The following is a 115,343-nucleotide window of genomic DNA, read 5'->3' as shown; positions in this document are numbered from 1 at the left end:
TGATGAGTCTCCTGGGGCACGTCATCTACGGCCTGGTGGTCGCCGCCTCCATGTACGGCCTGAGCAGGAAGCACGTGTAGACCGCGTCCGTCGTCGCACGTGCCGACGGCGCCGACGCCCGCCGGGGCGTCGGCGCCTCCGTGTCGCTCCGAGCCGGTCCCTACGCCACCGAGGCCCGACTCGATCCGCACCCCGGTCTCCCGCGCCCGCGGCACCCGCCCCACCGGGGAGCGCCGACCCCGCCGATGGCGGCGGGGCAGCACGTCCCCCGTTCCGGATCCGGCCCACGGGCAGGCCCACGCCCACAACGGTGATGTCGGCCACCAGACGAGTCTTTCCGAACACGTTCAGTGGTCGTAGGCGGTCAGTGAACGGCTGACCGCCTGCCCGGTCCGGAAGTTGCGCCAGATCGCGGCCGCCAGTGCGAGCACCCGCTGGGCCACCCGCACACTGACGCCCTCGATCGTGCGAGCGCCGTGTTGTTCCAGGTCAAGCTGCCCTTTGAAGGTGTCGTTGACCGACTCGACTGATCTGGGGCAGCGCGGCTCGGAGCCGTTTGTTGTATCCCGGGTCCAGGGGGATGTGGGGAAAGGCCTCGGACAGGTGCTTGCGGGCGTGGCGCAGCCACCGGGCCTCGTTGTGGTGGCCGAGCAGGGCCTGCATGACGGCCAGGCACAGCAACTCCGAGTGACTGGGTTTCGGAGGGCGTCCGGGGAGCCGGGCCAAACCAGCGCGGTCGTCGTCGATCTTGACGTGGAGTGCTGTCACGAGGGTGTCCATGTCTTGGCTCACACCAGATCATGGACACCCTCTCTTCGTGCGCGCAGGCTTGTGGAAAGACTCGTCTAGGACGAGGCGGGCGCCCGCAGGCGTGACATCTTCTTCGGATTGGCCACGAGGTAGACGTGTCGCACCAGGTCGTCGGCCACGTCCAGCACGATCAGCGTCACGATCCGGCCGTCCGCCGCGACGTAGGCCGCCGGGGTGCCGTTGACCTGCGTGAGCCCGATGTCCAGGTCCGCCAGGTCCGCCCGCCCCTCGACCCCGGCGGAGCCGAGGAAGCGCTGGGCGTTGCGCTCCTGGACGACGGCGTGGAGGAAGCCGGCGACCTTCCGGATGCCGTGCAGGACCCGCATCGGCGCCCGGACCCGTCCGCCGCCGTCGCCGACGAGGGTCACGTCGTCGGCCAGCAGGGCGGTGAGGCCGTCGAGATCGCCCTCCAGGCAGGCCTGGAGGAAGCGTTCGGTGATCCGGCGGCGCGAGCCCCGGTCGGCGTCGAACCGCGGACGCCGCTCGCGCACGTGGTCGCGGGCGCGCCGGGCGAGCTGCCGGGTGGTGGCCTCCTCGCGGCCGATGACCTCGGCGATGCGCGCGTAGGGGAACTGGAAGGCCTCGCGGAGGACGAAGACGGCGCGTTCGAGGGGGCTGAGGGTCTCCAGGACGACGAGGAGAGCGTACTCCACCGAGTCGGCGAGTTCGGCGTGGTCGGCCCCGTCGGGGACGTCGCTGACCGGTTCCGGGAGCCACTCGCCCACGTAGGACTCGCGCCGGGAGCGGGCGGAGCGGAGCCGGTCGAGGGCGATCCGGGAGGCGACGGTGACGAGGTAGGCGCGGGGGTCGTCGACGCCTGCGCGGTCGACCGTGTTCCAGCGCAGCCAGGTCTCCTGGGTCACGTCCTCGGCGTCGGACGCGCTGCCCAGGATCCGGTAGCGACGCCGGTGAGGAGGGAGCGGTGCTCTTCGAAGACATCGGTGGTCATGTCGCATAGACGTAACACGGCGCCCCGGGCGTGACATGTCGGGGTGGGGGCGGGGTCGACGGGCCGGTCCTCGGCCACGCCGAGTTCACCGTCACCGACCCGCGGCGCGAGCCCCGGTCGGCTGTCGTACTGGACGCACCCCGCCGAGCGGGGGCGGGGTGTGGCCTCGCGGGGCGCGCTGCCGGCCGCCGACCGCCCCCTCGGCTCCCTGGCCCTGCGGCGACCCCTGACGCGAGCGGGGCACGGTGGTCGCCGTGCCCCGCCTTCGCGCGCCCTGTGGGTCAGCGGTTGTCGATGTTGTTGTTGGCGTCGAAGTCGATCACGTTGCAGCCGTCCAGGGAGACCAGGGCGAACTGGAGGACGTCGGCGCAGATCGGGACGGTGATGTTCTGGATGTTGGCGTTGTTGTCCGCGGCGGCCGTGCCGGTCATGGAGCCCACGGCGAGGCCGGTGGCGAGAACGAGGCCGGAGACGGTGGAGAAGCGCTTCATGGTGTTGGTCCTTGTCGGTTCGCGATGTGATCGTTGGTACAGCGGAGGCCGGACGGCTTCCGCGCTGCGTGCCCGTGGTTAGCGGGCGCTGATGTTGCCGTTGTGGTTCACGTCGACGACGTTGCAGCCGTCGGCGGACAGGCCCGCGGCCTGGATGATGTCCAGGCAGATCGGGATCGTGATGTTCTGAACCCGGGCGTTGTTGTCCGCGGCGGCGGTGCCGGTCATGGCACCGAGGGCGAGGCCCGTCGCGAGGATGAGCCCGGACGCTTGGCGATACGAGGCATGGAGGTCACCTTTCGGAAGATCCAAAACAGGGTGGCTGTAGCCGCCGGAAATAACTTAGCGTAGTCAACCGCATGCTTGGAGTGCTTCTCGGGAAGAATCCAGAGGTTCCCGCGACTTTTCCCAGGCTTGGATCCGACATGGCCTGACATGTCAGGCCAACACGGCGCACGGCGTTACCGAACCGAGAACACGACACGCCCGGCCTCGGGCGCGCCGTCCCCCCGTCGGCGACCACATCGACGCCCGCGTCCGGCCGCGCGCACGGAAAAGGGCCCGCGCGGTGCGCGAGCCCTACCGGTGTGAACGGTGTCCAGCCGCCTCCTACTGGCCGTAACCCGGGTACTGCTGCTGGCCGTACCCGTGCTGTTGGCCGTAGCCCGGCTGCTGCCCGTACCCCGGGTACTGCTGCCCGTAGCCGGGGTACTGCTGCTGGTCGTAGCCCGGGTACTGCTGCCCGTAGCCCTGCTGGTGCTGCCCGTAGCCCGCGTACGGGTCGTGCGCCTGCTGCGAGCCCGTGGCCGGGTCCGGGTAGGCGTGCTGCTGCCCGGAGTGGTCATGGTGGCGCGGGGCCTGACGGGCCTCGGCCTGATCGGAGGCGCCCTGGCCGGCGGTCGGGTCCGGTCGGAAGACGAACAGCCGCGCCGCCGTGTTCTCGGCCTCGCTCGGCGACGTCATCTCCAGCCGCCACCCCGCCTCCTCGATCCCCTCCAGGATCCGGGTCAGGCCGGGGCGCAGCTTGCTGTCCTTCTCGTCGTAGGCGTTGACGTCGAGCTGGACGATGAACATCCGCCGCTTCTGCTGCGCGGCGACCTTGGCGTGCTCGACGACCGTGCTGTCCCTCACGACCTGTGTGACGCTCATGAATAACCGTACCCATCTGCTCTGTTGGGAGCTGCTTCGCCCGCCGGGGGCCTCCCGGTCATCCGCGTCCAGCATGGCGGTACTCCGCCGGGCTCCGGATCCATCATGCCCCCTGGGGTCGTGTCTGGCCACAGATCGGCCAGAACGGGCCGCTCAGGACGACATGGCACGGACGGCGTCCACGACGGGCGTCTCGCCGTTCACCAGGTTGAGAGTCCTGCCGACCGTGCCCGGTTCGTCCAGGAGCGCGACGACGACCGACGCCACGTCGTCGCGGGTCACCTCGGCGCGCTCGACGTCCGGGCCGAGCGCCACCAGTCCTGTGCCCGGTTCGTCGGTCAGCCGCCCGGGCCGCAGGATCGTCCAGTCCAGCTCCAGGTGGCGCTCGCGCAGGTCGCGTCGGCGGCGCGCTTGGCCTCGACGTAGGCGGCCCAGACCTCGTCGGCGCTCCGGGACGGGCTCGTCCACGTTGACGGCCGAGATCTGGATCAGGCGGCGCACACCCGCCAGCGCGGCGGCGTCGGCGGTCAGGACGGCCGCCGCGCGGTCCACCGTGTCCTTGCGCCGAGCACTGCTGCCAGGCCCGGCTCCGGCGGCGAAGACCACGCCGTCGGCGTTCATGACCTTCTCGGCCAACTCGGTGACGGTGGCCTTCTCCAGGTCCACCACCACCGGCTCGGCCCCGGCGTCGCGGACGTCCCGGGCGTGGTCGGGGTTGCGGATGAGGGCGACGGGTTCGTCGCCGCGGTCGGCCAACTGCCTGGCCAGACGCAGCGCGATCTTCCCGTGTCCCCCGGCGATGACGATACGCATGACCGAAGCGTATTCCCTCCACGCCGAAGCCGTTCGCGGGGCCGGGCGCCGCACCCCACGCGCCGGGGTGCGGCGACCACCCCGAGAACCCGGGCACGCGTCGCCCGGCCCCGCGGACGGCGGGTTCACGCGTCCCGGTCGACCGTCCAGGTGTCGCCGCTGGCCAGCAGCGACGCCAGGTCGCCGCGGCCAAGCGCCGACCGCGCGTCGGCGATCTGCTCGTTCAGCAACTCGTCGTAGGTGGGCCGCCGCACGTCGCGGAAGACCCCGATCGGCACGTGCTCGAAGGCGGGCTGGTCCAGCCGCGACAGCGCGAACGCGTACCCCGGGTCCTCCCGGTGCGCGTCGTGCCGGATCAGCCGGTCCTCGCCCGCGGCGTCGACGTCCACGACCTCCAGACCGCCGAACTCCCCGGCGACCACACCGCGGTCAGCACCCAGCCGCAGCGGTTCGCCGTGCTCCATGCGCAGCAGGCGCGCGTCCCGCGAGGACGGGTCCTTGAGCGGCTCGAACGCGTCGTCGTTGAAGATCGGGCAGTTCTGGTAGATCTCCACGAAGGACGCGCCCGGGTGGTCGGCGGCGGCCCGCAGAACCGACGTCAGGTGCCTGCGGTCGGAGTCGACCGTGCGCGCCACGAACCCCGCCTCGGCCCCCAGCGCCAGTGACACCGGGTTGAACGGGTGGTCCAGGGACCCGACCGGCGAGGACTTGGTGATCTTGCCCGTCTCCGAGGTCGGGGAGTACTGCCCCTTGGTCAGCCCGTAGATCCGGTTGTTGAACAGCAGGACGTTGATGTTGACGTTGCGCCGCAGCGCGTGGATGAGGTGGTTGCCGCCGATCGACAGCCCGTCCCCGTCCCCCGTCACCACCCACACCGACAGGTCCGGCCGACTGGTCGCCAGCCCGGTGGCGATGGCCGGAGCGCGCCCGTGGATCGAATGCATCCCGTACGTGCTCAGGTAGTAGGGGAACCGGGAGGAGCAGCCGATCCCGGACACGATCACGATGTTCTCGCGCGGGACGCCCAACTCGGGCAGGAAGGACTGGAAGGCCGCCAGGATCGCGTAGTCGCCGCAGCCGGGGCACCACCGCACCTCCTGGCCGGACTTGAAGTCCTTCGCCTTGTACGCGGCGCCGGTCCTGGGAACCAGGTCCAGTCCGGCGAATCCGCCGCCGTTCCCGCCCACCGCCGCGCGGGCGCCGTTGTCACTCACCACGGTCGATGACCTCCTGAAGCACGCCCGCCAGCTCCTCGGCCCGGAACGGCAGACCGCGGACCTTGTTGTAACCGATGACGTCGACCAGGTACCTGCCGCGCAGCAGCAGGGCCAACTGGCCGAGGTTGATCTCCGGGACCACCACCCGGTCGTATCCGCGCAACACCTCGCCGAGGTTGGCCGGGAAGGGGTTGAGGTGGCGTAGGTGGGCCTGGGCGATCCGCCCGCCCGAGCGCCTGACCCGCCGCACCGCCGCCGTGATCGACCCGTAGGTGCCGCCCCACCCCAGGACCAGGACGTCCGCGTCTCCGGTGGGGTCGGACACGTCCACGGGAGGGACGTCGCGCGCGATCGCGTCGATCTTGCCCTGCCGGGTGCGGACCATGAGGTCGTGGTTGGCGGGCGTGTAGGAGATGTCGCCCGTCGAGGCGTGCTTCTCGATGCCGCCGATCCGGTGCTCCAGCCCCGCGGTCCCGGGCACCGCCCACGGGCGCGCCAGGGTGTCGCTGTCGCGCTCGTACGGCAGGAAGGAGCCGTCGGGCCCGTTGGGCGCGGTCGCGAACCCGGGATCGATCTCGGGCAGCGCGTCGACCTCCGGCAGCCGCCAGGGCTCCGAACCGTTGGCCAGGTACCCGTCCGAGAGCACCACGACCGGAGTCCGGTACGTGATCGCCAGCCGGACGGCCTCCAACGCTGTGTCGAAGCAGTCCGCGGGCGAGGACGGCGCCACCACCGGCAGCGGCGACTCGCCGTTGCGTCCGTACAGCGCCATGAGCAGGTCGGCCTGTTCGGTCTTGGTCGGCATACCCGTGCTGGGGCCCGCGCGCTGGACGTCGATCACCACCAGCGGGAGCTCGGTCATGACCGCCAGACCGACCGCCTCCTGCTTGAGCACCATGCCCGGGCCCGACGTGGTGGTCACGCCGAGCGCTCCGCCGAAGGCCGCGCCCAGGGCCGCGCCGACACCGGCGATCTCGTCCTCGGCCTGGAACGTGCGCACGCCGAACTGTTTGTGCCGAGACAGTTCGTGCAGGATGTCCGACGCCGGCGTGATCGGGTAGGAGCCGAGGAACAGCGGCAGGCCGGACCGCTGGGACCCCGCGATCAGCCCGTAGGCGGTGGCGAGGTTGCCGGTGATGTTCCGGTAGGTGCCGGCGGGGAGCCGGGCCGGCTTGATCTCGTAGGAGACCGCGAAGTCCTCCGTGGTCTCCCCGAAGTTCCAGCCCGCCTGGAACGCGGCCAGGTTGGCGGCCAGGATGGCCGGCTTCTTGGCGAACTTCGTCTTGAGGAAGGCTCGCGTGCCCTCGGTCGGGCGGTTGTACATCCACGACAGGAGACCGAGCGCGAACATGTTCTTCGCGCGCTGCGCGTCCTTCTTCGACACGTCCGCCTCCGCCAGCGCCTCCACGGTCATCGAGGTCAGCGGGACCGCGCTGACCTTGAATCCGTCGAGGGTGCCGTCGGTGAGCGGGTCGGCGTCGTAGCCGACCTTGGCCAGGCTGCGCCGGGTGAACTCGTCGGTGTTGACGATCACCGTGGCGCCCCGCGGCAGGTCGTCGAGGTTGGCCTTCAGGGCCGCGGGGTTCATGGCGACCAGGACGTCCGGGGCGTCGCCCGGGGTCACGATGTCGTGGTCGGCGAAGTGCAGTTGGAAGCTGGACACGCCGGGCAGGGTCCCGGCGGGGGCGCGGATCTCCGCGGGGAAGTTCGGCAGAGTCGACAGGTCGTTGCCGAAAGACGCGGTCTCCTGGGTGAATCGGTCACCGGTCAACTGCATCCCGTCGCCGGAGTCGCCGGCGAAGCGGATGATGACGCGGTCGAGCTGTTCGATCTGTTTGGCCACTGAGATCGAGGACCTCCTTGGTGAGCCGCCCGTCGTGAGGGGCGGCGGCGCTCGGTTGTCAGTCCCGGTCGGTCCGTGTCACGCCGCTGGGCGGCCGGCCTGGGGACGTGGGGACGGCGGGCGCGGCCCTCGCGGTGGCCGGGCGCGCCAACCCGGCTCACGCGGCGTCGCCGCGGTGGCCGGTCGTGCAGGGGCCGACCGTCGACGAAACGGCCGTTCGCGCGTCGGGCAGAGGAGGCCCCGGCCCGACGCCGCTGGTGATAAGCGCCACGTTCGCACTATAGGTGGTCATCCGTGAGCGGTTCGCGACCGGGTGGCGATTATCACAATCCATGGACGAGGCCGGGCCGCGGGGATGTGACGGACAGCTGGTCGCATGGGGAACGCACGACGCCGACCCGCGCGTTTGTCACCATGTACGCATCCAACAGCGGGCGCGGCCACGGTACAGGGGAGGTGACGGCGTGCACGTCAACGCGGTTCGCGCGGTCGGTCTGTTCGTCGGCGCCGGAGTCCTGGTCGTGGCCGGCGGCTGGTTGCTGGGGGCCGCCGCGGGCGCCCAGTTCGGGCTCGCCCTAGTGGTGTGCGCGGGGATCCTGGTGCACCTGTTCGGGGACACGCTGGCGCTGCGCGCGATGCGGGCGCACCCGGTGAGCGAGATCGAGCAGCCCGAGCTCTACCGTGTCGTGCGCGAGTTGGCCACGGCCGCCCGGCAGCCCATGCCGCGCCTGTACCTGTCGCGGGTGCGGTCGCCCAACGCCTTCGCCACGGGCCGAAACCCGCGGCGGGCGGCCGTGTGCTGCACCACGGGCTTGTTGCGCACGCTGAACGAGGACGAACTGCGCGGCGTGCTGTCACACGAACTGGCGCACATCCGCTCCCACGACACCGTGATCAGCTCCGTGGCCGCCACCCTCGCCGGGCTGATCGCCGCGCTGACCCTGGTCACGTTCCTGCTGCCGCTGGGGGAGTCGGAGGAGACCGACATGCCCAACCTGCTCGGCGGTCTGCTGCTGGCCCTCCTGGCTCCGCTGGCGGCCGTGGTCGTCCACTGCGGGGTCGGGCGGCACAGGGAGTTCCGGGCGGACGAGGAGGCCGCACGGCTGACGGGAGACCCCGAGTCCCTGGCGAGCGCGCTGCGCAAGCTGGAGGCGGGGGCGCGCACGCATCCGCTGCCCCAGAACCGCTCCCTGTTCGCCGCGGCGCATCTGATGACCGCCAACCCGTTCCCGCACGGGGTCGGCCGCCTGTTCTCAGCGCACCCGCCGGTGGCCGAGCGCGTGCGGCGGCTGCGCGGCCTGCGGCGCGGGTGGGACCTGGGCTGAGACGGGTCACGGCCGCCCTGCCTTCCGGCCGGGAGCCAGGACGGCCGTGTGTGCGCGCCCGGCCGCCACCGGTGGTCGACGTGGTGCGAACGGGGACGGAGCCACCTGGGACTTCGTCCCCGACACCGTTTCTCAACGGGGATCATGGCTCTCATCGGGTCTCGCTGGATTTCACTAGATCCCAACGCCGTGTGCCCTGGATGTGCCCTGTCGGACGACGGTTCCTACGCCGCTTCCAGGACTTCCCGAACCCCGGGGAAGTCTCGCGGTAAGGATCGACTGTCCCGGAAGCCTGTCGGGCGATCTCGGCAGCCGCTGGCCGAACACGACGAAACCCCCGGTCAACTCATGACCGGGGGTGCACTCTGCCCGGGCAGGGGGAGTCCCACACGCGTACAGCTACGACTGTCCGCGCAACCCGGCGAGCAAGGCCGCCCACTCACGGGCGGGAACCGAGAGGTGTCCCATTTCCGAGTGTTCGGTGTCTCGGACGTCCGCGCCGTGTGCGTGCTCGCGCACCTCCACACACGTGGACTCCGAACCGCTGTAACTGCTCTTGTGCCACTGCCACGCGTTCACTGGCGGTACCTCTCCAGAAGCTCGAAAGACTCGGGTTGCGGCAGGCTCGCTGCGAGTGCCCTCCGGTGCAAGGCTTCCATTCGCGGCATCCTGTCCGCTCCCAAGATGACGTTACCGGCCAGGTGTTCCGTCACGGCAACGGCGGTGGAGTCACGCAGGCGGTAGAGCTGCGTCGGTGAGGTCAACCCCGGCAGATACCGTGCCGGGGGCAACACGTGTACGGTGACGCCGTCCAAGGCTCGCAGGTGTTCCACCTGCCGTGCCGTCACGTCCCGTGGGACACAGTCCAGTGCGGCGGCCGGGAACAGCACGGACATTGACCTCAGGTGGTGGTGTTGGGTCAGGTCCTGCAAACGCGCACACCTGGCCTCTACCCAACGGTCGATCTCCTCGGATTCCAGGAGAGGTTGACCGTCTCTGATGACGTGGCGGGCGTAGTCCGGGTGCTGGACGTATCCCGGCAGAATCAGCGGCGACAAGGCGTCGACGGATACCGCTTCCTCTTCCAAGCGGGACACAGACCGCATGAACGCCGGTAGCGCGTTCTTCGAAGTCTGCTGTGTCCACGCCGCCATGAGTTCACCGTCAGCGCCCACGGCGTCGTCTAGGCGTTTCACATACGGCTTGTCAGGTGTGGACACGCCCCGGGCGTAGCGGCTCACGGCTGCCTCGCTGAGATTGGCCGCGCGCGCTAGCTGGGCTTGTGTCATCCCCGAGAGACGACGTAGCCGGGTGAGGGCTGAGGGGAAACTCTCGGCAGGCATGAACGGATCATGACACGGGATTCCCGGCACTGCCCCGAGATTTCTGAAACACGTAGAGAGCTTCTGGAAGTACGCAGTTCACGGCACCTTAGGAGCTTGAAAGACGCCTGCACAACAGACCCCGGCGAGTCGGTAGCACGACTCCCGGGGCTATGGCCAACGCTTACCAGGAGCGCTGACACATGCACCTTATCGCCCTGTTCCGGGCGCTGTTCCCACGCGCCGCACACACCCCGCACGGACGCCACCGGCGCCCCGTGCCCGATGCCGCACCGGCCACGCGACGCCAGTTCGAAGGGCTCACGGCCCTGCTGGCGGTCGCCTCCCCGGTACCCCCGCTGTCCGCCCGTCCTCGCGCCCGCGCCGCTCCCGTGTCCCCGTGGAGCCCGGACCCTGCCCGATCACGATGGACGACCCCGACGACCCGCGCCGGTACAGCCCCGTGCGTCCGGCGTTCCGCGCGTGGGGGAGGACCCGCCCCCGCACTGTCCCGCCCCAGCGTGGCGAGTTCGCCGAACTGGCCGACCTCGTGCGCGAAGCCCTCGCGTTGGGGGTGGACCGGTGAACGCGGTGAGCCTCCCCGACCCCGGCGACACGGTCGCCCTCCGCGAGTGGGCGCACGTCATCGACATGGCCCCACCCGGGGACCACGCGCTCGTCCTGGACGCGCTCCGAGAGTGGTTCGGCGACCGGTACAGCATCCGGAAGACCCCGTGCTTGTGGTGGGCCACCCACGTGGACCCCTACGCCGCTGTGGAGCCGACGATCCTTGAGCCCTCACTCGTGCGGTTCGTGGCCAAGCTGACCGCACCCGACCGACGGATAGCGCCCCCTCGCAGAGCCAGCTAGACCCCCGCGCCCCGGGTTCCAACATCCCCTGTGGGGAAGTGGTCGACACCCCCCGGGGCGCGGCAACCGGCCCGCCCGCTCGCCGACAACCACGCCCTGGCAGAGGCGACGCGCGGACACCGTCACCGGGAGTTCCGTCCTCGGTGACAGGACCCCGCCGTTCCGGGGGACGGCGGGGTCCCGCATGCCTGGGGGGCGCCCTGTGTCAGTACGGGGTCGCCGAGGTCTTCCAGGAACGCGCGCGCTGTGTGCGCACACCTGACCGGGCACACCCGAACGAGCGGCCTACCGGTAGTTGACGAACTGGAGCGCCAGATCGAAGTCCTTGGCCTCGATGAGCTTCATGACGCTCTGGAGGTCGTCCTTCTTCTTGGAACTGACGCGCAGCTCGTCACCCTGGATCTGCGCCTTGACGCCCTTGGGGCCCTCGTCGCGGATGAGTTTGGAGATCTTCTTGGCGTCCTCGGAGGTGATGCCCTCCTTGAGGCCGATGGGGAGGCGGTACTCCTTGCCGGAGACCTTGGGCTCGTCGGCGGGGTCGAGGACCTTGAGGGAGATCTTCCGCTTGACCAGCTTCTCCTTGAAGAGCTCCAGGGCGGCCTTGGCCCGCTCCTCGGAGCCGCTCCTGATCTCGACCCCGTCCTCGCCCTGCCAGGCGATGGTGGTTCCGGTGCCCTTGAAGTCGAACCGCTGGGCCAGCTCCTTGCCCGCCTGGTTCAGGGCGTTGTCGACCTCCTGACGGTCGAGTTTGGACACGACGTCGAAACTGGATTCGGCGGCCACGTACGCTCACACCCCGTTGTCTGTCATGGGTAGCGGGCGCTCGTGGGCGCCCGCGCGGTCTCGTCCTGCCCGCGCCGACGGTTCCGGCCGGGTGGGGTCACGAGCTTAGCCGTGCGCTGCTCAGGACGCCCGAACACCCTGTTGGGAAGACGTTCGGGTTATCGATTTCAGGTTCGGGCCGAACATCCGCTATTCTCGTTGATGCGTCGCGACGAGCACGTCGCCGCAGCCCAGGCAGGTTGCCCGAGCGGCCAATGGGAGCGGACTGTAAATCCGTCGGCTTAGCCTTCGAAGGTTCGAATCCTTCACCTGCCACCCTGGGAACAGGCCCCGGTGAACAGCGGAAACGCTGATCACCGGGGCCTGTCGCGTGCGCGGGGTCCCTGATCGCCCATGCGGTGTGTCGGCGGTCACGCACGGGTGGCCTGGGTACGACCCGTGTGTTCTCCGAGGCGCGTGGAGGGAGTGGCGTGCGTCACTCCCGGTGGCGACTCGGCCGGTCCGGGGGATTCGGCCGATCGCGAATCGATCGCGTTAGTGTCACGAGTAAATTACGCACAGTAATGGGCGTGTCGTGGTCTCCGTATGGCGCGAGCTTGCCCCTCGCACGCTCCTGAGCTGCGGGTTTGCCGGTGGGGTAGGTGATCCGGGGCGTTCTGGCGGGTGTGCTCCGTGTGGGTCTCGTTGGATTCGCCCGTCTCGTCGGGCGTGATGTGTCGCGTCGGGATTCGCGGCATTGGCGTCGGTCATGGGAAAGTGTCAGTTCGGTAGGGATTCGCCCCCTGAACAAAAGGAATGTCGCCGACAAATCGGGCAAATTCCTTTGCGAGTTTCGGCGTTGACAAAAACCGGGGCCGGATGATGATTGCACCAGTCCACCGCGACACAGGTGCAAGAAGCGCCTGCGTCTTTTTCTGTCAACACCTCGCATTGATTCTCGGGGGAAGTCATGATCAAGAAGATGGCCGCTGCTGGCCTGGTCGCCGGTGCCGCGATGGGCGCGATCCTCACGGGGGTTCCCGCGTACGCCTCGCACGGTGGCGACCAGCAGTTCAACCAGAACCTGCAGGTGGTTCCGATCCAGTCCTGCAACCTGACCGGCAGCGTCGGCCTGGTTGCCGTCACCATCCCGATCCTGTCGCCGCAGACCACGGGCGACTGCACCAACGGGCCCATCGGCACCAACATCAGCTAGTTCCGGCAATTAGCTCGCCGAGACAGTTCTCCAAACTTTTCTGAAGGGTAATACAAATGCTGCGTAAGCTCGGTGTTGCCGGCCTCGTCGCTGGTGCCGCTTTCGGTGTCGTTCTCTCCGGCTCCCCGGCCTCCGCTCACTCGCACGGTGGGGACCAGCAGTACAACCAGAACCTCCAGGGAATCCCGGTCCAGCTGTGCAACACCAGCGCGGCCGTCGGCCTGGTGGCCGTGAACATCCCGGTTCTGTCGCCGCAGACCACGGGCGACTGCACCAACGGCCAGGTCGCCACCAACATCGACTAGGAGATCTCTGACATGCTGCGCAAGCTCACCACCGCCGGCGCCGTCGCCGGAATCGCCCTGGGCGCCGTCCTGGCCGCCACGCCCGCCTCCGCCTCGCACGGCGCGACCAGCAGTTCAACCAGAACCTGCAGGTCATCCCCGTCCAGCTCTGCAACACCGAGCTGGCCGTGGGTCTCCTGGCCGGCGTGAACATCCCGATCCTGTCGCCGCAGACCACGGGGGACTGCGTCAACGGGCCCGCCAGCACCAACATCCACTAGGAGCTCCGGTCATGTTGCGAAAGCTCACCGCGGCCGGCGCTCTCGCGGGGATCGCGTTCGGGGCGGCCCTCATGGCCACCCCGGCCTCCGCAGGCTCGCACGGCGGCGACCAGCAGTACAACCAGAATCTGCAGGTCGTTCCCGTTCAGCTGTGCAACACCAGCGCGGCTGTGGGCCTGAAGGCGGTCAACGTCCCGGTTCTGTCTCCGCAGACCACGGGCGACTGCACCAACGGTCCCAAGAGCCTCAACCTGAGCCACTAGAAGACAGGTACTAGTCCTGGGTGGCGGGGCCTGACGGTCCCACAGTGACGGAAAAGTGCGGTTCGGAGGTCCCCCGGCGTGTGCTGGGGGGCCTTCCCGCGGTTCGGGGGCATGATGGGGCGCACACGGAGGAGGTCGGAATGAAGCGTGTTCTCCTGAGCGGCGCGGTCCTGCTGCTGGTGACGGCCTGCGGGGAGCAGGTCGCCACACCCAGGGAGCCCGAGGACGCCAGCCCGGACGTGGTCGTCTCGCCGAACACCGGCGGCCCCAACGGCGCCCCCTACGTCTTCAACCGGTACGGCGACCCCGAGGGATTCGACGACCAGCGCCCGACCGACTACGTGGCCACCGAGTTCACCACGTTCGGCCGGATGAACTGGGAGGAGTGGTCGGCCGAGACCGCGCGGGGCCACGGTGAGCTGTCCGGGACCTGGTGCTTCGAGCACGACTGCACCGACGACCCCTACGAGGTGGACATCGAACTCTCCGATCCGCGAGAGGTCGGCGGCACCGAGTACTTCACGGCCTACACGATCCGCGACCCGGCCGGGGACATGCCCGACGAGGCCCGCGAGGCGATGGAGCAGGCGGACGGGGGCCGCCTGGACCTGCCGCCGGAGTAGCGCGCCCAGGAATCCCTCCAAACTTCCGAAAAAGAACATAATCCCTGCTCAGAACGGGTGATGGGGGTGGTCCACCCGGACCATGCGAGGCCGATCCGGGCGTGGCGTGTCCGTGAGGTCTCTACTCTGCTGAGTTGTGGGACTCAAGGAGCGGCCGGACGACCGCGCGGACGACGGACAGGGCCTCGGCGACCCGCCGGTGCCACGGCACGGCCGCGCGGCCCTGCTGCGCCTGGCCTCGTGGTTCGAGGAAGCCGACACGGACCGCGCCGAGGCGCTGGCGACCGCCGCCTACGGCCTGCACTCCGACCTGCGTCTGGCGGGCCGCACCGACGACGGCGTCGCCGCCACCACCAGCTGGTGGCACGCGGACCCGGACCGCGGCACGGTCACCGAGCGCCCCGGCACCCGCCCGCCCGAGCCGGTCCGCGACCACCGCGCCCAGCGGGCCCGGTTGCGCGACGCCGCCGAGTCCTCCGCGCACTGGCGCCGCGCGGGCGCCTCGCGGATCCGTGTGCTGCTCGCCGAGCCCACCGGGGACCGCGCCCGCCTGGACCTGTCCGGGCCGGGCATGGAGGTCCTCATGGAGTTGCTCACCGCGGCCCTCGGCTCCGGTGACGCCAGCCGACGCCCCACCTCCGCCGGGGACCTGGAGTTCTCCCTCCGGCTGCACGTGTTCTCCGCGCCCGGCGCGGAGGTCACGGTGCTGGGGGAGGGCGGTGAGCTCACCCTCGCGGGGCTGCGGCTGTGCGTGACCCCCTACGACCAGCACGTCCTCGACCTTCCGGCCGCCCCGGAGCCGACCCCGCCGCCCGCCGTGCCCTCGGACGCCCAGGAGCCAGCTGGACCCCCAGCGCCCGTCGACGGTCGGGAGCCCAGGTTCCGCGGCTGGCGCGAGTCCGCGCCGTCGCAGCCGTCCCGGGATCTCCAACAGTCCCCCGGGCACCCCGCTCCGCGCGCGGCGCCCGGCTCGACCGCTGCCGAGGACCCGCTCGCCCGAACGGAGGACGCACGCGCCGCCTCGGCGGCCGACGCCGTCACCGGGCCCATCCCCGTCGTCACGTCCGACACCACGCAACCCTCGGCCGTCGGCGGCCGAGGTGACCCCGCGCGGGAGGGCACGGCCACCCCTCCCCACGACGGGACCGCCAACCCCGACAACGAGACCACCGGACCGATCGACCTGTCCGCGCACCGGCGCGAGGTCCTGTAGACGGGGGTGATGGAGACGGACACCCACAGCGAGGACGCCGCCCTCCTCGGCGAGCGCCAGGCGGCCGCCCGTGCCCTCATGGCGCACCCGCTGATCAGCGCGCGCAGCCACCCGGCCGAGTTCGCGCTCGTCAACTCCCACGCGGAATGGCTCGTGCAGCGTTTCCAACGCGTGCTCGGCTACCGGCTGACCGTCGCCGACGACCACGCCCGGCTCGCCAAGCGCGGCCTCGTCACGGAGGTCACCCGGCCGCACACCCGGCACACCGGCACCCGCTTCACCCCGCGCGTCCACACCTATGTCGCGCTGTCCCTCGCCGTCCTGCTGGAGGAGAGCGAGACCGTCTCCGTCCTGAACCTGGCCGCCGGCGTCCGCTCGGCCGCTCGCGAGGCCGGGGTCGACGCAGACCCCGCCCTCGGACTCGGTGAGCGCCGCGCGTTCTGCGCCGCCCTGACCCGCCTGGTCGACCTCGGCGCACTCACCGAGGTCCACGGAACCCTCGCCGACCACCGCGACGACGCCACCGCCGACACCCGACTACGCCCCGAACCCCAGGTCCTGCGCGCCGTCGCCGTCCACCCGCCCCGCGCGGGCGACACCCCCGACACCTACCTCGCCGAGGCCGCGGACACCGACCCCTCCGGCGACCACGCGGGTGAGATCGCACTGCGGCGCCTCCTCGCCGAGACCGCCGTCGTCTACCGCGAGGACCTGCCCGACCGCCAGCGCGACCGTCTCGCCGCCCACCAGTGGCGCGCGGCCGCCGCGCTCGGCAACCTCCTCGGCGCCGACACCGAGGTCCGCGCCGAGGGCGTGGCGCTGGTGTTCCCCGACGAGACCGCTCCCCGCCCCGACTTCCCCTCCGACGACCCCGTCGGCCAGGCCGCCCTGTCCCTCGTCCGACACCTGTCCGGCCGCCTGCACCCCGGTCGCCCCGCCACCTCCGTCTCCGTTTCCGACGCCCAACTGGAGGGCGCGCTCGACGTCCTGTGCGCCCACGGGACCCCCGAACGGGCCGAGTGGGCCCGCACCGCCGGACCCGAGGTCCCCGACCCGGACCGGCTGCGCGCACGGGTGCTCGCCCTGCTGGCCGACCTCGGGCTCCTCCGCGGCGGGCCCGGGCGCCGACGGCTCACCGCCGCCGCCGCCCGCTACGGAGCCGACACGGACGAGCGTGTCCCCCTGATCCAGGACAATGACGACTACAGCCGGACACACCCCGACGAAACGAGTGGCGCCGACCACCACGCGCCCGGGGCCCCCGCCGACCCCCACGGCGATCTGAGCCGCGTGGCGTCCGTGCTGCTCGCGGTGGCGAACGAGAAGGTGAGCGCGACCAGTGGTGACCCAGGAGACGAGCCCGACCCCCGCGACGGGTCCGACTGACCCGGCCGACGCCCCCCGCTACCGTCTCGAACGGGCGGGCATCCGCAACGTCTGGCAGTACGACGACCAGGTCCTCGACTTCGCCGAGGGACGCCTCCTGCTGCGCGGCCGCAACGGCGCGGGCAAGTCCAAGGCCCTGGAGATGCTGCTGCCCTTCCTCCTGGACGGCGACGTCCGCCGCTTGGACACCACCGGCACCAACCGCACCAGCCTGCGCTGGCTGATGTCCGAGGGTTCCCGACCGGCCCGGACCCCCGACCCCGAGGAGACCGGCCCCGACCTGCTGGGCGGCGCGGACCTGGCAGACGAGTCCGAGCCAGCCGAGGACGGCGGTCCCTCCACCCGCCTGGGCTACCTGTGGGTCGAGTTCACCACCGACCGCGGCGACCGCGGCCTGGACGCCGCGGCCCGAGGCGGTACCGCCTCCTCCTTGCTCGCCGCCGCACTTCCCGCCGAGCGGACCGACGCGGCCCCCGACCCGGACGGCCCGCCCCGCCACCTCACGCTCGGGGCGGCCGTCCTGGCCGCCGGCGACGTCGACCCGCGCTGCGTGTTCTTCGTCACCGACCGCCGCGTCGGCCACGACCTGGAGCTGGTCACCGACGACCGCCCCAAGCCCGTCGACCGCCTGCGCTCCGAACTCGGCGCGGACAACTGCTTCACCAGCCCGGTCGCCTACCGCGCCCGTGTCATGAACGCCCTCTTCGGCATCGACGACTCGGTCCGCTACCGCAACCTCGTCCACCTGCTCTACCGGTTGCGCAGGCCGACCATCGGCGACCGCCTCGAAGCCGGGGAACTCGTCAGCGTCCTGTCCGAGGCCCTCCCCCCCATGGACGACTCCGTCCTCGACGAGGTCGCCCGCAACATCGCCGACCTCGAACAGGCCCGCGTGGAGAAGGACGCCCTGAGCCGGGCGGGCGCGGGGGTCGCCGACTTCCTCGCCGACTACCGCGGCTACCTCGTGCACGCCCTGCGCGCCCGCGCCGCCGCCGTCCGCGAGCAGCTCGACGCCTGCGCGTCCCGCACCGCCGAGGCCGACCGCCTCCGCGCCGAACTCGACGAGCTGGTCACCGCCGAGGGCCGGGTGTCCGAAGAACGCGACCAGGCCCGCCGAACGCGCGACACGGCCGAGGCCGACGAAGGCACCCTCGCCTCCGCCCAGAACGGCGCCGCGACCGCCACCGAGAACGAACGCCGCGCCTACGACGCCGCCGTCGGCGCCTATATCCGGGCCGCCGAGGCGCCTGGGTCGCCGCCGAACACGCCGAACGCACCGAGAACCACGCCGTCGAACGCCTCGCCGAGGACACCGGCGCCATCGAACGCGCCCTCGACGTGCTGCGCCAGACCCACGCCGAGGCACCCGCGCCGCCGTCGCCGCCGGGATCGACCCCGCCGTCCTCGGCGCCGTCCCCGACACCTCACCCCGCGTCCACGCACCCCGCGAGAGCGCCACCCGCGTCGACCTCCAGGGCCTCGAACAGGCCGTCGAACGACCTCCCGTCGAGGGGATCGACCTCGACGCCCTGCGCGAGCGCCTCGGCCGCCTCCACGACCGGCTCACCTCCGCCGCCGACCTCGCCGACCTCCGCTCCGAGGCCGCCGCCCTCCTCACCGGGTTCACCACCGACGAGGCCGCCACCGACCGCCGCCTGGTCGCCCTCACCAGTGAGGCCGAGAGCGCAGAGGCCCACCTCGAACGCGCCCACGACCGGGAGCGCGCCGCCATCGAGGGCCTGCGCGAGGAGAGCGCGGCCTACGCCGACGCGTCCGGGCCTGGACCGCCCGCCTGCGCGAGTCCAGCCACGCCCACGCCCTGGGCGACGCCATCCACGAGCTGGAGGGCAGCGTCGAACTGCCGATCAGCGAGGACCTGCGCGTCCTGCCCCCCGACGTGCCCGCCACGGTCGGCCGTCTGGCCCACGCCGCCGTGGACCCCCTGCTGGAGGAACTGCGGGCCCGCCGCGACGTGGCCGTCGGCGAGGAGGGCCAGCTCTCCGACGAGCTCCACGAACTCGCCGACCGGCGGACCCGGGGCGCCGACCACGCCCCCGACGCCCGGCCTGGGCCACCCACCCGCGCCCAGACGGGGAGGGAGTCCCCCTCCACCTCGCCGTCGACTTCGCCGAGGCGCTCACCCATGACGAACGCGCCGGGCTGGAGGCCGCCCTGGAGGCGAGCGGCCTGCTCGCCGGGTGGATCCGCGCGGACGGCACCCTCCACGACCCCGCCACACGCGACCTCGCGCTCAGCCCCGCGCGCCCCGCCAAGGGCCGCACCCTGCTGGACGTGCTCGTGCCGGTCGCCTCCCCCGACACCGGTGTCAGCCACGACGCCGTGCGCGTCCTGCTCTCCTCCATCGCGCTGCACCGCGTGGGCCGGGGCCTCGCCGAGGACTCCGAACCCAAGCACCGCCGCGACACCGCGGTCGCGACGTCAGCTCGGTGTCCCTCGACGGCGGCTGGCGGCTCGGCGTCGTGTCCGGACGCCACCGCAAGGGCGAACCCGAGTTCATCGGCGAGGCGGCGCGCAAGCGCGCCCGCGACCGCCTACTGGCCAACACCGACCGGCGCAGGGCCATTGCCGAGGCCCTCCTCTCCGAGGCCGGGGAGCGCCGGTGGGCGGTCGAGAACTCCTACGCGGAACTCCTGGAGGTCTCCCGAGCGCTCCCCGACCCCGCGCCGCTCGTGCGCGCCTGGGCCACCCTGGACGTCGCACGCGCCGACGCGGCCACCGCCCGCCGCGCGCACGACGTAGCCCAGACGGCCGCCGAGCAGGCGCGGGCGGAACTCCTCGACATCCGGGCGCGCCTGGGTGAGGCCGCCGCCTTCGCCCACCCGTCCGCCTCCACCGCCCGTGAACCGCTTCGCACGGGTGCGGGCCGCCCTCCCGCCGCCCTGTACCTCCCCCGGCCCACGCCCTCGGCGCGGTACCCCCTGCCGACCGTCCGCGCCGAACTCGACAGCGCCCTGCGCGCGCTGGACCACCTGCGTGTCCTGGTCGCCGCAGCCCTGCGCGACCTCGACGTCCTCGCCTGGGACCTGGCCGACCACGAGCGCCACGTGAACGCCTGGAACCGTGCCCGCTCCGACCGGATCCTGGCCGAGGACGCGCGGGCCGCGGCCATCGACGACATGATCACCGTGCGCCGCCAGATCGAGCTGGGCGACCGGGCCCGCGGCGTGTCCGAGGAGCAGCTCGACGCGGCCCGCGAGCAGGTCCGAGACCGTGCGCAGGAGGCCGCCCGACGCCTCCCCGAGCTCGAACGCGCCGCCCAGCGCGCCCGCGACGAGCGCGTCAGCGCCGAGGCCCGCCTCGCCGCCGCCACCCGGGAACGCGCCGAACAGGTCCGCCTGGCCCTCGTCGCCGGCGCGGCCCTCGTCTCCGCCGTCACCACCGGCTCCGACGCCCCGGACGCGGTCCTGCTCGCCGCCGCCGGCCTCGACGCCTGCGCCGCCGCCGACGCGCCGCTGGCCCGGTACCTCGCGGCGAGCACGCCGGGCGCCGTCGGCCAGGCCCCCGGCGCGGACCGGGCCGCCCCGACCTCCCCGCCGGGCCCCGACACGCGCCTCGTCCTGCTGGAGGCGTTCGTCGGCCAACTGGAGGAGGGCCTGGCGGGGCACGACGGCGTCCCCGAGGTCGACGACAGCGCGATCCTCGGCAGCCGGGAGGAACTGCGCTCCCTGCTCGCCTCGATCGGCTGGTCCCAGACCCGCACCGAACTCAGCGAACCGCGCGGACTCAAGCGCCTGACCGTCCACGACGAGGACGGCGTCCACGACGTCACCGCCTACGCCGAGCGCGTCACGGCCGCCGCCTCCCGAGCCGAGGAGACCGTCGCCATCGCCGAGGAGGAGGCCTTCGAACGCCACCTGCTCGGCGAGCTCGCCGCCCACCTGGCCCGCCAGATCGACGAGGCGCGCGGCCTCATCGCGACCATGAACGGCGTCCTCAAGGACGTGACGACCTCCGCCGGACTCGGTGTCCGCCTCGACTGGGACCTGGCGCCCGATGCCGGAGCCGACATCGAGGCCGTCGTCCCGCTCCTGGCCACGCCCGCGGAGCGGCGCACCCGGGTCCAGACCACCCGGCTGCGCGACGCCCTGCGCCGCTGCATCGAGGCGATCCGTCGTCTCGACCCCACCGCGACCGGCGGCGCGCAGTTGCGCGCCGCCCTCGACTACCGGTCCTGGTTCGCCTTCACCGTCTACGTCACCGACGGCAGCGGGCACGAGCGCAGGCTCGGCCACCGCACGGCGCTCAGCCAGGGCGAGCAGCGGGTCGTGGCCTACCTGGTCCTGTTCGCCGCCGCGGCCGCCCAGTTCGACGCCCTCGCCGCGCACGCCCCCTGGGCGCCCAGGCTCATCCTGCTCGACGACGCCTTCGCCAAGGTCGACGAACCCACCCACGGGCGCCTGCTCGGCCTCCTCGTCGAACTCGACCTCGACTTCGTGCTGACCTCCGAACGGGTGTGGGGCTGCTTCGCCAGCGTGCCGAGCCTCAACATCTACGAGTGCCTGCGCGACCCCAACGTCCCGGGGATCGCCACACTGCACTTCACCTGGGACGGGAGCAGGCGCAGGCTGGTCGGGGTCTAGGGCGTGTGCCGCGGACGCATACCCCGCCGCGCGACGGGCGGCATCCACGGCACGCGCCGCCCTGCGCCCGGTCCCCGGTCTCGGCGGGCGCCTCCAGCCGCGGGGCCTGCAGGGGCGGTCGCCCGCAGCGCGGTGTTCTCCCGCTTTCCCCTCTGTCCTAGTCTGCTGGTGCAGGATCGACGACGGAGCGGGGTGGCGCAGGTGACTCGGGGACCCGAGGCGTTCGACGACGGAAGGCGGCACGGCGCCCCACCGCCCACCGAGGACCCCGTCACGGAGGGGCTCCTGGACGAGTTGGCCCGGTCGGGGCTGTCGGCCGGTGTCCGCGCCTGGGTCACCGCCGCGCTCTGGGGCGACGAGGCCCTGACGGCCCTGCTCAACGGCGAGCGCATCCCCGACGCCGCCCAGGGCGCCCCGCCCCTCGTCCACCGCCCCGGGGGACCGGTCCGCCGCGCCTACCTCACCGGCATCCGCGTCCAGGGCTTCCGCGGCATCGGCCGACCCGCCGAGCTGACCTTCCCGCCCGGCCCCGGCCTCACGGTCATCGTGGGCCGCAACGGCTCGGGCAAGTCCAGCTTCGCCGAGGCCGCTGAGGCGGCCCTGACCGGCCGCAATCCCCGCTGGGACGCCATGCCGACCGGGTGGCGAGACGGATGGCGCAACCTCCACCACGACGAACGCACCGAGCCACCGTCGACCTGCACATCGCGGGCGACGCGAGCCCGACCCGCGTCAACCGGCGCTGGACGGGTGAGAGCGTGCGTTCGGCGCGCGGCGAGGTCGTCCACCCCGACGGCACGACCTCCCCCCTGCGCACTCTCGCCTGGGGCGAGCACCTCGTCCGCTACCGGCCGTTCCTGTCCTACGACGAGCTCGGCCGCACCGTCACCGGTCGCGCCGCCGAGCTCTACGACACCCTCACCGCCCTGCTCGGACTCACCGGCCTCGCCGAGGCCGAACGGCGGCTCGCCCGGACGTGCGACGCCCTCGTCAAGCGGCGCGACCGCCCCTCGCGCGAGATCCGGTTCCTCCTGGAGGCCGTCCAGAGCTCCAGCGACCCCCGGGCCGCCCGTGCGCACCAGCTCCTGACCGCGCCCCATCTCGATGCGGAGGCGCTGCGCGCGATCGCCGCGGACGACGGTCCCAGCGACCCGGCCCTGCACGTGGTTCTGCGCCGTCTGCGCCGCCTCGCCGTCCCCGAACGCGTCGTCATCGGCGACGTCGTCAACGAGCTGCGCGGCGCCGCCATGGAGTTGGCCATGGCCGCGGGTTCCAAGGGCGACCACGCCCACGGCGTCGTCCGCCTCCTCGAACAGGCCTTGGAACACCACCAACGCCACCCCACGGACACCACCTGCCCCACCTGTTCCACGACGGGAGCCCTGGGCGCCGACTGGGTCCGCCGGGCCAACGCCCAACTCCGGACGCTGCGCTCCCAGGCCGCGGGCGCCTCGGCCGCCTACGAACGCGCGAACGCCGCCCGCGACCAGGCGCGCTTCCTGCTCGCCCCGGCGCCCTCATGCTGCCGCCGGAGAGTGAGCTGGGACAGGTGTGGGCCCTGTGGGAGTCCGGCGCGGACATCACCGATCTCGGCGAGCTGGCCGAGCACATCGAGACGGTCGGGCGCAAGCTCCGCGCCGCCGCCGTCAGCGCCCGCCGCGCCGCCGCCGAACGCCTGGAGGACCCGACGGGGGGCTGGGCGCCGCTGGCCGAACAGCTCTCCGGCTGGCTGGACGACGCCCAGGACGCGGTCGTGGCCCGGGACACCCTGGGTCCCGCCGAGGCGGCGTTGAACTGGCTCGCCGAACAGGCCCGGGAACTGCGGTCTGAGCAGCTGGGGCCGGTGGCGAGCCAGGCCGAGCAGGTGTGGTTCCGGCTGCGGCAGGAGCGCCGCATCGACCTCCAGGGCATGCGCCTGATCGGTCGCGGCGCCCGGCGCCGGGTCGAGGTGGACGTGGCCGTGGACGGCGTGGCGGACCAGACCAGCGCTCCCGGTCTGCTCAGCCAGGGCGAGTTCCAGGCGTTGGCGCTGTCCATCTGCCTGCCACGCGCTCTGGTGGAGGGCAACCCGTTCGGATTCCTCGTGCTGGACGACCCGGTCCAGGCGATGGACACCGAGACCGTCGAGGGCCTGGCCTCGGTGCTGTCGGACGTGGGCCGCCACCGGCAGCTCATCGTGTTCACGCACGACACGCGCCTGTCCGACGCCCTGCGCAGGCTCGGTCTGCCGTCCGCCATCCGCACGATCAACCGCGACGCCATGTCCAACGTGTGGGTGACCGAAGGGGACGGATGAGTCCCGGCCGCACTCCCGGGGCGGGCGGCGTGGATCACGGGTGTACGTTCTCCGGGGCCGTCCGCGGCCGTCGCCCGGTCCGTGGAAACCGCGTTGTCCTGGGCTTTCCCGCTCCGCCCGCGTGCGGCGCGGGTTTCCGTCCGGGAGTGCTCCGGGGCCGGGCGGTATTCGATTTGGCAGACCACCCCCGAAGACCTGTATAGTCATGACCAGCGCACGGGGCGACGCCCCCGGGGCGGACGGAAGAAAGCCTCGCAGCGCGCCCCTTTAGCTCAGTCGGCAGAGCGTCTCCATGGTAAGGAGAAGGTCTACGGTTCGATTCCGTAAAGGGGCTCCACCACTTGAAGCGGTCCGGTCCACTCAGGTGGGTGGCCGGTGGAGCGATCGCCGGCCTGTAACCGGGAACGGCCACTGGTGGCCGTCCCCGCCGATCGGGGCGGAGTAGCTCAGTCGGTAGAGCAAGCGGCTCATAATCGCTGTGTCGTCGGTTCAAGTCCGGCCTCCGCTACCAACCCGCTGACCCCTGAGGCCCTCTCAGGGGTCGTCGCGGGCCCTTTGCAGTGTTCACTGCATGCCAGTACCGTCTCCAGCGAGAAAGGCACTCCGAAGTGGCTGCCACAGACGTGAGGCCGAAGATCACCCTGGCCTGCCAGGAGTGCAATCACCGGAACTACATCACGCGAAAGAACCGTCGGAACACCCCCGACCGTCTCGCGATCAAGAAGTTCTGCCCGAACTGCCGCAAGCACAACGAGCACCGCGAGACCCGCTGAGTCCCGCCGAGTGCCGTCGCCCGCCCGAAGGGGTGTGTGAGCGGTGGCTCCGTTCGACTTAGACTTCCAGCCCGGCGAGCGAACCGCTCGCCGGGCTGTTCGCGTGTCCGGGACCGGCCCGGGGCCGGAGGACCAGGAGAGGGAGACCGTGGCGATCAACGCCGAGTACGTCGGCCGGGAGTACCCGGCTCCGGAACCCTACGAGGTGACCCGCGGCAAGATCCGCGAGTTCGCCGAGGCGATCAACGACCACAACCCGGTGTACGTGGACCCCGAGGCGGCCAAGGCCGCCGGGCACCCCGACGTGATCGCGCCGCCCACGTTCCCCGTCATCCTGGGCATGGCCGGGTCCGCGATCGCCGTCGCCGATCCAGACCTGGGGGTGGACTTCTCACGCGTCGTGCACGGCGACCAGAGCTTCCACTACAGCCGTCCCCTGCGCGCCGGCGACGTCCTGACCGCCGTCACCCGGATCACGGACGTCAAGACCCTCGGCGGCAACGGCATGCTGACCCTGGAGACCGTGGCCGAGGCCGACGGCGAGCACGTCGTCACGGCGGGCATGATGCTCGTCGTCCGCGGCGAGTGACCCTTCCGACCAGCAGAACGTGAGGAACGCGACCGTGACCCTGCGCCACGCCGACGTCGAGGTCGGCGCCGAACTCCCCGAGCGGACCTTCCGCGTCCGCCGCCTGGACCTGGTCCGCTACGCTGGCGCCTCGGGGGACTTCAACCCCATCCACTGGAACGAGCGCTTCGCCAAGTCCGTCGGCCTGCCCGACGTGATCGCGCACGGCATGTTCACCATGGCCGAGGCAGGCCGCGTGCTCACCGACTGGACGGGGGATGCCGGCTGTGTCGTCGACTACTCGGTGCGCTTCTCCGCGCCCGTGGTGGTCCCCGACGACGATGAGGCGCCGAGATCACCGTCGGCGGGAAGGTCAGGACCAAGAACGACGACGGAACCGTCAGCGTGCTCCTGACCGCGCGTTCCGGCGGAGCCAAGGTCCTGGCCAAGTCCACCGCCGTCGTACGGCTGGCCTGACGGCCGGGCCCGCGCCGGTCCCGACGACCGCGGCGCGGCAGCAGTACCCAGTGAGGGAGAACCCGTGTCCACACTCTCCGGAGCCCAGCTCTGCGACCACACCACGCTCGGGCTGGGCGGCCCGGCCAAGGAGTTCGTCGCCGCCCGCACCACCGCCGCGCTGGTGGACGCGGTCACCACGGCCGACCGGGACGGCGAACCGCTCCTGATCCTGGGCGGCGGGAGCAACCTGGTCGTCGCCGACGACGGCTTCGCGGGGACCGTGGTGCGGGTCGACACCCGCACCGTCTCCCTCGTCGAGGCCGGACAGGACCCCGATACCGGGGAGACCCTGGTCCTGGTGCGCGCTGAGGCCGGAGTCGAGTGGGACTCGCTGGTGAGACGCACGGTCGAGGAGGGCCTCAGCGGTGTCGAGTTCCTCTCCGGCATTCCCGGGCGGGTCGGCTCCACCCCCATCCAGAACGTGGGCGCCTACGGGCAGGACGTCAGCCAGACCGTCGTCGAGGTCGGCGTGCACGACCGGCACACCGGCGAGCGCCGGACCATGACCAACGCCGAGTGCGGGTTCACCTACCGTGACAGCGTCTTCAAGGGCGGGGACCGGTACGTGGTGTGCGAGGTCGTCTTCGAACTGCGCCGCTCCGAGCTGAGCCGGCCGATCCGCTACGCCGAGGTGGCCCGGGCCCTGGGGGTCGAGGCGGGCGTGCGGGTGCCGCTGGACGAGGCCCGGGAGACCGTCCTGGCCCTGCGCGCGGGCAAGGGCATGGTCCTGGACCCCGACGACCCCGACACGCGCAGCGCCGGGTCGTTCTTCACCAACCCCGTGGTGTCGGCCGAGGAGTTCGCGGCCGTCCGCGCCCGGGTCGCCGCGCGGCTCGGGGCGGACGTCGAGGTCCCCGGGCACCCGGACGGGGAGGGCAACGTCAAGCTCTCGGCGGCCTGGCTCATCGACCGGGCGGGGTTCACCAAGGGCTACGGGACCGGCCCGGCGCGGATCTCCGGCAAGCACACGTTGGCGTTGACCAACCCGGGCGGCGCGACCACGCGCGACCTGCTCGACCTGGCGCGCGAGGTCCGGGCGGGGGTCGAGGAGGCGTTCGGCGTCCGCCTGGTGAACGAGCCCGTGATGATCGGCGTGTCCTTGTAGGGCTGTCCCCGAATCGACCGTGGCTGCGCCGAGTTGGGCGCGGCCAACATGTTTTTCAGGATTCCCTGAGAATTGAATTCGTCCAACAGATGAATTGCTATTCGACTGCGTTTTGCTAAAGTCGTGGATGTCGAAGGGGAGTAGTCCCCAATGCGCGCGATCGACACACTGGCCGTCCTTCGGCCCGGTCGCGCGAGCCCGTGGCCGCCGGCGCCGCACCAGCGCCGAGCAGGGCGGACGAGACCTTTGACCCGGTAGGAAACAGCCGGGTTGAAGGGGCGTCCGCTCCCTCCTTCCGCCCGAGACCCACGGTCAAAGGAGGACGGGTGACGGCATTTCTCACGGGGCTGGCGGTCAGTACCTTCGCCATTCTCGTCGCCGAGATGGGCGACAAGACCCAGTTGGTGGCGATGTCCCTCGCGACCCGCTACCGCGCCCTCACCGTCATCCTCGGGATCACCGCGGCCACCGCCGTCGTCCACGCGGGCAGCGTCCTGCTGGCCGAGGTCCTGGGCGCGAGCATCCCCACCGACTGGCTGACCTTCATCGCCGGACTCGCCTTCGTCCTCTTCGGCCTGTGGACCCTGCACGGGGACGAGATGACGGCCAGGGACGAGGAACGCGCCGCCTCTCGGCGGATCCGCTCCGGACTCCTCACGGTCTTCGTGGTCTTCCTCACCGCGGAACTGGGCGACAAGACCATGCTCGCCACCATCACCGTCGGCACCCAGCACCACTGGCTGGCCGTGTGGATCGGGTCCACGATCGGCATGGTGGCCGCCGACGCGGTCGCCATCGTGCTCGGCGCGGTCCTCGGCAAGAAGCTCCCCGAACGGGCCGTGCGCGTGGGCGCCGCCGTGCTGTTCTTCGCCGCGGGCGCCGCCATGACCGGCCAGGGCGCCTGGCTGCTCCTGGGCTGAACCGCCTCGTACGGCACGCCGTCCTCAGGAGCCGTCGCGCTCCGGCGGCGCGGCCAGCCACGCGTCGATCCCAGAAAGCAGTTCCTTGCGCACCGCGTCCGGGGCCCCCGAACCGCGCACCGACATCCGCGCCAGCTCGGCCAGTTCCGCGTCCGAGAACCCGAAGACCTCACGCGCGATCCGGTACTGCTCGACCAGGCGGGGACCGAACAACAGGGGGTCGTCGGTGCCGAGCGCGATCTGCACCCCCGAGTCGAAGAGCCTGCGCAGCGGCAGGTGCTCCAGCTTCTGGAACACGCCCAGCCCGACGTTGGAGGTCGGACAGATCTCCAGCGTCACGCCCTGGGTGGCGATCCGCTCCACCAGGTGCGGGTCCTCCACCGCGCGTACGCCGTGGCCCACCCGGTCGGCGTCCAGGTCGTCCAGGCACTCGCGGACGCTGCGGGGACCCAGGAGCTCGCCGCCGTGCGGAGCGGAGAGCAGCCCGGCACGCCGGGCGATCCGGAAGGCGGCCTCGAACTCGCGCGCCCGCCCCCGCCGCTCGTCGTTGTTCAGGCCGAAGGAGACCACGCCCCGGCCCGCGTACTGCCGCGCCAGCCGGGCCAGCGCCCTGGCGTCCATCGGGTGCCGCGTGCGGTTGGCGGCCACCATCAGGCCGATGGGGACGCCGGTCGCCTCCTCGGCGGCGCGCGCGGCGTCCAGGACCAGCTCCAGGGTGGCGGTCAGGCCGTCGAACAGGGCGGCGTACCCGCTCGGGTCCACCTGGATCTCCAGCCAGCCCGATCCCGCCGCCAGCTCGTCCTCGGCGGCCTCCCGTAGCAGTCGGTACACGTCCTCGGGTCTGCGCAGGACCGAGCGGGCGATGTCGTAGAGGCGCTGGAACCGGAACCAGCCGCGTTCGTCCGTGGCCCGCAGGCGGGGCGGCCATTCCTCGACCAGGGCCTGGGGCAGGTGGATCCCGTGCTCCTCCGCCAGTTCCACCAGGGTGGAGTGGCGCATCGATCCGGTGAAGTGCAGGTGCAGGTGCGCCTTGGGCAGCCGGTCCAACCGGCGGGCGCTGGTCGGTGTCTCCATGTCCCAAGCCTGCCGCACGCGGCGCACGCGTGGTACCGGGATCGGGAGACCGGCCGGGAAACCGTCGTCGGACGCGAGCGCGCCCCCGGCCGTGGCCGGGGCGCGCTCGCTCGGACGGATCGGCTCCGTGCTCCTCTACTCGGCCTCGGCCAGCAGCTTCTGGACGCGGCTGACGCCCTCGACGAGGTCCTCGTCACCGAGCGCGTAGGACATCCGGATGTAGCCGGGGGTGCCGAACGCCTCACCGGGCACGACCGCGACCTCGGCCTCTTCGAGGATGAGCTCGGCCAGTTCCGCTGAGGTGCTCGGCCGCCTGCCGCGGATCTTCCTGCCCAGGACGCCCTTGACCGACGGGTAGGCGTAGAAGGCCCCCTGCGGCTCCGGGCACAGCACGCCGTCGATCTCGTTGAGCATCCGGACGATGGTCTTGCGACGGCGGTCGAAGGACTCGCGCATGGCGTCCACGGCGGCCAGGTCGCCGGAGACGGCGGCCAGTGCGGCGGCCTGCGACACGTTGGCGACGTTGGAGGTGGCGTGCGACTGGAGGTTGCCCGCGGCCTTGACCACGTCCTTGGGGCCGATGATCCACCCCACGCGCCAGCCGGTCATGGCGTAGGTCTTGGCCACGCCGCTGACGATCACGGTACGGTCGGCCAGCTCCGGAACCTCGACGGGGATCGAGGAGAACTCGGCGTCGCCGTAGACCAGGTGCTGGTAGATCTCGTCGGTCAGCACCCACAGGCCCTTCTCCAGGGCCCACTGGCCGATCGCGCGGACCTGCTCGCGCGGGTAGACGGCGCCGGTCGGGTTGTTCGGGGAGACGAACACCAGGACCTTGGTGCGTTCGGTGCGCGCGGCCTCCAGCTGTTCGACGCTGGCCAGGTAGCCGGTGGTCTCGTCGGTGGTGACGTACACCGGGACGCCGCCCGCGAGCTTGATCGACTCGGGGTAGGTGGTCCAGTACGGGGCCACGACGATGACCTCGTCACCCGGGTCGAGCATCGCGGCGAAGGCCTCGTAGATGGCCTGCTTGCCGCCGTTGGTCACCAGGATCTGGGAGGGCTCGACCTGGTGGCCGGAGTCGCGGGCGGTCTTCTCGGCGATGGCCTTCTTCAGCTCGGGAAGTCCGCCGGCCGGGGTGTAGCGGTGAAAACGCGGCTCGCGGGCCGCCCCGACTGCGGCGTCGACGATGTAGTCGGGGGTCGGGAAGTCCGGCTCTCCGGCCCCGAAGCCGATGACGGGACGTCCCTCCGCCTTCATGGCCTTGGCCTTCGCGTCGACGGCGAGGGTGGCCGACTCGGAGATAGCGCTGATACGTGCAGAGACTCGCGGTCGCTCAGTCATGTCCTCCATGGTGTCATGCGTCCTCGGCCAGGGCGGCGGGGGACGGTACGCGGCCGCCTCGGCCGCGTGCGACGGGGTTGTCCGGGGAAAGCGGTTTGGTCCCGGTGGCGCGCAGGCCCTAGACTCGTGCGAGCCGACCGTTCGACGGGTCGCGTTCCACGGAGTGGGGTGCGGACCCGGTGCGGACCGGCTATGGTGGGGACGCAGTTTCCGTCCGAGGGCAGTGGCTCAATTGGTAGAGCACCGGTCTCCAAAACCGGCGGTTGGGGGTTCGAGTCCCTCCTGCCCTGCACGAACGCGCGGTGTGGCGGTCGTTTCGGCCGCCGCGCCACGCGGGGCGTTACGGAACTACGGGGATGACCAGCAGCCCGCGACCCTAAGGACCCCAGGTGACCCAGACTGACGCCGACGCCAAGCCCGACAGGGAGCCCAAGCGTCGTACCGGTCCTGTGACCTTCACCAAGCAGGTCGTCGGAGAGCTCCGCAAGGTCCGCTGGCCCACGCGCCGTGAACTGGTCACCTACACCATCGTCGTCCTGGTGTTCGTCGTCCTCGTCCTCAGTTACGTCTCGCTCCTCGACTTCGTCTTCGCCGAGCTCACCACGTGGCTCTACTCCGGGTTCAGCCGGGAGGGCGAGTTCCAGGCGCTGCCGCTGTGGACCAGCGTCGCCACCGGCGGCCTGGCGGTCATCCTCGGCGCCATGGGCATCATGCGCAGCAGGGGCGACTGACGCCGCGGGAACTCGGGCCCGCGCGGGCACGACGGCGGTCCGGATGTGACACCGCTCCCCGTCGTCCTGCACCCGTGCCTGGTCCCATCCGGCGCGCCGAGACCGTAAGCTGACAGGACGGGATTCGACGTCGACCGCTGTCCGGCGCGCGTCGGCCCGCAGTAGCGCATCCGACGAGAGAAAGAGCAGCCGTGTCCGAGTCCCCACTCACCCCTGACGACTTCCCCGAAGAGGAGCCGGGTCAGCCGTCGGAGGAAGAGACCGGCCTGGCGGGCGAGCTGTCCGAGGACGCGGCCGAGCAGTCCGAGGCCGAGGGCCAGGAGTTGGCCGACGAGGCGGACGAGCAGGGCGGTGACGACGAGGACGAGGAGGCCGGGCAGGAGCCCGAGCTCCCCCGACTCGACCCCGTTGAGGAGTTCCGCGCCGAGCTGATGCTGCTCCCCGGAGACTGGTACGTCGTGCACACCTACGCCGGGTACGAGAAGCGGGTCAAGGCCAACGTCGAGAGCCGCACCCAGTCGCTCAACATGGAGGAGTACATCTTCCAGGTCGAGGTGCCCGAGCACGAGGTCACCGAGGTCAAGAGCGGCAAGCGCCAGCAGGTGACCGAGAAGGTGCTGCCCGGCTACGTGCTCGTGCGCATGGACCTGACCGACGAGTCCTGGTCGGCCATCCGCAACACCCCGGGCGTGACCGGCTTCGTGGGCCTGTCCAACAAGCCCGCTCCGCTCAGCCTCACCGAGGTCGCCAAGCTCCTGGCCCCCGAGCCGGAGGAGGAGCCCGAGGAGGAGCGCAGGGCCAAGGCCGCCGCCGGCGCCGGCGAGGTCCGTTCGGACGTCGCCTACGAGGTCGGCGAGTCCGTCACCGTCATGGAGGGCCCGTTCGCGACCCTGCCCGCCACGGTGAGCGAGATCAACCCCGACACCCAGAAGCTCAAGGTGCTCGTGTCGATCTTCGGCCGCGAGACCCCGGTCGAGCTGTCGTTCAACCAGGTCGCCAAGATCTGACCCGTCCGGGCAGTGACCCGACCGACGTAGACTTGGTGGGTCCGCCTCCGGGCGGACCCGCTCGTGCGCTCCGCCTCGCGCGGGGCGCCCCGGCCCGCCCGTTCCCGGCGGTCCGCCGTCCCCGTGCCCGGGGGCGCGCCCTCCCCGGCAGCGGCGCCCGGTGCGGTCCACGTGACCGCGCGGCGCCGTCAGGAGGGCCAGGGGACCAGCACACACCGCGTATCAGGCAAAGGACCCGACATGCCTCCGAAGAAGAAACTGGCCGCACTCGTCAAGGTGCAGCTCCCCGCCGGTCAGGCCACCCCGGCGCCGCCCGTCGGCACCGCACTCGGTCCGCACGGCGTCAACATCATGGACTTCTGCAAGCAGTACAACGCTGCCACGGAGGCCCAGCGCGGCAACGTCATCCCCGTGGAGATCTCCATCTACGAGGACCGTTCCTTCACCTTCGTCACCAAGACGCCCCCGGCGTCCGGGCTGATCCTGAAGGCCGCCGGTCTGGACAAGGCCGCGACCGACCCGGGCCGGAGCACGGCCGGTTCGATCACCGCCGACCAGGTCCGCGAGATCGCGCAGACCAAGCTGCCCGACCTCAACACCGACGACGTCGAGGCCGCCGCCAAGATCGTCGCCGGCACCGCCCGCTCGATGGGCATCGAGGTCAAGTAGCCCCCTCGCACCGGGGCGTCGGGCGATCGCCCGCGCCGCGTGGGGTGTCGACGTCGAGAACCGACAGTGGCAGGGCCAGGCGCTGGCCCACCGACCACACGTTCCAAGGAGAACCGCGTGAAGCGCAGCAAGAACCACCGCAAAGCCAGCGAACTGGTGAACCGTGACAAGCTCTACAGCCCCGCCGAGGCCGTGAAGCTCGCCAAGGAGACCTCCACCACCAAGTTCGACGCGACCGTCGAGGTCGCCCTGCGCCTGGGCGTCGACCCGCGCAAGGCCGACCAGATGGTCCGCGGCACCGTGAACCTGCCCAACGGCACCGGTAAGACCGCTCGGGTCCTGGTCTTCGCGACCGGTGAGCGTGCGGAGCAGGCTCGCGCCGCTGGCGCCGACCACGTCGGCGACGACGACCTCGTCCAGGAGGTCCAGAACGGCTTCCTCGACTTCGACGCCGTCGTCGCCACCCCGGACCTCATGGGCAAGGTCGGCCGCCTCGGCCGCGTGCTCGGTCCGCGTGGTCTCATGCCGAACCCCAAGACGGGCACCGTCACCCCGGACGTGGCCAAGGCCGTGACCGAGATCAAGGGCGGCAAGATCGAGTTCCGTGTCGACCGCCACGGCAACCTGCACTTCATCATCGGCAAGGCGTCCTTCGACGACGCCAAGCTGGTGGAGAACTACCAGGCCGCGATCGACGAGGTGAACCGCCTCAAGCCGTCCGCCGCCAAGGGCCGCTACATCAAGAAGGCCGTGGTCAGCACGTCCATGGGCCCGAGCATTCCGCTCGACGCCTAGGCAGTGTCGTAGGGGTCCTCCGCTTCGCTTGGGACCGGGCTCGGGCGCCCCGAGGGCAGGGATTGCTCATCCCCGGCCGTGACTGAGGCCCGTTCCCCGCTGGCGGCCCGCCTCGTCGTGCGGCGCCCCGGCGGCTCCTGAGCGGCCCGGTCTCCGGACGGCGAACGGCCCCCGGTTCCCTCGTGGAACCGGGGGCCGTCGCCGTGTCGGGACCGAAGCCGGCCACGGTCGGTGATCTCGTCCTCGGCGGGCAGCCCGAAGGAGCTCTCGCCCGGGACGGAGGAGACCAGCGAGACGTCGAACACGTCCTCCTGCGTCGGCGTCGATCCCACGCCGGGTGCTCCCCCTGTCGGATTCCACGGTGTGAGGGGCGCCACGAGTGAGCCGCCCGTCCCGGATCCGTTCCCGGCGTTCCTCCGCGTCCTGTAGCATGGGTACTTGCCGAAGACCGCTGGTCGTCACCCGAACGGGTGACCTAAGGACCCATCCGCGATGGGCGCCCGCGCAGGTGTCACCAGAGCTTTCCCGTTCCGGGCGCGTTCTCTCGCCCCGCGGACGCGGTCGTGCCCCGTGCGCCTCGCGCTCGGGGCCTTTTCTCGTGCAGACGCCGATCGCGTGAGTCCTTGGGAACCAACCAGCGTTCACAGTTGGAAGGAGTCCCATGGCGAGGCCGGACAAGGCCGCCGCGGTCGCCGAACTCACGGAGGAACTCCGCGAGTCGAACGGCGCCGTGCTGGCGGAATACCGGGGACTCACTGTGGCCGGGCTCAACGAGCTCCGCCGCAGCCTCGGCCAGAACGCGCGTTTCCGCGTCGTGAAGAACACGCTGACCAAGATCGCCGTGAGCGAGGCCGGGGTCGACGAGAAGGTCAAGGACCTGCTCGATGGCCCCACCGCCGTCGCTTTCATCCGCGGTGACGTGGTCGAGGTCGCCAAGAGCCTGCGTGACTTCTCGAAGGCGAACGAGCCCCTGGTGATCAAGGGCGGCGTCATCGACGGCAAGTCGATGACGGCCGACGAGGTCACCAAGCTGGCCGACCTGGAGTCCCGCGAGGTGCTTCTCTCGAAGATGGCCGGTGCGCTCAAGGCCAAGCAGGGCCAGGCCGCCGCCGTCTTCCAGGCGCTCCCGACCAAGGCCGTGCGTCTCGCGCAGGCCCTGGCGGACAAGCGCTCCGAGGAAGCGGCCTAGACAACCCGATCCCGGTGGGTGCGGACGTCACCCGCCTCATGGCTCGCACGTGGCGTCGACGGACGCGCGTGTCCGTAGAGAAAGAGAGATCGCATCATGGCGAAGCTCAGCAACGAGGACCTGCTTGCCGCGTTCGAGGAGATGACCCTCCTCGAACTGTCCGAGTTCGTGAAGCTGTTCGAGGACAAGTTCGACGTCGAGGCCGCCGCCCCGGCCGCCGTCGTCGCCGCTGCTCCGGGCGCCGGCGGCGGCGCCGCCGAGGCCGTGGAGGAGAAGGACGAGTTCGACGTCGTCCTCGAATCCGCCGGCGACAAGAAGATCCAGGTCATCAAGGAGGTCCGCGGCCTCACGAGCCTGGGTCTCAAGGAGGCCAAGGACCTGGTCGACAACGCTCCGAAGCCGCTGATGGAGGGCGTCAACAAGGAGACGGCTGACAAGGCCAAGGCCGCCCTTGAGGGCGCCGGCGCCACCGTCACCCTCAAGTAGGTCCCACGCGGGCCGTACGGGCCCGCTGGTACACGCCACGCGGCCGTTCCTCCTCCGGGAGGGGCGGCCGCGTCGTCGTTTCCGCACGGCGGGGCGCTCCCGGGCGGTGGACCGGGCGGGGCGGCCGGGAGGCGCGTGGCCCGGGGTCTGGAGAAAGGTGCCGTTCGCCGGGTTTCGCGCCGTGTCCGACCGCTGTCGGTCGCCCTGGTGTGCGAAGCTGGGGCGGTCGCGGACGGCTGCCGCGGACGTCGCGAGGGGTGTCCGTGTGTGCGAAGTGTCCGCGGGACGCGATAACCTCCGGTCCCGGAGTTCTTGACGGGCCCCGGGAAGAGTGTTTACCCGCCCTGGGCGGGGGAACCCTTCCGGGTGTCCGATGGCTCGCCCCCCGGGGGCCAGGGCAGGCGCGCTGGACCACCCACACGGTCCCGTTCGGCTCCTCGGAGGCGGAATCCGCGGTCGGGTTCCGCACGGAGGACGGCGTTCGGGCTTGACGGATCGCCCGCCACGGGTGATCCTGCCGGTGTCGTGAGTGGCGCCGTGGACCGTGAGTGGACAGCGGTGTGGTGTTCGGCTACACTGCTCTTTTGCGCTGCCCTTTGGTGATCCCTGTGTCGGTGTACGGCTTCCGCCATCCCGTTTTCGTCTGGACACGGTAGCCCGTTCCCGCTCGTGTGACCGTCTCAACCGTGTTGCGGCGGTCCTCCCGTGACGGATCGTCTGGCGTGCGCGCTTCAACCGCCACAAGCCTCGGAAGGACCCCTGTTGGCAGCCTCGCGCAACGCCTCCGCTAACGCCCTTGGTCCGCACCGCGTTTCGTTCGCCCGTATTCAGGAACCGCTTGAGGTCCCGAACCTGCTCGCCCTGCAGACCGAGTCGTTCGACTGGCTGCTGGGCAACGAGAAGTGGAAGACGCGGGTCGAGACGGCCCGAAACGCTGGCCGCAAGGACGTTCCGGAGCAGTCCGGACTCGAAGAGATCTTCGAGGAGATCAGTCCGATCGAGGACTTCTCGGGCACGATGTCGCTGTCGTTCCGCGACCATCGGTTCGAGCCGCCCAAGTACTCCGAAGAGGAGTGCAAGGACAAGGACATGACCTTCTCCGCCCCGATGTTCGTCACGGCGGAGTTCATCAACAACGACACCGGTGAGATCAAGAGCCAGACGGTGTTCATGGGCGACTTCCCGCTCATGACCGTCAAGGGCACCTTCATCATCAACGGCACCGAGCGCGTCGTCGTGTCCCAGCTGGTCCGCTCCCCGGGCGTGTACTTCGACCGGTCGGTCGACAAGAGCTCGGACAAGGACCTGTTCGGCTGCAAGGTCATCCCGTCCCGCGGCGCCTGGCTCGAATTCGAGGTCGACAAGCGCGACTTCGTCGGTGTGCGCATCGACCGCAAGCGCAAGCAGGGCGTCACCGTCCTGCTCAAGGCGCTGGGCTGGACCACCGACCAGATCCTGGAGCGCTTCGGCCAGTACGAGTCGATCCGCAACACGCTGGAGAAGGACCCGACCGCGGGCACCGACGACGCGCTGCTGGACATCTACCGCAAGCTGCGCCCGGGGGAGCCGCCCACGAAGGAGTCGGCCCAGGCGCTGTTGGAGAACCTCTACTTCAACCCCAAGCGCTACGACCTCGCCAAGGTCGGCCGCTACAAGATCAACAAGAAGCTCGGTCTGGAGACCGACTACACCCAGGGCACCCTCACCGAAGAGGACATCGTCGCCACCATCGACTACCTCGTGCGTCTGCACGCGGGTGAGGTCGAGCACGAGACGTCCGTCGGCACCCGGCCGGTCGAGACCGACGACATCGACCACTTCGGCAACCGGCGCCTGCGCACGGTCGGCGAGCTCATCCAGAACCAGGTCCGCCTGGGCCTGGCCCGCATGGAGCGCGTCGTCCGCGAGCGGATGACCACCCAGGACGTCGAGGCGATCACGCCGCAGACCCTGATCAACATCCGCCCCGTCGTGGCCTCCATCAAGGAGTTCTTCGGCACCTCGCAGCTGTCGCAGTTCATGGACCAGACCAACCCCCTGGCCGGTCTGACCCACAAGCGCCGCCTCTCGGCCCTGGGACCGGGCGGTCTGTCCCGTGAGCGCGCGGGCTTCGAGGTCCGCGACGTCCACCCCTCGCACTACGGCCGCATGTGCCCGATCGAGACCCCCGAGGGTCCCAACATCGGTCTGATCGGCTCCCTCGCCGCCTACGGGCGGGTGAACTCCTTCGGGTTCGTCGAGACGCCGTACCGGCGTGTGGTCGACGGCCGCGTCACCGACGAGGTCGACTACCTCACCGCTGACGAGGAGGACCGGTACGTCATCGGCCAGGCCAACACGCCGATGAACCCGGACGGCACCTTCGTCGAGACCCACGTCCTGGTGCGCCGCAAGGGCGAGGAGTTCGAGCAGGTCCGCTCGGACGAGGTCGACTACATGGACGTGTCGCCGCGCCAGATGGTGTCGGTCGCCACCGCCATGATCCCGTTCCTGGAGCACGACGACGCCAACCGCGCGCTCATGGGCTCCAACATGCAGCGCCAGGCCGTGCCGCTGCTGCGCGCGGAGGCCCCGTTCGTCGGCACCGGCATGGAGTACCGCGCCGCGACCGACGCCGGTGAGGTCGTCCTCGCGGACAAGGCCGGCGTGGTCGAGGACGTCACCGCCGACTACGTCACGGTGATGGCCGACGACGGCACCCGCAAGACCTACCGCCTGGGCAAGTTCCAGCGTTCCAACCAGGGCACCTGCTTCAACCAGCGGCCGATCGTGCACGAGGGCCAGCGGGTCGAGGAGTCCCAGGTCCTGGCGGACGGTCCCTCCACCGACCAGGGTGAGATGTCGCTGGGCAAGAACCTGCTCGTGGCGTACATGTCCTGGGAGGGCCACAACTACGAGGACGCGATCATCCTCTCCCAGCGTCTGGTGCAGGACGACGTCCTCTCCTCGATCCACATCGAGGAGCACGAGGTCGACGCCCGTGACACCAAGTTGGGCCCGGAGGAGATCACCCGGGAGATCCCCAACGTCAGCGAGGAGGTCCTGGCCGACCTCGACGACCGGGGCATCATCCGCATCGGCGCCGAGGTCGTCGACGGCGACATCCTCGTCGGCAAGGTGACCCCCAAGGGCGAGACCGAACTGACCCCGGAGGAGCGCCTGCTGCGCGCCATCTTCGGCGAGAAGGCCCGCGAGGTCCGCGACACCTCGCTCAAGGTCCCGCACGGCGAGACCGGCAAGGTCATCGGCGTCCGCGTGTTCAGCCGCGAGGACGGCGACGAGCTCGCCCCGGGCGTCAACGAGATGGTCCGCGTCTACGTCGCCCAGAAGCGCAAGATCACCGACGGCGACAAGCTCGCCGGCCGCCACGGCAACAAGGGCGTCATCGCCAAGATCCTGCCCCAGGAGGACATGCCCTTCCTGGAGGACGGCACGCCGGTCGACATCATCCTCAACCCGCTGGGCGTCCCCGGCCGGATGAACGTCGGTCAGGTCCTGGAGGTCCACCTGGGCTGGCTGGCCAAGAACGGCTGGACGGTCGACGGACTCGACGAACCGTGGAAGCAGTCGCTGAACGACATCGGCGCTCGGAGTCCGAGCCCGACTCCAGGGTGGCCACCCCGGTCTTCGACGGCCTGCGCGGCGACGAGCTCAACGGCCTGATCACGTCGGTCCGACCCAACGCGGACGGCCACCGCCTGATCAACGACGAGGGCAAGGCGCTGCTGTTCGACGGCCGCACCGGTGAGCCGTTCGCCGAGCCGATCTCCGTCGGCTACAAGTACATCCTCAAGCTCCACCACCTCGTGGACGACAAGATCCACGCGCGCTCCACCGGCCCGTACTCGATGATCACCCAGCAGCCGCTGGGCGGTAAGGCGCAGTTCGGCGGTCAGCGCTTCGGTGAGATGGAGGTGTGGGCGCTGGAGGCGTACGGCGCCGCCTACGCCCTCCAGGAGCTGCTCACCATCAAGTCCGACGACGTGGTGGGCCGGGTCAAGGTCTACGAGGCCATCGTCAAGGGCGAGAACATCCCCGAGCCGGGCATCCCTGAGTCCTTCAAGGTGCTCATCAAGGAGATGCAGTCGCTCTGTCTGAACGTGGAGGTGCTGTCCAGTGACGGTATGTCCATCGAGATGCGGGACAGCGACGAGGACGTCTTCCGCGCGGCGGAAGAGCTGGGAATCGACCTGGGTCGCGTGAGCCGAGCAGTGTCGAAGAGGTCTAACTTCCGCGATCTTCGAGAGCAGGGGACGAATTAAGTGCTCGACGTCAACTTCTTCGACGAGCTGCGCATCGGCCTGGCCACGGCCGACGACATCCGCCAGTGGTCGCACGGCGAGGTCAAGAAGCCCGAAACCATCAACTACCGGACCCTCAAGCCCGAGAAGGACGGTCTCTTCTGCGAGAAGATCTTCGGTCCGACCCGGGACTGGGAGTGCTACTGCGGCAAGTACAAGCGCGTCCGCTTCAAGGGCATCATCTGTGAGCGCTGCGGCGTCGAGGTGACCCGCGCCAAGGTGCGCCGCGAGCGGATGGGTCACATCGAGCTGGCCGCGCCCGTCACGCACATCTGGTACTTCAAGGGTGTGCCCTCCCGCCTGGGCTACCTGCTGGACCTGGCGCCGAAGGATCTGGAGAAGATCATCTACTTCGCCGCCTACATGGTCACGTGGGTGGACACCGAGGCCCGTGAACGCGACCTCCAGTCCCTGGAGGCGCGGATCTCGGTGGAGAAGCAGCACCTGGAGCAGCGCCGCGACTCCACCGTGGAGGACCGCCACCGCAAGCTTGAGGCCGACCTGGCCGAGCTGGAGGAGCAGGGCGCCAAGGGCGACGCCCGCCGCAAGGTGCGTGAGGGCGCCGAGCGCGAGATGCGCCAGCTGCGCGACCGGGCCCAGCGCGAGATCGACCGCCTCGACGAGGTGTGGAACCGGTTCAAGAACCTCAAGGTGCAGGACCTTGAGGGCGATGAGATGCTCTACCGCGAGATGCGGGACCGCTTCGGGAAGTACTTCCGCGGCGGCATGGGCGCCCAGGCCATCCAGGACCGGCTCTCCAACTTCGAGCTCGACCAGGAGGCGGAGAAGCTCCGCGAGACCATCCGCACCGGCAAGGGCCAGAAGAAGGCCCGAGCCTCAAGCGGCTCAAGGTCGTCTCAGCGTTCCTCAACACCACCAACAGCCCCATGGGCATGGTGCTCGACTGCATCCCGGTCATCCCGCCGGACCTGCGTCCGATGGTGCAGCTGGACGGTGGCCGCTTCGCGACCTCCGACCTCAACGACCTGTACCGCCGGGTGATCAACCGGAACAACCGCCTCAAGCGTCTGCTCGACCTCGGCGCGCCCGAGATCATCGTCAACAACGAGAAGCGGATGCTCCAGGAGGCCGTCGACGCCCTGTTCGACAACGGCCGCCGCGGCCGCCCGGTCACCGGTCCGGGCAACCGTCCGCTCAAGTCGCTGTCCGACATGCTCAAGGGCAAGCAGGGCCGCTTCCGCCAGAACCTGCTGGGCAAGCGCGTCGACTACTCCGGCCGTTCGGTCATCGTCGTCGGCCCGCAGCTCAAGCTGCACCAGTGCGGACTGCCCAAGCAGATGGCCCTGGAGCTGTTCAAGCCGTTCGTGATGAAGCGCCTGGTCGACCTGAACCACGCGCAGAACATCAAGAGCGCCAAGCGCATGGTCGAGCGGTCCCGCCCGGTCGTGTGGGACGTCCTGGAAGAGGTCATCACCGAGCACCCGGTGCTGCTCAACCGTGCTCCCACCCTGCACCGCCTGGGCATCCAGGCCTTCGAGCCGCAGCTGGTCGAGGGCAAGGCCATCCAGATCCACCCGCTCGTGTGCACGGCGTTCAACGCCGACTTCGACGGTGACCAGATGGCCGTGCACCTGCCGCTGTCCGCCGAGGCCCAGGCCGAGGCGCGGCTGCTGATGCTGGCCACCAACAACATCCTCAAGCCGTCCGACGGCAAGCCCGTGACCATGCCCACCCAGGACATGATCATCGGTCTGTACTACCTGACGACGGAGAAGACCGACGCCAAGGGCGAGGGGCGGGCGTTCCTGTCCCCGGCCGAGGCGATCATGGCCTACGACATCGGGGACCTGGACCTGCAGGCGAGGATCCGCCTGCGGATCGCCGACGGCGCTCCCGCGCCCAAGGACTGGACACCGCCGGAGAACTGGCAGCAGGGCGAGCCGTACACCCTGGAGACGACGCTGGGCCGGTACCTCTTCAACGAGGCCACCCCGGTCGACTACCCCTACGTCAACTTCCAGGTGGGCAAGAAGCAGGTCTCGACCCTGGTCAACGACCTGGCCGAGAACTACCCCAAGGTCCAGGTCGCCACGACCCTGGACGCCCTGAAGGACGCCGGTTACCGCTGGGCCACCCGGTCCGGTCTGACCATCGGCATCGAGGACGTCGTCGCGCCTCCGGCCAAGACGGAGATCCTTGAGGGGTACGAGCGCAAGGCCGACAAGATCCAGCGCGAGTACGACCGCGGTCTCATCACCGACGACGAGCGCCGTCAGGAGCTCACCGAGGTGTGGACCCAGGCCACCGCCGAGGTCGCCCGGAACATGGAGGAGAACTTCCCCGCCGACAACCCGGTGTGGATGATGGTCCAGTCCGGCGCCCGCGGCAACCCGATGCAGGTGCGTCAGATCGCCGGTATCCGCGGTCTGGTCTCCAACACCAAGGGCGAGACGATCCCGCGTCCGATCAAGTCCTCCTACCGCGAGGGCCTGTCCGTCCTGGAGTACTTCATCTCCACGCACGGTCAGCGCAAGGGTCTGGCGGACACCGCGCTGCGTACCGCCGACTCGGGTTACCTGACCCGTCGTCTGGTGGACGTGGCGCAGGACGTCATCGTCCGCGAGGTCGACTGCGGCACGGACCGCTCGCTGTGGCACGAGATCGGTGAGAAGTCCGCCTCCGGCGTCGTCGTGCGCAAGCACAACGTCGAGAACACCGGCTTCGGCCGTACCCTCGCCGAGGACACCGTGGACGCGGACGGCAACGTCGTCCTGCCCGCGCTGTCCGACACCTCCGAGCAGAACATCGACAGGCTGATCGCCGCGGGCATCACCCGCGCGCGGATCCGTTCGTCGCTGACCTGCGAGGCGAAGATCGGCGTGTGCTCCACCTGCTACGGCCGGTCCATGGCTACCGGCAAGCCGGTGGACGTCGGTGAGGCGATCGGCATCATCGCGGCGCAGTCCATCGGTGAGCCCGGCACCCAGCTGACCATGCGGACCTTCCACATGGGTGGTTCGGCCGGTCAGGACATCACCCACGGTCTGCCCCGTGTCCAGGAGCTCTTCGAGGCCCGCATCCCCAAGGGTGTGGCGCCGATCTCGGAGGTCGAGGGCCGGATCCGGATCGACGACACGGAGAAGAGCCGTAAGATCGTCGTCATCCCGGACGACGGCACGGACGAGATCGCCTACCCGGTGCCGATGCGCGCCCAGCTCCTGATCAGCGACGACGACCACGTGTCGGTCGGCCAGCAGCTGATCCAGGGGGCGATCAACCCGCACGAGGTGCTCCGTATCCAGGGCCCGCGCGCGGTGCAGCAGCACCTCGTGTCTGAGGTCCAGGAGGTGTACAAGTCGCAGGGTGTGTCCATCCACGACAAGCACATCGAGATCATCGTCCGCCAGATGCTCAAGCGGGTGAACATCCTGGAGTCGGGTGACACCGAACTGCTGCCGGGTGAGATGGTCGAGCGGCCGAAGTTCGAACGGATCAACCGCCGCGTCGTGTCCGAGGGCGGACAGCCCGCGGCCGGACGCCCGGTGCTGCTGGGCATCACCAAGGCCTCGCTGGCCACGGAGTCCTGGCTGTCGGCGGCCTCCTTCCAGGAGACCACCCGGGTGCTGACCGAGAACGCGATCCACGGCAAGAGCGACCCGTTGCTCGGCCTGAAGGAGAACGTCATCATCGGTAAGCTCATCCCGGCCGGTACCGGTATTCCGCAGTACCGCAACATCCGGGTCGAGCCGACCGAGGAGGCCAAGGCTCGATGTACTCGGTCTCCGGCTACGAGGAGCCCAGCGAGTACACCTTCGGACAGGGGTCGGGCGAGGCCGTTCCACTGGAGGAGTACGACTTCGGGCCGTACAACCGGTAAGAGCGGTTGGCTGAACGGACGGCGGCGGTCCACCACCTCCCCTGGGGGGTGGTGCCGCCGCCGTTTCACGTCGTCGATCCGCACATCGCGGTGTGGATGGGGAGAGAGCGCTTCGGCGCTGTCGGGAGAGCAGGCACACAGTGACTGATAACGGGGGCGGACGGGACTCGGGCTCGCGGGACGAGGACTCGTGGTTCAAGCCGAGCGAGAACCGCTACCGCTCGCAGTCGGAGTACCAGGACCCGTTGGAGGACGGGACGACCGGCGACACGGTCTTCCCGGACAGCGGAGGCTACGCGGGGCTGAGCACCTCGCGGCCGCCCATGGTCGAGCCGTATCCGGAGGCGCTGGGAGCACCGCCTCCGCTGAGCCCGTCGACGCCGGGGGCCATCTCCTACCCCGGTGCGGGGGCGTCGGCCTACGAGCCCCTGACGCGGATTCCCGGGGAGCCCGAACCGCGCGACGAGCCGAACATCCCGGGGATCGCCGCGAGCGCGGAGGTTCCGCTGCCGCCGGAGGGCCCGGAGGGCGCCGACCGGGCCGACGCCCCGTGGTCCGCCGAGTCCACCGACACCTGGGCGGCCGAGCCGTGGTCCCCGGAGGCCTTCGCCGACCGGGGCGTCGGATCGTACTCCGACGGTTCCGCGCGCGATGAGGCTCCCCGGTCCGTGGAGCCCGGGTCGGTCGGAGGCGATCGGTCGTGGTCGTCGGAGGACTCCGTGGACGCGGGTGCGCGGTCCGGTGGGGCGTCGTGGTCGTCGGAGGCTGATGGGGACGGGTGGTCCTCGTCGCTCGTCGGCGGGTCATCGGGTGCGGTGTCTGACGAGTTCGGGTCGTCCGATCCGTTCGGTTCCTCGGAGGGGACCGGCTGGGACGCGGAGCACGGCGCAGGCGACCGACCGTGGGCGGCCGATCCGGCGGAGGGTTCCGACAAGGCTGCGTGGTCCGCGAGCGTCGACGTGCCGTCGGCCGGTGAACCGTGGGCCTCCGACGCAGCTGAGGGGGGTGTCGGGCCGCGAACCGGCGGTGAGGCGCTGTGGGCGTCGGACGACGACGCTCCCTGGTCAGGGTCGGTCGGAGGCGATCGGTCGTGGTCGTCGGAGGACTCCGTGGACGCGGGTGCGCGGTCCGGTGGCGTGGGTGGGGCGTCGTGGTCGTCGGAGGCCGATGGGGACGGGTGGTCCTCGTCGCTCGTCGGCGGGTCATCGGGTGCGGTGTCCGACGAGTTCGGGTCGTCCGATCCGTTCGGTTCCTCGGAGGGGACCGGCCGGGACGCGGAGCACGGCGCAGGCGACCGACCGTGGTCCCCGGGCGCGGACGACGACGCTCCCTGGTCCGCAGACGGCGTGGAGGCGCCGGGCGAGGACCGGTGGGCCTCCGACGCGTCCTTCGACCAGGCGGTCGAGCCGAGGCGCGGCGAGGAGGCCTGGTCGTCGTCCGGGTCCGCGGTGTCGTCCGGGCCGTTGACCCCCGAGCCCTACGGTCAGTCCGGCGATTCCGCGTGGGACGCGGAGTCCCGTGGGCGTGACGAGTTCTGGGCGTCCGATCGCGCGACGGGCTCCGAACGGGCGTCGTGGCCCACGAGCGACGACGTGTCGTCGGCCGATGAGCCGTGGCAGCCGGACGCGCCGCTGGATCAGGGCGTCGATGCTCGGTCCGGCGCTTCCGGCCCGGGCGAGGAGTCCTGGCCCCGGGCGTCCGACGATCCCCCGTCACCCGAGCCGTACGCGGGCTCGAACGGGTCGGGATGGGACGCCGGGTCCGCTGTGCGTGATGAGCCGTGGGCGTCCGACGAGGTTTCCGGCGACGCCCGGTGGGAGCCCGACGCCGCCCTGGACGGGGGCGCCGGCCTCGGGTCCGGCGGAGCGGCCCGGGAGGGGGAGCCCTGGTCGCCGTCCGGGTCCGCGGTGTCGTCCGGGCCGTTGACCCCCGAACCGTACGGTTCCTCGGGCACGTCCGAGTGGGACACGGAGTCCCGGTGGCGTGACGAGCCCTGGACACCCGACGCGGCCCTGGAGCGGGTCGACGACACCTGGTCTTCGACCACCCCCGCGGCCGACGAGCCCTGGACCCCCGGCGACGACGGACCCGGAGCCCGGTCCGCGCGTCCCTCGGCGAGCGGACCTGACACCTGGGAGGACGAACTCGGACCGCGGTCGGACGCGCCCCCCTCATGGGACGGGCGCACCGACGACCTCGACACCTGGGCCGGGGCGGGCGGACCCGCGACGGACCGCTACGACGACGAGCTCTCGCCCGCCCCCGGCGGCAGCGGCAACACGTGGGCTTTCTCCCGCGAGGACGCCCGCCTGCCCGAGTCGGTGCGTGAGGCCGAGCGGCGGCGCCGTGAGAGCGGACCCGCCGAGCCCGAGTACCGCGACTGGGGCGCGGACTCCGGGGAGCAGGACGCCGACGACCCCGGTGCGCGGGCCGGAGCGACGCAGATGTTCGACGCGCTCCCGTACGACGGGGCGGAGGACGCCTACGCCGGCCAGACGTACGACTCGCGGTACCACGACACCGGCTACGACGGAGACCCCGACGAGATCGAGGACGGGTACGACTACGACGACCCCGATCCGGGGATTCCGTCTGACCTCGGACGCGCGCCGGAGACGGAACCGGAACCGGAGCCCGAGTACGACGACGGCTTCACCCCCGCCGACTACGGCATGCCGGTGGACCGGTCGAAGGCGCGTCGCAGGCGCGACCCGATCGCGAGCGACTTCCCGGGCTTCGACGACCGTCCGCCCGGCGGCGAGGCGGGCGACGCCTACCCCGGCTACGACAGCATCGACTTCCTCGCCGACACCGAGCGGGGGGCGCTCCTCACGCTGTGGCTGGGTCTGGCCTCGCTGCTGCCGGGCATCGGTCTGGTCACGGCTGTGCTGGCGCTGCTCGTCACCGGCCCCAGGGCCAAGCGGGCGATCCGCGGCTCGGGGGGCGCCTCGACGGGCTGGGCCTCATCACCGCCGGCACCGCCTTGGCCGTGGTCGGCGTCCTGGTCTCGGTGATCTCCGTCGCCCTGGTCTTCGTCCTCTAGCACACCGGGCGCGCCCCGGGACGTCCCGGGGCGGGCCCCGGTCAGGTGTGGGCGACTCCATCCCCCTTCCCTGGGGAAACCTGGGACGAAAGGAGCGGCGAAGCGCGTAGACTGGGGGCGACCCACGGCTACGCGAGGATCGGGTTCACGGTTCTCGCCATGTCGCACACCGTTTTGACCGTGCACACGGCGGGCGGTAGCCTGTGTGATTGTGCCCGTGAGTCGACGGGTCACACGTGTGTGTGCGGCGCCTTTCGCCCGACCGGGAGCGGCTTGACCCTTCCGAGATTCGGCACTGGCGTGCCGCTCATGTGAACCCCCTCCCAGCAACGGCCCCAGGCCGGGTGTGTTCGGCTTCGCCGTGCGCCAGAACAGGTGCGACACGCCCGACATCGGGGGTCGGGGAGATTCGGGAAATCCAGCAGGTCAATAGCGATATCGGCTACGAGAACCGGCGTAGGTCACGAGGAAGACGGAGACGCGGTGCCCACCATCCAGCAGCTGGTCCGTAAGGGCCGACAGGACAAGGTCGCAAAGAACAAGACCCCGGCGCTGAAGGGGAGTCCGCAGCGTCGTGGTGTGTGCACGCGTGTCTACACCACTACGCCGAAGAAGCCCAACTCCGCTCTGCGCAAGGTCGCTCGCGTGAAGCTGAGCAGCGGCATCGAGGTGACTGCCTACATTCCCGGCATTGGTCACAACCTCCAGGAGCACAGCATCGTGCTCGTCCGTGGTGGTCGTGTGAAGGACCTGCCGGGCGTCCGCTACCGAATTGTCCGCGGTTCGCTCGACACCCAGGGTGTCCGGGGCCGCAAGCAGGCGCGTAGCCACTACGGCGCCAAGAAGGAGAAGTAAGCATGCCGCGCAAGGGCCCGGCGCCGAAGCGCCAGCTCATCACCGACCCGGTCTACGGCTCGCCGCTCGTCACGCAGCTGATCAACAAGGTGCTGCTCGACGGCAAGCGCTCCATCGCCCAGCGCGTCGTCTACGACGCCCTGGAGGGCGCCCGCGAGAAGACCGGCCAGGACCCGCTCGTCGTTCTCAAGCGCGCCCTGGACAACGTCAAGCCCGCGCTTGAGGTCCGCAGCCGCCGCGTCGGTGGCGCGACCTACCAGGTGCCGGTCGAGGTTCGCGCCTCCCGGTCCACCACGCTGGCCCTGCGCTGGCTGGTCTCCTACTCGCGTCAGCGCCGTGAGAAGACCATGACCGAGCGTCTGATGAACGAGTTGGTCGACGCCAGCAACGGTCTCGGCGCGGCCGTCAAGAAGCGTGAGGACACGCACAAGATGGCCGAGTCGAACAAGGCCTTCGCTCACTACCGCTGGTAAAGCGGCTGGATCGGAACAGACCGAGGGACGACGAGCCTCATGGCTAAGACTTTGCTTGACCTGGCCAAGGTGCGAAACATCGGCATCATGGCCCACATCGACGCGGGTAAGACCACGACGACTGAGCGCATCCTGTACTACACCGGTGTCACCCACAAGGTGGGTGAGGTCCACGACGCGCCGCCACGATGGACTGGATGAAGGAGGAGCAGGAGCGGGGTATCACCATTACCTCCGCTGCTACCACCACCCACTGGGCCGACCACACCATCAACATCATCGACACGCCCGGCCACGTCGACTTCACGGTCGAGGTCGAGCGTTCGCTGCGTGTCCTCGACGGTGCGGTCGCGGTGTTCGACGCCAAGGAGGGCGTGGAGCCCCAGTCGGAGCAGGTCTGGCGTCAGGCTGACCGCTACGGCGTCCCGCGCATCTGCTTCGTCAACAAGATGGACAAGATCGGCGCCGAGTTCCAGCGCTGCGTGGACATGTTCCGCGAGCGTCTGGGCGCGAACGCGATGCCGATCCAGCTGAACATCGGCGCCGAGAGCGACTTCAAGGGCGTCATCGACCTCGTCCGGATGAAGGCCTACGTCTGGAACGAGGAGGCCGCGCTGGGCGAGATGTACGACACGATCGACATCCCGGACACCCACGCGGACGCCGCCCGCGAGGCGCGCGACCAGTTCATCGAGACGCTGGCCGAGGCCGACGACGAGATCATGGAGCTGTTCCTGGAGGGCCAGGAGCCCACCGTCGAGCAGCTGGTCCCGGCGATCCGTCGTGCCACCATCGCCGGCACCGCCGTGCCGGTGCTGTGCGGCACCGCGTTCAAGAACAAGGGCGTCCAGCCCCTGCTCGACGCGGTCACCGACTACCTTCCCTCGCCCCTGGACGTCGAGGCCATCGAGGGTCACGACCCCAAGGACGAGACCGAGGAGACCAAGCTCTCCCGCAAGCCGAGCGTCGACGAGCCCGCGTCCGCCCTGGTCTTCAAGATCATGAGCGACCCGCACCTGGGCAAGCTGACCTACGTGCGCATCTACTCCGGTGTGCTCCAGGCCGGCTCCCAGGTGCAGAACAGCGTCAAGGGCCGCAAGGAGCGCATCGGCAAGATCTACCGCATGCACTCCAACAAGCGTGAGGAGATCAGCGAGGCGGGCGCGGGCGACATCGTCGCGGTCATGGGTCTGAAGGACACCACGACCGGCGAGACGCTGTGCGACCAGTCGGCTCCGATCGTTCTGGAGTCCATGTCGTTCCCGGCTCCGGTCATCGAGGTGGCCATCGAGCCGCAGACCAAGAGCGACCAGGAGAAGTTGGGCATCGCGATCCAGCGCCTGGCCGAGGAGGACCCCTCCTTCCAGGTGGCCACGGACGACCAGACCGGCCAGACCGTGATCTCGGGCATGGGCGAGTTGCACCTCGAAGTGCTGGTCAACCGCATGCGCGACGAGTTCAAGGTCGCGGCGAACATCGGCAAGCCCCAGGTGGCGTACCGCGAGACCATTCGCAAGAAGGTCGAGGGGCACGTCTACACCCACAAGAAGCAGACCGGTGGCTCGGGCCAGTTCGCCAAGGTCAAGATCAACATCGAGCCCCTTGAGACGGAGAGCGGCGACGCCACCGGCTACGAGTTCGTCAACGCGGTCACCGGTGGCCGCATCCCGAGGGAGTACATCCCGTCGGTCGACGCGGGCTGCCAGGAGGCCGCCGAGCTGGGTGTGCTCGCGCACTACCCGCTCGTGGGCGTCAAGGTGACCCTCACGGACGGCCAGTACCACGAGGTCGACTCGTCCGAGATGGCCTTCAAGACGGCCGGTTCGATGGCCTTCAAGGAGGCCGTCCGGCTCGCGAAGCCCACCCTCCTGGAGCCGGTCATGGCCGTCGAGGTCACCACTCCCGAGGACTACATGGGCGACGTCATCGGCGACCTGAACTCCCGTCGTGGACAGATCCAGTCCATGGACGAGCGTTCCGGCGTGCGGGTCGTCAAGGCCCAGGTTCCTCTCTCCGAGATGTTCGGCTACGTGGGTGACCTTCGTAGCCGCACGCAGGGTCGAGCCAACTACTCGATGGTGTTCGACTCCTACGCGGAGGTTCCGTCCACTGTCGCCCAAGAAATTGTGGCGAAGGTCCGCGGCGAGTAGTCGCTCGCGGACACGTAACCAGCCCGCTTCCGCGGCCGCGGGAGCGGGCACCAGATAGCTCTGTACGTCTAGGAGACATCCAGTGGCGAAGGAAAAGTTCGAGCGGACTAAGCCGCACGTCAACATCGGCACCATCGGTCACATTGACCACGGCAAGACCACGCTGACCGCGGCCATCACCAAGGTTCTGCACGACGCGTACCCGGACCTGAACCCGTTCACCCCGTTCGAGGACATCGACAACGCTCCCGAGGAGCGCGAGCGCGGCATCACCATCTCCGTCGCCCACGTCGAGTACCAGACCGAGGCGCGTCACTACGCCCACGTCGACTGCCCTGGCCACGCCGACTACGTGAAGAACATGATCACGGGTGCGGCCCAGATGGACGGCGCGATCCTGGTCGTGGCCGCCACCGACGGCCCGATGCCGCAGACCAAGGAGCACGTGCTCCTGGCCCGCCAGGTCGGCGTGCCCTACATCGTGGTCGCCCTGAACAAGGCCGACATGGTGGACGACGAGGAGATCTTCGAGCTCGTCGAGCTTGAGGTCCGCGAGCTCCTCAGCGAGTACGAGTTCCCGGGCGACGACGTCCCCGTCACCAAGGTATCGGCGCTCAAGGCCCTTGAGGGCGACGCCAAGTGGGGTGAGTCCGTCCTCGAACTCATGAAGACGGTCGACGAGAACATCCCCGAGCCCGAGCGTGACACGGAGAAGCCGTTCCTCATGCCGATCGAGGACGTCTTCTCCATCACCGGTCGCGGCACCGTCGTCACCGGCCGCATCGAGCGCGGCATCGTCAATGTCAACGAGACCGTTGACATCGTCGGCATCAAGGAAGAGAAGCAGACCACCACGGTCACCGGTGTCGAGATGTTCCGCAAGCTGCTCGACCAGGGCCAGGCCGGCGACAACGTCGGTCTGCTCCTGCGCGGCATCAAGCGCGAGGACGTCGAGCGCGGCCAGGTCGTCATCAAGCCCGGCACGACCACCCCGCACACCGAGTTCGAGGGCCAGGTCGTCATCCTGTCCAAGGACGAGGGTGGCCGCCACACGCCGTTCTTCAACAACTACCGCCCGCAGTTCTACTTCCGCACGACCGACGTCACCGGCGTCGTCACGCTGCCGGAGGGCACCGAGATGGTCATGCCCGGTGACAACACCGAGATGACCGTCCATCTCATCCAGCCGGTCGCGATGGAAGAGGGCCTGAAGTTCGCCATCCGCGAGGGTGGCCGGACCGTGGGCGCCGGTCGCGTCACGAAGATCCTCAAGTAGCACCCGGGTCGGGGCGGCGAATGAGCGCCCCGACGCGGTGGCCGGGCCGTGCTCGCACGGCCCGGCCACCGCACCACTCAAGACGTCATCGGGCTCTGTGACGGTGACGCACCGCAGGGGCAAGCCCTGTTGCGGTTTCTCAAGGGAATAGGGGCTCACGGCACACGGCGGTCTCCGCCGAGGCCTGGGCGTCTGTGACCGGGACAGAACACCGTTACGGACACTGAAGCGAAGGACGAACAGGCCACATGGCGGGACAGAAGATCCGCATTCGGCTAAAGGCCTATGACCACGAGGTCATCGACAGCTCGGCGCGCAAGATCGTCGAGACCGTGACGCGAACTGGCGCACAGGTCGCGGGCCCGGTGCCGCTGCCGACGGAGAAGAACGTTTACTGCGTCATCAAGTCGCCGCACAAGTACAAGGACTCGCGCGAGCACTTCGAGATGCGCACGCACAAGCGGCTGATCGACATCATCGACCCGACGCCGAAGACCGTCGACTCGCTCATGCGGCTCGACCTGCCGGCGGGCGTGACATCGAGATCAAGCTTTAAGGACGCACAGACATGGCCACCAAGCAGATCAAGGGAGTTCTGGGCGAGAAGCTCGGCATGACCCAGGTCTTCGACGACGCGGGCAGGATCGTGCCCGTGACGGTTCTGAAGGCCGGTCCGTGCGTCGTGAGCCGCATCCGGACTCCGGACACCGATGGCTACTCCGCTATCCAACTCGGCTACGGGCAGATCAACCCGCGCAAGGTGAACAAGCCGCTCGGCGACTACCTGCGCAAGAACGATCTGACCCCGCGCCGGCACTACGTCGAGGTCCGCACCGAGGACGCCACCGAGTACCAGCTCGGCCAGGAGGTCACCGCGGACTCGTTCGAGAGCGGCCAGAAGGTCGACGTCACGGGTAAGAGCAAGGGCAAGGGCTTCGCCGGTGTGATGAAGCGCCACGGTTTCCGTGGTCTGTCCGCCTCGCACGGCACGCAGCGCAAGCACCGCTCTCCCGGTTCCATCGGCGGCTGCGCCACGCCCGGCCGCGTTTTCAAGGGCATGCGGATGGCCGGGCGCATGGGCAACGTGCGCAAGACCGTCCAGAACCTGACCGTCCACTCCGTGGACGCGGAGAAGGGCCTCATCCTGGTCAAGGGTGCTGTTCCCGGTCCCAACGGCGGTCTGGTGCTCGTCCGCACCGCTGTGAAGGGGGACAAGTAAGCCATGGCCGAGATCGAGGTCAAGAACCCCGAGGGCGGCGCCAAGGGCAGCGTCGAGCTGCCGGAGAGCGTCTTCGCCCAGCAGGTCAGCATCCCGCTGATCCACCAGGTCGTGAACGGCCAGCTGGCCGCCGGCCGTCAGGGCACCCACGCCACCAGACCCGCGGCGACGTCCGCGGCGGTGGCAAGAAGCCCTACCGCCAGAAGGGCACCGGTCGGGCTCGCCAGGGCTCCATTCGCGCCCCGCAGTACACCGGCGGCGGCACGGTTCACGGCCCCCAGCCGCGCGACTACTCCCAGCGCACCCCCAAGAAGATGAAGGCCGCCGCCCTGCGCGGGGCCCTCTCGGACCGGGCGCGTCACGGGCGTATCCACGTCCTCACCACCTTCGTGGCCGAGGACGTCGACACCAAGCTCACGCAGACGGCCCTCAAGGCGCTGCGTCAGGTGACCGAGTCCGACAAGGTCCTGGTCGTCCTGGCCCGCGAGGACGAGCACAACCGGCGCGCCCTGCGCAACCTCGAGGAAGTCCACATCCTCGACGCGGACCAGGTGAACACCTACGACGTCCTCTACTCGGACGACGTGGTCTTCACCGAGGCGGGCTACGCCGAGTTCCTGGCCCACGCGCCGGTGCCAAGCGCGCAGTCCGAGGAGGACGACCAGTGAGGATCGCCGACCACCGGGACATCATCATCGAGCCGGTGATCTCCGAGAAGAGCTACGGGCTCATGGACGAGAACAAGTACACGTTCATCGTTCGCCCGGACGCCAACAAGACCCAGATCAAGATCGCGGTCGAGAAGATCTTCGAGGTGAAGGTCACGAGCGTGAACACGATCAACCGCAAGGGCAAGCGCAAGCGGACCCGCTTCGGTTACGGGAAGCGTCCGGACACCAAGCGCGCGATCGTCAGTGTCGCCGAGGGCGACCGGATCGACATCTTCGGTGTCTGACCTTCCGGGTCTTGACCGCTACACACCAGTAACACGTAAAGGAATGCGCGAAGAAGATGGGCATTCGTAAGTACAAGCCGACGACGCCGGGTCGTCGCGGTTCCAGCGTGAGCGACTTCGTCGAGATCACGCGCTCGGAGCCGGAGAAGTCCCTGGTGCGTCCGCTCCACTCCAAGGGTGGGCGCAACGGCCACGGCCGCATCACCGCCCGCCACCAGGGCGGCGGTCACAAGCGGGCCTACCGCGTGATCGACTTCCGCCGCCACGACAAGGACGGCGTGCCGGCCAAGGTCGCTCACATCGAGTACGACCCCAACCGCACGGCCCGCATCGCTCTGCTGCACTACGTCGACGGTGAGAAGCGCTACATTCTGGCGCCCGCCGGCCTCAAGCAGGGTGACCGTGTCGAGAACGGTCCGCAGTCGGACATCAAGCCCGGCAACTGCCTCCCGCTGCGCAACATCCCCACGGGTACGTTCGTGCACGCGGTGGAGCTCAAGCCGGGTGGCGGCGCCAAGCTCGGCCGCTCCGCGGGCTCCCAGATCCAGCTCCTGGCCAAGGAGGGCCGGTACGCCACGCTGCGTATGCCCTCCGGTGAGATGCGCATGGTGGAGATCACCTGCCGCGCGACCGTCGGCCAGGTCGGCAACGCCGAGCAGTCCAACATCAACTGGGGCAAGGCCGGCCGCTCGCGGTGGAAGGGCAAGCGCCCGACCGTCCGCGGTGTGGTCATGAACCCGGTCGACCACCCGCACGGCGGTGGTGAGGGCAAGACCTCCGGTGGACGGCACCCGGTCAGCCCCTGGGGTAAGAAGGAAGGCCGGACCCGGGCCAAGAACAAGGCCAGCGACAAGCTCATCGTGCGGCGTCGGCGTAGCGGTAAGAAGAAGCGGTAAGGAGCACGTCTGATGCCACGTAGCCTGAAGAAGGGTCCCTTCGTCGACGACCACCTGATCAAGAAGGTGGAGACGCAGAACGAGAAGGGGACCAAGAACGTCATCAAGACGTGGTCCCGGCGGTCCATGATCGTCCCGGAGATGATCGGCCACACGATCGCCGTCCACGACGGTCGCAAGCACGTCCCCGTGTTCGTGTCCGAGTCGATGGTCGGCCACAAGCTCGGCGAGTTCGCTCCCACGCGTACTTTCCGCAGCCACGTCAAGGAAGACCGCCGTAGCCGCCGTTAGCGGTTGCAGCAGGAGAAAGAACCATTTCTCCACGGTGAGTGGAGATGAATTTCCGTGAGCGAGGGAAAAGCGATGGGAACGAGGGCTCAGGCACGGTTCGTCCGTGTTACGCCCCGGAAGGCCCGCCGGGTGGTGGACCTTATTCGCGGGTTGCCCGCTGACGAGGCACAGGCGGTGCTCCGGTTCGCGCCCCAGTCGGCGAGCGAGCCTGTTGGCAAGGTACTGGCCAGTGCCATCGCCAACGCTGAGCACAATGACAAGCTGGACCGTGAGTCGCTGGTGGTCGAGCGCGCGTGGGTGGACGAGGGTCCGACCCTGAAGCGCATTCGTCCGCGAGGCTTCGGCCGAGCCTTCCGGGTGACCAAGCGCACGAGCCACATCACCGTGGTCGTCGCTGAGGACTCGGGCGCCTCGTCCAAGACGAAGGAAAGGACCCGATAGTGGGGCAGAAGGTTAACCCGCACGGGTTCCGCCTCGGTGTCACGACCGACTTCAAGAGCCGCTGGTACGCGGACAAGTCCTACAAGGACTACGTGAAGGAGGACGTGGCGATCCGCCGGATGCTGACCGGCGACATGGAGCGCGCCGGCATCTCCAAGGTCGAGATCGAGCGCACCCGTGACCGCGTCCGCGTCGACGTCTACACCGCCCGGCCGGGCATCGTCATCGGCCGCCGCGGCGTGGAGGCCGACAAGATCCGCACCAAGCTGGAGAAGCTGACCGGCAAGCAGGTCCAGCTGAACGTCTTCGAGGTCAAGAACCCCGAGACCGACGCCCAGCTCGTCGCCCAGGGCGTGGCCGAGCAGCTGAGCAGCCGCGTGGCCTTCCGCCGCGCGATGCGCAAGGCCATGCAGAGCGCCGTCAAGAGCGGCGCCAAGGGCATCCGTATCCAGTGCGGTGGCCGTCTGGGCGGGGCCGAGATGTCCCGTTCGGAGTTCTACCGCGAGGGTCGGGTCCCGCTGCACACGCTGCGCGCCGACATCGACTACGGCTTCTTCGAGGCCCGTACGACCTTCGGCCGCATCGGTGTGAAGGTCTGGATCTACAAGGGCGACGCGCCCGCGACCCGCGCCGAGCGCGAGGCGGCCCAGGCCGCCCAGCGTTCCGCCGGCGGTGGCGGTGGCGGTGGCGGTCAGCGCCGTGAGCGTCCCCAGCGCCGTCGCCGCGGCGGCGGCCAGCAGGGTGGCCAGCAGGGCGCCGAGTCCAAGGCCCCGGCTGAGCCCGCGAAGACCGAGGGGAGCTGACCAGTGCTTATTCCTCGTAAGGTCAAGTACCGTAAGCAGCACCACCCCGACCTTCGTGGCAAGGCCAAGGGCGGGACCACGGTGACCTTCGGCGAGTTCGGCATCCAGGCGCTCGAATCGGCCTACGTGACGAACCGCCAGATCGAGGCCGCGCGTATCGCCATGACGCGGCACATCAAGCGTGGCGGCAAGGTGTGGATCAACATCTTCCCGGACCGCCCGCTGACCAAGAAGCCCGCCGAGGTCCGGATGGGTTCCGGCAAGGGTTCGCCCGAGTGGTGGGTCGCGCCGGTCAAGCCCGGTCGCGTGATGTTCGAGCTGTCGGGCGTGCCCGAGGCCGTGGCGAAGGAAGCCATGCGCCGTGCGATGCACAAGCTCCCGATGAAGTGCAAGTTTGTTAAGCGGGAGGGGGAGTGATGGCGAAGTCCGTGACTGCCCACGAGCTGCGCGACCAGTCCGTCGAGGACCTGGTCGAGAAGCTCAAGGAAGCGAAGACCGAGCTCTTCAACCTCCGCTTCCAGGCCGCCACCGGCCAGCTCGACAACCACAGCCGGCTGCGTACCGTCAAGCGTGAGATCGCGCGGATCTACACGGTCCTGCGCGAGCACGAGCTGGGCATCGTCCCGCTGTCTGGTGAGTCGGCTGAGGAGACGAAGGAAGCAGCCGAATGAGTGAGAACCAGACCGCGACCCGCAACTACCGCAAGGTGCGCGAGGGCTACGTCGTCAGCGACAAGATGGACAAGACCGTCGTTGTCGAGGTCGAGGACCGCGTCAAGCACGCCCTGTACGGCAAGGTCATCCGTCGGACGACCAAGTACAAGGCGCACGACGAGGCGAACTCCTGTGGCGTCGGTGACCGGGTCCGTTTGATGGAGACCCGGCCGCTCTCCGCGACGAAGCGTTGGCGCGTCGTGGAGATCCTGGAGAAGGCTAAGTAACCCCGGCCTGCTGGCGGCCGACACGCGTTGTCGGCCGCCGGCGCGAGGGGTGAGACCACCTAGCCGTGCGGCAGTGGACCGCACGCATCACATCAGGAGCAGACGTGATTCAGCAGGAGTCGCGACTCAAGGTCGCCGACAACACGGGTGCCAAGGAGATCCTCACCATCCGTGTTCTCGGTGGCTCGGGTCGGCGCTACGCCGGGATCGGCGACACCATCGTCGCCACGGTGAAGGACGCCCTGCCTGGCGCTGGAGTCAAGAAGGGCGACGTCGTCAAGGCCGTTGTCGTGCGCACCGTCAAGGAGCGCCGCCGGCCCGACGGCTCCTACATCCGCTTCGATGAGAACGCTGCCGTGCTCATCAAGGACGGTGGGGACCCGCGAGGCACCCGCATCTTCGGCCCGGTCGGCCGCGAGCTGCGGGACAAGAAGTTCATGCGCATCATTTCGCTTGCGCCGGAGGTGCTGTAGGCGATGAAGATCAAATCTGGCGACGAGGTCATCGTCATCGCCGGCAAGGACAAGGGTGCCACGGGCAAGGTCGTCAAGGCCATGCCGCGCGAGGACCGTGTCGTCGTCGAGGGCGTCAACCTGGTCAAGAAGCACAGGAAGGCCAACCCGGCGGGCGGCCAGCAGGGCGAGGTCGTCACCAGGGAGGCCCCGATCCACGTGAGCAACGTCGCGCTCGCGGAGAACGGGAAGGCCTCCCGGGCGGGCTACCGCTTCGAGGAAGACGGAACCAAGGTTCGGGTCTCCCGCCGCACTGGTAAGGACATCTGATGACGGTCACCAACGACATCACGGTCCCTCCGATGCCGCGGCTGAAGGAGAAGTACCGTAACGAGATCGCGCCCTCCCTCAAGGAGGAGTTCGAACTCGCCAACATCATGCAGATCCCCGGTCTGACGAAGATCGTGGTCAACATGGGTGTCGGCGAGGCGGCGCGGGACGCGAAGCTGATCCAGGGCGCGATCGCCGACCTGTCGGCGATCACCGGTCAGAAGCCGCGGATCAACCGCGCGAAGAACTCCATCGCGCAGTTCAAGCTGCGCGAGGGGCAGCCGATCGGCGCCAGCGTCACGCTGCGCGGCGACCGGATGTGGGAGTTCCTCGACCGGCTGCTCTCGCTGGCCCTGCCCCGGATCCGCGACTTCCGCGGTCTGTCCCCGAAGCAGTTCGACGGCAACGGGAACTACACGTTCGGGCTGACCGAGCAGGTCATGTTCCATGAGGTGGACCCGGACAAGGTCGACCGGCAGCGTGGCATGGACATCACGGTCGTCACCACGGCGACCAACGACGACCAGGGCCGCAGCCTGCTCAAGCGGCTCGGTTTCCCGTTCAAGGAAGCCTGAGGGGTAACCACAGATGGCCAAGAAGTCCCTGATCGCGAAGGCGGCCCGCAAGCCGAAGTTCGCCGTTCGCGCGTATACTCGATGCTCGCGGTGCGGCCGCCCCCGCGCCGTCTACCGGAAGTTCGGCCTGTGCCGTATCTGCTTCCGTGAGATGGCCCACCGGGGCGAGCTGCCCGGTATCACCAAGTCGAGCTGGTAGTTCCGGGACGGTCCCGTGGGACCTCTCGTCGAGGGAGGATCACGGGGCCGCCCCCGGAGCCACCGGCCGGTGGCTCAACAGCAGTGGCCGAACCCGCAGGACGCGGGGTTCGGTCCAGTACCAACCAACCATCAGGGCACGGCAGTCCCTCGGGGATCGCGGTGCCCACGACCACGCCGTAGGTCCGTTTGTGCACCCTCGCGGGATCGCCCGCGCAGGGACAGGCCCTGGGAAGGCCCGCACTCGGAAACCGCGGTGAGGAAGGGCCAGTCGGCCATGACGATGACCGACCCGATCGCAGACATGCTGACCCGTCTGCGCAACGCGAATTCGGCGTACCACGACACCGTGGTGATGCCGTATTCCAAGATCAAGGCGCACATCGCCGAGATCCTCCAGCAGGAGGGCTACATCCAGGGCTGGCGCACCGAGGAGGCCACGGTCGGCCGGAGCCTCGTCCTGGAGCTGAAGTACGGCCCCACCCGTGAGCGCTCCATCGCGGGCATCCGCCGGGTCTCCAAGCCCGGTCTGCGCGTGTACGCGAAGAAGGAGAACCTGCCCCGGGTGCTGGGCGGGCTCGGCGTGGCGATCATTTCGACGTCCGGCGGCCTGATGACCGACAAGCAGGCCAAGAAGCGTGGCGTTGGCGGCGAAGTCCTCGCCTACGTCTGGTAACAGGGAGAGATTGAAGCATGTCGCGTATCGGTCGACTGCCGATCTCGGTCCCCAAGGGCGTCGAAGTCACGATTGACGGGCAAGACGTCACTGTCAAGGGGCCGAAGGGCGAACTCAAGCACACCGTCACCGAGCCGATCACCGTCGCCAAGGACGAGTCCGGCGTCATCACGGTGGTGCGTCCCGACGACAAGCCGGAGAACCGGTCGCTGCACGGTCTGACCCGTGCGCTGATCGCCAACCTCATCGAGGGCGTCTCCAAGGGCTACGCCAAGACGCTGGAGATCCACGGTGTGGGTTACCGCGTCCAGGCGCGCGGTTCCAACCTGGAGTTCTCGCTGGGCTTCAGCCACCCCGTCGTGGTGGAGCCCCCGGATGGCATCGCCTTCCGCGTCGAGAAGCCGACCCTCCTCCACGTCGAGGGCATCGACAAGCAGCTGGTGGGTCAGGTCGCGGCGAACATCCGCTCTCTGCGCAAGCCTGACCCGTACAAGGCCAAGGGCGTGCGGTACCAGGGTGAGCACATCCGCCGCAAGGCCGGAAAGGCTGGTAAGTAGGCATGGGCATCACCGTGAGCCGCAAGCGGACCGCCAAGCGCACCGTCTCGCGTGCGCGCCGCCAGTTCCGCGTCCGCAAGAAGGTGCTGGGCACCGCCGAGCGTCCGCGCCTGGCCGTTTTCCGCTCCTCCAAGCACATCGTCGCGCAGGTCATCGACGACACGAAGGGCCACACGCTGGCCGCCGCCTCCTCCGTCGAGGCGGACGTTCGTGGGCTCGACGGCACGAAGTCCGACAGGTCCGCCAAGGTGGGCGAGCTCCTCGCGCAGCGCGCGAAGGACGCGGGTGTCTCCAAGGTCGTGTTCGACCGCGGTGGTAACCAGTACGCCGGCCGTATCGCCAAGCTCGCCGAAGCGGCGCGCGAGGGCGGACTGGAGTTCTAGCCGATGACCGCTGTACTTGGCAAGATCAATCACGAGAAGAGGAACCACTGATGGCTGCAGCACCGCGGCGCGGCGCCGGTGGCGAGCGGCGTGATCGCCGTGACGATCGCCGCGGCGGCGCCGCAGACAAGGGTGTCTCCTACATCGAGAAGGTCGTGACCATCAACCGGGTCGCGAAGGTCGTCAAGGGCGGCCGTCGCTTCTCCTTCACCGCCCTGGTCGTCGTCGGCGACGGCAACGGCATGGTCGGTGTCGGTTACGGCAAGGCCAAGGAGGTCCCGGCCGCGATCGCCAAAGGCGTCGAGGAGGCGAAGAAGAACTTCTTCCGCGTCCCCCGCGTCCAGGGCACGATCGTGCACCAGGTCCAGGGCGAGGACGCCGCGGGCGTCGTCCTCCTCCGTCCGGCCGCCCCGGGTACCGGTGTGATCGCCGGTGGCCCCGTGCGCGCCGTTCTGGAGTGCGCCGGCATCCACGACGTCCTGAGCAAGTCGCTCGGTTCGTCGAACCCGCTGAACATCGTGCACGCCACCGTGGCGGCTCTGAAGGGCCTCAACCAGCCCGAGGAGATCGCCGCCCGCCGTGGTCTGCCGATCGAGGACATCGCTCCGGCCGCGCTCCTGCGTGCTCGTGCCGAGGCGAAGGCAGGAGCCTGACCATGGCCAAGCTCAAGATCACGCAGACCCGTTCCAAGATCGGCGGCAAGGAGAAGCAGCACGCTGCGCTCCAGTCGCTGGGCCTGGGGCGGATCGGCAAGTCCACCGTCCGTGAGGACCGCCCCGAGGTTCGTGGGCAGATCACGATCGTCTCGCACCTCGTCTCTGTCGAGGAGGTTGCCGAATGAGCGACTACAACCCCGACGAGCTGCTCAAGCTGCACCACCTGCGGCCGGCCCCGGGCGCAACAAGGCCAAGACCCGCAAGGGCCGCGGCGAGGCGTCCAAGGGCAAGACCGCCGGTCGCGGCACCAAGGGCACGAAGGCTCGTAACACGGTGCGCCCCGGTTTCGAGGGCGGTCAGATGCCGCTCATCCGGCGGGTGCCCAAGCTGAAGGGCTTCAGCAACGCCCGGTTCAAGACGACCTACCAGGTCGTCAACCTGGACCGCCTGACCGAGCTCTACCCCGAGGGTGGCGCGGTCACGGTCGAGGACCTGGTCGCCAGGGGCGCGGTTCGCAAGAACCAGCCCGTCAAGGTGCTGGGGACCGGCGAGATCACCGTCGCCGTCCAGGTGAGCGCGAACGCGTTCTCCGCCTCGGCGAAGGAGAAGATCACCGCGGCCGGTGGCTCCGCCACCGAGCTGTAGGGGTCTTCCCCGCGATGCGACTCCATGGGCGCCCGCTCGGCAGGTCAGTGACAGACCCGTCGGCGGGCGTCCTCGCGCGTTACGAGCGGCGATCGTTATGACAGTCGGTCCGCCGTCAGCGGGTGATGACTGTTACAGTGCCATCTGTTCGAGCCCCCCACTTGACGTAATGTGAATACTTCCGAGCACTGGGCACGTGCCCCGTGCTGACGATCAACGACGATTCAGGATCGGCCGCGATGTCTGGAACCCGTTCCGCCGCCGAAATCGCGCAGGAGGAGACGTGCTAGGTGCGTTCGTCCGTGCATTCCGCACGCCCGATCTGCGCAATAAGTTGCTGTTCACACTGTTCATCCTGACGCTGTTCCGTCTGGGGTCGGTCATTCCCGCGCCGGGTATCAACTCGGCGGCGATCCGGGACCAGATGGAGGCGCTGCGAGCCGGGGACGAAACCGGCGTGTACGCGCTCGTCAACCTGTTCAGCGGTGGCGCTCTGTTGCAACTGGCGGTGTTCGCGCTCGGGGTCATGCCCTACATCACCGCGAGCATCATCATCAACCTGCTGACGGTGGTCATCCCCCGCCTGGAGGCCCTCAAGAAGGAGGGCCAGGCCGGTCAGGCGAAGATCACACAGTACACCCGCTACCTCACCCTGATGCTCGCGGTCCTTCAGTCGACCAGCATCGTGGCCATGGCCCGTACGGACCTGCTCTTCCAGGGCGTGATCCCGGTACAGGCCTACATGCCCAACCAGGACATCATCACCCTGGTCACCATGGTCTTCGTCATGACCGCCGGTACCGCGGTGGTCATGTGGTTCGGTGAGCTGATCACCGAGCGCGGCGTCGGCAACGGCATGTCGCTCCTGATCTTCACCACCGTCGTCGCCATGTTCCCGGCGTCGATCATGGGCATGTACGAGGAGCGTTCGGTCTGGGTCTTCACCATCATCTGCATCGCGGGCCTGGCCCTGGTGACGGCCGTGGTCTTCATCGAGCAGGCGCAGCGCCGCATCCCGGTGCAGTACGCCAAGCGCATGGTGGGCCGCCGGATGTACGGCGGCAGCTCGACGTACATCCCGCTGAAGGTCAACCAGGCGGGCATCATCCCCGTGATCTTCGCCTCGTCGATGCTGTTCCTGCCGCAGATGATCGTGAACCTCGTGGGCGCGGAGTCGGACAACGTCGTGATCGCGACGCTCCAGACCTACTTCCTCACCGGTACGCATCCCGTGTACATGGCCACGTTCTTCCTCATGATCGTCGGCTTCGCGTTCTTCTACGTGGCCATTACCTTCAACCCCGTTGAGGTGGCCGACAACATGAAGAAGTACGGTGGGTTCATCCCGGGTATCCGACCGGGGCGTCCGACCGCCGAGTACCTCGACCACGTGTTGAAGCGGCTGACGACACCCGGCTCCCTGTACCTGGGAGTGATCGCTCTCCTGCCGATGGTGGCTCTGGGCGCCACCGGCGCCTCGATGAACTTCCCCTTCGGCGGTACGAGCATCCTGATCATGGTCGGTGTCGGGCTGGACACGGTGAAGCAGATCGAGAGTCACCTCCAGCAGAGGAACTACGAAGGTTTTCTGCGATAAATGCGTGCAGTATTGGTGGGACCCCCTGGGGCCGGTAAGGGCACCCAGGCCCAGATCCTCGCGGCAGAGTTGTCGGTCCCCAAGGTGTCCACGGGCGACATCTTCCGGGCGAACGTCAGCGGCGGCACGGAACTGGGCAAGAAGGCCAAGGAGTACATGGACCGTGGCGACCTCGTCCCCGACGAGGTCACGAACGCCATGGTCAAGGACCGCCTGGCTCAGGACGACGCGGGCTCGGGCTTCCTGCTCGACGGTTTCCCGCGCAACGTCCCCCAGGCCGAGAAGCTCCGGGAGATGCTCGGGGAGCTCGACGCGACGCTGGACGTCGTGTTGGAGCTGAGGGTCGACGAGGACGAGGTCGTCAAACGGCTCTCGGGCCGTCGATCCTGCCCCGAGTGCGGCCGGGTCTACCACGTGGAGTACGACGCCCCCAGGATCGCGGGGCGCTGCGACGCCGAGGGCGCCGAGCTCTACCAGCGCGAGGACGACCGCGAGGAGACGATCCGCCACCGCCTCAAGGTCTACCGTGAGCAGACCGCTCCGCTCGTCGAGTTCTACGAGTCCGAGGGCCTGCTGTCCACGATCGCCGCGGCGGGGTCGGTGGCGGACGTGACGGCCCGCGCCAAGTCCGCCATCGAGGAGAAGGCGCGAAAGGCCGGCGCCTGATGTTCCGTGGGGCGGAGCCGGACGTGCAGATCAAGACGCCGGAGCAGATCGCCAAGATGAGGGCGGCGGGCCAGGTCGTGGCCCGCGCCCTGGACACACTCCGGGCCGCGGTGCGGCCCGGAGTGTCCACCCTGGAGCTGGACGCGACCGCGGAGAAGGTGATCCGCGACGCGGGGGCCGTCCCGTCGTTCAAGGGCTACCACGGCTTCCCTGGCTCCATCTGCGCCTCGGTCAACGAGGAGGTCGTCCACGGCATCCCCAGCGCCGAGCGGGTGCTGGCCGAGGGCGACGTCATCTCCATCGACTGCGGCGCGATCCTGGACGGATGGCACGGCGACTCGGCGATCACCGTCGCGGTCGGCGAGGGCCGTCCGGAGGACCTGCGGATGATGGAGGTCTGCGAGGAGTCCATGTGGCAGGGGATCGCCCAGCTGCGTCCCGGCAGGCGCCTGGGCGACGTGGGCCACGCGATCGCCGCGCACATCTCCAAGCACGGCGGCTACGGCAACGTCCGCGAGTACGGCGGCCACGGCATCGGCACGGAGATGCACATGGACCCGCACGTGCTCAACTACGGCCGCCGGGGCAAGGGGCAGCGCCTGGTCGAGGGCATGTGCCTGGCGATCGAGCCGATGACCACCCTGGGCCGGCACGACGTGGTCCAACTGGACGACGGCTGGACCGTCGTCACCCGGGACGGCGGGCGCGCCGCGCACTTCGAGCACTCGGTGGCGATCACCGCCGAGGGCCCCGTCGTCCTGACCGCCCGCGAATCCAACCGCGATAAAATAGCGGCGATGGGGTTCGTCCAGCCGACCTGGTAGCAGCCTCCGCGCCGGAGGCGGCGTGCGGTGCCCGCCGGGCTGAGATGCGAGGTGTGCGCGGTGTCCGAGCCGGTTCCGTCCATGCGTACGTCCGACGGCGAACGCGACCGCGTCGCGCGACTCCTCCAGGAACAGTTCGCCCAGGGCCGGCTGGACCAGGAGGAGTTCAGCGAACGCCTGGGACAGGCGTACAAGGCCCGGACGGTCGGTGAACTGGCCGAGGTGACCCGGGACCTGCCCGAACGCGACCTCGCGGACCTGGGCGGCGCGCAGCCGCGTGACGCCGACTTCGCGGCCGCGCCGCCGATCACCCTGCGCGATCCCGCGTTGCTGGTGCCGTGGATGCTCTACGCGGGTGTCAACGTCCTGTGCTTCGTCATCTGGCTCATCCTGTTCCTCACCGGTGTGAACGACTACCCCTGGTTCCTGTGGGTGCTGGGTCCGTGGGGGATCGTGATGAGCATGGTGACCGTGGGCGTACTCGCCGCCCAGCGTCTGCAGGAAGGGAACGGCGGCTCGGCCTGAGCGGTGTGCGATCTGGTCCGCGGCTTCGGCTCGGACCGTGTTCGGGCGCCTCGGGCGGCTGTTTCGCCCGCCGGGGCCGACGGTGTAGGCTGCTCTGCCCGTTGGTTAGGAGCACTTGTCCCAAGGCGATAGACTGACACTGCCCATACGCGGGCTGTTGGGTCAGTCTGCCATCTCCGTGCCCTGTCCTCGCGACGACGTGCGCTCTCGCAGTTGACCCGATCTTCCAGTGTGCTTTGGCTTCGACGGCGGCCTGCTTCCGCGCGCCGCCGTCGGGGCCGTCGTGTCATGCGAGGCGCACGGGGACCCGTCGGGTTGTCCTGATCAACCAATCGATGAGCGAGGCGTGGAGGACATGGCAAAGAAGGACGGCGCCATCGAGATCGAGGGTTCCGTTGTCGAGTCCCTACCCAACGCTATGTTCAAGGTAGAGCTCGACAACGGGCACCAGGTCCTTGCCCACATCAGCGGCAAGATGCGGATGAACTACATCCGTATTCTCCCCGACGACCGCGTCGTCGTGGAGCTGAGCCCGTACGACCTCACGCGCGGGCGCATCGTTTACCGCTACAAGTAGCCCGCCGAGGGGCCGCAGGGCCCAGGGCTGGCGACATCGAGTTCGGAGTCACCATGAAGGTCAAGCCGAGCGTGAAGAAGATCTGCGCGAAGTGCCGCGTGATCCGCCGTAACGGCCGGATCATGGTCATTTGCTCGGACCCGCGGCACAAGCAGCGCCAGGGCTAGCACCCGCGCTCGCCGCGGCTTCCGCGTCGCGAAGGCCCGTCCGGGGGAACGCGTCCCCCCTAGGGCCAGCAAGAACGAACACCTGTTCCGATTCCCGGGAGTGCTCGGGAACCACCCCCGGTCGGAGGCCGGGGCCTCGTCGGTTGGGCGACGGGAGGGTGGAACGGGTCAGACCTCCGCACACACATTGGATGGAGTCTCGCCCACATGGCACGTATCGCCGGCGTTGACCTCCCCCGCGACAAGCGGGTGGAGATCGCTCTCACGTACGTCTTCGGGGTCGGCCGCACCCGCGCGCTCGAAACGCTGAAGAACACCGGTGTCGACGGAGACACACGCGTCTACAACCTGTCCGAAGAGGACTTGGTCAAGCTGCGTGAGTGGATCGACGCCAACTACCAGGTCGAGGGCGACCTGCGTCGTGAGGTCCAGGCCGACATCCGTCGCAAGATGGAGATCGGCAGTTACCAGGGCATCCGGCACCGTCGTGGCCTCCCGGTCCGCGGTCAGCGCACGCAGACGAACGCCCGTACCCGCAAGGGCAAGAAGAAGACCGTGGCCGGTAAGAAGAAGGCCGGTAAGAAGTAGTCCGCTCGGACTGTCGACCGCGTCCGAGACACACGGACCGATGATCTCTGGGAGTTTCGCTCATGCCGCCTAAGGGCCGTCAGCAGGGTGCCGCGCGCAAGGTGCGCCGCAAGGAAAAGAAGAACATTGTCCACGGACACGCTCACATCAAGAGCACGTTCAACAACACGATCGTGAGCATCACCGACCCGACCGGTGCCGTGATCTCGTGGGCCAGCTCCGGACAGGTGGGCTTCAAGGGTTCGCGAAAGTCGACCCCCTACGCCGCGCAGATGGCCGCCGAGGCCGCCGCGCGCCGCGCCCAGGAGCACGGCGTCCGCAAGGTGGACGTCTTCGTGAAGGGCCCGGGTTCCGGCCGGGAGACCGCCATCCGTTCGCTCACCGCGACCGGCCTTGAGGTGGGCTCCATCCAGGACGTCACCCCGGTTCCGCACAACGGCTGCCGTCCGCCCAAGCGCCGCCGGGTCTGACCCCCGGCCGCGGGGCGCCTTCCGCGGATGCCGCCCGTCGCACGGCGGAGCACGTGTTCGCGGCACACGCCCTGGGTCCGCGCCTCCTACCGCGCGGACGCGCGCGCGGCGCTTCGCCCGCGTGGTCCCTTCGGGGCCGCGCGGGCTGGGTAGGAATCCGAGTAGTGGGCACCGCCGCCAGGGTGGTGTCCGTCCGATGGCCGTCAAATAGCGGTCGGCCATGTGGAAGGGAAGACACGGACCATGTTGATCGCACAGCGTCCCACGTTGACCGAGGAAGCCGTCTCGGACCTGCGTTCGAAGTTCGTCATCGAGCCGCTGGAGCCGGGCTTCGGCTACACCATCGGCAACTCGCTTCGGCGCACCCTGCTGTCCTCCATCCCCGGCGCGGCTGTCACCAGCATCCGCATCGAGGGCGTCGAGCACGAGTTCACCACCGTGCCCGGTGTCAAGGAGGACGTCACCGAGATGATCCTCAACCTCAAGGGCCTGGTCGTCAGCTCCGAGCACGACGAGCCGGTGCTGATGTACCTGCGCAAGCAGGGCCCGGGTGTGGTGACCGCCGCGGACATCGCTCCGCCGGCCGGTGTCGAGGTGCACAACCCCGACCTGCACATCGCCACGCTCAACGGCAAGGGCAAGCTGGAGATGGAGCTGACGGTCGAGCGCGGCCGCGGCTACGTCTCCGCGACGCAGAACAAGCAGGCGGGCCAGGAGATCGGCCGCATTCCGATCGACTCCATCTACTCGCCGGTGCTGCGCGTGACGTACAAGGTCGAGGCCACCCGAGTCGAGCAGCGCACCGACTTCGACCGTCTGATCGTCGACATCGAGACCAAGCCGGCCATCCGTCCCCGTGACGCGGTCGCCAGCGCGGGCAAGACCCTGGTCGAGCTGTTCGGCCTGGCGCGTGAGCTCAACGTCGACGCCGAGGGCATCGACATGGGCCCGTCGCCGACGGACGCCGCCCTCGCGGCGGACCTGGCGCTGCCGATCGAGGACCTCAACCTGACGGTCCGGTCCTACAACTGCCTCAAGCGTGAGGGCATCCACAGCGTTGGCGAGCTGGTTGCCCGCTCCGAGCAGGACCTGTTGGACATCCGCAACTTCGGTGCCAAGTCCATCGACGAGGTCAAGCAGAAGCTCGTCGACATGGGCCTGTCCCTGAAGGACTCCCCGCCCGGATTCGACCCCGGTGCCGCGGCCGACTCCTACGGCTCCGATGACGACGAGGGCCAGTCCTTCGTCGAGACGGAGCAGTACTAACCGACCTTCGTCGCCCACATGGTCCCCGGCCGAGTGCGGCCGCGGACCGCATCACTAGGAGAACCACACCATGCCCACGCCTACCAAGGGCGCCCGTCTGGGTTCCGGGCCCGCTCACGAGCGGCACATCCTGGCGAACCTCGCCACCGCGCTGTTCCAGCACGGCCGTGTCCGTACCACCGAGGCCAAGGCCAAGCGCCTCCGCCCGTACGCCGAGAAGCTCATCACCCTCGGCAAGCGCGGTGACCTGCACGCCCGCCGCCAGGTCCTGACCAAGATCACGGACAAGTCGGTCGTGCACGAGCTGTTCACCGAGATCGGCCCGCGCTACGAGAACCGCCCCGGCGGTTACACGCGCATCACCAAGATCGGTCCGCGCAAGGGCGACAACGCCCCGATGGCGATCATCGAACTGGTCGAGGCGCTCGCGGCCCCGGCCGCCCCGGCCGCGGCTCCCGCCGTCGCCACCGAGGCTCCGGCGGCCGAGGCCACCGAGAACCCGGCCGAGGCTCCCGCGGAGGAGACCGCCGAGGAGAGCTCCGAGAGCAAGTAGGGCGGTCACGGCGTGTTCGGGCGAGTGCCCGCCGCCGACCGTCCGCCGAGTGCCCGATCCCCGTGGGGTCGGGCACTCGTGTTCTTCCGGGATGGGTGCGATGGACGAGAACGACACGACGGTCCGGCTCCGGCTGGACGTCGCCTACGACGGCACGGACTTCTCCGGGTGGGCGGTCCAGCCCGGCCGGCGCACGGTGCAGGGTGAGCTGGAGGCGGCGCTGGCGCGCGTGCTGCGGCTGCCCTCGGCGTCGCTGACGTGCGCGGGGCGTACGGACGCCGGGGTGCACGCGAGGGGGCAGGTGGCCCAGGCCGACGTCCCCTCGGCCGCATGGGAGAGCGAGGGGGAGAGGGTGGCGCGCCGCCTGGCCGGTGTGCTGCCCAAGGACCTGCGGGTGACCGGGGTGCGGGTGGCGCCGCCCGGCTTCGACGCGCGCTTCTCACCGCTGTTCCGGAGGTACTCCTACCTGGTCAGCGACGCGCCCTACGGCGTGGATCCCCTGCTGCGGCGGCACGTGCTCTGGCACCGGAGCCCGTTGGACGTGGACCGGATGAACGAGGCGGCCGCGCGGCTCGTGGGCGAGCACGACTTCGCGGCGTTCTGCCGGAGGCGGGAGGGCGCCACCACCATCCGGGAGCTGCTGCGGCTGGAGTGGGAGCGCACGGACCGGCACCTGGTGCGCGGGACGATCCAGGCGGACGCCTTCTGCCACAACATGGTCCGCGCGCTCGTGGGCGCGCTCCTGGCGGTCGGGGACGGCCGTCGGGAGACCACGTGGCCGGGAGAGGTGTTGGGGGCCGCTGTGCGCGATTCGTCGGTGCACGTGGTGGGCCCGCAGGGGCTCAGCCTGGAGGAGGTGCGTTACCCGGCGGACGGAGAACTGGCCGAGCGCGCTCGGGCCACGCGCAGGGTCCGCGCGCTGCCCTGCGCCGGGCGCCGGGACTGAGCCGACGGACGCGCGGGAGGGCGTCCTGGGCGGATGCTTTCACGCGCGTCGCGGATCAGCCGTCGGCGAGGCTGGCGAAGGCCTCGTCGAGGAAGCCCTCGCCGATCGTCTGGAGATCGGTCGCGACCTCCGAGTCCTCCTGGGCGTCGGTGCCGTCGCTGTTGGCCGCCAGCGAGAAGACCAGGAAGTTGCTCCACTGGCCGCTGCTCGCGTGGCCGCCGGAGTAGCCGAGGCGCTCGGCGCCGGTGCCCTCCTCGCCCGCGAGCCCGGCGAACCAGTCGGCGCCGACCAGGTCCTGGCCGTCCTGGGCGGTGACGGCCTGGCCCTCGGTCCCCAGGGCGGCGACGCCGATCGTGACGGCGCGCGTCTCGTCCTCGTTGAGGTAGGACGCGCGGACGACCTGCTCGCAACCCTGCCCGGCGAGGACCTCGCCGTAGCCGCCGTGGGCGGCGGCCGAGCACTCCTCGGTGCCGTCCGTGGCGACGCGGGTGAAGGTGCCCGCGCCCTCGATGTCGACGCTCTCCGGGAACAGCGACTCCGCGGACAGCGGAGTGTCGGGGGCCTGGCCGCCCCCGGAGGAGCCGTCGGACTCGGAGCCGCCGCGGGCGAAGAGGAACGCGCCGCCCCCGGCGACGACGAGGAGCGCGGCGAAGCCTCCGACGAGGAGGATCCGGGTCCTTCCGCCGGAGCGCTGGGAGGAACCCGGGCCCTGGTCCGCGTAGCCGTCGTAGTCGTCGAATTCCTGGAGGTCGAACTGGGCGGTGTCGGTGCCCGCGTCGTCGGGGACCTCGTCGCGGTAGAGGGGGCGGTCGGCCGGGCGGCCGGGGGCGGCCGGGACCGCCTGGATGTGCTGTGTGGGGCCCGCGGCATCGACAGGGAACGCGGGTTCGGCGGGCTGTCGCGCGTACGGTGGAGGGCCGATGGGCGGGCCCTGCGGTGGTCCGGCGGGGAGAGCGGCCGGGGAGCCCGTGGCTGGCTGGCCGCCGACCGGGGCGCCCGGGTGGGTCGTCGTCGGCTGCGCGGGCCCCGGTGGGGGCTGGCCCGGTTGGCCGTACGGGCTGAGGTGTCCCCGCTGTCCCTGGAACGTCCCCGGGCCCTGTGGTCCCGGCGGGCCGTCCTGCCTCGGGTACCCCTGCGGTCCCGGCGGGCCGGGCTGCGCCGCGGGGCTCTGGGGACCCGACTGGCCGGTCTGCCCGGGGAACCCGGGGCCGCCCTGTCCCAGGGGGTGCGGCTGCCCCGACGGCTCAAGCCCCGTGTGTCCTTCGAAGCCCACGTGGCCCGCTCGGCCCTGGGGTCCCGTCTGGCTCGCCGGGCCGGAGACGCTCTGCCCGAGGCGGCCGCCATCCTGCTGGCCGGGGCGCCCCGGTTGTCCCATCAGGCCCTGCGGCCCCGCCTGGCCTGTCGGCCCCTGGAATCCCGTCGTTCCCGGCTGGCCCCACGGCTCCGGTGGTCCGTGCTGTCCGGGGCGGCCCGCCTGGTCCGCCCGGCCCTGCTGGCTCGGGGGAGGGGCCGGGAAAGCACTCTGGGGGCCGGAGGGGGGCCGCGGCGGCTGGCTCGGGCCGCTCGGGGTGAGATGTCCCATGCCCTGCTGGCCGCCTGAACCCGGGGACGGACCCTGGGACGCGGGAGGCGCGGCTGGCCGTAGGCGTCGGTGTGGGGCGGAGGCGGTAGGCGCCGCTCCGGCGCGCCGTGCGCCGGTGGGGTGGGGTATGTGGGATGCTGACCGTCGGGCCGGGCCGGGCCGGAGCCGAGCAGGTCCTGTCCGTCACCGCTCTCCTGGCCGGTGGGGTACCCGTCGGGGCCGGGCTGCGGCTGGTTCGGGTGCGTACTGATGGGTGTCTCCGAAGGCTCAGAGGGGGGACTGGACGGCCGCCGGGTCCCTGCGCGGGCCACCGTGACGGGCGTCTCCACGATTCGCGTCCGCGCCCGTCGAGGCGGGCGGAGAACGGCCTTTCGGTGCAAGCGTAACCAACACGGGGGCGGGGGCAGGACGAAGCACTCCCGGCGACAGGCATAATAAAAGGCGGAGAGGTCACGGATGTGACCCCGTGCCGGCGCTTCCCCGCCAGGCGTGGTCTTGCCGGGTCGCCGCACCGCTGGCTTTGACCTGCGCATGGCGGCCGGGTAGGATACTCCGTCGTTGTGCGTTGAGTTGCCGTGGGCCCCAGACTCAACAAGTCGGGTGCCGATCCACGCACCATCGTCTGCGCACTCACCTCCGGATCGTCCTCATTGGCATGGGACATCCGGCCAAGTAACGCCCCGCACCCGCGGCGGCGTTTCGTCATACGAGTCCGCCATCCCCCGTAAGGGATGGGGCAGCCGACTGAAGAGCGAAGGCAAACGATCGTGCGCACATACAGCCCCAAACCAAGCGATGTTCAGCGTCAGTGGCATGTCGTCGACGCCACCGATCTCGTGCTCGGGCGTATGGCGAGCCAGATTGCCACGCTCCTTCGGGGCAAGCACAAGCCGTACTACGCGCCCCACATCGACACCGGCGACTTCGTGATCGTCGTGAACGCCGAGAAGGTCGCCCTGACCGGCGACAAGCTGGCTCAGAAGCGCGCCTACCGGCACTCCGGCTACCCCGGCGGTCTGCGTTCCGTCGCGTACGCGGACCTGCTGGAGAAGAACCCCGAGCGGGCCATCGAGAAGGCCGTCAAGGGGATGCTGCCCAAGGGTTCGCTCGGCCGCCAGATGGCCAAGAAGCTTAAGGTGTACGCCGGGCCGGAGCACCCGCACCAGGCCCAGCAGCCGGTGCCGTTCGCCATCAGCAAGATCGAGCAGCCCGCCTAGGCGTTCGCGAGACTTTACAGGAAGCACGAGGAGAACCGTGTCCGAGCCCACCGGCATCGAAGACGTCGCCCAGGACTACGCGGAGAACCCGGAGGAGTTCCCCTCCGAGTACACCACCGAGTCCGAGGAGACGACCGCCGCCTACGTCCCCACCGCGTCCGGCCCCAGCGCCGGTACCGGTCGTCGTAAGCAGGCCGTCGCCCGTGTCCGCATCACCCCCGGGGCGGGTGAGTGGAAGGTGAACGGGAAGCCCCTGGAGGTGTACTTCCCGGACAAGGTCCACCAGCAGACCATCAAGGAGCCGTTCGTCTCCCTCGGGTTCGATGGCGCCTACGACGTCTTCGCCCGTCTGGACGGCGGCGGCACCAGCGGCCAGGCCGGTGCGCTGCGCCACGGCATCGCCCGTGCGCTCGCGGACCTGGACCCGGAGAACAACCGCCCGACCCTGAAGAAGGCCGGTTTCCTGCGCCGCGACGACCGCGAGGTCGAGCGGAAGAAGGCCGGTCTCAAGAAGGCGCGCAAGGCTCCCCAGTTCTCCAAGCGCTAGTGCTCATGCGCCGGCGTTCGCTCGGCTGAGTCTCCACCCGTGCGTCGTCCCCGAGTCGGGGGCGGCGTGCGGGTTTTTCGTTCATCCGGTGGCGATTTCGCCACGTCGATCTTCTCCTGCGGCGCCGGACGCGGCGCCGTTCTCGAAAGGGGCTGTGGCCTGTGGCACGGCTGTTCGGAACAGATGGTGTGCGGGGCGTCGCCGGTCGGGACCTGACCGCCTCGCTGGCCCTGGACCTGTCCATCGCGGCGGCCCGCGTGCTGTCCGAGCGCGCCGGGGGACGGCGTCCCCTGGCCGTCGTCGGCCGGGACCCGCGGTCCTCGGGTGAGTTCCTGGAGGCGGCCGTGGTCGCCGGTCTGGCGAGCACCGGGGTCGACGTGGTCCGGGTAGGCGTCCTGCCGACCCCCGCCGTCGCGTTCCTGACCGGTGAGCTGGACGCCGACTTCGGCGTCATGCTCTCCGCGAGCCACAACCCCGCCCCCGACAACGGGATCAAGTTCTTCGCACGCGGCGGCCAGAAGCTGGAGGACGCGCGGGAGGACGAGATCGAGGGCATGCTGGGCGTGCCGTCCACTCCGGCCGTGGGCGACGGGGTCGGACGGGTCACCGACGCGGCCGACGGCGTGGAGCGCTACGTCGAGCACGTGCTGGCGTCGCTGCCGCACCGCCTGGACGGGCTGAGGGTCGTCGTCGACTGCGCCAACGGGGCCTCCTCGACGGTGCGCCCGAGGCGCTGCGCCGCGCGGGGGCCGAGGTGATCACGATCGGTGACCGGCCGGATGGGCGCAACATCAACGAGGGCTGCGGCTCCACGCACCTGGACGCGCTCCGGGAGGCGGTCCTGACGCACGGCGCGGACGCCGGCATCGCCAACGACGGCGACGCCGACCGCTGCCTGGCCGTGGACGCCGAGGGCCGGGTGGTCGACGGTGACCACATCCTCGCGATCCTGGCCGTGGAGGCCAAGGACGCCGGGCGTCTGGCCGAGGACACCCTGGTGGTGACGGTCATGTCCAACCTGGGGCTCAAGCTGGCGATGGAGCGGGAGGCATCGCCGTCGTGGAGACCGGGGTGGGTGACCGCTACGTGTTGGAGGAGATGAAACGCGGCGGGTTCAGCCTGGGCGGTGAGCAGTCCGGCCACGTGATCCTGCTCGACCACGCCTCCACCGGTGACGGGGTCCTGTGCGGCCTGCACCTGCTCGCGGCGATGGCCCGGCGCCAGCTGGGTCTGGCGGAGCTGGCCAAGGTGATGACCCGGCTGCCGCAGGTGCTGGTCAACGTGTCCGGGGTGGACAAGTCCCGGACCCACGAGTCCGCGGAGTTGGCGGCCGCCGTGCGCGAGGCCGAGGCCGAACTGGGCGGGACCGGGCGCGTGCTGCTGCGCCCGAGCGGGACCGAGCCGAAGGTGCGCGTCATGGTCGAGGCCCAGGAGCAGGAGCAGGCAGGGGCGATCGCTGATTGGCTCGCCGACGCGGTCCGGTCCGCGCTGGGGTAGGAGCGGGCACCCTTCGACGGAACACGGCCAGAGCCGTGCCGGGGTGCGGAGCGGCGGGCCGTGTGTCCGCGGAGCGCGCCCCTGGGGCAGAGACGGGCGCGTGAGCGTGTTGTGCTGACCGGGGGCCGTGACGGCTCCCCGGTCAGCGTGTGTCGGACACAGGGGTGGAGCGGCATGGCGGAGCCACGGAGCGGGGACGTCCTGACGATCGGGGTGGACATCGGCGGGACGAAGGTGGCCGCCGGTGTGGTCACGGCCGGGGGACACGTGCTGGCGCGCCTGCGGACCGAGACGCCCGGGCGGGACAAGAGCCCGGCGGTGGTCGAGGAGACGATCGTCGGGGTGGTGCGCGAGCTGACACGGGAGTTTTCGGTGGCCGCCGTGGGGGTGGGCGCGGCGGGGTTCGTCGACGAGCAGCGCGCCAGCGTCCTCTTCGCGCCGCACCTGTCCTGGCGCAGGGAGCCGCTCCGCGACGCGCTCGCCGACTGGCTCGGCCTGCCGGTCGTGGTGGAGAACGACGCCAACGCCGCCGCCTGGGCGGAGGTGAGGTCGGGCGCGGGGCGGGGCGTGGACCACGTCGTGGTCGTCAACCTGGGCACCGGGATCGGCGGGGCCGTGGTCGTCGGGGGTCGGCTGCACCGGGGGCGCCACGGCATCGCGGGCGAGTTCGGGCACATGACGGTGGTGCCGGGCGGGCACCGGTGCGAGTGCGGCAACCGGGGCTGCTGGGAGCAGTACGCCAGTGGGAACGCGGTGACGCGTGAGGCCCGTGAGCTGGTGCGCGCGGAGTCGCCGGTCGCGCGGGTCCTGCACCAGGCCGTGGGCGGCGACGCGGCGCAGATCACGGGCCCGCTGGTCAGCGAACTGGCGAACAAGGGCGATCGGGCGTGTGTGGAGATCCTGGAGGAGGCCGGGACGTGGCTGGGCAGCGGCCTGGCCAACCTGGCGGCGGCGTTCGACCCGGAGCTGTTCATCATCGGGGGCGGGGTGTCGGAGGCCGGTGAACTCCTGCTCGGTCCGGCGCGCACGGCGTTCGAACGCAATCTGACCGGGCGGGGCTACCGCCCGACCGCGCGCGTGGTCCCGGGGGCGCTGGGCAACGAGGCGGGTCTGATCGGCGCCGCCGAGCTGGCGCGGGAGGCGTTGGCGCCGTAGGGCGTGTGCGCCGACGTGTCTTGCGCGGTGCGGCTCCCGGAGCCCGCCAGCGCCTGCTCCACTCCGCTGCGCCGCGCGGCGGGACTCTCGCACGTCGAGGGTGGTACACGAAAAACCGAACCTGGTTCTAGTGCGTGGCTCGCGCGGTCTGTAGAGTGCGCTCCATGGATCTGAACGGAATCTCCGCCCTCGTCTCGGGCGGTGCCAGTGGCCTCGGTGAGGCCACTGCCAAGGAACTCGCGAGCGCCGGTGCGACCGTCGTCATCGCCGACCTCAACGCTGAGCGCGGCGAGGCCGTCGCCAAGGAGATCGGCGGTGCCTTCGTCAAGACCGACGTCTCCCAGGAGGACCAGGTCAAGGCCGCCGTGCAGGCCGCCGTCGACACCGGAAAGCCCTTCCGCGCCGCCGTCTCCTGCGCCGGGATCGCCTGGGCGAACCGCACCGTGGACCGGCACGGCACGCCGCACGACCTGGACAGCTACCAGAAGGTCATCCAGGTCAACCTCATCGGCACGTTCAACGTGCTGCGCCTGTCGGCCGCCGCGATCGGCCGGACCGAGCCGGTCAACGAGGACGGAGAGCGCGGCTCCATCGTCAACACCGCCTCGCTGGCGGGCATCGAGGGCCAGATCGGTCAGATCGCCTACTCGTCCTCCAAGGGCGGTGTGATCGGCATGACCCTGCCCGCCGCCCGCGACCTCGCGGCCCTCGGCATCACGGTCAACACGATCGCCCCGGGCATCCTGGAGACGCCCATCTACGGGGACGGCGAGGGCGCCGAGGAGTTCAAGGAGCGGCTCGCCGCACCCGTGCCCTTCCCCAAGCGCCTGGGCACCGCCGCCGAGTTCGGGAAGCTCGCCCGGGCGCTCCTGGAGATCAGTTACGTCAACGGCGAGGTCGTCCGCATCGACGGCGCCTTGCGCATGCCGCCGAAGTAGGAGCTTCCCGTGCCCGACGAAGTACTCTATTCCGCCGAGGACGGCGTCGCCGTCATCACCATCAACCGGCCCAAGGCCAAGAACGCGGTCAACGCGGCGGTGGCCAACCAGATCGCCGAGGCGCTCGACGACCTGGACGCACGCGGGGACCTGAGCGTCGGCATCATCACCGGCGCGGGCGGCACCTTCTGTTCCGGGATGGACCTCAAGGCGTTCATGGGGGGCGAACTGCCGCTCGTCGAGGGGCGCGGGTTCGGCGGCTTCGCCGAGCGCGGCCCCAGGAAGCCGCTCATCGCGGCCGTGGAGGGGTTCGCCCTCGCGGGCGGGTTCGAGGCGGTGCTCGCCTGTGACCTGGTGGTCGCAGCCGAGGACGCCCAGTTCGGCATCCCCGAGGTCAAGTTCGGCCTTGTCGCGGGCGCGGGCGGTCTGCTCCGTCTGCACCACCGCATCCCGCGCAACATCGCGATGGAGATGGCCCTGACCGGTGGCTTCGTCGACGCCGTGCGACTGGCGGAGTTGGGTCTGGTCAACAAGGTCACGACCAGGGGTGGCGCGCTGCAGGGCGCCCGCGATCTGGCCTCCCGCGTCTCGCCGAACGGGCCGCTGGCCCTGAAGGTCTCCAAGGAGATCATCCAGACCTGCGACGCTGGACCGCCGAGGAGATGTGGAACAGGCAGAAGGAGCTGGTGGGCCCCGTGTTCGTCAGCAAGGACGCCATGGAGGGCGCGGCGGCCTTCGCCGAGAAGCGCGCCCCCGTGTGGAAGGGCGAGTAGCCGCCCAAAGGCCCCCCGAAGGCCGCCCACTCCGCGACGGAGCGGGCGGCCCTCAACGCAGGGACGCGGCCCAGGCCCGTCACGGGCTCGTCGACTCCTCGTACAGCACCGCCGCCGACTCCACCAGGCTCGCGTTCGCCTCGGGCGCCCCGGGCAGCGCGTCGAGCAGGTCCGGCTCCAGCACGGTCGCCATCGAGCGCGAGAACGCGAAGGACATGTGGTTGGTGTCGTAGAACGCCAGTTGGTTGCCGATGACCCCCGGGCAGACGCCGTCCGAGCACAGGTACTCGGTCATGTCCACGAAGGCCGTGTTGCCCGGGACGTCCTTCAGGGCGTTGGCGGGGGACGTGCGGGCCATCGAGTAGGACTGCCGCTCCGCGCACTCCGGGGCGTCGTCCCCGTGCCGGTCCACGCACTCGGGCACGTCGAACCCGAACCGCGGCGTGTCGCGCACGGCCACCACGGCGATGCCCAGTCCGTCGAGCTCACGCCACCGTTCGACGTACCCGTCCGGCACGTGCTCCGGACGGTCGGCCCCGACCCGCGTGCGCGTTCCCGTCGTGAACACCGCGTCGGGCCGCAGCTCGCGGAGCTCGGCCATCGCCTGGTCGTTCCACGCGTCGCACTCCTCGAACGCCCCGCCGCGGTAGGTCTGGTCGGCCGGGCTGAACTGACAGGCGTTCTTCGTCATCACGACCAGGCGCCACCCGTGGCGGTCGGCGAGCGTGGCGAGCGCCTGGTACCAGTGCCGGGCGTGCGAGCTTCCGACGAGCGCGATCGTGAACTCCGCACCGGGGACTCCGGCCTCGCACCGGATGAGTTCGGTGTCGTCGGCGAGCGCGTTGCACGCCCGGGTCTGGTCGATGGTGTCCTGGGCGACCGTGGCCGTGTCGGGGTACACGGGCAGGTCGGGCAGGTCCTCGGCCAGCGCAGGGCTCAGGTGCACGCCCGCGCCCGGGTAGGCGGTGGGGTCGGCGGCCAGCTCCAACCGCGTCCGTTGGTCGCGCTGGATCGCCTGGCCCCATACCGACGCGCCGAGCAGGACGGGCACGACGAACAGGACGCCCGCAGCCAGCGACCACGACGGCCCCGTCCGCGCCCGGGTCAGCCGTGCGAGCCCTCCGTCGACCACCCAGCTCGTGGCGAGCGCGGCGGCCAAGGACAGGCCCAGCACGAGGAAACCGCCGCCGAGGGTGGGTCGCTCGGCGCCGGTGACCTCCAGATGGAACACCAGGATCGGCCAGTGCCAGAGGAACAGCGGATAGGCGTGCCCGCCCAGCCAGGGGAGCGGCCCCCAGCCCAGCAGCCGGGTGGCGGACAGGCGTCCGGACGTCGTTCCGGTGCCGGCGACGATGACCAGGACCGCCGCGAGCGTCGGCCACAGCGACGCGAACCCCGGGTAGGGCAGCCGGTCGCCCACGACGACACCGCACAGGACCAGGGCCGCCAGCCCGGTCCACCCGGCGGCGCCGCGGACCCGTCCGGGCAGGCGGAGGCGGGGCAGGAGCAGCGCGAGCAGACCGCCCAGGGCCAGCTCCCACAGGCGGGCCCCCGTGTCGAAGTAGGCCCAGACGGGCTCGCGCGCAGTGATCCACAGCGAGTACCCGAACGACGCGGCGAACACGGCGGACAGCGCCGCGACCGCGCCCGTGCGCACCCGTGCGCCCAGCGCCGCGGCGACCAGCCCGGCCACCGCGAGCAGCGGCGGCCACAGCAGGTAGGACTGCCCCTGCACCCCCAGCGACCAGAAGTGCTGGACCGGGCTCGCGGCGGCGTTCTCCGCCATGTAGTCGACCGATTCGAGCGCGAGGCGCCAGTTTCCGTGGTAGAGCGCGGCGGCCCGGACGTCGTCGATGACCCCGGACCAGCGGGAGCGGGGCAGGAGGAGGCAGGCGCCGACCAGGACCGCGCCCAGGACGACCGCACCCGCTGGGAAGAGGCGTTTGACCAGCCTGGCCCAGAACGCGCCGAACGCGATCCGACCGTCGCGTTCCATCGCGCGCACCAGCGACCCGGTGATGAGGAAGCCGGTGAGCACGAGGAAGACGTCGACACCGCCGGAGACCGTGCCGAACCAGATGTGGTGGACGGCGATCAGCAGGGCGGCGACGGCGCGCAGTCCCTCGATGTCGGAGCGTCGGCGGCGAGGGGCGGACGGCGCGGTGGGAGGGATGCGAACCGTGCCGGCGGCGCGGTTCGGGGCAGGTTCGGACACGAGTCAGCCTCAGGTCTGGCGAAGGTGGAGGCAGGGGCGCGGCCGGGGCCCCGAGGTGGGGGCCGGCGCGGCGTCGGGGCCGAGGCGGTGGTCGGCCGGAGCTTGCCCTGCCGGTCCAGTATCAGCGTCCCCGGGCACCGAATCCGGGGAAGTGCGAGGCATGTTGTCGAGTCGAGATGAAATCTGGGTGCGCGCGGCGCCACAGAGGGGGGAATCGGGTGTTTCGCGTCACATGGGATTCCAGGGTTAACGTCACACACGGAGATGTGGGGCACATTCGGATGTTCTCCGCGGGCGAGGTCAGGACCCACCCGGTCGGGCGCGGATGCCGTGACCAGCGCCGTGGCCGACGGGTCATGTTCACGTTCCCTTTATGTCATCTCGGGTAGGCCTGGGACTCGTCGTAGGTATCGATTCGGGTCATGAATCGTGTGCGTTCGCGAACCCAGGGGTTCGAGAGGGCATCAACTCTGAGCGACCGGAGTAATGTGTGGTCCCGGCCCTCCCGGGCGACCTCCGGATTGTGGCGTCGTGACCCGGCGCGCACGGTGTTCGTCGTCCCCGTTGGAGCACGACGGCCCGATCGATCATCACACCGCTTCAGGAGCATCTCCCATGCCATCGTTCACCCTTCGCGACGTACAAGAACAGACCTACAAGTCACGTGACTCGTGGTGGACGGTGTGGCTGGTCGATCCCCTCGCCTCGCGGCTGGTCAAAGTGACCGCGAACCGGACCGAGATCACCCCCAACCAGCTGACCCTGGCGGCGCTGGTCCTGGGCCTGGCGGCGGCGGTGTGCTTCTACCTCGCTGACTGGTACTGGCTGCTGGCCGGCGCGCTGCTGTTCCACCTCAGCTTCGTCCTGGACTGCATGGACGGCAAGATCGCCCGGCTCAAGGGCAACGGCTCGGTCTTCGGCAGCTGGCTCGACTACGTCTTCGACCGCGTCCGCGTCCTGATCTGCGCCATCGCGCTCATGGGCGGTCAGTTCGCCGTGACCGGGGAACCGATCTTCCTCTGGTTCCTCCTGGGGATCGTCTTCACCGACATGTTCCGTTACCTGAACTCCCCGCAGATGGCCAAGGTGCGCTCCACCATGCGCCGCCACATGGTCCAGGCGATCAGGGAGGTCGAGGACGGCGGCGACGACGAGGGCGGCCAGGAGGTCCGTGAGCTGGCGGCCCGGTTCGGCTCGGCCGCCCCCGCCGACGACGACGAGGGCGGCCTCACCCCGGGTGACGAGGAGCGCGTCCCCGCTCCCGCTCCCGCCGCGCGGACCGGCTCCGAGGAGGAGTCGGCGGAGCCGACCGTGCTCACCCCGGGACGCAAGGCCCGGCAGATCCAGGGCACCGCGCTCCAGGCGGGCTTCCACAAGCGCTTCCCGTGGTACCGCCGCGTGCGCGACGTCCTGCGGGAGAACCGGATCCGCCCGCACCTGTTCAGCGGGATCGAGTTCCAGATGGGCGTGTTCATCGTCGCCCCGCTGGTCGGCCTGTTCTCCACGACCGGCATGCTCGTGACCATCACCGCGTCCGGCTGCTTGATGCTGGCCTTCGAGCTGGTGATCATCTACAAGCTGTGGCTGTCCACCCGCGAGTTCGCGCGGGTCACCCGCGACATCGACACGGTGCTGGCCCGGCTGGAGGCGCAGGAGCCGCGCCCGGCCGCCTGACCTCGGCCAGCCGGCCGGTGCGCCCGGCTCGTCTCAGGAGGCTTGCGCGCGGGAGCGCCGGTCGGGCGCCACCACCCCCAGGCCCCAGTGGATGACCAGCGCCGACGCGAAGCCGACAACCCAGCCGTAGTCGGCCAGCGGCGCCAGGACCGGGATCAGGCCGTTCTCGGGGAAGGGGCCCTCGCCCGGCGCCGAGTGCGATCCGCCGACCGCGAGCACCGCGCCGACGACGAAGGCGACCAGGGCCCGCCAGTTCCAGCCGCCCGTGTACCAGTACGCCGAGCCACGGGTGTAGAGGGCGGTGAGGTCCATGCGGGACCGGCGCAGCAGCCAGTAGTCGGCGACGAGGATGCCGCCGACGGTGCCCAGGACCCCGCCGACCGTGCCGAGCCAGGTGAAGATGTACACGTTCGGGTCGGAGATCAGCCGCCAGGGGAAGATCAGGACGCTGACCACGCAGGTGATGACGGCGCCGGTTCGGAAGCTGATCAGCCTCGGCTTCAGGTTGGACAGGTCGTAGGCCGGGCCGACGAGGTTCGCGGCGATGTTGGTCGAGACGGTCGCCAGCAGCACCACGAAGATCGCGAACAACAGCGCCAGACCGTTCGACATCTCCGCCACGATGTCCACCGGGTCCCACAGCGGGGCGCCGTACACGGCCTGAGTGCCCGCGGTGACCATGACGGCCAGCAGGGCGAACGCCGCCATCGTGGTGGGCAGGCCGAACGCCTGCCCCAGAACCTGTGAGCGCTGGGAGGACGCGAACCGCGTGAAGTCGCTGATGTTGAGGCTCAGCGTCGCCCAGAAGCCGATCATGGCCATGAGGGAGGGGAAGAACAGCGCCCAGAACCGCGGCCCCCAGCCGAGTTCGGAGTTGACCGCCAGCAGCGGGCCGAAGCCGCCCGCCTGCACGACCATCCATCCCAGGAGCGTGACGCCGCCGACCAGCATGAGCGGGGCCGCCCACACCTGCACCTTCCGCACGCCCTCCATGCCCCACAGGATGATCCCGAGTTGGGCCACCCAGAACAGGCCGAAGGACAGCCACATGGTCCACGGCTGTCCGCCGACCTCGGCCGCGCCGCTCCAACCGTCGCCGAACACGCGGCCGGCGAGGATGTGGACGCCCTGGCCGCCGATCCACGTCTGGATGCCGTACCAGCCGCACGCGACGGCGCCGCGGATCAGCGCGGGCAGGTTGGCCCCGCGCAGACCGAAGGAGGCGCGCGCGAACACGGGGAACGGGACGCCGTACTTCGCGCCCGCGTGTCCGGTGAGAACCATGGGAACCAAGACGATCAGGTTGCCCAGGGCGATCGTCAGGACCGCCTGCCGCCAGTCCATCCCCACGGCGATCAGGCCGCTGGCGAGGGTCCAGGCCGGCAGGTTGACCGACATGCTGATCCACAGGGCGGTGAAGCTGCCGGTGCCCCAGGTGCGCCGGGACATGGGCACGGGTTGCAGGTCGTCGTTGACGAACGCGCTCGGGCAGGTCCTGGCCCTCGGGCATGGAGACGCGGCCGTCGGGATGGGTGACGAAGGGTGAGGTGGCGGGTTCGGGTGATGGGGGAGCGTGGGTCACGGTTCACCTGGTTTCAGCCGTGCTGAGGGGGGATCGAGGCGGACGGGGGACACGGGCGGGCCCGCGCCGTTGGAGGAGGGGCCGGGGCGTCCCCGGCCGCCGATCATTCTCACATGGGAGGACGACTGGCCTCGCGTCCCTCTGACCGCCGTGCCCCCTCGGAGGGCGCGTACGACCGCGAGCGCAACGCCCCGGAGCACCGGGCGCGTCCGGCCCCGGGGCGTTGGTCCCGCGCGCCGGACGGTCCGCGAGACGCGCGTCGAGCCGGTGTCTCAGGACACCGCGGGGATCACCCTGCGGCCGTACACGTCGATGACCCCGTCCACGTCGTCGTGCATCGCGTACACCGCGAATTGGTCGACGCCGGCCTCACGCAGCCGCTCCAGCTTCGCGACGTGCTCCTCCACCGGGCCGACCACGCAGAACCGGTCGACGATGGCGTCGGGCACGAACTCGGTGTCCGGGTTGCCGGACCGGCCGTGGTGGCTGTAGTCGTAGCCCTTCCGGGAGCGGATGTAGTCGGTCAGCTCCTCCGGAACGGCGCCGACCGCTCTCCGTACCGGGTCACCAGATCGGCGACGTGGTTGCCCACCATGCCGCCGAACCACCGGCACTGCTCGCGCGCGTGCGCCAGGCCCTCGGCCGAGCCGTCCGTGACGTAGGCGGGGGCCGCCACGCACACGGTCACGTCGCTCGGATCCCGGCCGGCGTCCGACGCCGCCGACCGCACCGCCTTGACCATCCACTCGGTGAGGTACGGGTCGGCCAGTTGCAGGATGAAGCCGTCGGCGCGGCGGCCGACCAGGTCCAGTGCCCTGGGCCCGTAGGCGCCCATCCACACCGGCAGCGATCCGTCGCTGACCCACGGGATGCGCATCGACGTCCCGTCGACCTCCGTCTCCCGTCCCTCGGCGAGGTCCTTGATCGCTGTCATCGCCTTCTCCAGCCGAGCCAGTGTCGCTGGCTTGCGCCCGGCCACCCGCATCGCCGAGTCGCCGCGACCGATGCCGCACACCGTCCGGTTCCCGAACGTGTCGTTGAGCGTGGCGAAGAGCGAGGCGGTCACCTCCCACGTCCGCGTGCTCGGGTTGGTCACCATCGGTCCGACGACGAGGTTCTCGGTGTGTTCCAGGATCTGGCCGTAGATGACGAACGGTTCCTGCCACAGCACCACGGAGTCGAAGGTCCACCCGTGGGTGAACCCGAGCCCGTCGGCGCGTACCATCCGCTCCACCAGCAGGTTGGCGGGCGGGTCGGTCTGGAGGACGAGTCCGATGTCCATGCTGTCTTCTCTCCTCAGACCAGGTACTGGCAGGTGGACCGGGGCACGTACCGGCCGTGCCCGGCCTCGCCCAGGTAGCTTCCGTCTCGACCACGACGCGTCCGCGCGAGAGCACCGTCCTGGCCCGGCCGGTGACGCGTCGGCCCTCGTAGGCCGAGTAGTCGACGTTCATGTGGTGGGTCTTGGCGGAGATGACCTGTTCGGCGCGGGGATCGTAGACCACGACGTCCGCGTCCGCCCCCGGCGCGACCGTCCCCTTCCGCGGGTGCAGGCCGAACATGCGGGCGGGCGTGGCACAGGCGATCTCGATCCACCGCCGCCTGCTGATGTGCCCGTCCACCACCGCCTGGTGCAGCAGGTCCATCCGGTTCTCCACGCCCGGCATGCCGTTGGGGATCTTGGAGAAGTCGCCCACGCCGAGATCCTTCTGCCCGGTGAAGCAGAACGGGCAGTGGTCGGTGGAGACCACGGACAGGTCGTTCGTGCGCAGCGCCCGCCACAGGAGCTCCTGGTGCTCCCTGGGTCGCAGCGGCGTCGAGCACACGTACTTGGCGCCCTCGAACCCCGGCTCGGCCAGGTTGTCGGTGGACAGGAACAGGTACTGCGGACAGGTCTCGCCGAACACGTTGAGCCCCTTGTCCCGGGCGCGTGCCAGCTCCTCGACCGCCTCGCCCGCCGACACGTGCACCACGTACAACGGCGCTCCCGCCACTCGGGCGAGCTGGATCGCGCGGTGGGTGGCCTCCGACTCCAGCAGAGCCTTGCGGACCTCTCCGTGGTAACGCGGGTCGGTCCTGCCCTCGGCCAGGGCCTGCTCGACCAGCACGTCGATGGCGATGCCGTTCTCCGCGTGCATCATCGTCAGCGCGCCGTTGGCCGCGCCGCGCTGCATCGCGCGCAGGATCTGGCGTCGTCGCTGTAGAAGACACCCGGGTAGGCCATGAACAGCTTGAACGACGTGACGCCCTCGTCGACGAGGCGTCCATCTCCTTGAGCGAGGACTCGTTGACGTCGGACAGGATGGCGTGGAAGGCGTAGTCGATCGCGCACGTCCCTTCGGCCTTGGCCATCCACGCGTCCACTCCGGCGCGGACGGACTGTCCGGGGCTTTGGATCGCGAAGTCGACGATGGTGGTGGTGCCGCCCCAGGCCGCGGCCCGGGTGCCGGTCTCGAAGGTGTCGGCCGACTGGGTGCCGCCGAACGGCATCTCCATGTGGGTGTGCGCGTCCACGCCGCCCGGGATGACGTAGTGGTCGGTCGCGTCGATGACGGCGGCGTCGCCGCGCGTCCAGCTCTCGGCGGTCTCGGTTCCGCGCAGGGCCAGGGCGGCGACCTTTTCGCCCTCGACCAGGACGTCGGCCTCGACCTCCTCCGCCGCGGTGACGACCAGGCCGCCTCGGATCACGGTGCGTCCCATGCTCGCCGCCCCTAACCCTCGGCCAGGGGGCCGTAGGCGTCCGGGCGCCGGTCCCGGAAAAAACGCCCACTGCTGGCGGACCTCGTCGATCATGTCCAGGTCGAGGTCCCGCACGACCAGCTCCGCGGCGGTGTCGGAGGCGACGTCGCCGACGAACTGGCCGCGCGGGTCGACGAAGTAGCTCGTGCCGTAGAAGTCGTTGTCGCCGTACTCCTCGACGCCCACGCGGTTGATCGCGGCGACGAAGTAGGCGTTGGCCACCGCCGACGCGGGCTGCTCCAGCTTCCACAGGTAGGCGGACAGTCCGCGGCTGGTCGCGGACGGGTTGTACACGATCTGGGCGCGCCGAGGCCCAGCGCGCGCCAGCCCTCGGGGAAGTGGCGGTCGTAGCAGATGTAGACGCCGATCCTGCCGACGGCGGTGTCGAAGACCGGCCAGCCGAGGTTGCCGGGGCGGAAGTAGTACTTCTCCCAGAAGCCCTTGACCTGGGGGATGTGGTGCTTGCGGTACTTGCCGAGGTAGCTGCCGTCCGCGTCGATGACGGCGGCGGTGTTGTAGTAGAAGCCCGGCGCCTCGACCTCGAAGACCGGCAGGACCATCACCATGCCGAGTTCCTTGGCCAGGGCCTGGAAGCGGGTGATCGTGGGGCCGTCGGGGACGGGCTCGGCCCAGCGGTGGTGCTCCGCCTCCTGGACCTGGCAGAAGTAGGGGGCGTTGAAGACCTCCTGGAAGCCGATGACCCGCGCCCCCTGCGCGGCGGCGTCGCGCGCGTACTTCTCGTGGGCGGACAGCATGGATTCGGTGTCGCCGGTCCACTCGGTCTGGACGAGTGCGGCACGGACGGTGTGCGGCATGGTTCCCTCGCTCCTCACTGAGCGCCGCCCGGTCTCGGGCGGCCAAGAACGCCTGAAGTGTCCGCGTATGGCCTGTTCGCACGGGTGGTGGGAGCAGGTGGTGCGCGTGCCGTCGCACCCTAAGGAAGAGGGGAATGGCGGGTCAACGTCCGACATTCCCGTGTTCGCGATTCGGCCGCGTCGCGCATATTCGCTAATGTGAAGTTTAGTAAGTAATGTCCGTTTAACGGGCGTGATTGTTCAGAGGAAACGCCAGGTTTGACGCGGATTCTCCGCTGAATTTCAGAGGTCAGCACAGCACGCGAACGAGGGCCGCCGGTGGTGGTCCGGCGGCCCTCGCGGCGGTCGCCCCGGGGGTCGCGTCGAGCGCCCCGACGGGTCAGTCGAGGAGGGACACGTGGGTCTCGTCGCCGCCGTAGGTCTCCGAGCTGACGCCCATGTGGGTGATCGCGCCCGCGTCCGGGACGTCGAAGGCGATCGTCACGCTGGAGAACTCACCCTCGTCGCCCAGCACGACATAGGCGCTGTTCGCGTTGAGCTGGCGGGTGAGATCGTAGTCCTCCTCGTACTGGGTCCCGTCGGCCTCGTAGACGTGCTGCTCGTCCATCCAGAACCAGCTGGCGGCGCCTTCCGCGTCGGCGACGTCGATCTCCACCACGAGGTACTCGCCGGTCGGTGTGTGGCCCTGCAACTCGTGGACGACGTCGGTGCCGGTGATGACGTAGGTCAGGCCCGCGTGCTCGAACTCGCTGCCGATCGTCCACATGTCGGAGGTGTCGATCTCGGAGTCCGCGGGCTCCTCCGGATTCGCGGGGTCCTCCGGATCCTCGCCACCGGGCTCGTCGTTCTGGGCGTTCGCGCCCGGATCCCGGGGCTCGACGCGCGAGTCGTTCCCGTTGAAGACGACCACGAGGAGGACCACGAGCACCACGCCGATGACGAACAGCGCGGCGCAGCCCAGCCCGAGGAAGAGCCACGGCGACTTCTTCTTCTGCTGAGGGTGCTGCTGGCCGTACGGGTTTCCGTAGGGGTCGACCGGCGGGGCGGCGTAGAGGTCTCCGTGGTGCTGGCCGTAGGGGTCCGCGTGCTGCTGCGCGTACGGGTCGCCGGGCTGGCCGTAGGGGGCGCCGCCCTGGTTGTACGGGTCGCCGCCGTGACCGTACGGATCACCCTGGTTGTACGGGTCGCCGGGGGCACCGGGCATCCCCGGGCCGCCCGGAGGAGGGCCCATCGGCGGCTGTCCGCCGGTGGGCGGTCCCATGGGCGGCTGTCCGCCGACGGGGGGTCCCATGGGCGGCTGTCCGCCGGCGGGCGGTCCCATCGGCGGCTGTCCGCCGGTGTGGGGCCCTGCGGGGGCATGCCGGGCGGAGGCCCTTGGTGGGGGCCGTTCGGTGGAGGCTGGCTCATGGCGGTCCTTGGCTTTCTGCCGTGGTGCGGGGCGAACCCGAGCCCGGGGGGAGAGGGTCCCTACCCGTGGTTCGAGTCGAGGCGTCGGCCGGGGGCGCCCGCGATCAGCGGCTGCTCGTTCTGTGTCGGGTCAGACGCCCGCGGGAGCGGATCGGTTCTCCCGCGCGACGTGCCTAGTGTGGGGTCATGGCACGACTGCTCATCGTTCACCACACCGTCTCGCCCGCCACCCAGGAGATGCTGGCGGCGGTGCTCGACGGCGCCCGTACCGACGATATCGAAGGCGTGGAGGTGCGGACCAAGCCAGCCCTGGGCGCGACCGTCCGTGACCTGTTGGAAGTTGACGCGGTGCTGCTCGGGACCCCCGCCAACATCGGCTACATGAGCGGCGCCCTCAAACACTGGTTCGACACGGTGTACTACCCCGCCCAGCCCGACACCGAGGGGCTCCCGTACGCGCTCTTCGTGCACGGGGACAACGACACGTCGGGGGCGGTGCGCGCGGTGGAGTCGATCGCCCAGGGTATGGGGTGGCGACGCCAGCGCCCGCCGGTCCGCGTGACCGGTCAGCCGGACGCCGGCGCCCGTCAGGCGTGCTGGGAACTGGGCGCGGTGATGGCGCTCGCGGCGCTCGGGGAGGCCTGAGACGGCCTGGTCCGGCCACCGCGCGCGTCCGTGACCCCGCCCGTCAACCCGCGGCGGAGGACTGGTAGCGGGCGAGCTGGGCGTGCAGCTGGGCGAGCGCGTAGGAGGTGACACTGTCGCCGGTGGTGGCGGACGAACCCATCTGTTTGCGCACCCACAGCAGGCGTCGGAGGTCTCCTGGCCGTAGTCGCCGTCGACCCCGTACCTGGGCAGGCTGGCGCCCGCGTACTTGAGCATCTGCTGGAGCAGCGTGACGCGGCTGCCAGAGTCGCCGACCTTGAGTCCGAGCATCTCGTCTCCTGATCCTGGGGCTGTTCCCGGGGGTTGGGTGAACGTGCCGTTCTCGACCAGGGCGTAGAGCACGCTCCCCGGACACGAGGTGGACACGAAGTCGCGGTGGCCGAGCACCCTGCCGGACACTCCGTGCCCGGACGTCAACCACCCGCGCAGACGGCGGACGCCGTCGATCTGTGCGTCGGTGGGCCACTCGCCCTCGCCGATCATCAGGGTGACGCTGTAGTAGCCGGAATTGCCCGATCTGGTGCCCTGGGCGGCCTGGTAGCGGAACAGCCCCCGGCCCTCGAAGACGTGACCCTCCACCGAGACACCGAAGCTGTACCCGATGTCGGCCCAGCCGCGTCCGTAGACGTGGTGGTCGCGGGTGCTCTTCCAGTAGGAGACGCACGCGGAGTGGCCGCCGAGGTTGGTCGCGGGTCCGTTGTAGTGGACGACGAGCCCGGACTCGGGGTCGGCGTAGTCGGCGGGGGAGGTCGCTGACCAACCGAAGTAGGACCGCGGGTAGTCGATCACGGGTACCTCCTGCGGGTGGCGGGGGGAGAGGACTCGCTGAGACAGGGCCCCTACGCTGGATCACGAGGTGTTCACTGATTGTCCGCCCAATCGGTGACGATTTCCAGCCCCCAGAACAGGAGATACCGGACGACATGACGTGCCGTTCCGGTGTGGCGCGCCCCACTACCTGCCCAGGGCGCGGCGGATGGTGTCCTGGGCGCGGCGCGTGGCCGGACTGATCCGGGGTGAGGGCCCGCGTCCCGCGGCGACGGCGGTGGCGATGTCGCCGCCCGACGTGCTCCCGGCCGCCTTCAGCTTGGCGCGCAGCGCGTCGGAGGTGACCCCCTGAAGAGCGCTGCGGCCCGCGATGAGAGCGGCCTCCACACCGAGGAGGGGGAACCGGTCCCGGCCGTGGACCCGGGCGGCGCGGAGAAGTTCGTCGGCCGACCGCTTGGCCCGTGTGAACAGTCCCTGGGCGTCGACGTCCCGACCCGCCTCCGCGGCGTCCATGCCCAGTCGGTACAGGTTCGCCGCGTGCTGCGCACGCGTCTCCAGCCTGGTTTGGAGCGCTCGGAGCAGCGCCTCCCGAAGCCGGACGTACGCGTGTGACGGCCCCTCGGGCGCAGCCGGCGACCGCGAGTCCCGTTCCGCCATGACGCCCCCGTTCCCCTACCAGCAGTGGACGGTCTCCGAGAGGATAGCGCCATCCCCGGTTCAGGCCGGAGCAAGGGGCGTGCCCCCGCCCGGAAGTCGGGGGCGGGGGCACGCGGATCGGGAGAGCGGCGGGATCAGAGCCGCTCCCACGCTTCGGTGAGCACCTTGCGCAGGATGCGCTCCATCTCGTCGAAGTGCTCCGGACCGCAGGTCAGCGGCGGTGAGAGCTGCACGACGGGCTCGCCGCGGTCGTCGGCGCGGCAGACCAGACCGGCGTCGAACAGCGCCTGGGACAGGAAGCCCTTGAGCAGGCGGGTCGACTCCTCGGCGGTGAAGACCTCCTTGGTCTCCTTGTCCTTCACCAGCTCGATGCCGTAGAAGAACCCGTCGCCGCGCACGTCGCCGACGATCGGCAGGTCGAGCAGCTTCTCCAGCGTCGCGCGGAACACCGGGGCGTTCTCACGCACGTTGTCGAGGATGCCCTCCTTCTCGAACAGGTCGATGTTGGCGAGCGCGGCGGCGGCGGCGACCGGGTGGCCGGCGAAGGTGACGCCGTGCAGGAAGACGTTGCCCCGTTCCTTGAACGGCTCCATCAGCCGTTCGCGGGCGATCACACCGCCCAGTGGCACGTAACCGCTGGTGGCGCCCTTGGCGAAGGTGATCATGTCCGGCAGGTAGCCGTACTTGGTCGCGCCGAAGTACTCACCGAGGCGGCCGAACGCGCAGATGACCTCGTCGGAGACCATGAGCACGCCGTAGCGGTCGCAGATCTCGCGCACGCGCTGAAGGTAGCCGGGCGGCGGGGGGAAGCAGCCGCCGGAGTTCTGCACCGGCTCGACGAAGACCGCGGCGACGGTGTCCGGGTCGTTCTGCAGGATCGCGTCCTCGATCTGGTCGGCGGCCCAGCGGCCGAAGGCTCGGGGTCGTCGCCGTGCACGGGCGCGCGGTAGAAGTCGGTGTTCGGCACCTGGATCGTGCTCGGCACCAGCGGCTCGAACGGGGTCTTGATGCCCTGGAGCCCGGTGATGGACAGCGCGCCGAGGCTGCTGCCGTGGTAAGCGATCTTGCGGCTGATCACCTTGTGCCGGAGCGGCTCACCGACGGCTTTGAAGTACTGGCGGGCGAGTTTCCAGGCGGACTCGACGGCCTCCGAACCGCTGGTGGTGAAGAAGACGCGGTTCAGGTCGCCGGGGGCGAGGCCGGCGAGCCGGTCGGCCAACTCGACGGCCTCGGGTGGGCGTAGGTCCAGATCGGGAAGTAGGCGAGTTCCCTGGCCTGCTCAGCGATGGCGTCCGCGATCTCCGTGCGGCCGTGTCCGGCCTGGGAGACGAACAGCCCGGCGAGGCCGTCCAGGTACTTCTTGCCGTTCGAGTCGTAGACGTGGACGCCCTCGCCGCGGGTGATGACGGGGACGTCGGCATCGTCGTAGGCGGCCATCTCCGTGAAGTGCATCCACAGGTGGTCCTTGGCGGCCCGCTGGACTTCCTGCGGGCTCAGGCTCGCTGCCACTTGGTGCTCCCATGATCGCTGGGTGGGTGCGGGGACCGTGTGGAAGGTCGGTCGACCCGTGGGCCCCTGCAAGGACCCGCTACAGAAATAGTCGCATGCGGGACGATTTTGTCAAGTATCCGTCGCGAAACACAACCTTTACGACGGAATCCCTTGATCTTGCGCTCGTTGAGTGGCAACGTGACCTGAGACACCAACATCGCGCGCGAATGTGCTTGACCAGCCAAGGGAGCAGAAGTGACCGAGAGGCACGACCTCGACCATCTCAGGAACTTCGTCAACGGGGAGTACGTCGACACGATCGACGGGATCCGCGCCGACATCGTCGACCCGTCGACCGGCGAGGTCTTCGCCACGGCTCCCGTCTCGTCCGCCGCCGACGTCGACCACGCCTTCAAGGTCGCCCAGCGCGCGTTCGACGACGGCTGGCGCGACACCACCCCGGCCCAGCGCCAGATCGCCCTCAACCGGTTCGCCGACGCCGTCGAGGCGCGCGCCGACGAGCTGGTCGCGGCCGAGGTGCGCAACTGCGGCAAACCCGTGGCGCTGACCAAGAGCGAGGAGATCGCCCAGGTCCTGGACGCGCTCCGGTTCTTCGCCGGTGCGGCGCGCAACCTGGAGGGCCGCGCCGCGGGCGAGTACATGGCCGACCACACCTCGTGGATCCGCCGGGAGCCGATCGGCGTCGTCGGGCAGATCTCGCCGTGGAACTATCCGATGGCGATGGCGGCGTGGAAGATCGGCCCCGCGCTGGCGGCGGGCAACACCGTCGTCCTCAAGCCCTCGGACACCACACCGGTCTCCACCCTGCTGCTCGCCGAGATCGCGTCCGAGTTCCTCCCCGCGGGCGTGTTCAACGTGGTCTGCGGCGACCGCGACACCGGACGCGCACTGGTCGACCACAAGATCCCCCAGCTCATCTCGCTGACCGGCTCCACCCGTGCCGGGTTCGAGGTCGCGCAGGCCGGATCCCGCGACCTCAAGCGCCTCCACCTGGAGCTGGGCGGAAAGGCGCCGGTCATCGTCTTCGACGACGCCGACGTCGAGCGCGCCGCCGCCGGGATCGCCGAGGCGGGTTTCTTCAACGCGGGCCAGGACTGCACGGCCGCCACCCGCGTCCTCGCCGCGCCGGGCATCCACGACGACTTCGCCGCCGCCCTCGCCGAGCAGGCGCGCGGCACCGTGACCGCTCCGCCGAGCAACCCCGACGCGCTGTTCGGCCCGGTCAACAACGCGGGCCAGCTCGCCCGGGTCAGCGGGTTCGTCGAGCGCGCCCCGGATCACGCCGAGATCCTCGCCGGCGGTCAGCGGGTCGGCGACGAGGGCTACTTCTACGCGCCCACGGTCGTGTCCGGCCTGCGACAGGGCGACGAACTGGTGACCGACGAGATCTTCGGCCCGGTCATCACCGTCCAGCGGTTCACCGACGAGGACACCGCCGTCCGCTGGGCCAACTCGGTCGAGTACGGCCTGGCGTCCAGCGTCTGGACCAGGGACCACGCCCGGGCGCTGCGGGTCTCGCGCCGCCTCGACTTCGGCTGCGTGTGGATCAACACCCACATCCCGATCACCGCGGAGATGCCGCACGGCGGCTTCAAGCACTCCGGCTACGGCAAGGACCTGTCGATGTACTCCTTCGACGAGTACACGCGGATCAAGCACGTCATGAGCTACATCGGTGACTGACCCGGAGTCCGGCCCGGCGGACGCCCGGGACCCCGGCCGGGCCTCCGCCCGGCCGGGCGAGCCGCCCGAGCGGCATTCCCCAAGACCAGGAACGAGAGCTGACAGGAGCCTCCCCGTGATGGCCACAAGCACCACGACACCTCCGCCCGAGCGCCCGCCGGGACCTCGGCCCCGGCTCAGGCCCCGGCCATCAGTCTGGAGGGCGTGACCAAGTCCTTCCGCTCGGGTTCGGAGACGGTCACGGCCGTGACCGGGGTCGACCTGGCCATCGCCGAGGGGGAGTTCTTCTCGCTGCTCGGACCGTCGGGCTGCGGCAAGACGACCACCATGCGGATGATCGCCGGGTTCGAGGAGCCGACCGGGGGAGTCGTCCGGCTCGACGGCCGCGACGTCACCGGTGTCCCGGCCCACCACCGCGACGTCAACATGGTCTTCCAGAGCTACGCGCTCTTCCCGCACATGAGCGTCGCCGACAACGTGGCGTTCGGACTCCGGCGGCGCGGCGTCGATAAGGCGCAGATCCGGTCGCGGGTGGCGGAGATGCTCGACCTCGTGGAGCTGGGCCACCGCGGCAAGCACCGGCCCTCCCAGCTGTCCGGCGGCCAGCAGCAGCGGGTCGCGCTGGCCCGCGCGCTGGTCAACCAGCCCGGCGCGCTCCTGCTCGACGAGCCCCTGGGCGCGCTGGACCTCAAGCTCCGCCAGTCCATGCAGGTCGAGCTCAAGCGCATCCAGCGCGAGGTCGGCATCACCTTCGTCTACGTCACGCACGACCAGGGCGAGGCACTGACGATGTCGGACCGCATCGCGGTGATGAACCGCGGCGGCGTCGAGCAGCTCGGCACACCCGCCGAGATCTACGAGCACCCCGCCACACGGTTCGTCGCCGACTTCATCGGCACCAGCAACCTGCTCACCGGGACGGTCGGGGGCCGCACGGACGCGGGGACGTGGCGGGTCGAGGTCGGGGACGGCGCGACCGCCCTGGCCGCCGAGCTGCCCGACGGCGCCGAGGCGGGCGCCGAGGTTCACCTGACCGTGCGACCGGAGAAGGTCCGCATCTCGGTGGACGAGCCCGAGGGCGCCGTCAGCCGGTTGCCCGGCACGGTCACCGAGACCGTCTACCTCGGCTCGGCCACGCACTACCAGGTCGACATCGGCTCCGACCAGAGGATCACCGTCTACCAGCAGAACACCTCGGGCTCCGGCCTCGTCGCCGAACGCGGCGAACGGGTGTGGCTGTCCTGGACGCCCGATCACTCCTACGCGCTGACCGACTGACGCGACCCCGACCGGGCCGACCCGGTCCCGACCCGGTCCCGACCCGGTCCACCGGGTCACCACAGCCGCATCCCCCGACCAGAAGCAGGGAACAGACGACATGAACCACCGCTCACGCCCGACGCCCGATCCTTCCCTCCAGCGCGGACTCGCCCGCCGCCGACGGCGCGGCTCACTCGCCACGCCCGGCATCACCCGCCGGGGCACCCTCCAGGCGAGCGGCCTCGCCGCGGCGGCGCTCGCCCTCTCCGCCTGCGGCGTGCAGGGCCAGCAGCGCGATCCCGCGCAGGACGCCGACTTCTGGGAGGGCAAGGAGCGGACCGGTTCCCTGCGGTTCGCCAACTGGCCGCTGTACATGGACTCGGACCGCACGCAGCTCCTGCAGTTCACCGAGTCCACCGGCACCGAGGTGGTGTACAAGGAGGACGTGCAGGAGGCGGCGCCGTTCTTCGGGCAGATCCAACCCAAGCTGGCCAACGGCGACGACACCGGCTACGACATGTTCGTCCTGCCCAACGGCTTCGAACTGGCCAAGCTCATCGAGCTGGGCTACCTCGTGCAGTTGGACCACACCCGGCTGCCCAACTTCACGGAGTACGCGGGCGAGGCCTACAAGAACACCACCTACGACCCGGGCAACCGCTACACGGTCCCCTACGCCTCGGGCATCACCGGCATCGCCTACAACCCGGAGTTCGTCGACCGGGAGATCACGAGCATCGCCGACCTGTGGGACCCGGAGTTCGCGGGCAAGGTCGGGATGATGTCCGACGCCCAGGAGATCGCCAACTTCGGGCTGCTCCGCAACGGAGTCAACCCGGCCGACTCGACCCCGCAGGACTGGGAGGCGGCCGCCGAGGCGTTGCGCGAGCAGCGCGACGCCGGGATCGTGCGCGCCTACTACCAGCAGGACTTCATCCAGCCGCTGACCAACGGCGACCTGTGGATGACCATGGCCTTCTCCGGCGACATCTACCAGCAGAACGCCGAGGAGGGGACGAACCTCAAGTTCGTCGTCCCCGAGGAGGGCGCCACGCTCTGGACGGACTGCATGATGATCCCCTTCACCTCGCAGGCGCCGGTCGACGCGATCGAGCTGATGAACTTCCTGTACGAGCCGGAGATCAACGCCGGACTCACGGAGTACATCGCCTACATCACGCCGATCCCCTACGTGCAGGAGGTCATCGCCGAGTGGGCCGCCTCCGAGAGCGGCACCGAACGTGGTCAGGCCCTGGCCGAGATGGCCGAGAGCCCGCTCGTGTTCCCGACGGAGGAGGAGTACCAGCGGCTGCACAACTACGTGAACACGCCCGCCGCCGAACAGGACGAGTTCGCCTCGCTCTTCCACGCCGTCACGCAGAGCTGAGCGCCATGAGCAACCGCGAGTACACGCCGTACGTGCTGGTCCTGCCAGCATGGGTCTGGCTGGCCCTGTTCTTCGTCGTCCCCATCGGCGGGATGCTGTCGCTGTCGCTGACCACCGGCGACGTGATCACCGGTTTCCAGCAGTCCTTCGAGGTGGGCAACTACGTCGACGCCGTCTCCACGTACTGGGAGCAGATCGTCCGCTCCCTGTTCTACGGGGCCTGCGCGACCGTGCTGTGCGTCGTCATCGGCTACCCGATGGCCTACTGGATCGCCTTCCGGGGCGGGACGCACAAGTCCACGTACCTGCTGCTGATCCTGCTCCCGTTCTTCGTGTCGTTCGTGCTGCGGACCATCTCGTGGCGGTTCCTGCTCGCCGACAACGGCGTCCTGCTGGGCCCGCTGAAGTCGATCGGGCTGATCCCGGCCGACCTGGCGGTGCTCAACTCCTCGCCCGCGGTCATCCTGGGCCTGGCCTACAACTTCCTGCCGTTCATGGTCCTGCCGATCTACGCGGTCCTGGAACGGATGGACGCACGGATCGTCGAGGCGGCCCACGACCTGTACGCGGGCCGGATCCAGGCGTTCCTCAGGGTGATCCTGCCGGTGTCGCTGCCCGGTGTGTTCGCCGGAGTGCTGATGACCTTCATCCCGACCAGCTCCGACTACATCAACTCGTCGGTCCTGGGCGGCACGCACAACACGATGATCGGCAACGTCATCCAGACCCAGTACCTGGTCAACAACAACTACCCGATCGCCTCGGCGATCACCTTCGTCCTCATGGGGCTGCTGCTGGTCGGCATCTTCAGCTACGCGCGGGCCCTGGGAACCGAAAGGGTCATGGAGGTGCACACGTGAGCACCGGTGTCGACACACCCACGGTGTCCGGAGGGGCCGTCCCGGGCGGTCCCGGGGCCGCCGGCGGAACGCGGCCCGCGCGTGCGCGACGGCGGACCGACTGGGGCCGCGTCTACACGATCGCGGTCCTGGCGTGGCTGTTCCTGCCGATCCTGTTCATGGTCGCGTTCAGCTTCAACGACCCGGCCGGGCGGCACAACATCACCTGGCAGGGGTTCACGTTCCGCTGGTACCAGGACGCCCTGGCCTACCCGGACCTGAACCAGGCGATGTTCAACTCGGTGTCCATCGCGCTCCTGACGATGGTGATCTCCGGCGCGCTGGGCACCCTGCTCGGACTGGCGCTGGGCCGCTACACCTTCCGGGGCAAGCAGCTCACCAACCTGGTGATGTTCTCGGCGATCAGCGCGCCCGAGGTGGTCGTCGGCGCCGCCCTGCTGTCCACGTTCCTCATGATGAACGTGACGACGGGCTACTGGACGACCGTCGTGTCGCACGTGATGTTCTGTGTGTCCTTCGTGGCCATCACGGTGCGGGCACGCGTGATCACGCTGGACCCGCGCATGGAGGAGGCCGCGCGCGACCTGGGCGCCGGGCCGTTCACCACGTTCCGCCTGGTGACGCTCCCGCTGCTGTTCCCCGCGGTGATGTCGGGCGGGCTGCTGGCCTTCGCGCTGTCCATCGACGACTACATCATCACCTCGTTCGTCAGCGGTGACGTGACGACCTTCCCGTTGTGGATCTGGGGCGCCACCCGCGTGGGCATCCCGCCGCAGGTCAACGTGATGGGCACACTGCTGTTCCTGGTGGGTGTGACCCTGGCGGTGGTCAACGTGATCAACAGCCGGCGCAAGCGGTGAGCGGGGCGGGCGCGCCCGCGGGGACGCCCGCCCCGACAGAGGACCCCCGCCGTGGTCACATTCGAAGATCCCGGATCCCGAGTGCGTCGCACGCGCGGTCGGGGAGACGGACCGGCGCCGACGGCGCCGGACCTCCTCCCCTCCCCAGACCGGGGACCCGTGCCCGCCGGCGGTCGGCGGACACGGTCATCGACAGACGGAGTGATAACCCATGGCCGACGGAGCGACCGCGCGAGCGGAGAGAGCGCTGAAGAACGCTCGCCCGAAGGTCTTCTGGCTGGATCCGGAGATCGAGGGCCACGACCTGCCCGAGCCGGCGCCGCCCCTGACCGGTGACGTGCACGCTGACCTCGTCGTGGTCGGTGGCGGGTTCAGCGGACTGTGGACCGCGCTCATCGCCAAGGAACGCGACCCGGGGCGAGACGTGGCGCTGGTGGAGGCCAGAACCGCCGGATGGGCCGCCTCCGGGCGCAACGGCGGATTCTGTGCGGCCAGCCTCACGCACGGGTACGACAACGGGGCCGAGCGCTGGCCCGAGGAGATCGCCGAGCTGGAGCGGCAGGGACGTGCCAACCTCGACGGGATCGAGGAGGCGGTTCGGCGGTACGGGATCGAGTGCGAGTTCGAGCGCACCGGGGAGATCCTCGCCGCCACGGCGCCGTGGCAGGCGGAGGGATTCGAGGAGTCGGCGGCGGCCCTGCACGCGCTGGGGTACCGGGCCCAGGTGTGGGACGCCGAGCGGATGCGCCAGGAGGTGGACTCGCCCACCTACGTCGGCGCGCTGCACGAACCCGACGCGGTCGCCATGATTCACCCGGCCAAGCTGGCGTGGGGCCTGCGGGCCGCGTGCCTGGAGTTGGGCGTGCGGATCTTCGAGGACACGCCGGTGCGCGCGATCCGGTCCACGCACGTCGGGCTGCGGCTGGAGACGAGCGGGGGAGCGCTGCACGCCCCGAAGGTCGCCTGGGGCACGGGAGCCTTCCCGGGTCCGCTGCGCCGACTGAGGCACTACCTCGCCCCCGTGTACGACTACGCGCTGATGACCGAACCGCTGAGCGACGAGCAGATGGCGTCGATCGGGTGGAAGGCACGCCAGGGCCTGAGCGACGCGTCGAACTTCTTCCACTACTACCGGCTGACCGCGGACAACCGGATCCTGTGGGGTGGGTACGACGTCGTGCACCACTACGGGGGCGCGGTGCGCCCGGAGCACGACCAGCGGCCGGAGACCTTCCAGAAGCTGGCGGAGCACTTCTTCGAGAACTTCCCGCAGCTGGAGGGCGTGCGGTTCACGCACACCTGGGGTGGGGTGATCGACACGTGCAGCCGGTTCTCCGGGTTCTTCGGCACCGCGTACAGGGGGCGGCTGGCCTACGCCGTCGGGTACACGGGCCTGGGGGTGGGGGCGACGCGCTTCGGCGCGCAGGTGATGCTCGACAGGCTCGACGGACTGGACACCGAACGCACGCGGCTGCGGATGGTGCGGGAGAAGCCGCTGCCGTTCCCGCCGGAGCCGGTGCGCTCGCTGGGCATCGGGCTGACGCTGCGCGCGACGGCCGCCGCCGACCGGAACGACGGCAGGAGGAACCTCTGGCTGCGGGCCCTGGACGCGATGGGTCTGGGTTTCGACAGCTAGTGTCTCGACCATGGAGGTCGGTGACATCCGTCCCGCCTGACACTCAGCGCGAGGGCCCTCGGCACCGGTGTGGATCGCGACCCCGGCTCCGTGTCCGGCGCCCTGCCGGAAAGGAACGGGTAAGGCCGGGTCAGGGTTGTCCCGGGCGGTACGCGGTGCGGCGTGGCGTTGCCCCCCAATCGCACCCCTTGGGGCACGATGGCGGAGTCCGCCCGATCAGGTCCACCGCGTGGCCGCCCACCGGCCCGAGTTCCCAGGCCGCGCGGTGCCGGCGTTCGAGGGCCCGGAGCCCGAAGGGGGTTCCGGGCACGGCGCCGCCGCGTCAGTACCCGCGCCAGGCGCCCTGGTGGTACTCGATCACGCTCGGCCGCATCAGGGTGGACGCCTCCACACCGGGGTCGCGCCGGTCCCGTGGGAACACGAGCGCGGCGGCGAGCAGGTCGTCGTCGAGGAAGCGCAGCGGCGGCGCGTCGTCGGGCAGGGCCGGGGCCGGCGCCCCACCCGTGGTGGCTAGGTAGAACCCCCAGTTTCCGAACGAGGGCACGTCCACGTTGTACGGGGTGGCCGCCAGCCCGGCCTCCTCCAGGGTGTGGCCCACGCTCCAGAACGCCTCCGGTGCGAAGAACGGCGACCCGGCCTGCACGACGAGCCGGCCGTTCTCGGGGAGGGCCTCGGCGACCAGCGCGTAGAACTCCGCGGAGTACAGCTTCGAGGTGCCGACGTCGTCCCCGTCCGGAAGGTCGGCGACCACCGCGTCGAACTCCCGCCCGTTCTCCCGGAGCCAACGGAAGGCGTCGGTGTGCACCACCCGCACGCGAGGGTCCTCGAACGAGTCCCCGTTGAGGTCGCTGATCACGGGGTCGGTGGACGCCAGTTCCACGACGGCCGGGTCGAGGTCGACGACGGTCACCGAGGACACGTCGTCGTAGGCCAGGATCTCCCGCAGGGCAAGGCCGTCGCCGCCGCCCAGCACGAGTACGTCCGCGCGGGGCCCGTCCATCACCGGGTGGATCAGCGACTCGTGGTAGCGGTACTCGTCCAGGGACGAGAACTGGAGCGACCCGTTCAGGAACATCCGCACGTCGTCGCCGTCCAGGGACCGCGTGAGCACGATCTCCTGGTACTCCGACCGCTCGGCGTGCACGATCGGATCGCGGTACAGGGCTTGGCGCGCGTCGACCTCGAACTGGTCGGCGTAGGCGAAGGCCAGTCCGAGCGCCCCCAGGACCACGATCAGCCCGCAGGTCAGCGCCGCGTACGCGCGTCTGCCCAGTTGGGAGCGGAACAGCCACAGCACGACCGCCACCCCCACCACGGCGTTGAGCGCGCCGACCGTGACGGAGCCCTTGGGCAGGCCCAGGAGGGGGAGCAGCAGGAAGGGGAAGGCCAGTCCGCCGAGGAGACCGCCGACGTAGTCCGCCGCGAACAGGTCGGCGACCGCCTCGGAGGCGTCCTGTTTGCGGATCCGCTGGATGAGCGTCATCAACAGCGGGATCTCCACACCGATCAGCGCGCCGATGACGAACGCGAGCAGGACCAGCGCGGGCTGGTAGGCGGAGAACCAGGCGAACGCCCCGTACAGCAGCAGGACCGACAGGCCGCCGACCAGCGACAGCAACCCCTCCACGACCGCGAACGACAGCGCCGGGTTGCCCTGGAGCCGCTTTGACAGCAGCGAGCCGACCCCCATGGCGAACACCATCACCGACAGCACCACGGAGGCCTGGGTGATGGTGTCGCCGAGCAGGTAGCTGCCGATCGCCACCAGCGCCAACTCGTAGACCAGACCGCACGCGGCGCAGACGAACACCGCCGTCAGCACCAGGAACCGCGCCACGCGGGGCGGGACCGGCAGTCTGGTCGAGGGTCTGGTGGAGGTCTCGGTCAACGGAACATGCCTCACTCTGCGGGGTGGCCGACCGGATTCCGGGGTCGGCCCGGGTGGTGGTCCTCGGTCCTCAGGTGAGAGAGGCCGCGATCACCAGGGCGATCGCCACGTGCGCGGTGGCGCTGACCCAGGTGGCCGGGTGCGGTTCCGCGTTGCTGATCATCCGGGCGATCTTGACCGGGGTGACGACGTCGATGAGGACGAAGGCCAGTGCCATGGCGGCGAGGCCGATCGCGCCGTAGACCGCCGTGGAGAGCAGCCCGGCGCCCAGGCCCGCCTCGGACTCGCTGCTGAGGATCGCGGAGACCACGACGATGGCCGTGCCCAGCGTGTTGGCCGACACCAGCAGGACGGCGTTGCCGTTGCGCTCCTCCCAGATCAGCGTGTGCAGCTTGCCCGGGGTGAGCAGGTCGACGACGAGGTAGCCCGCGATGAGGACGGCGACGCCGACGCCCCCGTAGGCGAGAGCGGACAGGGAGTTGAGGAGAAGGTCGTTCATGATCCTTGCCTGCGAGGTTGGGGGAGGGGGTCGTTCGTTGGGGACGTGTGCCCTGACGTGCCCGAAGGGTACTCGTTACTACTTGCCGAACCCGGAGCCGCCGCCGCGGAAGTCGCTGCCGCTGCCGCCGCTGTTCGAACCGCCGCCTCCGATTCCGAAGAAGAAGAACCCTCCGCCGGAGTGGGAGTCGCCCTCGCACACGTCGTCGTCGTAGGACGGATCGGACACGTAGTCGTCGTCGGGGCAGTAGTCGGTCGTGCCGTTGTCGCATGCGCTGACCAGAACCAGGATCACGACGATGAAGCCGACGATCGCCAAAATGGTGATCCAGGTGTTCCTGGCGGTGTGGTCGGAGTCGTGGGCGTCCATGGACGGGATCTCCTCACGGGTGGGGGGTGTTCGGGGCCGTCGCGCCAGTCGGGCGCGGACACACGTGTCGGAGGGCGCCCGCCCCCCGACTTCGCAGGGTACTGGTCCTGGCGCGGGACCTACTCGCCGTAGCCGGAGGTCGCGGCGGGTCTCGCGGCCGGGGCGCGGCCGGTGGTGGGGGCATGCGCGGACTCCGCGGTCAGGGAGTGACGGACGTCGTCGTCGACACCAGTTCGCCGCTCTGGGGGTAGGCGTGCCAGGTCCTCCAGCCCAGTGGCGCCTCGGGGTTCAGGTGCAGCGCGGTCACGGCGAGCGGGTCGCCGGGGAAGGTGACGTACAGGCCGCCGGGGGAGTCGGCCACCTCCTCGCGCAGGAGGTCGATCCGACGGGCCAGGTCGCCCGGGTCGAGCGTCTCCACGGTCGACGCGAACCGGTAGTCGCCGTGTCCCCACGAGGGCAGGTCGGCGATGCCGGGCAGCCCGCCGGTGAAGCCGGGCAGGCACGCGACCGTCTCGACGAGGGGATCGCTCCCGTCGTCGGGGTCCCGCTCCACGACGACCTGGTGGGAGGCGCCCAGGACACTCAGCCGCACGCGCAGGCCCGGCCGTTCGACCGTGCGGACGGCGAGGGCCTCGACCGGCGGGCGGCTCAGGGTCCAGACCAGGTCGTCGGCCCTCGTGTCGACGAAGGGCGTGCCGATGCTCGCACGCACGCCCGGCTCAGCTCCCGGGGTAGATCGTGAAGCTGCCGGGGAGGATCTTCTGACCGGTGGCGGCCTCCCAACCACCGTGGTCGAACCGCTCGAAGGAGAGCAGTTGGCCGGTGTCGGACTCGTAGTCGGCGTAGTCCAGACCGCCCTGGGCGCGCAGGCCCGTGGTGCCCTCGGAACGGTAGGAGCCGGTGCCCTTCTCCTCCAGGCGGTAGGTGACGCCCTCGAACCGCAGGGTCTTGGCGTGGGGGGTCAGTTCGGTGTCGGGACGGCCGGTCCACAGGACCAGCTCCAGGTCCGGGTCCTCCTCCACGGACAGCCAGCGCTTGCCGCCGTCGACCTCCAGGAAGTGCTCCGACCAGGTGTAGCCGCCCTCGGACAGGCGCAGGGAGCCGCGGATCCAGGTGCGCTCGTGCCCCCAGTCGAGCATGTCGCCAGCCTTGAGCGTGCGGGGGTCGCCGGTGGTGTCGCCCTCGTTGGCGAACGGGTCCCGCGGCGTGGGCGGCGTCTGGGCCCTCACGTTCTCGTTCTTCTTCGCGCGGTTCGACACGATCACGACGCCGATCACGACGCCGACGACGAGCACGGCGAGCAGCAGCAGGAGTTGGGTGGTCAAGGTTCCTCGCTTCGCTGTGGCGGGGTGGCTGTCAACGGCGCCCGCGGGCGTCCCCCGTCTGACGCGTTCCACGGCCGCCCGGTTTCGTCCCTGTCCGGAATCGGTCAGGAAGAAGGCCGCCCGGAGGGGATCTCGCGGACGGCCGGCCGGTGACGTGGGAAGACTATCGGGAGCCGTGAGGATCCCCGGTCTCGGTGGGCAGGCTTTCGTCGGCCCCCCAGCGGCTCCACGATCCGGGGTAGAGCCGCGTGTCGGCGTACCCGGCGTGCTCCAACGCCAGGAGGTCGTGACAGGCGGTGACGCCGGATCCGCAGTAGGCGGTGACGGTGGCGGCGGAGTCGGCCCCGAGCGCGGCGAAGCGCGCGCGCAGGACGCCGGGGCTGGACAGGAACCCGTCGCCGTCCAGGTTGGCGGGCCACTCTGCGCTGCGGGCGCGGGCACGTGCCCGGGCCGGGCGTCGACGGGGGCGGGTTCCTCGCCGGTGTAGCGGCCGTACACGCGGGCGTCCAGGAGCAGGCGCGCCGGGTCGCCGATCTCGGCGGCGACCGTCGGGGTGTGCACGACCCGGTCGGCGGGCCACGCCCGCGGGGTGCGGTGGGCCGGCGCGCGCGAAGCGTCGCCCTTCTCCAGGTCGCCGGTCCACGTGCGCAGACCGCCGTCCAGGAACGCGGCGGGGGTGCCGAGGACGCGCAGCATCCACACGAGACGGGCGGCGACGGACCCGTGCGCGTCATCGTAGACCACCACGACGTCGTGGTCGCCGATGCCCAGGCGGCCGAGCGCGGCGGCGAAGTCGGTCGGTGAGGGGAGGGGGTGGCGACCGCCCTCGGGGCTGGGCGGTTCGGCCAGATCGGCGTCGACGTCGGTGAACACCGCTCCGGGCAGGTGCCCGGAGCGGTAGGCCTCGCGCCCGGAGCGGCCGTCGAGGTACCAGCGGGAGTCGACGACGACCACGTCGTCGAGGTGGTCGCGGAGCCAGTCGGCGGACACGGCCACCGGGAGGGACAAGGGTTCGTCGGACATGGCCGCCAGCCTAGGACCCGCGGGGCCGCGACACACGGGCGCTCGCGGGAACGGGGGCGGTGGGAGGCTGCGGTCGTCGGGCCGGTCAGGTGCGGTCGCCGGCGCCGGGCCGGTCGCGGTCCGTCCGGTGCACGCGCAGGATCCACCACAGGCCGAGCACCGGAAGGACCAGGGGGACGAACACGTAGCCCGAACCGAAGCGGGACCACACCGTGTCGTCCGGCAGCAGACCGGGGACGAACACGCTGAGCGAGCCGACCAGGAGCACACCGGCCAGTTCGACGCCGCACGCGGCCAGCGCCACCGTGCGGGACACGCGCCCGGCACGGGCCAGGCCCACGGCGGCGACCAGGTAGACCGCCCCGGCGGCCACCGACAGCGCGTAGGCGAGCGGGGCCTCGCCGAACCTCGTGGCGAGCTGGTAGGAGCCGCGCGCGGTCGCGGCCAGGGCGAACACGGAGTACACCGCGACCAACAGCCGCCCGGGGCCGGTGCGCAGTGTCCTGTCGGCGGGAGTCGCTGTGTCAGGCAACGGGGTTCCAGAGCTGTTCGAGACGGACCATGAGCACCGCCAGAACCAGGCAGGCGAAGGCGATGACGGCCGGACCCCACTTGCTGCGTTCCATGAACCCCCAGACCGCGCAGGCGGGCGGCAGGAGGACCACGGTGGCCAGGTAGGACACGAACATGGCCGCCTCGGCGGGGCGGTCTCCGCCGACCACGGCCGCGGCGGAGGCGACGGCCTGACCGATCACCAGAAGCCACAGGACACCCATGCCGACCAGGTGGGGGACCAGCATGGGCTGGTCACGGAAGGTCGAGACGAGGCACCAGCCGGCCATCGCCAGCGACGCCATCTGAATCGTCATGGTCAGCCAGTCGACCACGGCGCCTCCGCTCACGCTCGCGTCCGGGCGTCCGCCCATGTCAGCGGTCCGCCGTCAACGACACAGCGTAGTACTCGTGCCCGACCGCCCTGACCCGGCCCCGGGCACGCCGGTACGGTGGGAGCGAACTCGTGCGAACCGGACGACGACCCTCCGGCACCGTTTCGGATATCTTCCTTGGAGGCGTACCCCTACCCAGGGTGCGCGGCCCAGCACGGCACACCCGCTCTGCTGTCTGCTCAGTCCCCCACTGGAGCGCCCCCATGTCCTATCCCGAGTACCAGTCGGACCCCCAGGAACCCCCGTACGACTCTCCGGCCGACCGGCCGGTCAGGCGGGGCATGTCCACCGGAGGCCGTATCGCCCTCAGCGCCGGCGGCCTCCTCGCGTTCATGACCATCGTGGTGCTCCTCATCGCGATCGTGAACGCCGTCACCGGTGACGACGGCACCGCGTCCGCCCAGCAGCCCGACCAGACCGACCAGGAACCTGGGCGGGCCGTGGTGGAGACCGACGCCGAGGGCGCCGCGCAGCCCGATGCGGGCGAGACGGAGGGGACAGGGGAAGGCGACGGAGAGGGCGACATCGTCCTCACGGCCACGAACGCGGGCACCGCCGACGACCTCCTGGACGGCACCGTCTACACGGTGGTGGACGTCGAGATCGTCAACGACTCCGACGAGTCGATCACCGTCAACCCGGTGTACTTCACCCTGATCCTGGACGACGGCCTGACCGTGAGCGCGATGGACACCTACAGCGCCGACATCGACGCCTTCGGCATGGTGACGGTACGGCCCGGGAACAGGGCCTCGGGGCAGCTCGCCGCCGAGGGCGAGGTCACCATCGTCCAGGTGGAGTTCAGCGAGGCGCACGGCGTGATGGGAGGGGACCCGGTCGTCGCCGACGTCGAGTGACCCCGGGCGCCGGGGCCGGACGGACACCTCGGCCCCGGCACGGCTCGCGCTCCCCGGCACCGCGGCGCACCGGATCCCCGCGCGACGGGGACGATCCGCGCGCGGGAGGACGCTTGTCCCGGTCTCCCGCGCTCCGGCGGGTGGGTTCCGGCATCGGGGTGCCGCGTTCGCGACCGTTGGGGAGGGGCGTTGGATAGGGTCCAGACGCACCCGTTCCACGGGTCACCACGCGGCACACGGCACCCCCTCGCCGCCGCACCCGGGTCCCTTTCCCCTCATCGGAGCGCGTCCATGTCCCACCCGCACCATCAGTCGGGTCCGCAGCAGCCGCACGATCCCCGCGACCACGGGTCCGCGCCGGGCGAGCCGCGGTTCGGGGCGCGGTACGGGGACGCCCACCACGGCGGGCCGCGGTACGGGGATCCGCGCCAGGGCGCGCCGTACTACGGTGAGCCCGGGTACGCGCCCCCGCCCCCGGGCGACCCCCTGTACGGCCCGCCGCCCAGGCAGGGGATGTCCACCGGCGGGAAGGTCGCGCTCGCGATCGGGGGCTCGGCGGGCCTCATCGTCATCGTCGTCCTGGTCATCGCCATCGCCGCGAACCTTTTCTACGGCGGGTCGGTCTCCCCCGAGGCCCCCGTCGCCCAGCCCTCCGCGGGGGAGGAGGCTCCGGCGGCGTCCGCCCCGGCTGAGGAACCCGCGGCCGTCCAGGGGGTCACCATGACGGCCACCGACGCGGGCACGACCGGGGACGCCCTGGACGGATCCGCTGTCTACACGGTCGTGGACGTCGAGATCGTCAACGACTCCAGCGAGTCGATCGAGGTCAACCCCATCTACTTCACCATGACGCTCAGCGACGGCTCGGCCGTCAACGACTGGGCCGACACGCTCTTCGCGGACATCGAGCCGATCACGGCGGGGTCGATCGCGCCCGGCGGCTCGACCTCGGGTCAGATCGCGGTCGTCGGCGAGGTCGAGATCGTCCAGGTGGAGCTGGGCGACCTGATCGGCGAGAGGGAGCCCATCGTCGCGGACGTGCGGTGACGGCGTCGGACGCGGTGAGGGGACGCGTCGGGCCCGGCCGCGCCGCGGCTCCGCGCGTCCGGTGGCCGTACGGTGACCGCCGGTGGGCGAGCGGAAGACGGGCCGGGTGCGATCACGGGTGTGGCGGTGGGGGCACGCCCGGCCGTGCGTAGGGCACGATGGTGCACGTTCCACCCGACCCGCCCCGAGGGCGGCGAACCGTTCACACCAGGAGGTGCCCCGTGCGGTCCGCACACACCCGTTCGCGCCGTCCGCGAGGCTGAGCGCGGCCTCATGGCCCGCCTGCCCGAGGGCGCGCTCATGCGCCGTGCCGCGACCGGGCTCGCGGCGGAGTGCGCCAGAGCGCTGCCCCGGGTGTACGGATCGCGCGTGCTGCTGCTGGTCGGCAGCGGGGACAACGGCGGCGACGCCCTCTACGCGGGCGCCCTGCTGGCCAGGCGCGGAGCCGCCGTGCACGCCCTGCTCGCGGGGCCGCGCGCCCATGAGGGCGGACTGGCGGCCCTGCGCTCGGCGGGCGGCCGGGCCCGTGCCTTCAAGGGCGACCCCAACGACGGCGGGGAGCTGTTCGACGCCGACCTCATCATCGACGGGATGCTGGGTATCGGTGGGCGCGGCGGACTCCGGGAACCCCACGCAACGCTGGCCGTGCTCGCCGAGAACGCGCCCGCGCCCGTCGTCGCCGTCGACGTGCCCAGCGGGGTGGACGCCGACACAGGAGAGGTGCCCGGACACGCCGTGCGCGCCGACCTCACCGTCACCTTCGGCGCCCTCAAGCCCGGACTCTGCGTCGACCCCGGCGCCGATCGTGCCGGGCGGGTGCACCTCGTGGACATCGGTCTGGCCCCGGAGCTGGGCGGTCCCGACCTGATCCGCCCACAAGCCGTGGACATCGCCGCGCTCCTGCCGACGCCGGGCACGGAGTCCGACAAGTACCGCCGCGGCCTGCTCGCCGTCCGCGCGGGATCCGACCGGTACCGGGGCGCCGCCGTCCTCACCGTCGGCGGTGCGCTGCGCACGGGCGTCGGGATGGTCCGTTACGGGGGCGCGAGCGCCGCCGTCGACCAGGTGCTCGCCCGCTGGCCGGAGACGGTCGCCGTCGGCCTCGACCCCCAGAGCAGCACCAGACTCGGTCCCGGACGTGTCTGCGCCCTGGTCATCGGGCCGGGCCGGGGAACGCACCCGGCCAACGCCGACGAACTCCGCGCGGTCCTGGACAGCGACTGCCCCCTGCTCGTCGACGCCGACGCCCTCACCCTGCTCAGCGGGAACGGGGGCGCGTCCCTGGCCCAGACCCTGCGGGAGCGCACCGCGCACACGCTCCTCACCCCGCACGCCGGTGAGCTCGCCCGTCTCCTGCCCGGCGCCGACCGGTCCGACATCGAGGCCCGCCGCCTGGAGCACGCGCGCCGGCTCGCCGAAGAGTTCGACTGCACGGTCCTGCTCAAGGGGTCGACCACCGTCGTCACGCAGCCGGGCCTGCCCGCCGTCGCCAATCCGACGGGCACGCCGTTGCTGGCCACGGCCGGGTCCGGCGACGTGCTGGCGGGGGCGATCGGCGCGCTGCTGGCCAGCGGACTGCCCGCCTACGAGGCCGCTGTGTGCGGCGCCTACCTGCACGGGCGGGCGGCGGTGCTGGCACGCGGCGGTGCGCCGGTCAGCGCGACTGATCTGCTGGACGGCCTGCCCTTGGCGGTCGCCGAGGCGCGCGGGACCGGCTGACGTCAGTCGGTGCGCGCGGCGTCCAGGCCGCGCTGGACGATGTCGGTGATGAAGTAGTCGCCCGGGTCGCGCTCGTCGCGCAGCACGTGGACGGTCGAGTCGTCCACCCACAGGTACTCGGTGTGCTTGTCGGGTTCCAGCCGGGGCGCGGAGAGGTCCCCTTCGACCCGCACGAGGTAGTCGATCTCGCGGCGCGTGACGCCGTCGCCGGGGTCCCAGTCGAGGGCGAACAACTCGGCGAGCACCTCGGTCAGGCGCCAGCCGGTCTCCTCCGCCACCTCGCGGGCCAGCCCCTCCAACATGCTCTCGCCCTGTTCGACGTGGCCGCCGACGATGTCCCAGCAGTGCGGGAACACCGTGCGCGTGGGGGAGCGGCGTTGCGCGAACACCCTGCCCCGGGGGTCGGCGATCACCGCGCCGGCGACCCACGTCCGTCCGTCGGCCGTGTCCGGGAACTCGATCCCGGGCGCCACCTCGATGTCGTTCACGAATCCTCCTCGGTGTCCTCGGCGAAGCTACGTCGCCACCGCGCCGATCGCGCCGATCGCGCTGGGGCAGCCGGAGCGTGAGGAGCTTGGCGCGCGGGGCCAGCCGTGTGGCCAGATCGAACACCGCTTCGGTGCGGGAGTGGTCCTCGTCGAGCACCGAGAACAGGTTCACCCCCAGGTAGAAGGTGATCGCCCCGTAGGCGACCTCACGCGCGGGCACCAGCCTGGCCAGGGGCGACCCACCGAGCACCCGCTCCCACTCCTGCTCGATGAAGGCGATCCACGGCTCGGCGCGCTCCTTGATCTCCCGGCGCAGCTCCGGCTTGGTCACGGCGGCCGCCACCAGCTCGGAGAACTCGGCGATGTAGCCGCGTTCCAGGTCGGTCCGGTAGATCCGGGTCGCCGCCGCCACAAGCTCCTCCAGGGTGCGGGCGCCGGCGGTCAGCTCGCGGTACATCGCCAGGCGTTCGGCGCTCGACCGGTCGAGGGCGGCCAGGAGCAGCTGGTCGACGCCGCCGAAATGGTAGAAGACCAGCGCCGAGTTGGCCTCCGCGCGCGTCGCGATCGCCCGCGCCGACGCTCCCGCGTACCCCTCCTCCCGCAGGACCTCGCCGGCCGCGGCCAGGAGCCGCTCCTTGGTCTCCTCGCTCGATCTGCGTCCGCCGCCCTTGGCCATGACCCTCCTTGTGTTCGGGGACGGGTTCATCATACGGTTTAATCATCTGATTAAAGCACTTGGTTTAATCGCGTGTCCGACAGATGGAGTGTGCGTCGTGGTGTCCGAACCCCCTGAACCCCCGGCACGCGCCGGATCAGCCGTGAGCGCTGGATCCTCGTCGGGGCCGTCGCCGCGATCTTCGCCGCCTTCACCTTCCTGCGCGTCACGAGCTGGGGCGGCCTGGACCAGACCGCGTTCCTCTACGTCGGCCTCCCGGCGCTGATCGCCCTGGCCGCCGCGTACCTCGCGGACACCTTCGCCTCCGCCGCGACCGGGGAGGAGGACCGCTGATGACCGCCGATCTCCCCGCGAGCCTCGTGCGCGGACTGGGCCTGGCGTTCCCCGCCCTGGCGCTCGCCGGACTGTGCCTGTGGCGCGCGCCCCGACAGCGCGAGACCGCCGCGATGATCGTGGCCAGCGCCTGGGCCGTGCTGACCCTCGTGCCGCTCAACCTGTACGCGCTGCACACGGATGGTGGGCCTTCCACGCCGAGGGCGCGGTGTGGTGGGGGATGCCCGTGGACCTCATGCTCGCCTGGGTCCTGCTGTGGGGAGCGCTCCCCGCCCTCCTGCTGCGCCTGCTCCCGGTGCCGCTGCTCTCCTTCGTGCTGGTCTGGGCCGACGTCGTCCTCATGCCCCTGGCCGAGCCCGTCGTCGTCCTGGACGACCGGTGGATGGCCGGCGAGATCGTCGGGGCCACCGTGTGCCTCATCCCCGCGCTGCTGCTCGCCTACTGGACGAGGGAGGGCCAGTGGGTCCACGCCCGGATGTGGGCCCAGGCCACCCTCGCGGGCGGGCTCCTGATGGGCGGGCCGCTCGTGGCCCTGGGGCGGGACATGACGGCGGCGGAGGCCTTCACGGCCGTGCAGCTCCTCTTCGCCGTGGGGCTGCCCGCGCTGGCCGCAGCCCGGGAGTTCGCGCGGGTCGGAGGGGGCACGCCGCTTCCCTGCGACCCGCCGAGCCGCCTGGTCACCAGCGGGCCGTACGCGTTCGTGCGCAACCCGATGCAGACCTCGACGGCCCTCCTCTACGTCCTCCTCGCCCTGCTGCTGCGGGAACCGCTGTTCCTGCTCCTGGCCGTCGCGACCGTGGTCTACGCGGTCGGGTTGGCCGAGTGGCACGAGGGCGCGCAGCTGCGTGAGCGCTTCGGGGAGGACTGGACCGCCTACCGGTCGCGGGTCCCGCCCTGGCTGCCCCGGTGGCGCCCCTGGCCGGGGCGCACGCGGGGTGTGCTCCACGTCGACGCGAACTGCGCGCTGTGCCTGACCCTCGCCCGCTGGTTCACCGCCCGCGCGCCGATCGCGCTCGACATCCGCCCCGCCGCCGAGCACCCCGACGTGCTGTACCGCCTCACCTACGAGACGCCGGACGGGCAGCGGTGGAGTGGCATCGCCGCGCTGGCCAGGGGGATGGAGCACCTCAACCTCGGCTGGGCGCTGCTGGGGTGGACGATCGACCTGCCCGGTCTCCGGCACCTCGTCCAGCTGTGCGGGGACGCCCTTGGCGCGGGGCCGCGCCCCGCCCGCAGGCCCCACCCGGCCGAGGCGTCACCCGCCGCCCGTGCCGCGCGTCCCGCCTGAGCGTTGTGGGCGGGACGGACCGGCGCACGGGGTGTCGCGACGGCGTCTCCCACGGTGAGAGGGCGTGTGACACGCCCCACCCACAGCGCCGTTATGCTCGGTCCGGGTCGCCCCGCCCCTGGACGGCCCGGACCGCTCCCGGTACGGCTCAAGGACCCCCATGGAAGAACAGGCCATGCTCGCGCGCGACCTCGTGCTGCGCGTCTGTGCCGGAGCCACGGCGTTCGACCCGCACTGGATCCGGGCCGGAGGCAAGGTCACGACTCCGTTCGTCGTGCCGCGCGACCGCAACCTCATCCGCGCGATCGTCGACGCGGGCAGGGCCATGGGCGTCGCGCGGCTCCTGGTCTGCCGCACGCGCGCCGAGTTCTCCTACGAACCGGTCACCGAGGTCCCGCTCGACACCGACACCCTCATCGACCTCATCCGTGGCTGGGGGCCGTACCCCACCGACTTCCTCGTCTGTGTCGAGGACTTCTCCGCCGCCGTGCTCGTCGCGGCCGACGAACTCACCGTCGCGGCGGGGCCCGCCGACTTCGTCCGCGAACTCGTGGGCGCCGACATCCCCCAGGCGCGCGACGCCTTCGCCGCCCGCGCGAAGGCCGACGGCGGCTCCCAGCTGTCCCGCGCCGCCCAGCTGTACCGCTGCGTCGACCCCGGCGCCCGACACACCAAGACGCCCCGGGGACCCGGGCCCGACCTGGCCGAACGCGTCGCGCGGGCGTTCGATCTGGCCCGACGGCGCTCGCCGCGCACCGTCCGCGCCCTGCGTGCCCTGCGCGGGGCATGGGGGTGGGCGATGGTCGTCGTACTGCTCGCCGCGCCCCTGGCCGTCCCCGGCCTGGACGCCACGGTCCCGGCCCTGGCCGCCACCGTCCTTCTGCTCGTCCAGCTGGCCTGCTCGCCCGATCCCGCACGGTCTCCTTCGCCGACCTGCTGCGGATGACCGCAGTCGGCGCGGCCCTGCTCTGGCCGATCGCCGCAGCCGAGTCCGCCCTCGTCCGGCTCCTGGGGGCGCAGCCCTACGGCGTGGTCGGCTACACCTATGTCGCCGTCCCCGTCGAGGAGCTCGGCAAGCTCACCCCGCTGCTGCTGTTCGCGCTGGTCGCCCACCGGCGGGCCCGCCGCCTGGCCGCCGTCGATCTTCTACTGTTGGCCGCCGCCTCCGGGGCCGGTTTCCAACTGGCCGAACGTGTGCTCACCGGCGCCTCCCTCGGGGCAGCCGACCTGTCCGCCGACGACGGGTTCCTCCTGCCAGGTGGCACCACGGTCACCACCCCGGACGGGACCGTGCTCGCCGTGTTCGCCGGACACGCCGTCACCACCGGTCTGGTCGGGGCCGTCCTCGGCCTGGCGATCGTCGGACGGCGCTACGGCGGATGGCTGTGGCTGCTGCCTCCCGTGGCGCTGACGGTCGCGCTCCTGGACCACCTCAACCTCAACGCGGTGCTCGCCGGGGCCGCCCTGCACCCGGCCACGGGCATCGTCCACGGCCTGCTCGGCGGCGGGGTGCTCACCCCGTGGCTGCTGTTCCTGGCATTGGTGTGCGCGGTCGCCATGGACTACCGGATGATCGTCACGGCCGCGGAGAGCACCCCGGCACTGCCCGGACAGCCGCCGCTGGCGGGGCTGCGGCGGCGGGCGTGGGGGAGGTCGATCGCGATGCGCGTGCGGGTCCCCGCCGACATCGCGCCGCTGTTCCGACGCGTCGCGCTCTCATGGGTGGACCTGCCCGTCACACTCGCCACGACGGCGTCGTCGATCGCACACGAACTGGCCGTGTCCGTGATCGCCGCCCGGCGGGGGCCGGCCGCGCTCTGCGACACGTGGCGGTTCCTGCGCTGGCGGCGGGCGAACGCGATGGGGGAGGCCCGGTCGGAGGGGCGGGCTTGGCGGCGGTACCCGGCGCAGGAGGATCTGACGAGGAACGCGCACGACCTGGCCGCGCGGCTGGGGCTGTCGGCGACCGGGGGTGTGACCGGGGCCCGGTCGGCGGGCGCGTTGTTCGCGGCGCTGCCGGTGGTGGCCGGGGTGTCGGCCGTGGCGAGCGGAGCAGAGGTGGCGGCGGGAGCGGACCGCGCGGCGTACGCGCTGCTGGCGCTCGACCGGGCGCAGACGTGGCTGGGCGGACTCGACGCGGCCGGGACCGTGTGGGCGGCGCTGGCGCTGGTCGCGGTGGGGACGCTGCTGGTGTCGGGGGACGGTGTGCCCTACGCGCATCCGCGGATGAGGGAGTTCCTGCGCGCGCCCGGGGCCAACACGGGGGTCGTGCTGGGGATGCTCGCGCCGGGGCAGGTGGGGTACGCGCTGGTGGGCCTGGTCGGACTGGCGCTGCCCCAGAAGGTCAACCGGCTGCTGGTGCGGTGACGGATCGAGCCCCCCGCACCACGACAGAGCCGACTCTCACAGAGAACGACGCGGCAGCGCTGGAAGCGAAGACGCAGAACCCCGGACCCCGGGTATGTCTGCCGTTCCCCGCTACCGCTCGTCGGCTCGCAGATCCACCACGTGCCAGTCGCCGGAGTTGTTGACGGCGATGCACGTGTACTCGGTGCGCCCTGCCGTACCGGAGCCGCTCTCCGGCCCGGCGCTGCCGACGACCTCGTACTCCCACGGGTCCTCGGCGGTCAGGGTGACCTCCGGGGAGTCGTCGAAGTCGATGTCGCCCGGTGACTCCATCACATGCTCGATGTAGTTCTCGCACTCGGCTGCGGCGTTCTCGGCGGTGGGTTCGGCGCCGCCGCACCCGGTGAGGGCCAGAGCGGCGAGGAGGGCTGCGGGGATGAGGCGGCTGGGGCTCATGGTGTTCCGATCGGGCGATGTGCGTTCTGAGGGGGAGACGCCCGCCGCCGCGTCCTGGTTCACTGTTCGGCCCGGACGTCAGCGGCCCACGCGATGCTCTGTCCGGTCAGCAGGATGCGCGGTTTGCTCAACGGTGTTCTCCAAGGATGTCGGGTCGGTGGCCTCGGGCCACGCGGCGTGTGGTTCCTACACCGGGTGTTTGCACGTGCCCAGGCTGGAGCGGACGGTGTGGACGCCGCTCTCCGCGTCCACTTCCAGGGTGAAGGATTCCAGGCCGGGCCAACCCGCGTCCTCCAACATCGTGTACGCCTCCGTGAAGGTGGTCAGAGCTCCGGTGCCGTGACGCGTGACCGAACCGTCCGGCCAGATATGCGCCCAGTCGTCGCTCTCGCCCAGGGCGACGACCGGTGCGGCACCGTTTCTCCAAGGGCGGCCTCCCACGGCGATGTACAGCCCCGGGCAGGTGAGCACGAGGCGGGTCAGGCGGTCGTTGTCGAGGAGGTCCCTCGACCCCTCGGGGAAGGTTGACCTACTGGTCGCTTCCTCGCCGGTGCCGGGGAACCGCTGTCGCGCCCCGCGTTGTCGGCGGTCGCGCATGAACGAGGCGTCACGCGTCAACGGGCCGCTGGCGGTGCCCGGCCCCGTCCTGCGCAGGGCGGCGACGGGTGTGGGACCACCCTCGCGGTACGGAGCCCAGGGGATCACCAGCCGGGCGTCGGGGCCGACCCGTTCCACCCACTCCCGGGGGACGCGCTGGACCGCGCACGTGGCGATGAGGGCGTCGAAGACCTCGGACCCGTCCGGGATGGTGCCGGTGACCACCTCCACGTTGGTTGCCTTGAGCCGGGACCGGGCGTGCGCGGCGACGCCGGGGTCGATCTCCACGCTCGTCACCGACCCCTCGGGACCGACGAGGGAGGCGAGGATCGCAGCGTTCCACGCGCTTCCGGTGCCGATCTCCAGCACGCGCATGCCCGGCCCGACCCCGGCCGCCTCGATCATGTCCGCCATGAGCTGGGGCGCGGAGGACGACGACGTGGGAGTGTTCATCGGACCGTCGTCGCCGTCGTTGGCCTGAGTGGTGACGTAGTCGTCGCTGTAGACGGCGCGCGCCCATCCATCCGGATCGTCGGCGCGGTTCAGCGGCGCACCGACCACGCTGGGCCAGATCACGTCGGAGATGTACGCGTGACGCGGGTGGGCCGAGAACGCGGTGCGGATGGCGTCGGTGGTGTCCAGCCGATCGGTCAGGGCGGAGTGGGCGCGGTCGAGGTCGGTCACGCCATCACACCTTCCCCGTCCCGCTGCACAGCGGGCATTGCATGGGTTCTTTGTCCTTCCATACGGGGCGTTGTGTTCGTACAAGGGGTGATTGGTGCCATGGGTGCCCTTTCGTCTGGGCTGGTGTGCGACGGCATAGGTTCCCAGTCGGAGCTAGCGGATAGTACGACGTGTCCTGTGCCGGGAGGTGACACCGACGCTACGAGCGTTGTCCTTCGGCACTCAATGAAGTTTCACGAGATTGCAGGTCATGTCCCTTGGAGTGGTGTAACTTCACAACCGCACTAACCCCCGGGATGTGACCCGGGACCGATCTCGCTGGGGCCCCTCTGCCGCCCTGGTCCA

At 70.5% G+C, this 115,343-nt stretch carries 98 protein-coding genes, 4 tRNA genes and 26 pseudogenes (1 of these 128 running past the window's edge); 89 read left to right on the top strand and 39 right to left on the bottom strand.

Annotated features, from left to right (window positions below):
• Positions 1-80, top strand: partial view of a hypothetical protein gene (locus tag BJF83_RS25650; protein WP_075928332.1) — the end only. The gene continues 355 nt to the left of window position 1, outside the view; only the last 80 of its 435 coding nucleotides appear in the window; its start codon lies beyond the left edge, outside the window; its stop codon occupies positions 78-80.
• Positions 81-347: 267 nt separating this feature from the next.
• Here the strand turns inward: BJF83_RS25650 and BJF83_RS31450 are convergent.
• From BJF83_RS31450 to BJF83_RS25615, 9 genes and pseudogenes are all read right to left on the bottom strand, one after another.
• Positions 348-527, bottom strand: a pseudogene (locus BJF83_RS31450) (IS982 family transposase); the annotation flags it as partial.
• Positions 490-768 carry a hypothetical protein gene (locus BJF83_RS31445; protein ID WP_394329390.1) on the bottom strand — a complete coding sequence of 93 codons (279 nt, stop codon included), beginning with the start codon at positions 766-768 and terminating at the stop codon, positions 490-492. The gene BJF83_RS31445 and the pseudogene BJF83_RS31450, both read right to left, overlap by 38 nt.
• A gap of 77 nt (positions 769-845) precedes the next feature.
• Positions 846-1,759: pseudogene (gene sigJ, locus BJF83_RS25640) on the bottom strand (RNA polymerase sigma factor SigJ).
• A gap of 281 nt (positions 1,760-2,040) precedes the next feature.
• On the bottom strand, positions 2,041-2,250 hold the full coding sequence (locus BJF83_RS25635; protein ID WP_075928330.1) for a hypothetical protein: 210 nt from the start codon (positions 2,248-2,250) through the stop codon (positions 2,041-2,043).
• A gap of 78 nt (positions 2,251-2,328) precedes the next feature.
• The gene (locus BJF83_RS31440) at positions 2,329-2,478 is read right to left on the bottom strand and encodes a hypothetical protein (RefSeq protein ID WP_187347221.1); all 150 of its coding nucleotides are present in this window, start codon (positions 2,476-2,478) and stop codon (positions 2,329-2,331) included.
• A 381-nt stretch (positions 2,479-2,859) separates the two neighbouring features.
• A complete protein-coding gene (locus tag BJF83_RS25630) occupies positions 2,860-3,399 on the bottom strand; it encodes a hypothetical protein (protein ID WP_075928368.1) in 540 nt (179 codons plus the stop codon).
• Positions 3,400-3,552: 153 nt separating this feature from the next.
• Positions 3,553-4,212, bottom strand: a complete 660-nt coding sequence (locus BJF83_RS25625; RefSeq protein WP_075928329.1) for an NAD(P)H-binding protein — start codon at positions 4,210-4,212, stop codon at positions 3,553-3,555.
• 125 nt (positions 4,213-4,337) lie between these two features.
• Positions 4,338-5,429, bottom strand: coding sequence for a 2-oxoacid:ferredoxin oxidoreductase subunit beta (locus BJF83_RS25620; protein WP_075928367.1), 1,092 nt, complete (start codon positions 5,427-5,429; stop codon positions 4,338-4,340).
• Positions 5,419-7,272, bottom strand: a complete 1,854-nt coding sequence (locus BJF83_RS25615) for a 2-oxoacid:acceptor oxidoreductase subunit alpha (protein WP_075928328.1) — start codon at positions 7,270-7,272, stop codon at positions 5,419-5,421. Before BJF83_RS25615 ends, BJF83_RS25620 begins: the two co-directional genes overlap by 11 nt.
• A 464-nt stretch (positions 7,273-7,736) precedes the next feature.
• On the opposite strand from BJF83_RS25615, the gene BJF83_RS25610 reads away from it, so the two are divergent.
• Positions 7,737-8,597 (top strand): M48 family metalloprotease, encoded by an 861-nt coding sequence (locus BJF83_RS25610; RefSeq protein WP_075928327.1) that lies wholly within the window; start codon positions 7,737-7,739, stop codon positions 8,595-8,597.
• 399 nt (positions 8,598-8,996) lie between these two features.
• Here the strand turns inward: BJF83_RS25610 and BJF83_RS25605 are convergent, their stop codons facing one another.
• Positions 8,997-9,176: a DUF397 domain-containing protein gene (locus BJF83_RS25605; protein WP_075928326.1), complete on the bottom strand. Its 180-nt coding sequence runs from the start codon at positions 9,174-9,176 to the stop codon at positions 8,997-8,999.
• Positions 9,173-9,940: a Scr1 family TA system antitoxin-like transcriptional regulator gene (locus BJF83_RS25600; protein WP_075928325.1), complete on the bottom strand. Its 768-nt coding sequence runs from the start codon at positions 9,938-9,940 to the stop codon at positions 9,173-9,175. The genes BJF83_RS25605 and BJF83_RS25600 overlap by 4 nt, the downstream gene beginning before the upstream one ends.
• 379 nt (positions 9,941-10,319) lie before the next feature.
• Here BJF83_RS25600 and BJF83_RS27240 point away from each other — a divergent pair, with 379 nt between their 5' ends.
• Both BJF83_RS27240 and BJF83_RS25595 read left to right on the top strand, forming a co-directional pair.
• Positions 10,320-10,505, top strand: a complete 186-nt coding sequence (locus BJF83_RS27240) for a hypothetical protein (protein ID WP_143832090.1) — start codon at positions 10,320-10,322, stop codon at positions 10,503-10,505.
• Entirely contained in the window at positions 10,502-10,789 is a 288-nt protein-coding gene (locus BJF83_RS25595; RefSeq protein WP_075928324.1) for a hypothetical protein, read from the top strand. The genes BJF83_RS27240 and BJF83_RS25595 overlap by 4 nt, the downstream gene beginning before the upstream one ends.
• A gap of 285 nt (positions 10,790-11,074) precedes the next feature.
• Here BJF83_RS25595 and BJF83_RS25590 read toward each other — a convergent pair whose 3' ends face one another.
• A complete protein-coding gene (locus tag BJF83_RS25590; protein WP_075928323.1) occupies positions 11,075-11,572 on the bottom strand; it encodes a YajQ family cyclic di-GMP-binding protein in 498 nt (165 codons plus the stop codon).
• A 233-nt stretch (positions 11,573-11,805) separates the two neighbouring features.
• Between BJF83_RS25590 and BJF83_RS25585 the strand changes: the two genes are divergently transcribed.
• The 9 genes and pseudogenes from BJF83_RS25585 (at position 11,806) to BJF83_RS31435 (ending at position 18,492) form a co-directional block, all read left to right on the top strand.
• Positions 11,806-11,887: transfer RNA gene (locus BJF83_RS25585), tRNA-Tyr, on the top strand.
• Positions 11,888-12,521: 634 nt separating this feature from the next.
• The gene (locus BJF83_RS25580) at positions 12,522-12,767 is read left to right on the top strand and encodes a hypothetical protein (protein WP_075928322.1); all 246 of its coding nucleotides are present in this window, start codon (positions 12,522-12,524) and stop codon (positions 12,765-12,767) included.
• 56 nt (positions 12,768-12,823) lie between these two features.
• Entirely contained in the window at positions 12,824-13,072 is a 249-nt protein-coding gene (locus BJF83_RS25575; RefSeq protein ID WP_075928321.1) for a hypothetical protein, read from the top strand.
• 12 nt (positions 13,073-13,084) lie between these two features.
• Positions 13,085-13,332 (top strand): annotated as a pseudogene (locus BJF83_RS25570) (hypothetical protein).
• 11 nt (positions 13,333-13,343) lie between these two features.
• Complete coding sequence (locus tag BJF83_RS25565) at positions 13,344-13,595, top strand: hypothetical protein (RefSeq protein WP_075928320.1); 252 nt, start codon at positions 13,344-13,346, stop codon at positions 13,593-13,595.
• Positions 13,596-13,735: 140 nt separating this feature from the next.
• On the top strand, positions 13,736-14,218 hold the full coding sequence (locus BJF83_RS25560; protein ID WP_075928319.1) for a hypothetical protein: 483 nt from the start codon (positions 13,736-13,738) through the stop codon (positions 14,216-14,218).
• A 136-nt stretch (positions 14,219-14,354) separates the two neighbouring features.
• Complete coding sequence (locus BJF83_RS25555) at positions 14,355-15,431, top strand: DUF2397 family protein (RefSeq protein ID WP_075928318.1); 1,077 nt, start codon at positions 14,355-14,357, stop codon at positions 15,429-15,431.
• Positions 15,432-15,440: 9 nt separating this feature from the next.
• Positions 15,441-16,817, top strand: a complete 1,377-nt coding sequence (locus tag BJF83_RS25550; protein ID WP_075928317.1) for a TIGR02678 family protein — start codon at positions 15,441-15,443, stop codon at positions 16,815-16,817.
• Positions 16,774-18,492 carry a hypothetical protein gene (locus BJF83_RS31435; RefSeq protein ID WP_394329389.1) on the top strand — a complete coding sequence of 573 codons (1,719 nt, stop codon included), beginning with the start codon at positions 16,774-16,776 and terminating at the stop codon, positions 18,490-18,492. The genes BJF83_RS25550 and BJF83_RS31435 overlap by 44 nt, the downstream gene beginning before the upstream one ends.
• An 84-nt stretch (positions 18,493-18,576) precedes the next feature.
• On the opposite strand, the gene BJF83_RS31430 is transcribed toward BJF83_RS31435, so the two are convergent.
• Complete coding sequence (locus BJF83_RS31430) at positions 18,577-18,867, bottom strand: hypothetical protein (protein WP_394329388.1); 291 nt, start codon at positions 18,865-18,867, stop codon at positions 18,577-18,579.
• A gap of 397 nt (positions 18,868-19,264) precedes the next feature.
• Between BJF83_RS31430 and BJF83_RS31425 the strand changes: the two genes are divergently transcribed.
• The 9 genes and pseudogenes from BJF83_RS31425 to BJF83_RS25505 all read left to right on the top strand — a co-directional run bounded on the left by BJF83_RS31425 (position 19,265) and on the right by BJF83_RS25505 (position 27,599).
• Positions 19,265-21,418 carry an SbcC/MukB-like Walker B domain-containing protein gene (locus tag BJF83_RS31425; protein ID WP_394329387.1) on the top strand — a complete coding sequence of 718 codons (2,154 nt, stop codon included), beginning with the start codon at positions 19,265-19,267 and terminating at the stop codon, positions 21,416-21,418.
• Between the two features lie 192 nt (positions 21,419-21,610).
• Positions 21,611-23,714 (top strand): annotated as a pseudogene (locus tag BJF83_RS25540) (AAA family ATPase).
• Between the two features lie 261 nt (positions 23,715-23,975).
• A tRNA-Thr gene (locus tag BJF83_RS25535) sits at positions 23,976-24,051 on the top strand.
• A gap of 98 nt (positions 24,052-24,149) precedes the next feature.
• Positions 24,150-24,225 (top strand) — tRNA-Met (locus tag BJF83_RS25530).
• A gap of 97 nt (positions 24,226-24,322) precedes the next feature.
• Positions 24,323-24,487 carry a 50S ribosomal protein L33 gene (gene rpmG / locus BJF83_RS25525; RefSeq protein WP_013156089.1) on the top strand — a complete coding sequence of 55 codons (165 nt, stop codon included), beginning with the start codon at positions 24,323-24,325 and terminating at the stop codon, positions 24,485-24,487.
• 148 nt (positions 24,488-24,635) lie between these two features.
• Positions 24,636-25,076 carry a MaoC family dehydratase N-terminal domain-containing protein gene (locus BJF83_RS25520; protein ID WP_075928363.1) on the top strand — a complete coding sequence of 147 codons (441 nt, stop codon included), beginning with the start codon at positions 24,636-24,638 and terminating at the stop codon, positions 25,074-25,076.
• A gap of 34 nt (positions 25,077-25,110) precedes the next feature.
• Positions 25,111-25,532: pseudogene (locus BJF83_RS25515) on the top strand (MaoC family dehydratase).
• Positions 25,533-25,596: 64 nt separating this feature from the next.
• Positions 25,597-26,679: a UDP-N-acetylmuramate dehydrogenase gene (locus BJF83_RS25510; RefSeq protein WP_075928316.1), complete on the top strand. Its 1,083-nt coding sequence runs from the start codon at positions 25,597-25,599 to the stop codon at positions 26,677-26,679.
• Between the two features lie 326 nt (positions 26,680-27,005).
• Entirely contained in the window at positions 27,006-27,599 is a 594-nt protein-coding gene (locus BJF83_RS25505; protein ID WP_075928315.1) for a TMEM165/GDT1 family protein, read from the top strand.
• A 24-nt stretch (positions 27,600-27,623) separates the two neighbouring features.
• Here BJF83_RS25505 and BJF83_RS25500 read toward each other — a convergent pair whose 3' ends face one another.
• Both BJF83_RS25500 and BJF83_RS25495 read right to left on the bottom strand, forming a co-directional pair.
• Complete coding sequence (locus BJF83_RS25500; RefSeq protein ID WP_075928361.1) at positions 27,624-28,673, bottom strand: adenosine deaminase; 1,050 nt, start codon at positions 28,671-28,673, stop codon at positions 27,624-27,626.
• Positions 28,674-28,808: 135 nt separating this feature from the next.
• Complete coding sequence (locus BJF83_RS25495) at positions 28,809-30,017, bottom strand: pyridoxal phosphate-dependent aminotransferase (protein ID WP_075928360.1); 1,209 nt, start codon at positions 30,015-30,017, stop codon at positions 28,809-28,811.
• Between the two features lie 217 nt (positions 30,018-30,234).
• On the opposite strand from BJF83_RS25495, the gene BJF83_RS25490 reads away from it, so the two are divergent.
• The 5 genes and pseudogenes from BJF83_RS25490 (at position 30,235) to rplA (ending at position 33,219) form a co-directional block, all read left to right on the top strand.
• Positions 30,235-30,307, top strand: a tRNA-Trp gene (locus BJF83_RS25490).
• A gap of 99 nt (positions 30,308-30,406) precedes the next feature.
• Positions 30,407-30,646: pseudogene (secE, locus tag BJF83_RS25485) on the top strand (preprotein translocase subunit SecE); the annotation flags it as partial.
• 293 nt (positions 30,647-30,939) lie between these two features.
• Positions 30,940-31,755 carry a transcription termination/antitermination protein NusG gene (nusG, locus tag BJF83_RS25480; protein WP_075928314.1) on the top strand — a complete coding sequence of 272 codons (816 nt, stop codon included), beginning with the start codon at positions 30,940-30,942 and terminating at the stop codon, positions 31,753-31,755.
• A gap of 240 nt (positions 31,756-31,995) precedes the next feature.
• A complete protein-coding gene (gene rplK / locus BJF83_RS25475; RefSeq protein ID WP_075928313.1) occupies positions 31,996-32,424 on the top strand; it encodes a 50S ribosomal protein L11 in 429 nt (142 codons plus the stop codon).
• Between the two features lie 117 nt (positions 32,425-32,541).
• Positions 32,542-33,219, top strand: a complete 678-nt coding sequence (gene rplA, locus BJF83_RS25470; protein WP_075928312.1) for a 50S ribosomal protein L1 — start codon at positions 32,542-32,544, stop codon at positions 33,217-33,219.
• Here the strand turns inward: rplA and BJF83_RS25465 are convergent.
• The gene (locus BJF83_RS25465) at positions 33,216-33,551 is read right to left on the bottom strand and encodes a hypothetical protein (RefSeq protein ID WP_075928311.1); all 336 of its coding nucleotides are present in this window, start codon (positions 33,549-33,551) and stop codon (positions 33,216-33,218) included. The two genes, rplA and BJF83_RS25465, sit on opposite strands and share 4 nt — an antisense overlap.
• A gap of 329 nt (positions 33,552-33,880) precedes the next feature.
• Here BJF83_RS25465 and rplJ point away from each other — a divergent pair, with 329 nt between their 5' ends.
• The 42 genes and pseudogenes from rplJ (at position 33,881) to truA (ending at position 69,026) form a co-directional block, all read left to right on the top strand.
• Positions 33,881-34,408 carry a 50S ribosomal protein L10 gene (gene rplJ, locus BJF83_RS25460; protein ID WP_075928310.1) on the top strand — a complete coding sequence of 176 codons (528 nt, stop codon included), beginning with the start codon at positions 33,881-33,883 and terminating at the stop codon, positions 34,406-34,408.
• A 96-nt stretch (positions 34,409-34,504) separates the two neighbouring features.
• The gene (rplL, locus tag BJF83_RS25455) at positions 34,505-34,894 is read left to right on the top strand and encodes a 50S ribosomal protein L7/L12 (protein ID WP_075928309.1); all 390 of its coding nucleotides are present in this window, start codon (positions 34,505-34,507) and stop codon (positions 34,892-34,894) included.
• Between the two features lie 762 nt (positions 34,895-35,656).
• Positions 35,657-39,122, top strand: a pseudogene (gene rpoB / locus BJF83_RS25450) (DNA-directed RNA polymerase subunit beta).
• 34 nt (positions 39,123-39,156) lie between these two features.
• A pseudogene (locus BJF83_RS25445) lies at positions 39,157-43,033 on the top strand (DNA-directed RNA polymerase subunit beta').
• Positions 43,034-43,173: 140 nt separating this feature from the next.
• Positions 43,174-46,047, top strand: a complete 2,874-nt coding sequence (locus BJF83_RS25440; RefSeq protein ID WP_075928308.1) for a hypothetical protein — start codon at positions 43,174-43,176, stop codon at positions 46,045-46,047.
• A 512-nt stretch (positions 46,048-46,559) separates the two neighbouring features.
• A complete protein-coding gene (rpsL, locus tag BJF83_RS25435; RefSeq protein WP_014912437.1) occupies positions 46,560-46,931 on the top strand; it encodes a 30S ribosomal protein S12 in 372 nt (123 codons plus the stop codon).
• A 2-nt stretch (positions 46,932-46,933) separates the two neighbouring features.
• A complete protein-coding gene (gene rpsG / locus BJF83_RS25430) occupies positions 46,934-47,404 on the top strand; it encodes a 30S ribosomal protein S7 (RefSeq protein WP_017598533.1) in 471 nt (156 codons plus the stop codon).
• A 39-nt stretch (positions 47,405-47,443) separates the two neighbouring features.
• Positions 47,444-49,554: pseudogene (gene fusA, locus BJF83_RS25425) on the top strand (elongation factor G).
• An 82-nt stretch (positions 49,555-49,636) separates the two neighbouring features.
• Positions 49,637-50,830, top strand: a complete 1,194-nt coding sequence (gene tuf / locus BJF83_RS25420) for an elongation factor Tu (protein WP_075928307.1) — start codon at positions 49,637-49,639, stop codon at positions 50,828-50,830.
• 248 nt (positions 50,831-51,078) lie between these two features.
• A pseudogene (gene rpsJ, locus BJF83_RS25415) lies at positions 51,079-51,386 on the top strand (30S ribosomal protein S10).
• Between the two features lie 12 nt (positions 51,387-51,398).
• Entirely contained in the window at positions 51,399-52,049 is a 651-nt protein-coding gene (gene rplC, locus BJF83_RS25410) for a 50S ribosomal protein L3 (protein WP_075928306.1), read from the top strand.
• Positions 52,050-52,052: 3 nt separating this feature from the next.
• Positions 52,053-52,223: pseudogene (rplD, locus tag BJF83_RS30150) on the top strand (50S ribosomal protein L4); the annotation flags it as partial.
• Between the two features lie 23 nt (positions 52,224-52,246).
• Positions 52,247-52,717, top strand: a pseudogene (gene rplD, locus BJF83_RS25405) (50S ribosomal protein L4); the annotation flags it as partial.
• Complete coding sequence (rplW, locus tag BJF83_RS25400; RefSeq protein ID WP_075928305.1) at positions 52,714-53,004, top strand: 50S ribosomal protein L23; 291 nt, start codon at positions 52,714-52,716, stop codon at positions 53,002-53,004. The pseudogene rplD (BJF83_RS25405) and the gene rplW, both read left to right, overlap by 4 nt.
• Before the next feature lie 56 nt (positions 53,005-53,060).
• Positions 53,061-53,900, top strand: coding sequence for a 50S ribosomal protein L2 (gene rplB, locus BJF83_RS25395; protein WP_017598540.1), 840 nt, complete (start codon positions 53,061-53,063; stop codon positions 53,898-53,900).
• A 12-nt stretch (positions 53,901-53,912) separates the two neighbouring features.
• Complete coding sequence (rpsS, locus tag BJF83_RS25390) at positions 53,913-54,191, top strand: 30S ribosomal protein S19 (protein WP_073700518.1); 279 nt, start codon at positions 53,913-53,915, stop codon at positions 54,189-54,191.
• Positions 54,192-54,263: 72 nt separating this feature from the next.
• The gene (gene rplV, locus BJF83_RS25385) at positions 54,264-54,632 is read left to right on the top strand and encodes a 50S ribosomal protein L22 (protein ID WP_075928304.1); all 369 of its coding nucleotides are present in this window, start codon (positions 54,264-54,266) and stop codon (positions 54,630-54,632) included.
• Entirely contained in the window at positions 54,632-55,435 is an 804-nt protein-coding gene (gene rpsC / locus BJF83_RS25380) for a 30S ribosomal protein S3 (protein WP_075928303.1), read from the top strand. Before rplV ends, rpsC begins: the two co-directional genes overlap by 1 nt.
• Positions 55,436-55,438: 3 nt before the next feature.
• Positions 55,439-55,852 (top strand): 50S ribosomal protein L16, encoded by a 414-nt coding sequence (gene rplP, locus BJF83_RS25375; RefSeq protein WP_075928302.1) that lies wholly within the window; start codon positions 55,439-55,441, stop codon positions 55,850-55,852.
• Positions 55,852-56,106, top strand: a complete 255-nt coding sequence (gene rpmC / locus BJF83_RS25370) for a 50S ribosomal protein L29 (RefSeq protein ID WP_017598545.1) — start codon at positions 55,852-55,854, stop codon at positions 56,104-56,106. Before rplP ends, rpmC begins: the two co-directional genes overlap by 1 nt.
• Positions 56,103-56,375, top strand: coding sequence for a 30S ribosomal protein S17 (gene rpsQ / locus BJF83_RS25365; protein ID WP_017598546.1), 273 nt, complete (start codon positions 56,103-56,105; stop codon positions 56,373-56,375). Before rpmC ends, rpsQ begins: the two co-directional genes overlap by 4 nt.
• A gap of 104 nt (positions 56,376-56,479) precedes the next feature.
• Positions 56,480-56,848: a 50S ribosomal protein L14 gene (rplN, locus tag BJF83_RS25360; protein ID WP_075928301.1), complete on the top strand. Its 369-nt coding sequence runs from the start codon at positions 56,480-56,482 to the stop codon at positions 56,846-56,848.
• Between the two features lie 3 nt (positions 56,849-56,851).
• Complete coding sequence (gene rplX / locus BJF83_RS25355) at positions 56,852-57,157, top strand: 50S ribosomal protein L24 (RefSeq protein WP_075928300.1); 306 nt, start codon at positions 56,852-56,854, stop codon at positions 57,155-57,157.
• Positions 57,157-57,732, top strand: coding sequence for a 50S ribosomal protein L5 (rplE, locus tag BJF83_RS25350; RefSeq protein WP_075928299.1), 576 nt, complete (start codon positions 57,157-57,159; stop codon positions 57,730-57,732). The genes rplX and rplE overlap by 1 nt, the downstream gene beginning before the upstream one ends.
• Positions 57,733-57,745: 13 nt before the next feature.
• Positions 57,746-57,931 carry a type Z 30S ribosomal protein S14 gene (locus BJF83_RS25345; RefSeq protein ID WP_075928298.1) on the top strand — a complete coding sequence of 62 codons (186 nt, stop codon included), beginning with the start codon at positions 57,746-57,748 and terminating at the stop codon, positions 57,929-57,931.
• A gap of 276 nt (positions 57,932-58,207) precedes the next feature.
• Positions 58,208-58,606 carry a 30S ribosomal protein S8 gene (rpsH, locus tag BJF83_RS25340; protein WP_075928297.1) on the top strand — a complete coding sequence of 133 codons (399 nt, stop codon included), beginning with the start codon at positions 58,208-58,210 and terminating at the stop codon, positions 58,604-58,606.
• Between the two features lie 17 nt (positions 58,607-58,623).
• A complete protein-coding gene (rplF, locus tag BJF83_RS25335) occupies positions 58,624-59,163 on the top strand; it encodes a 50S ribosomal protein L6 (protein ID WP_075928296.1) in 540 nt (179 codons plus the stop codon).
• Positions 59,164-59,165: 2 nt separating this feature from the next.
• Entirely contained in the window at positions 59,166-59,546 is a 381-nt protein-coding gene (gene rplR, locus BJF83_RS25330; RefSeq protein WP_075928295.1) for a 50S ribosomal protein L18, read from the top strand.
• 50 nt (positions 59,547-59,596) lie between these two features.
• Positions 59,597-60,199, top strand: coding sequence for a 30S ribosomal protein S5 (gene rpsE / locus BJF83_RS25325; protein WP_017598553.1), 603 nt, complete (start codon positions 59,597-59,599; stop codon positions 60,197-60,199).
• Positions 60,200-60,201: 2 nt separating this feature from the next.
• On the top strand, positions 60,202-60,387 hold the full coding sequence (gene rpmD / locus BJF83_RS25320; protein WP_017598554.1) for a 50S ribosomal protein L30: 186 nt from the start codon (positions 60,202-60,204) through the stop codon (positions 60,385-60,387).
• Positions 60,384-60,847 (top strand): annotated as a pseudogene (gene rplO / locus BJF83_RS25315) (50S ribosomal protein L15). The gene rpmD and the pseudogene rplO overlap by 4 nt, the downstream one beginning before the upstream one ends.
• A gap of 283 nt (positions 60,848-61,130) precedes the next feature.
• The gene (gene secY, locus BJF83_RS25310; protein WP_075928294.1) at positions 61,131-62,444 is read left to right on the top strand and encodes a preprotein translocase subunit SecY; all 1,314 of its coding nucleotides are present in this window, start codon (positions 61,131-61,133) and stop codon (positions 62,442-62,444) included.
• Entirely contained in the window at positions 62,445-63,110 is a 666-nt protein-coding gene (locus BJF83_RS25305; protein ID WP_187347220.1) for an adenylate kinase, read from the top strand.
• Positions 63,110-63,934, top strand: coding sequence for a type I methionyl aminopeptidase (map, locus tag BJF83_RS25300; RefSeq protein ID WP_075928292.1), 825 nt, complete (start codon positions 63,110-63,112; stop codon positions 63,932-63,934). Before BJF83_RS25305 ends, map begins: the two co-directional genes overlap by 1 nt.
• 60 nt (positions 63,935-63,994) lie before the next feature.
• On the top strand, positions 63,995-64,459 hold the full coding sequence (locus BJF83_RS25295) for a DUF1707 domain-containing protein (protein WP_075928359.1): 465 nt from the start codon (positions 63,995-63,997) through the stop codon (positions 64,457-64,459).
• A gap of 355 nt (positions 64,460-64,814) precedes the next feature.
• Positions 64,815-65,036 (top strand): translation initiation factor IF-1, encoded by a 222-nt coding sequence (gene infA, locus BJF83_RS25290; RefSeq protein WP_013156135.1) that lies wholly within the window; start codon positions 64,815-64,817, stop codon positions 65,034-65,036.
• A gap of 53 nt (positions 65,037-65,089) precedes the next feature.
• Positions 65,090-65,203 carry a 50S ribosomal protein L36 gene (gene rpmJ, locus BJF83_RS25285; protein WP_013156136.1) on the top strand — a complete coding sequence of 38 codons (114 nt, stop codon included), beginning with the start codon at positions 65,090-65,092 and terminating at the stop codon, positions 65,201-65,203.
• A 207-nt stretch (positions 65,204-65,410) separates the two neighbouring features.
• Positions 65,411-65,791 carry a 30S ribosomal protein S13 gene (gene rpsM, locus BJF83_RS25280; RefSeq protein ID WP_075928291.1) on the top strand — a complete coding sequence of 127 codons (381 nt, stop codon included), beginning with the start codon at positions 65,411-65,413 and terminating at the stop codon, positions 65,789-65,791.
• Positions 65,792-65,853: 62 nt separating this feature from the next.
• Positions 65,854-66,261, top strand: coding sequence for a 30S ribosomal protein S11 (gene rpsK, locus BJF83_RS25275; protein ID WP_017598561.1), 408 nt, complete (start codon positions 65,854-65,856; stop codon positions 66,259-66,261).
• Between the two features lie 243 nt (positions 66,262-66,504).
• The gene (locus BJF83_RS25270; RefSeq protein ID WP_075928290.1) at positions 66,505-67,527 is read left to right on the top strand and encodes a DNA-directed RNA polymerase subunit alpha; all 1,023 of its coding nucleotides are present in this window, start codon (positions 66,505-66,507) and stop codon (positions 67,525-67,527) included.
• A gap of 70 nt (positions 67,528-67,597) precedes the next feature.
• Positions 67,598-68,080: a 50S ribosomal protein L17 gene (gene rplQ, locus BJF83_RS25265; RefSeq protein WP_075928289.1), complete on the top strand. Its 483-nt coding sequence runs from the start codon at positions 67,598-67,600 to the stop codon at positions 68,078-68,080.
• A gap of 100 nt (positions 68,081-68,180) precedes the next feature.
• Entirely contained in the window at positions 68,181-69,026 is an 846-nt protein-coding gene (truA, locus tag BJF83_RS25260) for a tRNA pseudouridine(38-40) synthase TruA (protein ID WP_075928288.1), read from the top strand.
• 55 nt (positions 69,027-69,081) lie between these two features.
• On the opposite strand, the gene BJF83_RS25255 is transcribed toward truA, so the two are convergent.
• Positions 69,082-70,299 (bottom strand): hypothetical protein, encoded by a 1,218-nt coding sequence (locus BJF83_RS25255; protein WP_262391887.1) that lies wholly within the window; start codon positions 70,297-70,299, stop codon positions 69,082-69,084.
• Between BJF83_RS25255 and BJF83_RS27235 the strand changes: the two genes are divergently transcribed.
• The 7 genes and pseudogenes from BJF83_RS27235 (at position 70,282) to BJF83_RS25225 (ending at position 76,735) form a co-directional block, all read left to right on the top strand.
• The gene (locus BJF83_RS27235) at positions 70,282-70,626 is read left to right on the top strand and encodes a hypothetical protein (protein WP_143832089.1); all 345 of its coding nucleotides are present in this window, start codon (positions 70,282-70,284) and stop codon (positions 70,624-70,626) included. The genes BJF83_RS25255 and BJF83_RS27235 overlap by 18 nt on opposite strands.
• Before the next feature lie 749 nt (positions 70,627-71,375).
• Positions 71,376-71,825 (top strand): 50S ribosomal protein L13, encoded by a 450-nt coding sequence (rplM, locus tag BJF83_RS25250; RefSeq protein ID WP_075928287.1) that lies wholly within the window; start codon positions 71,376-71,378, stop codon positions 71,823-71,825.
• 37 nt (positions 71,826-71,862) lie between these two features.
• The gene (rpsI, locus tag BJF83_RS25245; RefSeq protein ID WP_075928286.1) at positions 71,863-72,372 is read left to right on the top strand and encodes a 30S ribosomal protein S9; all 510 of its coding nucleotides are present in this window, start codon (positions 71,863-71,865) and stop codon (positions 72,370-72,372) included.
• A gap of 161 nt (positions 72,373-72,533) precedes the next feature.
• Positions 72,534-73,869: pseudogene (gene glmM / locus BJF83_RS25240) on the top strand (phosphoglucosamine mutase).
• 174 nt (positions 73,870-74,043) lie between these two features.
• A complete protein-coding gene (locus tag BJF83_RS25235) occupies positions 74,044-75,024 on the top strand; it encodes an ROK family glucokinase (protein ID WP_075928285.1) in 981 nt (326 codons plus the stop codon).
• Between the two features lie 164 nt (positions 75,025-75,188).
• Complete coding sequence (locus BJF83_RS25230; RefSeq protein WP_075928284.1) at positions 75,189-75,962, top strand: SDR family NAD(P)-dependent oxidoreductase; 774 nt, start codon at positions 75,189-75,191, stop codon at positions 75,960-75,962.
• 9 nt (positions 75,963-75,971) lie between these two features.
• Positions 75,972-76,735: pseudogene (locus BJF83_RS25225) on the top strand (crotonase/enoyl-CoA hydratase family protein).
• Between the two features lie 79 nt (positions 76,736-76,814).
• Here BJF83_RS25225 and BJF83_RS25220 read toward each other — a convergent pair.
• On the bottom strand, positions 76,815-78,950 hold the full coding sequence (locus tag BJF83_RS25220; RefSeq protein WP_075928283.1) for an acyltransferase family protein: 2,136 nt from the start codon (positions 78,948-78,950) through the stop codon (positions 76,815-76,817).
• A 615-nt stretch (positions 78,951-79,565) separates the two neighbouring features.
• Between BJF83_RS25220 and BJF83_RS25215 the strand changes: the two genes are divergently transcribed.
• Positions 79,566-80,624, top strand: a complete 1,059-nt coding sequence (locus tag BJF83_RS25215; RefSeq protein ID WP_075928282.1) for a CDP-alcohol phosphatidyltransferase family protein — start codon at positions 79,566-79,568, stop codon at positions 80,622-80,624.
• Positions 80,625-80,657: 33 nt separating this feature from the next.
• On the opposite strand, the pseudogene BJF83_RS25210 reads toward BJF83_RS25215, so the two are convergent.
• From BJF83_RS25210 to BJF83_RS25190, 5 genes and pseudogenes are all read right to left on the bottom strand, one after another.
• Positions 80,658-82,206: pseudogene (locus tag BJF83_RS25210) on the bottom strand (NCS1 family nucleobase:cation symporter-1).
• A 272-nt stretch (positions 82,207-82,478) separates the two neighbouring features.
• Positions 82,479-83,488 (bottom strand): annotated as a pseudogene (locus BJF83_RS25205) (TIGR03842 family LLM class F420-dependent oxidoreductase).
• 14 nt (positions 83,489-83,502) lie between these two features.
• A pseudogene (gene hydA, locus BJF83_RS25200) lies at positions 83,503-84,906 on the bottom strand (dihydropyrimidinase).
• Between the two features lie 132 nt (positions 84,907-85,038).
• Positions 85,039-85,700: pseudogene (locus tag BJF83_RS25195) on the bottom strand (nitrilase-related carbon-nitrogen hydrolase); the annotation flags it as partial.
• A gap of 439 nt (positions 85,701-86,139) precedes the next feature.
• Positions 86,140-86,964, bottom strand: coding sequence for a hypothetical protein (locus tag BJF83_RS25190; protein ID WP_075928281.1), 825 nt, complete (start codon positions 86,962-86,964; stop codon positions 86,140-86,142).
• Between the two features lie 389 nt (positions 86,965-87,353).
• Between BJF83_RS25190 and BJF83_RS25185 the strand changes: the two genes are divergently transcribed.
• Entirely contained in the window at positions 87,354-87,812 is a 459-nt protein-coding gene (locus BJF83_RS25185) for a flavodoxin family protein (RefSeq protein WP_075928280.1), read from the top strand.
• Positions 87,813-88,238: 426 nt separating this feature from the next.
• On the opposite strand, the pseudogene BJF83_RS30145 reads toward BJF83_RS25185, so the two are convergent.
• The 3 genes and pseudogenes from BJF83_RS30145 to BJF83_RS25170 all read right to left on the bottom strand — a co-directional run.
• Positions 88,239-88,622, bottom strand: a pseudogene (locus tag BJF83_RS30145) (N-acetylmuramoyl-L-alanine amidase); the annotation flags it as partial.
• A 165-nt stretch (positions 88,623-88,787) separates the two neighbouring features.
• The gene (locus BJF83_RS25175; RefSeq protein ID WP_075928279.1) at positions 88,788-89,258 is read right to left on the bottom strand and encodes a hypothetical protein; all 471 of its coding nucleotides are present in this window, start codon (positions 89,256-89,258) and stop codon (positions 88,788-88,790) included.
• A 134-nt stretch (positions 89,259-89,392) separates the two neighbouring features.
• A pseudogene (locus tag BJF83_RS25170) lies at positions 89,393-90,710 on the bottom strand (aspartate aminotransferase family protein).
• 294 nt (positions 90,711-91,004) lie between these two features.
• Here BJF83_RS25170 and BJF83_RS25165 point away from each other — a divergent pair.
• From BJF83_RS25165 to BJF83_RS25140, 6 genes are all read left to right on the top strand, one after another.
• Entirely contained in the window at positions 91,005-92,453 is a 1,449-nt protein-coding gene (locus BJF83_RS25165; protein WP_075928278.1) for a gamma-aminobutyraldehyde dehydrogenase, read from the top strand.
• A gap of 189 nt (positions 92,454-92,642) precedes the next feature.
• Positions 92,643-93,731 carry an ABC transporter ATP-binding protein gene (locus BJF83_RS25160; protein WP_075928277.1) on the top strand — a complete coding sequence of 363 codons (1,089 nt, stop codon included), beginning with the start codon at positions 92,643-92,645 and terminating at the stop codon, positions 93,729-93,731.
• A 100-nt stretch (positions 93,732-93,831) separates the two neighbouring features.
• Complete coding sequence (locus BJF83_RS25155; RefSeq protein WP_187347218.1) at positions 93,832-95,100, top strand: PotD/PotF family extracellular solute-binding protein; 1,269 nt, start codon at positions 93,832-93,834, stop codon at positions 95,098-95,100.
• Positions 95,101-95,105: 5 nt separating this feature from the next.
• Positions 95,106-95,960, top strand: coding sequence for an ABC transporter permease (locus tag BJF83_RS25150; RefSeq protein WP_075928276.1), 855 nt, complete (start codon positions 95,106-95,108; stop codon positions 95,958-95,960).
• Complete coding sequence (locus BJF83_RS25145; RefSeq protein WP_394329386.1) at positions 95,957-96,820, top strand: ABC transporter permease; 864 nt, start codon at positions 95,957-95,959, stop codon at positions 96,818-96,820. The genes BJF83_RS25150 and BJF83_RS25145 overlap by 4 nt, the downstream gene beginning before the upstream one ends.
• A gap of 211 nt (positions 96,821-97,031) precedes the next feature.
• A complete protein-coding gene (locus tag BJF83_RS25140; protein ID WP_075928275.1) occupies positions 97,032-98,456 on the top strand; it encodes an FAD-binding oxidoreductase in 1,425 nt (474 codons plus the stop codon).
• 322 nt (positions 98,457-98,778) lie between these two features.
• Here BJF83_RS25140 and BJF83_RS25135 read toward each other — a convergent pair whose 3' ends face one another.
• The 8 genes and pseudogenes from BJF83_RS25135 to BJF83_RS25100 all read right to left on the bottom strand — a co-directional run bounded on the left by BJF83_RS25135 (position 98,779) and on the right by BJF83_RS25100 (position 104,447).
• Complete coding sequence (locus BJF83_RS25135) at positions 98,779-100,344, bottom strand: polyamine aminopropyltransferase (protein WP_075928274.1); 1,566 nt, start codon at positions 100,342-100,344, stop codon at positions 98,779-98,781.
• A gap of 70 nt (positions 100,345-100,414) precedes the next feature.
• The gene (locus BJF83_RS25130) at positions 100,415-100,843 is read right to left on the bottom strand and encodes a DUF350 domain-containing protein (protein WP_075928273.1); all 429 of its coding nucleotides are present in this window, start codon (positions 100,841-100,843) and stop codon (positions 100,415-100,417) included.
• A gap of 78 nt (positions 100,844-100,921) precedes the next feature.
• Positions 100,922-101,212 carry a hypothetical protein gene (locus tag BJF83_RS25125; RefSeq protein WP_075928272.1) on the bottom strand — a complete coding sequence of 97 codons (291 nt, stop codon included), beginning with the start codon at positions 101,210-101,212 and terminating at the stop codon, positions 100,922-100,924.
• 199 nt (positions 101,213-101,411) lie between these two features.
• Positions 101,412-101,924, bottom strand: a complete 513-nt coding sequence (locus tag BJF83_RS25120; protein ID WP_075928271.1) for a DUF2617 family protein — start codon at positions 101,922-101,924, stop codon at positions 101,412-101,414.
• Between the two features lie 7 nt (positions 101,925-101,931).
• Positions 101,932-102,537: a DUF4178 domain-containing protein gene (locus BJF83_RS25115; RefSeq protein WP_075928270.1), complete on the bottom strand. Its 606-nt coding sequence runs from the start codon at positions 102,535-102,537 to the stop codon at positions 101,932-101,934.
• A gap of 163 nt (positions 102,538-102,700) precedes the next feature.
• A pseudogene (locus BJF83_RS25110) lies at positions 102,701-103,560 on the bottom strand (sulfurtransferase).
• 85 nt (positions 103,561-103,645) lie between these two features.
• Positions 103,646-104,092: a hypothetical protein gene (locus BJF83_RS25105; protein ID WP_075928269.1), complete on the bottom strand. Its 447-nt coding sequence runs from the start codon at positions 104,090-104,092 to the stop codon at positions 103,646-103,648.
• The gene (locus BJF83_RS25100; RefSeq protein WP_075928355.1) at positions 104,085-104,447 is read right to left on the bottom strand and encodes a hypothetical protein; all 363 of its coding nucleotides are present in this window, start codon (positions 104,445-104,447) and stop codon (positions 104,085-104,087) included. The genes BJF83_RS25105 and BJF83_RS25100 overlap by 8 nt, the downstream gene beginning before the upstream one ends.
• A gap of 263 nt (positions 104,448-104,710) precedes the next feature.
• Here BJF83_RS25100 and BJF83_RS25095 point away from each other — a divergent pair, with 263 nt between their 5' ends.
• From BJF83_RS25095 to BJF83_RS25085, 3 genes and pseudogenes are all read left to right on the top strand, one after another.
• Positions 104,711-105,364, top strand: coding sequence for a DUF4352 domain-containing protein (locus BJF83_RS25095; protein WP_083678704.1), 654 nt, complete (start codon positions 104,711-104,713; stop codon positions 105,362-105,364).
• Positions 105,365-105,655: 291 nt separating this feature from the next.
• The gene (locus BJF83_RS25090; protein WP_075928268.1) at positions 105,656-106,411 is read left to right on the top strand and encodes a DUF4352 domain-containing protein; all 756 of its coding nucleotides are present in this window, start codon (positions 105,656-105,658) and stop codon (positions 106,409-106,411) included.
• A 221-nt stretch (positions 106,412-106,632) separates the two neighbouring features.
• Positions 106,633-108,130: pseudogene (locus BJF83_RS25085) on the top strand (NAD(P)H-hydrate dehydratase).
• 2 nt (positions 108,131-108,132) lie between these two features.
• On the opposite strand, the gene BJF83_RS25080 reads toward BJF83_RS25085, so the two are convergent.
• From BJF83_RS25080 to BJF83_RS30140, 3 genes and pseudogenes are all read right to left on the bottom strand, one after another.
• Positions 108,133-108,618, bottom strand: a complete 486-nt coding sequence (locus BJF83_RS25080; protein ID WP_075928266.1) for an NUDIX hydrolase — start codon at positions 108,616-108,618, stop codon at positions 108,133-108,135.
• Between the two features lie 43 nt (positions 108,619-108,661).
• Positions 108,662-109,294 (bottom strand): annotated as a pseudogene (locus BJF83_RS25075) (TetR/AcrR family transcriptional regulator); the annotation flags it as partial.
• Positions 109,295-109,536: 242 nt separating this feature from the next.
• Positions 109,537-109,803 (bottom strand): hypothetical protein, encoded by a 267-nt coding sequence (locus tag BJF83_RS30140; RefSeq protein ID WP_262391900.1) that lies wholly within the window; start codon positions 109,801-109,803, stop codon positions 109,537-109,539.
• On the opposite strand from BJF83_RS30140, the pseudogene BJF83_RS25070 reads away from it, so the two are divergent.
• A pseudogene (locus BJF83_RS25070) lies at positions 109,684-110,915 on the top strand (methyltransferase). The gene BJF83_RS30140 and the pseudogene BJF83_RS25070 sit on opposite strands and share 120 nt — an antisense overlap.
• A 160-nt stretch (positions 110,916-111,075) precedes the next feature.
• Positions 111,076-113,282: pseudogene (locus BJF83_RS25065) on the top strand (PrsW family intramembrane metalloprotease).
• A 111-nt stretch (positions 113,283-113,393) separates the two neighbouring features.
• Here the strand turns inward: BJF83_RS25065 and BJF83_RS25060 are convergent.
• On the bottom strand, positions 113,394-113,717 hold the full coding sequence (locus BJF83_RS25060; RefSeq protein ID WP_075928353.1) for a hypothetical protein: 324 nt from the start codon (positions 113,715-113,717) through the stop codon (positions 113,394-113,396).
• A gap of 186 nt (positions 113,718-113,903) precedes the next feature.
• On the bottom strand, positions 113,904-114,998 hold the full coding sequence (locus tag BJF83_RS25055; RefSeq protein ID WP_075928265.1) for a methyltransferase domain-containing protein: 1,095 nt from the start codon (positions 114,996-114,998) through the stop codon (positions 113,904-113,906).
• Positions 114,999-115,343 lie beyond the last annotated feature (345 nt).

It is taken from the genome of Nocardiopsis sp. CNR-923, assembly GCF_001942255.1.
In the GTDB taxonomy this organism is placed as follows: Bacteria; Actinomycetota; Actinomycetes; order Streptosporangiales; family Streptosporangiaceae; genus Nocardiopsis.
The sequence above is the reverse complement of the archived record's forward strand: the minus strand, read 5'-3'. Positions and strand labels throughout refer to the sequence as shown.

Coding starts and splice junctions, on each gene's coding strand:
- BJF83_RS25635 (WP_075928330.1), bottom strand. CDS start 2,250: ATGAAGCGCTTCTCCACCGTCTCCGGCCTCGTTCTCGCCACCGGCCTC.
- BJF83_RS31440 (WP_187347221.1), bottom strand. CDS start 2,478: ATGACCGGCACCGCCGCCGCGGACAACAACGCCCGGGTTCAGAACATC.
- BJF83_RS25630 (WP_075928368.1), bottom strand. CDS start 3,399: ATGAGCGTCACACAGGTCGTGAGGGACAGCACGGTCGTCGAGCACGCC.
- BJF83_RS25625 (WP_075928329.1), bottom strand. CDS start 4,212: ATGCGTATCGTCATCGCCGGGGGACACGGGAAGATCGCGCTGCGTCTG.
- BJF83_RS25600 (WP_075928325.1), bottom strand. CDS start 9,940: ATGCCTGCCGAGAGTTTCCCCTCAGCCCTCACCCGGCTACGTCGTCTC.
- BJF83_RS25580 (WP_075928322.1), top strand. CDS start 12,522: ATGATCAAGAAGATGGCCGCTGCTGGCCTGGTCGCCGGTGCCGCGATG.
- BJF83_RS25575 (WP_075928321.1), top strand. CDS start 12,824: ATGCTGCGTAAGCTCGGTGTTGCCGGCCTCGTCGCTGGTGCCGCTTTC.
- BJF83_RS25565 (WP_075928320.1), top strand. CDS start 13,344: ATGTTGCGAAAGCTCACCGCGGCCGGCGCTCTCGCGGGGATCGCGTTC.
- BJF83_RS25560 (WP_075928319.1), top strand. CDS start 13,736: ATGAAGCGTGTTCTCCTGAGCGGCGCGGTCCTGCTGCTGGTGACGGCC.
- BJF83_RS25550 (WP_075928317.1), top strand. CDS start 15,441: ATGGAGACGGACACCCACAGCGAGGACGCCGCCCTCCTCGGCGAGCGC.
- BJF83_RS25500 (WP_075928361.1), bottom strand. CDS start 28,673: ATGGAGACACCGACCAGCGCCCGCCGGTTGGACCGGCTGCCCAAGGCG.
- BJF83_RS25495 (WP_075928360.1), bottom strand. CDS start 30,017: ATGACTGAGCGACCGCGAGTCTCTGCACGTATCAGCGCTATCTCCGAG.
- rplK (WP_075928313.1), top strand. CDS start 31,996: ATGCCTCCGAAGAAGAAACTGGCCGCACTCGTCAAGGTGCAGCTCCCC.
- rplJ (WP_075928310.1), top strand. CDS start 33,881: ATGGCGAGGCCGGACAAGGCCGCCGCGGTCGCCGAACTCACGGAGGAA.
- rplL (WP_075928309.1), top strand. CDS start 34,505: ATGGCGAAGCTCAGCAACGAGGACCTGCTTGCCGCGTTCGAGGAGATG.
- rpsG (WP_017598533.1), top strand. CDS start 46,934: ATGCCGCGCAAGGGCCCGGCGCCGAAGCGCCAGCTCATCACCGACCCG.
- rplC (WP_075928306.1), top strand. CDS start 51,399: ATGGCCACCAAGCAGATCAAGGGAGTTCTGGGCGAGAAGCTCGGCATG.
- rplB (WP_017598540.1), top strand. CDS start 53,061: ATGGGCATTCGTAAGTACAAGCCGACGACGCCGGGTCGTCGCGGTTCC.
- rpsS (WP_073700518.1), top strand. CDS start 53,913: ATGCCACGTAGCCTGAAGAAGGGTCCCTTCGTCGACGACCACCTGATC.
- rplV (WP_075928304.1), top strand. CDS start 54,264: ATGGGAACGAGGGCTCAGGCACGGTTCGTCCGTGTTACGCCCCGGAAG.
- rpmC (WP_017598545.1), top strand. CDS start 55,852: ATGGCGAAGTCCGTGACTGCCCACGAGCTGCGCGACCAGTCCGTCGAG.
- rpsQ (WP_017598546.1), top strand. CDS start 56,103: ATGAGTGAGAACCAGACCGCGACCCGCAACTACCGCAAGGTGCGCGAG.
- rplX (WP_075928300.1), top strand. CDS start 56,852: ATGAAGATCAAATCTGGCGACGAGGTCATCGTCATCGCCGGCAAGGAC.
- rplE (WP_075928299.1), top strand. CDS start 57,157: ATGACGGTCACCAACGACATCACGGTCCCTCCGATGCCGCGGCTGAAG.
- BJF83_RS25345 (WP_075928298.1), top strand. CDS start 57,746: ATGGCCAAGAAGTCCCTGATCGCGAAGGCGGCCCGCAAGCCGAAGTTC.
- rpsH (WP_075928297.1), top strand. CDS start 58,208: ATGACGATGACCGACCCGATCGCAGACATGCTGACCCGTCTGCGCAAC.
- rplF (WP_075928296.1), top strand. CDS start 58,624: ATGTCGCGTATCGGTCGACTGCCGATCTCGGTCCCCAAGGGCGTCGAA.
- rplR (WP_075928295.1), top strand. CDS start 59,166: ATGGGCATCACCGTGAGCCGCAAGCGGACCGCCAAGCGCACCGTCTCG.
- rpsE (WP_017598553.1), top strand. CDS start 59,597: ATGGCTGCAGCACCGCGGCGCGGCGCCGGTGGCGAGCGGCGTGATCGC.
- rpmD (WP_017598554.1), top strand. CDS start 60,202: ATGGCCAAGCTCAAGATCACGCAGACCCGTTCCAAGATCGGCGGCAAG.
- BJF83_RS25305 (WP_187347220.1), top strand. CDS start 62,445: ATGCGTGCAGTATTGGTGGGACCCCCTGGGGCCGGTAAGGGCACCCAG.
- map (WP_075928292.1), top strand. CDS start 63,110: ATGTTCCGTGGGGCGGAGCCGGACGTGCAGATCAAGACGCCGGAGCAG.
- infA (WP_013156135.1), top strand. CDS start 64,815: ATGGCAAAGAAGGACGGCGCCATCGAGATCGAGGGTTCCGTTGTCGAG.
- rpmJ (WP_013156136.1), top strand. CDS start 65,090: ATGAAGGTCAAGCCGAGCGTGAAGAAGATCTGCGCGAAGTGCCGCGTG.
- rpsM (WP_075928291.1), top strand. CDS start 65,411: ATGGCACGTATCGCCGGCGTTGACCTCCCCCGCGACAAGCGGGTGGAG.
- rpsK (WP_017598561.1), top strand. CDS start 65,854: ATGCCGCCTAAGGGCCGTCAGCAGGGTGCCGCGCGCAAGGTGCGCCGC.
- BJF83_RS25270 (WP_075928290.1), top strand. CDS start 66,505: ATGTTGATCGCACAGCGTCCCACGTTGACCGAGGAAGCCGTCTCGGAC.
- rplQ (WP_075928289.1), top strand. CDS start 67,598: ATGCCCACGCCTACCAAGGGCGCCCGTCTGGGTTCCGGGCCCGCTCAC.
- truA (WP_075928288.1), top strand. CDS start 68,181: ATGGACGAGAACGACACGACGGTCCGGCTCCGGCTGGACGTCGCCTAC.
- BJF83_RS25235 (WP_075928285.1), top strand. CDS start 74,044: ATGGCGGAGCCACGGAGCGGGGACGTCCTGACGATCGGGGTGGACATC.
- BJF83_RS25230 (WP_075928284.1), top strand. CDS start 75,189: ATGGATCTGAACGGAATCTCCGCCCTCGTCTCGGGCGGTGCCAGTGGC.
- BJF83_RS25215 (WP_075928282.1), top strand. CDS start 79,566: ATGCCATCGTTCACCCTTCGCGACGTACAAGAACAGACCTACAAGTCA.
- BJF83_RS25190 (WP_075928281.1), bottom strand. CDS start 86,964: ATGCCCGGTGCCCCCGGCGACCCGTACAACCAGGGTGATCCGTACGGT.
- BJF83_RS25185 (WP_075928280.1), top strand. CDS start 87,354: ATGGCACGACTGCTCATCGTTCACCACACCGTCTCGCCCGCCACCCAG.
- BJF83_RS25175 (WP_075928279.1), bottom strand. CDS start 89,258: ATGGCGGAACGGGACTCGCGGTCGCCGGCTGCGCCCGAGGGGCCGTCA.
- BJF83_RS25155 (WP_187347218.1), top strand. CDS start 93,832: ATGAACCACCGCTCACGCCCGACGCCCGATCCTTCCCTCCAGCGCGGA.
- BJF83_RS25150 (WP_075928276.1), top strand. CDS start 95,106: ATGAGCAACCGCGAGTACACGCCGTACGTGCTGGTCCTGCCAGCATGG.
- BJF83_RS25140 (WP_075928275.1), top strand. CDS start 97,032: ATGGCCGACGGAGCGACCGCGCGAGCGGAGAGAGCGCTGAAGAACGCT.
- BJF83_RS25130 (WP_075928273.1), bottom strand. CDS start 100,843: ATGAACGACCTTCTCCTCAACTCCCTGTCCGCTCTCGCCTACGGGGGC.
- BJF83_RS25125 (WP_075928272.1), bottom strand. CDS start 101,212: ATGGACGCCCACGACTCCGACCACACCGCCAGGAACACCTGGATCACC.
- BJF83_RS25095 (WP_083678704.1), top strand. CDS start 104,711: ATGTCCTATCCCGAGTACCAGTCGGACCCCCAGGAACCCCCGTACGAC.
- BJF83_RS25090 (WP_075928268.1), top strand. CDS start 105,656: ATGTCCCACCCGCACCATCAGTCGGGTCCGCAGCAGCCGCACGATCCC.
- BJF83_RS25060 (WP_075928353.1), bottom strand. CDS start 113,717: ATGAGCCCCAGCCGCCTCATCCCCGCAGCCCTCCTCGCCGCTCTGGCC.